Genomic DNA, 115014 nt, shown 5'->3' with positions numbered 1-115014 from the left:
AAGAAGCTGAAGACCATACCTGCCATCATGCAGGAGCTGGAATGGAAGACATCCGGCGGCTGCGCCAAATGTCGCCCGGCACTCAACTACTATCTCGTCTGTGACTGGCCGGATGAATATGCCGACGACTATCAGTCGCGCTTCATCAACGAACGCGTCCATGCCAATATCCAGAAGGACGGCACCTATTCCGTCGTGCCACGCATGTGGGGCGGAGTGACCAATTCCGGCGAGCTGCGTGCCATCGCCGATGTGGTCGACAAGTTCGCGATCCCGATGGTCAAAGTGACCGGCGGCCAGCGCATCGACCTGCTCGGCGTCGAGAAGGAAGACCTGCCGGCCGTCTGGGCAGATCTCGGCAAGGCCGGCTTCATTTCCGGCCAGGCCTATGCCAAAGGCCTGCGCACGGTGAAGACCTGCGTCGGTTCCGACTGGTGCCGCTTCGGCACGCAGGATTCCACCGGCCTCGGCATCCGCATCGAGAAATTCATGTGGGGCTCCTGGACACCGGCCAAATTGAAGATGGCAGTGTCCGGATGTCCGCGAAACTGCGCCGAGGCTACCTGCAAGGATATCGGCGTGATCTGCGTGGATTCCGGCTTCGAGATCCATTTCGCCGGGGCTGCAGGTCTCGACATCAAGGGCACGGAAGTGCTCGGCCTGGTGAAGACCGAGGACGAAGCGCTCGAACATATCGTGGCGCTGACCCAGATGTATCGCGAACAGGGCCGCTATCTCGAGCGCATCTACAAATGGGCCAAGCGCATCGGCCTCGATGAGATCCGCCGGCAGATCATGGAGGATCACGACAAGCGCAAGGCCTATTACGAGCGCTTCGTCTTTTCCCAGAAGTTCGCCCAGGTCGACCCCTGGTCGGAGCGCGTCTCCGGCAAGGACAAGCACGAATTCCGGCCGATGGCGACCATCGGCTTCAATCAGGCGGCAGAGTGAGGAGATCAAACATGAACTGGCACCCGATCGGCGAGATCTCCGATATTCCTTTGCGTGGCTCCCGCTGCGTGAAGACCCCGCATATGAATATCGCCGTCTTCCGCACGGGCGAGGACGAGGTCTATGCGATCGAAAACCGCTGCCCGCACAAGGGCGGGCCGCTTTCCGAGGGCATCGTGCATGGAAATGCCGTCACCTGCCCACTACACAACTGGGTGATTTCGCTGGAGACTGGCAAGGCACTCGGCGCCGATGACGGCGCGGTGCGTACCATCCCGCTCAGGAACAAGGGCGGCAGGCTCTATATCGCGCTCGAAAGCCTCGTTATGGCGGCCGAATGATGGGAGCGGAGGTCAGGACCACCTGCCCCTATTGCGGTGTCGGCTGCGGCGTGATCGCCCGGGTGGACGAGGCCGGCACCGTGACCGTGAAGGGCGACCCGGAGCACCCGGCCAATTTCGGGCGGCTCTGTTCCAAAGGTTCGGCGCTTGCCGAAACCATCGATCTCGACGGTCGGCTGCTCCATCCCGAAATCGATGGCAGACAGGCAGGCTGGGATGAAGCTCTCGCTCTCGTCGCCAACAGATTTTCCGAGACCATCGCCCAACATGGCCCTGATGCCGTCGCCTTTTATGTCTCGGGTCAGCTTCTGACCGAGGATTATTATGTCGCCAACAAGCTGATGAAGGGCTTCATCGGCTCCGCCAATATCGACACCAATTCCCGCCTCTGCATGTCTTCCTCGGTCGCCGGCCATCGCCGCGCTTTCGGCTCGGATACGGTTCCCGGTCTCTACGAGGATCTGGAACTTGCCGATCTCGTCATACTGACCGGGTCCAACCTCGCCTGGTGCCATCCTGTCATCTACCAGCGGCTGGCTGCCGCCAAAGCGGCCCGGCCGGGCCTGAAGATCGTCGTCATCGATCCGCGCCGGACGATGACCTGCGATATTGCCGATCTGCATCTTGCCATCCGTCCCGACGGCGACGTGGCGCTCTTCATGGGGCTTTTGGCCCACCTCGCGGCAAGCCCTGCTATCGACCAGAACTATATCGGCGCCCATACGGAAGGTTTTGGTGCGACTTTCGCCGCTGCCGCTGCGCTATCGGTAGACGACCTGCTTGAGCGCACCGGCCTGCCGGCCATGCAGGTGAGGGAATTCTTTCGCCTGTTCGTGACGACCGAGAAGGTCGTCACCTGCTACAGCCAGGGCGTCAACCAGTCCACGTCGGGCACTGACAAGGTCAACGCGATCATCAATTGCCACCTGGCAACCGGCCGCATCGGCCGCCCCGGCATGGGGCCGTTTTCGCTGACGGGACAGCCGAATGCCATGGGCGGGCGCGAGGTCGGCGGACTCGCGAATATGCTGGCAGCCCATATGGCGATCGAAAGCGCTGACGATCGCGACCGGGTGCAGCGCTTCTGGAATGCGCCTGAGGTTGCCGCCAAGCCCGGCCTGAAGGCAGTCGATCTGTTCCGCGCCGTCGAAGAAGGCCGCATCAAGGCATTGTGGATCATGGCGACCAATCCCGTCGTTTCCCTGCCGGATGCACGTCGTGTCGAGGCTGCGATTGCTGCCTGCCCCTTCGTGGTCGTTTCCGACATGTTGTGCGAGACCGATACGACGCGGCACGCGCATGTGCTGCTGCCCTCCCTCGGCTGGGGCGAGAAGGACGGAACGGTCACCAATTCGGAACGCCGCATATCGAGGCAACGCCCCTTTCTCGCTCTGCCGGGAGAGGCGCGCGCCGACTGGTGGCAGATGGCAGAAGTCGGCCGCCGGATGGGCTTTGCCGCATTTGACTACACGTCTCCGGCCGATATTTTCGCCGAGCACGCGGCACTCTCCGCCTTCGAGAATGACGGCAGCCGCGACTTCGATATCGGCGCCTACGCCGAGACGGCAGCGCCAGCCTATGACGCGCTGAAACCATTCCAGTGGCCGCAGCCTTTTGGAAAAGAGAAAAAGGAAACCCGGTTCTTCGCCGAGGGCGGTTTCTTCCATCCCGATCGCAAGGCGCGTTTCGTCGCTATCGAAGCGCCGGCAACCGACAGAACAGATTCAACCTATCCCTTCACGCTGAATACGGGCCGCATCCGCGACCAGTGGCACACCATGACACGGACGGGAAAGAGCGCGCGACTATCATCCCATATCGCCGAGCCTTTTGCGGAAATCCATCCGCGCGACGCGATGGAACTTGGCGTGGCCGACGCCGCCCTCGTGCAGATCGAAAGCAGCTATGGCAAGGCGATCATCCGCGCGCTGGTGACCGACCGGCAGGCGCGCGGCAGCGTTTTCGTGCCGATGCACTGGAGCGACCAGAATTCGGCTGAGGCGCGGATCGGCGCCGTCGTCAAACCCACAACGGACCCCGTTTCGGGTCAGCCTGCCTCGAAGAATGTCGCCGTTGCCGTCAGCCGCTATCGCGCTTCCACTTATGGCTTCGCCGTCAGCATGGCAAAGCCTGATGTGGCGGAAGCGGACTATTGGGCACTCGCCAAGGCCGATGGCGGATGGCGGCTGGAGCTTGCGTTCCATGACGGTATCGAAGACTGGACGGCCTGGTGCCGAAAAAGCTTCGGCATTGCCGACCATATCGAGCCCTTGGGTTATGCCGACCAACAATCCGGCGACCGGCGGATTGCCTTCTTCGACGGAGAGAGGCTGCTTGCCGCGCTCTTTCTTGCAAGAGAGCCGGTTGCCGTCGCGCGCAACTGGGCGGTATCGCAGCTGACTGCCGATCACAGCGATCTGCGTCGCCGCTTTGCCATCATCGCCGGCCGGCCGGGCGCCGACAGGCCCGATCCGGGTGCGACGGTCTGTTCCTGCTTCAGCGTCGGCGTCAACCAGATCGTCGCCGCTGTCCAGTCCGGCTGCCGCAGCGTCGAAGCGATCGGTAACGAACTCAAGGCAGGCACCAATTGCGGTTCTTGCCGCGCCGAAATCAGGGGGATCATCAATGCCTGTGTTGCAGACGCTGCCGAATGATGTTGCCGACCGGGCGCCCGCCCGCATGGCGCCGCTTGCCAAGCTGCCGGTCTTCTGGTCGCTTGCCGGACAACGGGTGATCATCGCTGGCGGCTCGGATGCCTGTGCCTGGAAGGCGGAACTGCTGGCTGCCTGCGGTGCGAAGGTCGAGATCCATGCGGAGCACCTCGGCGAAGCCTGCGCCACCCTCATTGAGCGCGGCGCGCCACATCCTGAAGGCGCGCTCATCCACCGTCCAATGGCGTGGCGCGAAAATATTTTTGCAGGTGCGGCCCTTGCCATAGCGGACTGCGAGGATGAGGCCGAGGCTCGAACGTTTTTCGAAGCGGCGCGGCGAGCCGGCGTTCCCGTCAACATCATCGACAAGCCGGCTTTCTGCCAGTTCCAGTTCGGCTCCATCGTCAACCGCTCGCCTGTCGTGGTGTCGATCTCGACGGATGGAGCGGCACCGATCCTCGCCCAGGCCATTCGCCGCCGCATCGAAACGCTGCTGCCGACATCCCTGAAATCCTGGGCGGTCCTTGCCCAGTCACTGCGCGAGGAGATTGCTCTTCGTCTTAAACACGGCGCAGAGCGCCGCGCCTTCTGGGAGCGTTTTGTCGATCGCGCTTTCGGAGCCGAACCGACGGAAGCAAGCGCCCGCGACATGCTTGCTGATATGGAAAGGCCCGCTCAGACACGCCCCGTCGGGCGGGTGACGCTTGTCGGCGCCGGTCCGGGCGATGCGGAATATCTGACGCTAAAGGCCGTGCGGGCATTGCAGGCCGCCGATGTCATCCTGTTCGATGATCTGGTGTCGGACGAGGTTCTGGAACTGGCGCGGCGCGAGGCAAAACGCCTGCTCGTCGGCAAACGTGGCGGGCGCACGAGCTGCCGCCAGGAAGATATCAACGAGATGATGCTGACTTTCGCCAAGGCCGGCAAAAACGTTGCCCGGCTGAAATCCGGCGACCCGATGATCTTCGGCCGCGCCGGAGAGGAGATTGCCTATCTGAGGCAGAACAATATTCCGGTCGAGGTCATCCCCGGCATCACGGCGGCCAGCGCCATGGCCTCGCGGCTCGGCGTGTCCCTGACGCATCGTGATCATGCGCAGAGCGTTCAATTCGTCACCGGACATTCGCGCTATGGCATCCTGCCTGACACGATCGACTGGCAGGCGATCGCAAACTCAAGAAAAACGACGATCTTCTACATGGGCGGACGCACCGCCGGAGCGATCCAGAACAGGTTGATCAAGGCTGGCCTCGATGCAAAAACACCCGTCGTGATCGTCAGTTCGGTTGCCAATGCCGACGAGCGGCGCTGGACCGGCAGGCTCGATCATCTTTCTTCGGCCATGGCCGGAATCGGCCTCGACCGGCCCGTACTCATCGGCGTCGGGGAGGTTTTTGCCGCCTGCGGTCTGACGGTCGAAACCGGTCTCCCCGTTGCGGCCCAGGCTTGACGACCGGCCGGGTCGGAGAACTCGCTGCAAATCGGGTCTCAAGTCGGATGTATACACGTAACTGGAGCTCGGCTTGCTGCGGCTTCAATTTCCACGCGGACCACACTCTCCCCGACTCCAAGGGTCGAGACGGGAGCCCAAAGCTTTGCCACAAGGGCTGCGACAGAAAATGGCGATGAAGGGTGACCGGGTCACGCCGAAAACCCCAAACACGTCATATCACCGTGCTTGTGATCCCTGTCGGCGGCGGGATAAGACAACCGCAAATGTAGTCGTTACCGCGATTGCCGCCAAAATCGCTCCCCATTGGTCGTAGGTTATTTCGTCAAAGCCCTCGTTGTTCGCAAGCACGAAACTGGCACAGGTCAATACGCCAGCAGCAAGCCCGACATAGGCCACTGCAAATCCGGACAACACCCTGGTCGAGAACAATATCAACGGAAGATACAGTACGCCCACGACCGGGTCGTACGGTCCCAAGATGTCCAGTAAGAAGACAGCCGAAAGGCCTAGGGGTATTATGATGAGCATAGTGATGCTCGGGGGGTGTTCGCTTTTCATCTCAACGTCTCCAGTGAACTCTCGCGGCGGGTTCCGTAGCGCCACCGCAGCAGCGTCGCTGTGCAACACTGTTGGTAGCTCGGAACATTCGGGAGCTATGTGCGGACTACGTGCAATGTCCCCTAGGCTGCATTAGCCGGCTCGCCCTGGCTTCTGAAATGAGCGATACCTGTAACGGCTTCCGTCACCGGCATTGTTATTCCTTGCCGCTCCGCCATTTCGATGACGGCATCGCAAATCGAGGCAAGCTCAAGCCGATTTCCTTTCTCCAAATCCTGGAGCATCGAAGTCTTTACATCTCCGAGCATTCGACCGGATTCAATGATCGCATCGGGATCGACCTCAAGTTTGCCACCATAGGCCTCGATGACAGGAATGACCTCCCGAAGCATCTGTCGGCTGACGTCAGAGAGATAGTGATTGCCGAAATTCTCACGAAGCGTCGCACCCGTTATTGCGGTCACCGGATTGGAGATAAGGTTGCGTACGACCTTCGTCCAAACGGCATCGCGAATGCGCGTGGCGACACGGACGTCAATTCCTGCGGTATTTAGAATAGCTGCCAATTCGCCGACACGTGCAGACAGTCGGTCATCAAGCTCCCCGATCGTCATCTGCAACGGATTGAAGGTTTGCGCGGTCCCCCAACCCAAACGCTCGGCCGTTATGACAGTGGTCGTGCCTATGATTTGCCGCGATGGCATCAATTTCTTCAGGTTGCCCTTTGGGTCGACAGACCGAACAACTGGACCGTCCCACAGCCCACCTTCGCCGTCGAAGTACCACCACGGGATACCATTGACGACCGGGATGATCGTCGTTTCACTGGTAATGAGCGGCTGCAAGGACGCGGCCAATTCCGGCAGGTCGTAAGATTTTGCGCACAGGAATAAGATATGTTGCGGGCCAAAGTCTGCCGCCCGGCCAACCTCCACTTGTGAGCGGTGATCCCCTTCCTTGTCCAGCAGCCGTATCCCGTTCTCCCTTATCGAGGCCAGGCTTCCGCCTCGAGCGATCAACCTTACGCGGAAACCGACGATCGAAAATCTTGCGGCAATCGTGATGCCGATAGCGCCCGCGCCTGCTACACAAATTGATGGAACCTGATCGTTCTCTTCGAGAAGTTGCGACATATAGTGTCTCCTGCTGAACTTCGGTGACGCCGCGAGAATGACAGCGTCAACCTTTAGGCATGATTTTTCGCGGGTTAGCCGGAATTTGGCGACTTCCTGGACGCTGATGGTGAGATGTTAGGCCGCGAACAGTGCCGAATGGATGTTACCGCCGGCTCCGTGGCTAAGAGTTGAACATGCAAACTCCTACCGACGGATTCGACAGCTATCTGATCCGCGTTAGTAGCAGTCGGGAGAGGTGACAACGGTTCCGACAACGTTGCGTGTCGGCCGCGATCCAGATGCTTTGTTCCGATCGATTCCGATACGAAGAAGTTATGACTTCGCTGTCGTCTACGCATCTATACGGAGGTCTAGCCAGCGCCTACAATTGGTGTATAGCCAAAACCGCGAGCTAGCCCTACCAGCTCCTTCGGATCCTCCCAACGAGGAGATAACGGGTCGTTTCGTCCACTCATTCGGCTGCCCATCTGCCAAACCGAGCGGAAAATTGGCAACCAGCAGGTTACCAGCTTTCGACGTTGGCGCCTGCCCATCGACACACATCTGCACCGGATAGTGCGAGGACAGCTCCAGCGCGTTTTTGAATACAGCGTCGGTCGACCTACCTCTTTGTCCCGGCATCGCTACACCTCGGTATAGATGCATGCGGTCATTGATCAGGGGTATTCTAACAACTGCGTAACGGCCTAAGGAAATGCCTCTGTCAGAAGCAGCAATGCGATTGGTTTGCCTCATACGCAACCAGTCAAGACCCGGCTCTTTCGCCGCGTCGGCCTTGGAGGCGGAAACCGTGGAAATTCCGCAGGGCTTCTTAGAAAAGCGGCCGACCTGGCCGCTGTCCGGATGCTGACGACCAAATCGTTACCGCAATTCAATGGAACTGCACCAATCATGCCCCAAGACCCGGATAAAAGAGCAGGCACGCCAAGATGTTTCATTCTGGAGACAGGCATCGTGTGTTTTATCGCTTTCGCCTGTTGCCTCGCGGTATGGGCCTCGCTCGAGCTTAGCGTTGCCTCAAGCGAGACGGATGAAAGCCCCCGCGCTACGTCTTCGGTGCCAGTAAAGGTCGCCAGGCCAGTTCCCGTGTATCTTTACAGTCTTGGTTCGGTGCACGGATTGAGCGCAGTCACCGTCAGAACGCGAATAGAGGTTCGAACCGCGGGTGTCGCTGGTAGCTAATTTCCCCCAAACTCCCCCGTTTTCGCGACGATGGCTCTCGGTGGAGTCGTCCTCAGCATTTGCTGGACGGCAACCTGCTGACAGGCGCGATGATTTTCCTGGGCGTCGACGGCAGCATCCCTGATGGCCCTTCACCGCTTCGCTCAGGTGCATTCGTCATCTGTGCGCCACGATCTAACCAGTGACATTAGGTAGTATTTCGCTCAAACATTTTGCATCATTCTCCGATTCCCTTTTAGGCGACACGAGATCTCACATGCCCTCGAGACTGAATCGCAAATTGCAGATGCCCCGCCGCGACGACCTCGGCCTTCTGACGATCGCCAACGGCTCCGGCCTCTCCATATCGGCGCTGCCGAACGGCACGCTCTTCTCCATCGATTATGTCGACAGCCTCGGATCGGTGCAGATCAACCAGATCCAGGGATCGCCGCTGTCCGGCAGCGTCGGACGCCTCTATCTGCGGATCGGCGGCAAGAAGCCTGCCGTTGCAGAGATCGTCGGACCTCGGGCGCAGGGTCGTTTTGGCCATAGTGAGGCAGGCTTCTCCTGGAGTGGCGAAGTCGAAGACATCCACTATCAGGTGAGCCTCGTGCTTGCCCCTTCCGAAACGACATGGTTCTGGCATGTGGCGCTTGCACATTCCGGCGCGGAAAAGCTGCCGGCCGATCTCGTGCTGGTTCAGGATATCGGCCTCGGCGATCGCGGTTTCCTGATGAACAGCGAAGCCTATGCCTCGCAATATGTCGATCACCACATTGCCGAGCATCCGGCCTTCGGACCAGTGGTGATGAACCGGCAGAACCTCAAGCAGGGCGGCGGGCGCAATCCTTGGCTCGCGCAGGGCTGCCTGGAAGGTGTTGCAGCTTACGCTACCGATGCGATCCAGCTGGTCAAATCGACCGCCGGCAAGGACGATCTTCTCGTCGGTCCCTTCGGCACGGATCTGCCAAGCCAGCGCCGGCAACATGAAATGGCCTGCCCGGCCCTTCAGTCGAAGTCGCTTGCCGTTTCGGCCGAAGGCGTCACTGCGAGCTTCTTCGGCTTGTTCCTCAACGATCATCAGGCAGCCTCCGACAATGCCGATCTTTCCCGCCTCGATCATCTGAAAGCCGTCGAAAAGACGGTGGCTGGTCCGGCCGAGCAAGTACCGCCGCGCAGCATCGTGCAGGATGCCGGGCTGCTGACGGTGGAGACGCTGGACGACAAGGCGCTTACCCGCCTCTATCCCGATCGTATGCTCGAAGAGCGCGCAGACGGAAAGCTGCTGTCCTTCTTCGTGCCTGAGGGCGCCCTCAATCGCCATGTGGTTCTGCGGGAGAAGGAACTGCAGGTCGCGCGCCGTCACGGCGCGATCGTACGCAGCGGCCAGAACATGTTGCTCGACGACGTGACGCTGGCATCGACCTGCTGGATGCAGGGCATATTTGCCGCGCAGCTGACGATCGGCAATACGTCCTTCCACAAACTGTTTTCGGTCTCCCGCGATCCCTACAATCTGACGCGGGCCAGCGGGCTGCGCATCCTGGCTGATATCGGTCAGGGCTGGCAGCTTCTCGGCGTGCCTTCAGCCTTCGACATGGGCCTCAGCGATTGCCGCTGGATCTATCGCCTTGGCGACCGCACCATCACCGTCACGGCGACAGCGTCAGGCGAAGATCCCGCCATGCAATGGGCCGTCTCTGTCGAGGGTAAGCCCTGCCGCTTCCTGGTCTTCGGCCATCTCGTTCTCGGCGAGCGGGAATATGACACAAGCGGTTATGCCGAATTCGACGCAGAAGCCAAACGCATCCGCTTCCGCCCAGACCCGCATTGGCTCTGGGGCGAGCGTTTTCCCGATGCCAGCTACTGGCTGGTGAGCTCCACGCCTGGCGCCGTCGAGGCGGTTGGCGGCGACGAGTTTCTTTATGAAGACGGCGTGGCCCGCAACGGCGCCTACATTGCCCTGCGCTCCCACGAGACACAATCGCTCGCCTTCGCCGTCGTCGGCTCGATGACGGACATGGCAGAGGCCGAGCGTCTGGCCGATCGCTACGCAGGTGGTATCACGCAGGAGGCGATGCTCGATCCAGCTTCGCGTTTCTGGCAGCACGCCATTCGCGGCCTGACACTCGACAAGCCCAAAGCCGATGCGGTGGCGCATGCCGCGATCCTGCCCTGGCTCGCACATGATGCAATCGTGCATCTCAGCGTCCCGCACGGGCTGGAGCAATATACGGGCGCTGCCTGGGGCGCGCGCGATGCCTGCCAGGGGCCGGTGGAATTCCTGCTCGCCTACGAGCATGACCGCGAAGCCAAGGAAGTGGTCAAGACTGTCTTCAGCGAGCAGTACCTGGAAAAGGGCGATTGGCCGCAATGGTTCATGCTGGAACCCTATGCCAACATCCGCTCCGGCGACAGCCACGGTGATATCGTCGTCTGGCCGCTGAAGGCGCTCTGCGACTATATCGAGGCAACTGGCGATCTCGCCGTCCTCGATGAAAAGGTGGTCTGGCGCGACGACAAGACCATGGGCAGGGCACCGGCCGATACGATCACCGTCCATGTCGACAAGCTTCTCGCTACCGTGCGCGAGCGCTTCATTCCCGGCACGCATCTGATCCGCTACGGCGAAGGCGACTGGAACGATTCCCTGCAGCCGGCCGATCCGCATCTGCGCGACTGGATGGTGAGCAGCTGGACCGTTTCCCTGCTCTATGAACAGATCGTGCGCTATTCCGCCATCCTGCGTCGCATCGGCCAGGCCGCTGACGCCACGGAACTGCGCAAGATCGCCACCGCCATGCGGCGCGACTTCAACAAACACCTGATCCGCGATGGCGTGGTCGCCGGTTACGGCATCTTCGATCCCACCCATGACGGCGTCGAGCTGCTGCTGCATCCCGATGACCAGCGTACCGGGCTGCACTATTCGTTGATTTCGATGACGCAGGCCATGCTCGGCAAGCTTTTCACGCCAGAACAGCGGCAACAGCACATGAAACTGATCGAAAAGCACCTGCTCTTCCCCGACGGCGTGCGCCTGATGGAGAAGCCTGCGACCTATGCCGGCGGTCCGGAGACGTTGTTCCGGCGTGCGGAATCCTCCTCCTTCTTCGGCCGCGAGATTGGCCTCATGTATGTGCATGCGCATCTGCGCTACTGCGAGACCCTGGCAATTGCTGAGGATGCAAAGGCGCTCTGGAAGACGATCGGTCTCGTCAATCCGATCGCCGTGACCGACGCCTTGCCACACGCCTCACTGCGCCAGCGCAACACCTATTTCAGCAGCAGCGATGCCGCCTTCCCTGACCGCTATCAGGCGATGAGCGACTGGGACCAGGTCAGGAAGGGCGAGATCGACGTCGACGGCGGCTGGCGCATCTATTCCAGCGGCCCCGGTCTCTATGCCCGCAGTTTTATCGAAAACATCCTCGGCTTCAAACGCCGCTTCGGCCGCCGCAAGCGCGAACCGCTGTTGCCATCTTCCGCCTCGATCACGATCAAGACGGATCATGCACCCTGGCGCCGGTTGAAAGCTCCATCGAAGACACCGAAGCGCTAGCATCGGATCGACATCGCCCTATCTGTCATGAACGGCAGGCTCTCTTAGGCCCGCCGTCTTTTTGTGCGACTGCACCAAGACGAAATTCTACGGATCATATCAATTGATCTTCCTGCAACGGCGTCGAAGCGTTGAAAGTTCGGGAAGAGGCCACCGGGTTCCCGTTATATAATTTATATATCTCAACAGGTTATGCGCATTCTGTTTGTTTATCGATAAAAACACTTGTTCGACGCAAAATAGATGATAACGTTTCAATTAAATTGAATGCCAGAGGGCAGTAGTCAACGTTTGGGAGGACGTGACATGACCAGCAGCAGTAGATTTATGCCCGAAATCCGTCGTCGCACTCTGCTTGCAGGGGTGGGAAGCACCGCCTTGCTAGCCGTAACAGGTGCGACACAGGCGCAGGATGCGGTGAGCGGCGAACTCGTCATTTTGAACTGGCTCGGCGGCTCCGAGCTCGACATGATGCATTCGATCCAGAAGGCCTTTCTGGCGAAATATTCCAATGTGACGATCCGCGAAGTCGTGGTCACCGGCCAGGGCGACATGCGCGGCGGTATCCGCACCGCGCTGATGGGCGGAGAAGTCGTCGATGTGCTGATCAACACCTGGCCGGCCTTCCGCAAGGAGCTCGCCGATGCCGGCATGCTGCGGCCGGTCGATGACCAGTGGAAGACCTTCGGCTGGGACAAGCTGATCAGCCAGTCCTGGAAGGATCTCGGCGCCATCGATGGCAAGACCTACGGCCTGACCTACACATTCGGTGACCGTTCCGGCATCTGGTACAAGAAGGAACATCTCGCCAAGGCCGGCATTACCGAGCCGCCGAAGACCTGGGATGAATTTGTCGCGTCCTTTTCGAAGCTGACCCAAGCCGGCTATGCGGCCCCGGTTGCCATTCCCGGAAAATATTGGGCGCATGCCGAATGGTTCGAAACACTGTTGCTGAGGACCGCAGGCGTCGAAACGGCGACGAAGCTCGCCGCCCATGAGATCCCCTGGACCGATCCCGCCGTGAAGACGGCGCTGACCAAATACGCCCAGATGCTGACATCCGGCTGCTGCGGCGCGCCGAACACAATGCTTGCCAATGACTGGGACGGCGAAGCCGACCAGATTTTCCAGGCCAATGCCAAGAACTATCTGCTGATCGGCATGTGGATGAACAACCGCGCCAAGAACGACTACAAACTCACCGAAGGCAAGGATTATGGCCTCTTCCAGTTCCCGTCTCTCGGCATGGGTCATGACGATACATCGAGCGTCGATGCCAAGGAATTACTGGTGACGACGAACGGCCCCAATCCGAAGGCGGCCGACGCCTTTCTCGATTTCTGGACGAGCGCGGATGCCGCCAATATTCTCGCCAAGGCGGGTTATGCCTCGCCGAGCAGCAATGTCGATGCCTCTCTGTACGGCGAAGCGCAGAAGGTGGCGACGCAAGCCGTCGCGAGCTCGAAACTGCAATTCGTACTCGGCGACCTTTTGCCCGGCGATCTCGTCGACGAATATCGCGTGCAGCTGCAGAAATTCCTGCAAGATCCGTCCGATGCCAATATCGATACGGTTCTTGCGGCTATCGAGACCAAGGCCAAGGGTTCCTATTGATGGCTAGCACCTCCGCTTCCCCGGTGCGGGAAGCGGCGGGCGTGATGCAGGGTTCTCCGCTGGCGGCTGGCATCAAAGGCCGTCGGCGTCTGCTCAGGGACACGCCCGCCGCACTGATCCTGATTGCGCCAGTTCTCGTGTTGTTTGCGATCACCGTGATCTACCCGCTGGTGGAGACGATCCGGCTAAGCTTCTGGGATATCCAGGGGCTGAGAAAACCAGCCTTCATCGGCTTGGGCAATTATGCACGGCTGTTTGCCGACACGGCTTTCCGCAACACGCTGCTGACGACCCTGATCTTCACCATCGGCACGACAGTGATTTCGGTGGCGATCGGCTGGGTACTGGCGATGCTGTGCGCCTTCGCGCCGCAGCAGACCCTGCCCTTCCGCGTGATGATCTTCGCGGCCTTCGGCATTTCGGAAGCGGTTTCCGGCTATATGTGGATCGGCATTTACAGGGCGGATGCCGGCGGCCTGCTCAATTCGCTGATCCAGCTCCTGGGTTTTCCGGGCTTTGCGCATGCCTGGTTAGGGGATGCCAACACGGCCCTCTGGGCGCTGATCGTCGCGGCTTCCTGGAGCGGCGTCGGTCTGCCCCTCATGCTGATCTTTGCGGCCATCCAGGCGGTCCCGAAATCTGTGCTCGAAGCAGCCTATATGGATGGCGCCAAGCCGGTCTCGACCATGCGGCATATCATGATGCCGCTGTCGATGCCGGGCGTGCGCGTCGCCGTCTTCATCAATCTGCTCACGGCACTACGCGCCTTCGACATCATCTATATCCTGACCGGTGGCGGCCCCGTGCGCTCGACGGAAACCGTCGGCTACTTCATGTACCGGGAATCCATGACCCAGTTCAAACTGGGCTATGGTGCGGCCGCGACCGTCATCCTGCTGCTGGCGGTCCTTATCATTTCCATCCCCGCCATCATCCAGCGAACGGCAGGTGCGAAATGATCGGCAAGGCTCCTCGTTGGATTATCGTCGTCGTCGGAATCGTCGCCTTCATCTGGGTGATCCCGATCATGGGTATTGTCGTCACTTCGTTCCGCCCGCCCGAGGGTGTCTCGCTGGGTTGGTGGCGCTTCGATCATTTCGATCTCACGCTCGATGCCTGGCGCCGCGTCTGGGACAAATATCCGCTCGCAGACTCCATGTGGGTGACGATGAAGACGGCTGGCATCGCGACGGCGCTCACCATGCTTCTGACACCGGCGGCAGCCTATGCCTTCCACTTCCTGACATTCCCGTTCCGCCGGGTGCTGCTGATCGTCATCATCAATGCATTCGTGTTGCCGCAGCAGGTCGTCATCATCCCGCTCTTCACGCTCTGGCGCGACATGGGGCTGATCGACAACATCCTGTCGGTGCTGATCCCCTATGTGGGGCTCTCCTTCGCCTGGTCGATCTTCCTCGTTAAAAACTTCTTCGAGGATTTCCCACGCGAACTGGTAGAGGCCGCCAAGATCGACGGCTGCGGGCCGCTGGCGACCTTCCGCCATGTGGTGCTGCCGAACAGCCTTTCGCCGATCTTTGCAGTCGGCATCCTGCAGTTCCTCTGGACATGGAATGCCTTGCTGCTGCCCATGCTCTTCCTGCGCAGCGATGTGCCCCTTCCCGTGCTGCTTGCCCGCATTTCCGGCAGCTACGAGATCAACTGGGACCTGAGATCGGTGGCGGCCATCATCACCACCCTCGTTCCCCTGCTCGTCTTCCTTGTCTTCCAACGTCAGTTCGCCGCCGGATCGCAGACACGCACCGGCGCAAAGGAATAGAACCATGCCCAAAACTACGAACAAGCCGCTGCGCTACCGCCAGATCCATCTCGATTTCCATACGTCGGAACATATTCCCGGCATCGGCGCCGATTTCGATCCGGATGCCTTCGTCTCGACGCTGAAGGCAGCACATGTCGATTCCATCACCATCTTCGCCAAGTGCCATCATGGCTGGTCCTATTACCCTACCAAGGTCGGCAAGCCGCATCCGAAGCTTGCCCGCCCGGATCTGCTCGGCGATATGGTGAAGGCGCTGGCCGCCGCCGATATCGAAAGCCCGATCTATATTTCCGTGCAGTGGGACGAGCTGACGGCGCGCGAACATCCCGAATGGCGGGCCATGAGCGCCTCGAACCGCTATCATCACGACCGGCCGGCAGACCCTTCAGCCGGCAAGCAACTGAGCCCTGCCTGGCATACACTTTGCCTCAATCATGCGGGCCTGCGGCACTACATCCTCGAACAGGCGCGCGAAGTCGCCCAGAACTATCCGACACAGGGGCTTTTCTTCGATATCATCCTGACACCGGATTGCGTCTGCCCTGATTGTATCGAGCGCATGCAATGCGAGGGCCTTGACCCGGAAGATCCGGCCGATCGCCTGAAGAATGACGAGGCGGTCAACGAGCAGTTCCGTCGCGAGACCAGCGAGGCATTGTTCGCAGAGTTTCCGGGCCTGCGCGTTTTCTACAATTGCGGCCATATCCATAAGCAGGGGCCAGAACGCTTTTCGACCTATTCGCATCTCGAGCTCGAAAGCCTGCCGACTGGTGGCTGGGGCTATGACCACTTCCCGTCGAGCGCACGTTATGCCGCCACACTCGGCATGGACTTTCTCGCCCATACCGGCAAGTTCCACACATCCTGGGGCGAATTTGGCGGCTTCAAACATCCGGACGCACTGGAATATGAATGCGCCCAGATGATCGCGCTCGGCTCCAAATGCCTGGTCGGCGACCAGCTTCATCCGAACGGAGCTATCAACCCCGACACTTATGCGTCGATCGCACCGGCCTATCATCGCGTCGAGAAGCTCGAACCCTTCCTGGAAGGCGCAAAGCAGATCTCCGAGATCGCCATCCTCTCTGCCGAACATATGAACCCCAAGGGGGCACGCAACCATCCAAGCGATGATGGTGCGGCCCAGGTGCTGCAGGAGCTGAAACGCCCCTTCGATGTCCTCGATATATCCGGCCGCTTCGAACAATACCGCCTGCTGATCCTGCCGGACGAGATCCCCGTCGATGCGCCACTCGCCGCACGTCTGAAATCCTATTTGGCCGGCGGTGGCAAAATCATCGCTTCCTGGCATTCGGGGCTCGATGAGAGCGGTAAATTCGCGATCGACTTCGGCATTGAAAGAGGTGTAGCACCCGTCGCTTTCAAGCCGAGCTATGTAAGGGCCGGCAAAGACCTCGACGCCTCCATGCCGGAAACGGCTTTCGTTTTCTACGATGACGCTGAAACCGTCCGCTCAGCCGGTGCGACTGTCCTGGCGGGTATTTTCCCATCCTACTTCAATCGCTCGTACAAACATTTCTGCTCGCACCAGCATGCGCCGGACGACACAAATGCCGAGATGGTCGGTGCTGCCGTGACCGAGCATAAGGGGGCGGCCTATATTGCCTACCCCATCTTCCGACTCTACCGGGCGATGGGTCAACCGCTCTACAAATATGTCGTTCGCGGCCTTCTCGACCGGCTCGTTCCCAATCCGGCGATGGTCACCGACCTGCCCTCCTCCGGGCGGGCGACATTGACGCGTCAGATCGAGCACGATCGCCATATCCTGCATCTCCTCTACGGTCCGCCACAGATCCGCGGCAAGGACGTGCGCGGCGACGACGGCTCGACGCGGGTGATGGAAATGATCGAGGACATTCCGGCGATCGGCCCTGTCAATGCCACAGTGCGCCTGCCGGCAAAACCGAAGCGTGTCTTCGATGCGATGACCGGCGAGGATCTCGCGTGGAATGCCAGCGACGACGGCGCCATCAACATTACCGTGCCACGCCTGCACATCCACAGCGCAGTAGTGTTCGAAGGCGCCTGATGCAGGTTGAGGTAAGGGGACCGTCGGACTTTGCTCTTGCCGCCCGCAATACTGGTGGGCGGCGGGGCGCTGGGCTATACGACGGAAAGGCGCCTGACCAGGCGCCATTTCCCATGAATGAGTGCAGGAGCCCGCTCGAAATGCGACAGACGGACCAGACGGCCGCAAGGAGGCGCGGAGCCACGATCATCGACGTTGCCAGGGTGGCAAACGTCGCAGTCGGCACCGTGTCCCGCTATCTCAACGGCCAGACGATCCGCCGGTCCAACCGCGAGCAAATCGAGCAGGCGATCCAGGATCTCGGCTATCGGCGCAATGCCGCCGCCGCTTCGATCCGCACCGATCTGACGCATATGATCGGCTTCCTGGTGCCGACCTTCGACGAATTCCACGCGCGCATGCTGGAGCATCTTGCCCATTCGGTGCGCCGAACCGGCCGGGCGCTCCTAACCTATTGCCATGGCGGCGATCCGCGCGTCGTCGCCGAAGCCCTAGATTTCTTCGCCGCGCAGCGTGTCGATGCGCTGGTCATGGATGGCACAGCGGAGGTCTATGACCGCGTCGACGACCTGATCCATCACGATATTCCGATCATCTTCTACAACAACGACGTCCGCGGGCTGGCGGCCGACCGGGTCATGGTGGAGAACCACCGCGCAAGCTATCGCATCGTCAGCCACCTCATCGATCTCGGTCACCGCCGCATCGGCATTTTGACAGGCGATCCACGCAATTCTTCGGGTATCGAGCGGCTGGCGGGCTATGAGCAAGCGCTGCGCGACCGGGGCATCACAATCGAGCCGACGCTCGCGGCGCGTGGAAACTGGCGCATGGATGGCGGTTATGAGGCGACCAAGCGATTGATGTCGCTCGAAAATCCGCCGACCGCAATCTTTTCCGCCAACTACGGCATGGCAGTCGGAGGGCTGAGCTGGCTGAAGGAGAACGGCCGCCATGTGCCCGAGGATATTTCGCTCGCCAGCTTCGACGACGTGGCGATCTTCCGGCTTTATGAAGCCGGCATCACTGCCGTCGCCCAGCCGGTCGCAAACATTGCCGAAACCATCACCGACATTCTCGTGGAACGGCTGACGGAACCATCAGGAGGGGCGACACGCAGCGTTGTCCTTGAATGCGACATCATCCTGCGAGGCTCGACGCGACGGATCACCTGACGCGTTCTGCCCGCCAAGCGGTTAAAGGGAGGAAGCTTTGGCCAGCGTAGAATTGCACGATATCGACAAGTCCTATGGCAGCTTTCAGGCGATCGAAGGCCTGAACCTGAGTGTCGAGGATGGTTCCTTCACGGTTTTCGTCGGTCCCTCCGGCTGCGGAAAATCGACGCTGCTGCGTATGATCGCCGGCCTTGAGAAGATCACCGCCGGGGACCTCACGATCGACGGGCGGCGCATGAACGAGGCCGATCCGATCGAACGCGGTGTCGCCATGGTCTTCCAGAACTACGCGCTTTATCCGCATATGACGGTGGAGCAGAATATCGGTTTCTCGCTGCGCATGGCCGGCATGGGCAAGGCCGATATCGACAGGAGCGTTGCCGCCGCCGCTGCAACCTTGCAGATCGAGCCGCTGCTCAAGCGCAAACCTGCACAGCTCTCCGGAGGCCAGCGTCAGCGCGTCGCGATCGGCCGGGCGATCGTGCGCAACCCGGCCGTCTTCCTGTTCGACGAACCCTTGTCGAACCTCGATGCGGAACTCCGCGTCTCCATGCGCGTCGAGATCGCGAAACTGCACCGGCGCATCGGCGCGACGATGATCTATGTCACGCATGACCAGACGGAAGCGATGACACTTGCCGATAAGATCGTCGTCATGCGCGCCGGCAAGATAGAGCAGGCCGGCACGCCGGACACGCTCTACGCCGATCCCGACAATTTCTTCGTCGCCGGCTTCATCGGCTCGCCGCGGATGAATTTCCTCGACGGCAAGCTGGGCGCGGATGGGGTGATCAAGCTCGATTGCGGCACGGTTTTTAGAGCCGGCATCGTCGGCCTGAGCAAGGAAATGCCAGTCAAGGTCGGCATCCGCCCGGAACATTTCACCGGACAGGACGAAGGCGGCGGCGCGATCGACGTCAAGGTCGACGTGGTGGAAAACCTTGGCGGAACGCGCTTCATCTACGGAACTCTCGCTTCGGGCCAATCTGTGATCATCGAGGATCGCTCGGAAAGAACCCTGCGCCCGGGCGAAACGGTCAGCGCCGGCTTTTCTGCGAGAAAGGCGCTGCTCTTCAGCGTTGACGGCCTGCGGATCCGCGACATCAGGCCGGCAAACAGCATCCCGGCAGAATGACGATGGCGGACAACCTTCTCTGGTACGATGCCCCTGCCCGGCTCTGGACGGATGCGCTGCCGCTCGGCAATGGTCGGCTCGGCGCCATGGTCTTCGGCGACCCTGTTTCCGAGAGGCTGCAGATCAACGAGTCCACCTTCTGGGCCGGCGGGCCTTACCGGCCGGTCAATCCCGATGCCTATGGCTACTTGGAGAAAATACGGGAACTGATCTTCGCCGGGCACTATGCGGAAGCCGAAGCAATGGCCGAAGAACATCTGATGGCGCGGCCGATCAAGCAGATGTCCTATCAGCCGATCGGCGATCTCCATATCGATTTCCTCCATTCGCAAACTGTCGGCAGCTACCGTCGCACGCTCGATCTCGACACTGCGATCGCCACGACCTCCTATGTTGCCAACGGCATCACCTTCTTTCGCGAGGCATTCGTTTCCGCGGTGGATGGCGTGCTTGTCCTGCGCCTTTCAGCGGATCGGCCCGGAGCCATCAGATGCCGGATATCGCTCGACAGCCCGCAGCAGGGGCAACTCGTCGACCAGGACGCTGCAAGACTGACTTTCTCCGGCACCGGCAAGGCGGAATGGGGCATTGCCGCCGCCCTTCGCTTTGCCTTCGGCATTCGGGTGATCAATACAGGAGGGAGCTTGATCTCCTCCGACGGCGTCATCTCCGTAGATAGTGCCGACGAGCTTGTGATTCTGCTCGATGCCTCCACAAGTTTCCGGCGTTTTGACGATGTTTCCGGCGATCCGGATGGCACTATCACTGGGCGCCTTTCGAAAGCCGGCGGCCGCAGCATCGAGGCCATGCGCCGTGACCATATCACCGAGCATCAAAGGCTGTTCCGCACTTTCGCGATCGATCTCGGCACGACGCAGGCAGCCTCGCAGCCGACCGATCGCCGGATTGCGGGCTTTGCCGACGGAGAGGATCCCGGGCTTGCGGCACTCTATGTGCAATTCGGCCGCTACCTGATGATCGCCTCGTCCCGCCCAGGCACGCAGCCTGCAAACCTGCAGGGCATCTGGAACGAGGAGGTCGATCCGCCCTGGGGCAGCAAATATACAGCCAACATCAATCTGCAGATGAATTACTGGCTGCCGGCCCCTGCCAATCTGCCCCAATGTATCGTGCCGCTGGTCGAGATGGCGGAGGAGCTTGCTGAAGCCGGACGTGAGACGGCACAAGTGCATTATCGCGCCCGCGGCTGGGTTATGCACCATAATACCGATCTCTGGCGCGCGACCGGGCCGATCGACGGCGCCAAATGGGGCCTCTGGCCGACCGGTGGCGCCTGGCTCATGACACAATTGCTTGATCTCAGCGATTACCTCGACGACGCCGATCGTCTACGCCGGCGGCTTTTCCCGGTTGCCAAGGCTGCGGCAGAGTTTGTCTTCGATGTGCTGGTGTCGCTTCCGGGCACAAACTATCTCGTGACAAACCCATCGCTTTCACCCGAGAATGTCCACCCGCACGGCGCTTCGATCTGCGCCGGGCCCGCTATGGACAGCCAGATTATCCGGGATTTCCTCAATCTGCTTCGCCCCGTCGCCACGTCCATCGGCGGCGAGGATGAGTTCGTCTCGGAGATCGATCGCGTCCTGCCGCGCCTTCCGCCCGACAGGATCGGATCAGCGGGCCAGCTCCAGGAATGGCTTGAAGACTGGGACTTGCAAGCGCCGGAAATGCACCACCGGCATGTCTCGCATCTCTATGGCCTCTATCCGAGCTGGCAGATCGACATGGACAACACGCCTGCGCTTGCCGCCGCTGCCCGTCGCTCTCTGGAGATCCGCGGTGACGACGCGACGGGCTGGGGCATCGGCTGGCGCATCAATCTCTGGGCACGGCTTCGTGACGGCGATCACGCGCTCGATGTGGTCAAACTGCTGATCGACTCTGAGCGAACCTATACCAATCTGTTCGACGCCCATCCGCCCTTCCAGATAGACGGTAATTTCGGCGGGGCCGCCGGGATTCTGGAAATGCTGGTGCAGTCTCGCCCAGGCGAAATTCACCTACTCCCGGCCCTGCCCAAAGCGTGGCCGCGCGGCTCATTGCGCGGTTTGCGGGTGCGCGGCGGCATGCTTCTCGACCTTGATTGGGAGAATGGCAGGCCGGTGAAGATTGCGATTTCGGCAGCACGGGATATTCGCACGGCCGTCCGTTTTGCGGACGGCAGGTTCAGCGTCACCCTTGCCGCTGGACAGACTTACATGGCGAGCAAGGACGATCTCTTCGCATAGAGGTCGGGCCTCTATGCGAACTCAGCTTTTAACGGCCTACATTGGCGATCAGACGATAGCGGCTTGATCGAGTGCATCATTTGCCCGCACGATATCAGCCAGTGCGCGTTGAACTTTTGACGGCCGCAGACGCTTGATCGCAAGCGTTCGTATTGCCGCTGTCCTTGCTCTTCCCTTCCTAAGACTGATCTCCCTCAGAATATCGTGCTGGTGTAGGCCATATGACTGCGAATGATGGATCAAAGGCATCGGTCCGGCCGGTTTCTTGCCAGGCGCCGACGCAATAGTTGGATGGCGCAAACAGACTGCGCGATTTATCCGGCAACTCGATGGAGAAGGCTATTGCCGCCGGAGCCTTGGTTATCTTCAATCCGGAAGGCAGACCGATGGTCTGATCCTGGAATTGGACGTCCGCGTACCTGGCATTTTTGCCGATATCATAATGCGCCTGCCGCAATCGATCGGGAAAATCCCGGTGCGAGATCACATCACCGTCAAAGACGATGCCAAGAGATCCCCAGGAACGTGTGAAGCACCCCTCCTCAAAGCGGATGAGGTCATCCAGCTCGGTCAAGGGATAGGAGTCGAAGCTCCAGCCTGATCCGAAGGGAGAACAAGCCTCCCACTTGAACTTATCGGCGTCAGTCGCATAGCCAATAAGGTTGTTGCGATGCTCCAGCTTCGCAAATCTCTTCTTCTTGGCAATCGGCGCGCGAAGGAGCCAGGTATTGTTGAAGACGTAATGCGGTCCATCCGCAATATGCGTCTCGGGAAACTTGAAAAGCACGCCCTTGGCATGCTTGTCGTCTTCGGGTCCGGGAATGTGAACGTTCCAGCCAAGATTGCCGTAGACATAGAAGTAGCCGGAGCGCTGCATTTCGAAGGAAAACGGCATGTAGCAATCGACGAATTGGTTCCGGCGGATAGTCCAGTTCCACGCGAAATTCTCAGGTTCGACGGCGTTATCCTTTATCCGCACGAACCAGTTATCTTCGATAAGAACGTTCCGAGCGAAGGCTTCCTTGGTGGACTCCGATGCCTGATTGAAGAAATGGACGCCATTGAATGCGTCTATGATGACGTTGTCGCGGATGATGACATATCCGGCAATGGTCCAAGCGCGAAAGAAGTCACCGTCATAGGCTCGTGCATCGCCAACGGGGTCAACGGGACCATCCTCGTCGCCCGATCCGTGCACCTGCTTCCAGGGGATATCGCTCCAAAGCCTGCAATCTCCTAGGGATAAGTCGGCACGAACATAACCATTGTCCCGGATCGACAGGATGTCGTCTTCACCGTGGCTTTTCGTATCCTGCACCCAGTTGCATTTTTCGATGAGCAGATGACGCGTGTAGGGACCGGCCGCACCGATCGCAATGCACCCTCCCCTGAAATCGACGCGGCGTATGAAAATGTGTTGGCAGTTATCGAGGTATATTGCTGTCGGCCAGCAGTTCCTGAAAACCAGTTCGTCGATGATAACCCATTGGCAATCCCGCAATGTCAAAACCGCATTGTCGGCCATGAAATAGATGCCGGGAAACGAACCACCTTTCTGGTGAGCGGCGGCCAGTTTGTTCGCAGTTTCCCGATAGGCGTCGAAGTCCATATCAGAGCCGAAGATCGCTCCCGGACCGGTGATGTATATAGGGCAATCCTCGGAGCCTCGTTTACCTATTATCGTTATCGGATCGGGATAACGGCCCTTTTTCAGGTAGAGCTCGCTACCGGGTCCCAGCCGGTTGAGTTTCCTATGTATATCTTCGGCATTGACCTTTATTTGCGCTTTCATTCAATGCCGCCCCAACAAAACACCTCATCGACACTATCGCCGGAGTTGATATTTTTGCCAACACTCCCAAACGGGACCCGGCACGGGGCGAGAGCTTCATCTTCAGGCCTTCGCCTCTGCTGTAATCTTGGCGCAACGTCCCGGATTTCGCCTGCCTCGCGCTTGACAAAACCGGACTGCCTGTATTTTATTCAAGCCTGCGGATTAGGCAGAGAGCGCCTCCGCATTCTTACATGACTTCGATAGTCGCTGGGCAGTTTCGCCCCATGATGGCCCCATCGCGGATGGGACGCCCTCATGGGGTTTTTGGTTTTTTTGGCTTACAGATGAATGATGCGTTGAAAATCGGCATTCTTTACTCCACCACCGGCCCTTACGGCTCGATGGGGCGCGACGCGCGCGACGGCGCGGAATTTGCGATCGCCGAATTCGCCGCAGAAAGCGGCCGGCCCATCGAGCCCGTTTTCTTCGATCCGCAGGCCGATCTTGCCGCCTATCTTGAAGGCGCGCGCCATCTGCTGCGCGCCGGCTGCCGCCACATCGTCGGCACCATTACCTCGGCCGCCCGCAAGGAAGTCATCCCGCTCATTGAAAAGCATGACGGGCTTCTCTGGTACATGTGCCCCTACGAAGGGTTCGAGGCGAACGAAAACGTCATCTATGTCGGCGGCTGCCCGAACCAGCACCTGCTGCCGCTCTTCGAATATCTGATCCCCCGCTACGGCAACCGGCCCTATCTCGTTGGCGCCAACTATGTCTGGGGCTGGGAGATGAACCGGCTCGCCCGCGAGTTGACAACCAATACAGGCGGCGAGGTTCTCGGCGAGCGTTACCTGCCGCTCGAGGAAACCGCGGTCGAGCGCATCGTCGCCGATATCGAGCAGCGTCGCCCGAGCTTCATCCTCAACAATCTGATCGGCCCCTCAAGCTACGCCTTCCATGAGGCGATCCGCCGGCTTGCCGATCGCGACGCGGCCTTCCGGCCCGAGAACTGCCCGGTCGTCAGCTGCGACCTGATGGAATGCGAGCTTGACGATATCGCGCCGGGTGCGGCCATCGGCCAGCTCTGCGCAGCCTCCTATTTCGATAGTGTTGCCACCTCCGAAAATGGCGACTTCAAACAGCGGATCCTCGCTCACTACGGCGCGCCGCGCCGCATCTCCAGCGTCTTTGCCAGTGCCTATACGGCTGTGCGTCTTTGCGTTGATGCGATCGTGGCTGCCGATGGCGACGAGCCAGCAAGCGTGCGCCGGGAATTATATAGCAAGAGCTGGGAGACGCCTTTCGGCACGCTCAATATCGACCGCGAAACCAACCACGCTGCCCTGCCCTTTCATCTCGGTCGTATCAATACACATAACGGCTTTGATGTGATCGCTTCGCGTCCGCCGCTTGCTGCTGATCCCTATCTGACCGGCCGCAACAAGACGGCTTTGCCGAAATTGCGGGTGGTATCATGAAGGAAACACCCAATTTCGCCGGCTGGCATGCTGTCGTCCTGCACCGCGAGGACGGCAATACCGAAAGACTGATCCGCCAGCTGCGCCTTCTCGGCCTGTCGGCAACCCTGCAATGGGCGCCGCTTTCGGCCGCAGGCGTGCCCGATCTCGTCATCGTCGATGCCGACCAGGGCTTTGACGATCTCCTACCCTGGAGTGGGATAACGCCGACATGCCCGGTCGTCGCCCTGCTCGGCTCGGAAGCGCCGGGCCGTATCGCCTGGGCGCTCGGCCAGGGTGCCGGTGCGATCATCGCCAAGCCGATTGCCGCCTCCGCCGTCTATCCGGCCCTCGTCATGGCCGTCTCCATTCATCAGGAGCGCAAGGGTGTCACTGAGCGCCTGCAATATCTCGAAGAGCGCGTGCGCCTGCGACCGCTCGTCCATGCCGCCGTCGAGAAGCTGATGAATGCGCATGGAGTGGATGAAGAACGCGCCTATTCGATCCTGCGCAACTGCGCCATGCGCCGCCGCCTGCCGATGGAACAGATCGCCGCCTTCATTATCGGCGGCATAGAACCCCTGCCGGAGGCGGGTTGAATGCGTGTATTGAAAGCCATTTTGCGGCAGCCGACCGCCCTCTTCGGCCTTATTGTCGTGCTTATTGTCATCGGCCTTGCCGTGGCAGCTCCCTGGATCGCGCCCTTCAACCCTAATGAGCAAATGTTCGACGGATTGTCGCTTGAAGGCGCACCGCTGCCGCCCGGCGGCCCCTATCTGCTCGGCACCGATACGCTCGGCCGCGATCTCTTTTCGCGCATGCTCTTCGGTGCACGCACCTCGCTCGTCATCGGCCTCGTTGCCAACGGCATTGCGGTCGCGATCGGCCTCCTCATCGGTATCCTCGCCGGCTACCTGCGCGGCATCGTCGGCAATGTCCTGATGCGCTTCACCGATCTGATGATGGCTTTCCCGGCGCTGCTGCTGGCAATCGTCCTTGCCGCCTTGCTGCGGCCGAGCCTCTGGATCGTCGCCATGGTGATTGCGCTCGTCAACTGGGTGCAGGTCGCCCGCATCGTCTATACGGAGACGCGCGGACTGGTGGAGCGCGACTTCATCATGGCCGAGCGCTCGCTAGGTGCCGGCCATATGCGTGTGCTTTTCCTGCATATCCTGCCGCATCTGGTGCCGACGGCGATCGTATGGGGCACGCTCGGCATCGCCACGACCGTGTTGCTCGAAGCGACGCTCTCCTTCCTCGGCATCGGCGTGCAGCCGCCGCAGCCCTCCTGGGGCAATATCATCTTCGAAAGCCAGAGTTACTTCCAGGCCGCGCCCTGGCTCGTCTTCTTCCCCGGCGCGATCATCCTGCTGACGGCACTGTCCTTCAATCTCGTCGGGGATGCGCTGCGCGACATTCTCGATCCGACCCAGCGGGGGAGAGGTTGATGGTCTTCCTCATCCTTCGCCGGCTCGTTCAGGCCGCCCTCATTCTTCTCGGCGTTGCAGCCATTACCTTCGTGCTGCTCTATGCGCTGCCGGCCGACCCGGCGCGCATGATCGCCGGACGAAGCGCCACGGCGCAGACAGTTGCCAATATCCGCCATGAACTCGGCCTCGACCAGCCGCTGCTCGTCCAGTTCAGCACCTATCTGAGCAACCTGCTGCACGGCAATCTCGGCCGCTCCTATGCGCAGAAGACCGAGGTCTGGACGCTGATCGCCGCCCGCCTGCCGGCGACGCTCGTGCTCATGCTGGCAGGCATCTTGGTGGAAGTTGCTCTCGGCCTGACCCTCGGCACGATCGCCGCCGTGCGCCGCGGCGGTTTCGTCGACCGGCTTGTCATGACGGCTTCCTTCGTCGGGGTTTCGGCGCCGCAATTCGTCGTAGCCCTGCTGCTTCTTTATGTATTTGCCGTAACGCTCGGATGGCTACCCATGAGCGGCTACGGCACCTTCGCCCATGTCGTGCTGCCGGCCTCCACCCTCGGTGTCCTTGGCGCCGGCTGGTATGCACGCATGGTGCGATCGGCCATGATCGACGTCCTCAATCAGGACTATGTACGCACGGCCCGCGCCAAGGGCCTGTCTTCGCGCCGCATCATTTTCCGCCACGCCCTACCAAACGCCATCCTGCCGATCATCGCCATGATCGGTATCGATATCGGTCAGTTCATGGGTGGCGTGGTGGTCGTCGAGGCGGTCTACGGCTGGCCAGGCATCGGTCAGCTCGCCTGGCAGGCCATCCAGCAGGTCGACATACCCATCATCATGGGCGTCACGCTGACATCAGCGCTTGCCATCGTCATCGGCAACCTGCTCGCCGATCTGGTGGCGCCGCTCATCGATCCACGCATCCGTACACGTTGACAGCAACCAGAGAAGGGGAACCCGAATGTTCAAACGCTGGCTTCGACACACAACCATGGCAACGATGGTGGCGCTCGCCCCCCTCGCAGCCACGGCACAGGAAACACCCAAGCAGGGCGGCGATATCGTCGTCACCTACAAGGACGACATCACCACGCTCGACCCGGCCATCGGTTACGACTGGGTCAACTGGTCGATGATCAAGAGCCTTTATTCGCGCCTGATGGACTATGCGCCGGGCACACCGAACCCGATCCCGTCGCTCGCCGAAAGCTTCACGGTATCGCCCGATGGCCTGACCTATACGTTCAAGCTGCACAATGGCGTGAAGTTCTCCAACGGCCGCGAAGTCGTCGCTTCCGACGTGAAATATTCGATCGAGCGCGCCGTCAATCCGAAGACGCAGGGCCCGGGCGCCGGTTTCTTCGGCGCCATCCAGGGCTTCGAGGACGAGACCGGCGGCAAGACCGAGACGCTCTCCGGCATCCAGACGCCTGACGACAGCACTGTCATCTTCCATCTGTCGCGTCCCGACGCGACCTTCCTGCACGTACTCGCCATCAACTTCGCTTCGGTCGTGCCGAAGGAAGCCGTCGAAGTTGCAGGCGGCGACTTCGGCAAAAAGCCCGTCGGTTCCGGCACCTTCATCCTGAAGGACTGGACGATCGGCCAGCAGCTCGTTTTCGAGCGCAACAAGGATTATTTCGTCAAGGGCGTACCCTATATCGACAGCTTCAAGGTCGAAGTCGGCCAGGAGCCGCTGGTTGCGCTGCTGCGCCTGCAGAAGGGTGAGGTCGATATCGCCGGCGACGGTATCCCGCCGGCGAAATTCCTCGAAATCAAGAACTCTGCCGATGGCGCAAAGATGATCGTCGACGGCGAACAGCTTCACACCGGCTACATCACGCTGAACACCAAGGTGAAGCCGTTCGACAACGTCAAGGTGCGCCAGGCGATCAACATGGCCGTCAACAAGGACCGCATCGTGCGCATCCTGAACGGTCGCGCAACACCCGCCAACCAGCCGCTCCCGCCGCTGATGCCGGGATACGACAAGTCGTTCACTGGTTATGCGTATGATGTTGCCAAGGCCAAGGCGCTACTTGCCGAAGCGGGCTTCCCGGATGGCTTCGAAACAATGCTCTACTCGACCAATACCGATCCGCAGCCGCGTATCGCCCAAGCGATCCAGCAGGATCTCGCTGCAATCGGCGTGAAGGCCGAAGTGCGAGCTCTCGCGCAGGCCAACGTCATTTCGGCCGGCGGCACGGAAGGCGAAGCGCCGATGATTTGGTCGGGCGGCATGGCCTGGATCGCCGACTTCCCGGATCCGTCTAACTTCTATGGTCCGATCCTCGGTTGCGCCGGCGCAGTTCAGGGCGGCTGGAACTGGTCTTGGTACTGCAATGCCGATCTCGACAAGCGTGCGGTTGCCGCTGACTCCATGTCCGATCCGGCAAAGTCTGCCGAACGCACCGCCGCCTGGGGCAAGGTCTTCACCGACATCATGGCCGATGCGCCGTGGGTTCCCGTCATCAACGAGCGTCGCGTCGTTGCTAAGTCGTTGCGCATGGGCGGTGCCGACAATATCTACATCGACCCCACCCGCGTCATCAACTACGACGCGATCTACGTGAAGCAATAAGCCCTAGGAAATAACGCCTTCCCGGTCCGACCGGGAAGGCCTCATAAAATCGAGGGAGACACCTTATGTGCATTGCCTGCACCCACACAATTCACCGCGCTCAGCATAATTTCGGCTGGAACAAGGATTTCGCACCGGCTGTCGTCGCCAAGCCCGGTGAGACCATCCATTTCGAATGCCTGGATTCCTCCGGCGGCCAGCTCGGCAGCGACGCGACGCTCGATACGCTGAACAATCTGGATTTCGGCAAGATCAATCCGGTTTCCGGCCCGATCTACGTCGAGGGCGCCAAGCCCGGCGATGCGCTGAAGGTAACGCTGCGCAAGTTCATTCCCTCGGGCACCGGCTGGACGGCGAATATTCCGGGTTTCGGCCTGCTGGCCGACCAGTTCAAGGATCCGGCGCTGCATGTCTGGTCCTATGACGCTAACAGCATGACGCCGGCCCTCTACGGCCCTGGCGGCCGCGTGCCGTTGAAACCCTTTGCCGGCACCATTGGTGTCGCCCCGGCCGAGCCGGGCACGCATTCCGTCGTGCCGCCCCGCCGCGTCGGCGGCAATATGGATATTCGTGACCTGACCGCAGGTGTCACTCTCTATCTGCCGATCGAGGTCGAAGGCGCACTCTTCTCCATCGGCGACACGCATGCGGCGCAAGGCGACGGCGAAGTCTGCGGCACGGCGATCGAAAGCCAGATGAATGTCGAGGCGACGATCGAACTCGTCAAGGATGCGCGCTTGCAGACGCCGCGCTTCACCACCACCGAGCCCGTCAACCGCCACCTCGACGGCGCCGGCTATGAAGTCACGACGGGTATCGGCCCCGACCTGATGACCGGCGCACGCGAAAGCGTTATGCGCATGATCGATCTTCTGACCGCGGAACATGGCATGAGCGCCGTCGACGCCTATCTGCTCTGCTCGGTCTGCGGCGATCTGCGCATCAGCGAAATCGTCGATATGCCGAACTGGGTCGTTTCCTTCTACTTCCCGAGGATCGTATTCGCGTGATTGAAGCCATGCCTGCCGCGCCCATTCTTAGCGTTCGCAATCTTAGTGTCGATGCGCGAACGCCTGACGGACGCAAACCGGTTCTGAAAGATATCAGCTTTGATCTCGCGAGCGGCGAAACGCTTTGCCTGGCCGGGGAATCCGGCTCAGGCAAATCAGTGACGTCGCTGTCAATCATGGGCTTGCTGCCGAAGGCCTCGCTCCAGGTCGCCTCCGGCAGCGTCATGCTCGGCGAACGCGATCTGCTGAAACTTTCCGACCGGGCCATGCGAAGCGTGCGCGGCGGCGATATCGCCATGGTGTTTCAGGAGCCGATGACCTCGCTCAACCCGGTCATGTCGATCGGCGCACAGCTGACGGAGGCGATCCGCGAGCATCAGGGCAGCGAGAATGCCGAAGCGATCGCACTGCAGATGCTCGACGCGGTGCAGATCACCGATCCGGCAAAACGTATGAAGCAATATCCGCACGAACTTTCTGGCGGCATGCGCCAGCGCGTGATGATCGCGATGGCGCTCTCCTGCCGTCCCAAGGTGCTGATCGCCGACGAGCCGACTACTGCACTCGATGTGACGGTGCAGGCGCAGATCCTCAAGCTGATGCGCGAGCTAAAGTCGGAATTTGGCACATCGATTATTCTCATCACCCATGACATGGGCGTCGTCGCCGAAATGGCCGATCGCGTCATTATCATGCAGAATGGCGGCATCGTCGAAGAAGGTCCGGCAGTCGGCATTTTCCGTGCGCCGCGCCAGACTTATACGCAGCAATTGCTCTCGGCCGTGCCGCGCCTTGGCGCTTTTGCCGGCACCGACGCTCCTCCGCGCATCACATCGCGCAGAGTCGAGACCCTGCATCCCGACCGCACCCCGGTCTTGAATGTACGCGGCCTCAACGTCACCTATAGCGGTGCTGCGAGCTTTCTCTTCAAGGGCAAGGCGCCCGCTGCGGCCGTCAGCGACGTTTCCTTCGATATCCTGCCTGGCGAAACGCTTGGCCTCGTCGGCGAAAGCGGATCGGGAAAATCGACCACCGGCAAGGCGGTGCTCGGCCTTATCCCCTTTACCGGCGATGTGATCATCGATGGCCGTAACATTGCCGGGCTCAGCCATCGCGAGATGCAGCCCATACGCCGCACGGCGCAGATGATCTTCCAGGACCCCTATGCCTCGCTCGACCCGCGCATGGCAGTCGGCTCCGCGATTGCCGAGCCGCTGGTCATCCACGGTATCGCGAACAAGGCCGAGCGGCAGGACAGGGTCGCGGAACTCCTGCGCCGTGTCGGCCTGACGGCGGATGCCGCCACGCGTTATCCGCACGAATTTTCCGGCGGCCAGCGCCAGCGCATCTGCATTGCGCGTGCACTGGCGCTCGAGCCGAAGCTGATCGTTGCCGATGAGAGCGTTGCGGCGCTCGACGTATCCGTGCGCGCTCGCGTGCTCGACCTGATGCTGGAACTACAGGAAAGCATGGGGCTCTCCTACCTCTTCATCTCGCACGACATGGCGGTTGTCGAACGCATGTCCCATAAGGTCGCCGTCATGCGCAGCGGCAGGATCGTCGAAACGGGCACCCGCCGCCAGATCTTCGAACATCCGGCAGAGGATTACACGAGGGCCCTGATGGCTGCCGTTCCGATCCCCGATCCGGAAGCGCGGCGAGCGCAGGTCTAAGATTTAAAGACAGGAAGCATACGTGCCTCCTTTGGAGCCGTGTAAGCTTCCGCGAGGCTTGCTGTCGGCCTCAGCCGAATCATCGCTTAAAATCGACTTTCGGCACGATCGAATGTCGGTCGCACCTGCCAGCTAGATCCCACTCGCCAGCCACATTTTCTTTCGACAGCCCGTCCAGATGGGCAAATACAGGCTCGCAGCTGCTGGATTTTAGATAAATTCAGCGTTCATCGACAACTCCCCGCGCCCCTTTGCGCGTGGCCAATCCGGCTAAGTCGTCCTAATATAGCAATATTTCGCCTTTCTATTTTACCTCTCGTTAATACCCGCGCAAGGACTGTTGTACATCTGTCACACACATCAAGGTTTAGTTAGAATTCTCTACAAAATGAGAGCTTTCATTGTTGAGCCCGTCCCCCTTTCGGTTATTTTAGGTCTTACCGAATTGATCGGGTTTTATCAGAGGGGACGTTCTTTCGTGGAACGCACTCGAACTTAGGAGATTGGCTTTCCATGAACATTCGTATGATGTTGCTTGGTTCTGCAGCTGCCCTCATCGCTGCACCGGCATTCGCAGCAGACGCAATCGTCGCTGCCGAGCCGGAACCGGTTGAATACGTTCGCGTCTGCGACGCCTACGGCACCGGCTACTTCTACATCCCCGGCACGGAAACCTGCCTGAAGATCGAAGGTTATATCCGTTTCCAGGTTAACGTCGGCGAAAACGTTGGCGGCGACAACGATTCTGACTGGGATGCTGTAACCCGCGGTCAGGTTCAGTTCACGGCCAAGAGCGACACCGAATACGGCCCGCTCACCGGCGTGATCGTTCTCCAGGCCAATGCTGACAACGCGACGAACCAGGACACGATCCTCGACTCCGCCTACCTCGACATCGCGGGCTTCCGCGCTGGTCTCTTCTACTCCTGGTGGGACGATGGTCTCTCCGGCGAAACGGACGATATCGGTTCTGTCGTAACGCTGCATAACTCGATCCGTTATCAGTACGAAACCGGCACCTTCTACGCCGGCATCAGCGTCGATGAACTGGAAGACGGCATCTACCAGGGTGATACCTTCGATGCCGCCGGCGACCTAATTCCGAACGACGGCCCGAACAATGTCGGCGTTGCCTTCGGCATCGGCGGCACGGCTGGTGCCTTCAGCTACCAGATCACCGGCGGCTGGGACTTCGACAACGAAGACGGTGCTATCCGCGCCATGGGTACGGCTGAACTCGGCCCGGGCACACTCGGCCTCGCTGTTGTCTACTCCAGCGGCCCGAACTCCTACTACTCGACGGCTGAATGGGCAGTTGCTGCCGAATACGCCATCAAGGCTACCGACAAGCTGAAGATCACCCCTGGTGTTCAGTACTACGGCAACTACATCGGCGGTGCCGACCCATTCGACACCGTTCCGGATAGCTTCGACGGTACCGGCGATGCCTGGAAGGCCGGTCTGACGGTTGACTACCAGATCGTCGACAACTTCTACGCCAAGGCTTCGGTTCAGTACCTGGATCCGGAAGATGGCGACGACTCCACGACCGGTTACTTCCGTCTGCAGCGCTCGTTCTAATTTGAACATTGAAGACCCCGGGATCGTATCTCGGGGTTTTTCATCACAGGCTTCTGGTTTGGTGACCTCCAATTCAGAAGAAAGAGGTCGGTCCGGTTCCCTGCTGGATCGGCCTCACCCATCGATACAGAAATCCACTCCTGTAGATGGTTCTGGCTCGCCCTCATCCGAGGGCGAGCTTTTTACTTGACGGGACTGGGTTGTCCGACGGCCGGGGGTCTTTGTCGGCGGCTGAGGGTCTGAAGAACCAGCCGCCGGTTTCCTTCGAGAGAGAATTGCAGCCGGTAACGTAACAGTCGCTCTGGTCGCAGATCGCGCGCCTGTCCTGGCCAGGGACAGAGCGATTGCCGCCGCTTTCGTACTCCGGTGCGAGATCGCTACGCGCTCAGACCATATTCAGCGGTATCAACTGGCGCAGTCTTGGGTCGCGCAGATACAGGCCACCCCAGGCAGCAACGCCGAGAAGAAGGCTGACGATCTGGGGAGGCGTAAAAAACTCACCCAGGCGGAAGTGCGTGCAGATAGCACCGCCGAGAAAACCGGTCACCAGTATCGCACCAAGGAAGGCTGTTTTTGGAACAGCATAAAGGATCGCGCAGATCGCAATGATAACGCCGAGCGCTGGAGCGAGATTGACAGGAAAACCGGTTGCTTCCATTTCCGCCCTTATGAAATCCGGTGCAAAAAGGTTGGTGGCCGCATCGGCAAGAAGCAGAACAACAACTGCCGCTGACAGAATTCGCCCAATCCAGATCGACATTATCACTGCCTCTTCAATTGCCGGTCTCAGTCCGGCTTATGGTGTGGTCTGGATGTTGTCCATTCGGCATCAACCTCCCAATCGGAGATTTGGTCCTCCGCGTTCGGTGACGTCTGCAGTTCCAAACGTTACGCTCATGATTGTCGCCTACGCAGTCGGCGCCATCCGTGGCAACTATTTCTCTCTCGCCGAGGCAAAAACGACGCTGGCATCACTGACGATTTCTACATGCGAATAAGCTGCTTTTGCAGCGGCTACGCCATCTGCGCGCATGATCGCAGTCACGATCATGTCGTGCTCGTCATAGGATTTCGCAAGCCGACCCGGCAGCCGGAACTGCGCCCTGCGGAAAGGTGCGAGCCGGGCCCGACTCTGGGTTACCAGTTCATAGATATGCTCGTTATGCGCACCGCGATAGAGCCGGGTGTGGAACTCTGTATTGTGAACAGCATAGTCCTCTTCCGCACCCTGATGCACGAGGCGAGCGGAAGCGCGATGTTCGATTTCCAGCATGCGCCGCTCGTCAACCGTCATCCGCTCGGCGGCTAGACGCGCGCAGACACCTTCGAGCTCCGCCATCGCCTCGAACATCGAATGCAGATAGGTTTCGGTCACGTTGGTGACGACAGCGCTGCGGTTTGGCTCCCGATCGACGAGCCCCATTGCGCCGAGTTCGCGAAGCGCCTCGCGCACTGGCGTGCGCGACACTTCGAAACGGGCCGCAAGCGAGATCTCGTCAAGCTTGTCGCCCGGCAGAATCCGCCCGGTCACGATCATATCGGCAATTGCCCGCACCATCTGTTCGACGGTCGTTCCTGCCCGGATGATCTCTCTGCGCCTGACCTGCTTCAAGGAATGATTCTGTCCGTTACTTGCATGCATACACATGCATTGCTGACGTCCCAAAGTCAAATACAGCAGCAAATCATTGTTTTAATAAAGAAAAGCAATAGCCGATGCGTTAAGATGCGGAACATGAAAGCATCTGACGCCGAAATTAGCTAATTTTATAGTCTCTGCATAGTTTTTAATCTTACGTTGCTAAAAATTGCATACACTTTTCTGCAGCGTTTTGCGGGGCCCCGAACATTTCCAATGTATTCAATGGAATAAAATCTGGCACGGTCATTGCATACACTTTTCCGTAATCGATTGAACCGGCAAAACTGCCGCAAGAGGAGCATTCTGATGACCAAACTCCTTTCCATGAACCGCCGCCATTTCCTTCAGGCTTCTGCCGCTACCGCCCTGGTCGGCGCAGCTCCCGGCTTCCTCTCCTCGCCTGCACTTGCGCAGACGGCGCTGACCGTTGGCTTCATCTATGTCGGCCCGAAGGATGACTATGGCTATAACCAGTCGCACGCCGAGGGCGCTGCAGTCGTCAAGGCGCTACAGGGCATTACTGTCGTCGAAGAAGAAAATGTGCCGGAGACCGTCGACGTCCAGAAAACGATGGAATCGATGATCAATCTCGATGGCGCGACCCTGCTGTTCCCGACCTCCTTCGGCTATTTCGACCCGCATATGCTGGCGATGGCCGCCAAATATCCCGATATCCAGTTCCGCCATTGCGGCGGCCTCTGGCAGGAAGGAAAGAACCCGGCCAATACCGGTTCCTATTTCGGCTATATCTTCCAAGGCCAGTACCTGAACGGCATTGCCGCTGGCCATGCGACGAAGAGCAAGAAGATCGGCTTTGTTGCCGCCAAACCGATCCCGCAGGTTCTGCAGAACATCAACGCTTTCCTGCTCGGCGCGCGCACGGTCGATCCGACCATCACCTGCCAGGTGATCTTCACCGGTGAGTGGTCACTCGCCGTCAAGGAAGCAGAAGCCACCAATGCGCTGGTAGATCAGGGCGCCGACGTTATCACTTGCCATGTCGACAGCCCGAAGGTCGTCGTCGAGACGGCCGCCGGCCGCGGCGCCTTTGTCTGCGGTTATCACGCCAACCAGAGCCCGCTTGCTCCCGAAAAGTACCTCACTGGTGCGGAATGGGCCTGGGGCAATGTCTACAGCGATTTCGTCAAGAAGGCACAGGCCGGCGAAAAGCTCGGCAATTTCGTCCGCGGTGGCCTGAAAGACGGTTTCGTCAAGATGAGCGCACTCGGACCCGGTGTTTCCGAGGCGGGCCGCAAGGCTTTCGAAGCCACCCACGCCGAGATGATGAAGGGCGGCTTCTCGGTCTTCAAGGGTCCACTGAAGGACAATAAGGGCAATTCCGTCGTGACCGCCGACAAGAGCTACGCCGAAGACGCGATCGAGCTCGAGAGCATGAATTATCTGGTCGAGGGCGTCGTCGGGTCCACGGCGTAAACCGAAAAGGGAGAAGCGCCATGACTGTCCAGGCCAACGATCCCGCAATCTCAGTCGCTTCCGAAAAGCCGGCGTCGCTGCGCCCCTTCCTCGAATGGATCGCGCGACATGCCGAACCTGTTGTCATCGGCCTTGCGGCCATCCTGATCGGTCTTGCGCTCTTCTCCTTGTTCATCCTGGCGATTGGCAGATCGCCGGCGATGCTCTTCCAGCTCATGTATACCGGCGGCTTCGGCAGCTGGTTTTCGGTGCAGAACAGCCTAAGCCGTGCCGCACCCCTTCTCCTGACGGCACTTTGCGTCGCCCTGCCCGCCCGCCTCGGCCTCGTCATCATCGGCGGGGAAGGAGCGGTCGTGCTGGGCGGCGTTGCCGCCGCGGCCATGGCCATGCCGCTTGCAGGCCCCGCGCCTGTTTTCCTGACCCTCATTCTCATGGGCATTGCCGCCATGGTGGTCGGCGGTATCTGGATCGGCCTAGCCGGCTTCCTGCGCCACTATCGCGGCGTCAACGAGACGATCTCGTCGCTGCTGCTGTCCTATATCGCCATCGCCCTGATGAACCAGTTCGTCGAAGGGCCGCTGCGTGATCCTGCCAGCCTCAACAAACCTTCGACCACGCCGCTGCCGCCAGAATATATGCTCGGCAACATCCCGGGCATGGACGTGCATTGGGGTCTCGTGATCGGCATCGTCGCCTGTATCCTCTCCTGGATCCTGATCGAGGTGACGAGCTACGGCTTTGCGGCCCGCATCGCCGGCGGCAATGTACGCGCCGCCCAGATCCAAGGTCTTCCGGTCGGCAGGCTGATCGTCGGCTTCACCGCGATCGCCGGCAGTTTTGCAGGCCTCGCCGGCATGGTCGAGGTCGCCGCCGTCCAGGGCAGCGCCAATGCATCGCTTGCCGCAGGTTACGGTTACACCGGCATCCTCGTCGCCTTCCTCGCCCGGCACAATCCGCTGGCGATCATTCCGGTCGCGATCCTGCTCGGCGGCATCGATGCCTCGGGCGGCCTCATCCAGCGCCGCATGGGCCTGCCGGATGCCACCGTTCTGGTGCTGCAGGGCACGCTCTTCATTGTCATTCTCTTCTGCGAGACCTTCTACGGCCGCTTCAAGATCTTCAATCCCGACCTCTGGAAAAGGAGCCTCTGATGGAAGAGACAGGTATCGGCATATGGGGCGTGCCCCTCGGCATCCTCGCAGGCGCCATCCGCGTTTCCACGCCCTTCATTTTCGTCAGCCTCGGCGAGACCATCACCGAACGCTCCGGCCGCATCAATCTCGGCCTTGAAGGCACGCTGGTCTTCGGTGCCATGACGGCCTACGCCGTTGCCGTCATGAGCAATTCGCCCTGGCTCGGCGTGCTGGCGGCCATGGCGACGGGTGGGGTCTTCGGCCTCGTGCATGGCTGGATCTGCAAATGGCCTAAGGTCAACGATATCGCGATCGGCATCGCCATGATGCAGTTCGGGCTCGGTCTTGCCTTCTTTCTTGGTAAGCCGTTCATCCAGCCGGCCGCGCCGCACCTGCCTGCAATCCCCCTGGGTTTCTGGTCCAGCATGCCCCAGATCCAGGCGGCGCTGAATATCAATGTACTCTTCCTGCTTGGCGCGGCACTCGCCTTCATACTCTGGTGGGCCTTCAAGAACACCCGTGTCGGCCTGGTCCTGCGCGTCGTCGGCGACAGCACTGATGCCGCACGCGCCATGGGCATCAACCCGGATCGCGTCCGCCTGTTTGCCACCGCCGTCGGCGGTTCGCTGGCGGCAATCGGCGGCGCCTATCTATCGCTCTATTATCCCGGTTCCTGGAATGAGGGCATTTCCTCCGGCCAGGGCCTGATGGCCGTCGCACTCGTCGTCTTCGCCCGCTGGAACCCGATCGGCTGCTTCCTCGCCGCTCTGCTCTTCGGCGGCGCTGGCGCGCTAGGGCCAGCACTGCAATCGGTCGGCGTCACACAGGGTTACTACCTTTTTTATGCCGCCCCCTACGTGCTGACGCTGGTTATCATGATCGCGACGTCCTCGCCGACACGTTCGCTCGCCGGTGCACCCGGCGCGCTTTCCCTGACGAAATAAGCCCGAGAGAAATAAGCATGAAAGGAGCCAAGCCATGAATGGTCTCGGCGGATTGAACAAGTCGGAACATGGCGTCGGCATCGGCCTTGTGCAGCTGCAGCTTCCTGTCACCATCACAAGGGAAGATCTCGCCCGCCAGACGCAGCTGATCGTCGATCTCGTCGGCAAGGCGCGGCGCAACCAGCCCGGCATGGATCTGGTCGTCTTTCCGGAATATGCCCTGCACGGCCTGTCGATGGATATTAATCCCGAGATCATGTGCACGCTCGACGGGCCGGAGGTCGCGGCCTTCAAGAAGGCCTGCAGGGAGAACGCGATCTGGGGCTGCTTCTCGATCATGGAGCTGAACCCTGATGGTATGCCCTATAATTCCGGTATCATCATCGACGATAAAGGCGAGCTGAAGCTCTATTACCGCAAGATGCACCCCTGGGTGCCTGTCGAACCCTGGGAGCCCGGCAACTTCGGCGTTCCCGTCATCGACGGGCCGAAAGGCGCCAAGCTCGCGCTCATCATCTGCCATGATGGCATGTTTCCCGAGATGGCGCGCGAATGCGCGTATAAGGGTGCGGAAATCATGATCCGCACGGCCGGCTACACGGCGCCGATCCGCGAAAGCTGGAAATTCACCAACCAGTCGAACGCCTTCTGCAACCTCATGCTCACGGCGAGCGTCTGCATGTGCGGCTCTGACGGCACCTTCAACTCGATGGGCGAAGGCATGATCTGCAATTTCGACGGCTCGATCATCGCCCATGGCACATCCGGCCGGGTCAACGAGATCATCACCGCTGAGGTTCGGCCCGATCTCGTCCGCGAAGCACAACTCGGCTGGGGGGTCGAAAACAACATCTATCAGTTCGGCCATCGCGGCTATGTCGCTGTTTCCGGTGGCGCTGGCGATGCGCCCTATTCCTACATGCACGATCTTATCGCCGGCAAATACCGCCTCCCTTGGGAGAATCAGGTGAAGGTCACGGACGGCACATCCTGCGGCTTCGACAAGCCGACGCGCCGCTACGGCGAAACATTCAAACTCGCGGGTGAATAGGAGAAAAGACGATGGACGCCATGGTCGAAACCAAAGGACATTATATCGACGCCGATCCCTATGCCTGGCCCTATAATGGCGCCCTGCGGCCCGATAATACCGCACTCATCATCATCGACATGCAGACGGATTTCTGCGGCAAGGGCGGCTATGTCGATCACATGGGCTATGACCTGTCGCTGGTGCAGGCGCCGATCGAGCCGATCAAGAAGGTCCTGGCCACCATGCGAGCCAAGGGCTACCACATCATCCACACGCGCGAGGGCCATCGCCCTGATCTTGCCGACCTGCCGGCCAACAAGCGCTGGCGCTCACAGCGCATCGGCGCTGGTATCGGCGATCCGGGCCCGTGCGGGCGTATCCTCACACGCGGCGAACCCGGTTGGGACATCATTCCGGAACTCTACCCTATCGAAGGCGAGACGATCATCGACAAGCCCGGCAAGGGTTCCTTCTGCGCGACCGATCTGGAATTGATCCTCAACCAGAAGCGCATCGAGAATATCATCCTGACCGGCATCACCACCGACGTCTGCGTCTCCACCACCATGCGCGAGGCAAATGACCGCGGCTATGAATGCCTGCTTCTGGAAGACTGCTGCGGCGCGACTGATTACGGCAACCACCTCGCTGCCATCAAGATGGTGAAGATGCAGGGCGGCGTATTCGGCTCAGTCTCCAATTCTGAAACGCTTGTGAGCCAACTCCCATGAGTACGGTCCGCGACACCTCTCTTCCGCAGGCCGGCAAGGCTGTCGGCATCGACACGATCGACATGACGATGCGCTTCGGCAGCTTCACCGCACTCGACCATGTGTCGATCAAGGTGCCCTCGGGCAGCTTCCACGCGTTGCTCGGCGAGAACGGCGCCGGCAAATCGACCCTCGTCAAATGCATCATGGGCTTCTACCATGCCACATCAGGCGCGCTTTCCGTCGATGGCCGCGAAGTGGCGATCGCTTCGCCGAAGGATGCGGCAACCTATGGGCTCGGCATGGTCTACCAGCACTTCACGCTGGTCCCTTCGCTGACGGGTGCGGAAAACCTCGTCATCAGCCGCGCCGAAGTGCCCGCCATCATCAACTGGGCGAAGGAGCGCAAGGATCTTGCTGCCTTCATGGAGCGTATGCCCTTCAAGATCCCTCTCGATCGGCCGGTGAGCGAACTTGCCGCCGGCGAAAAGCAGAAGCTCGAGATCGTCAAGCAGCTCTATCTCGGCCGCTCCTTTCTGGTACTCGACGAGCCGACCTCGGTGCTGACGCCTGCCGAAGCCGACGAGATGCTCGGCCTCGTGCGTGGCATGACCGAACGAGGCGAGCTGACCGTGCTGATGATCTCCCACAAATTTCACGAAGTCACGAAATTCGCCGATGCCGTCTCCATCCTACGGCGCGGCAAGCTCGTCGGCACCGGCAAGGTTGGCGAGCTTTCCGCCGCCGACATGGCAGCGATGATGATTGGTGACGTCAAACTGGCCGAACTCGACACCCGCGTTCCGATTTCCGACAATGCCAGGCCGGTGCTGACGGTCGAGCAGGTCAAGGCGCCGGACCGTTCAGGCCTCAAGACCATCGAGATCGACAATCTCACTGTTCGCTCCGGCGAGATCGTCGGCATTGCCGGCATATCGGGCAATGGCCAGAAGGAACTGACGGAAATCCTCGCCGGCCAGCGGCCGACCGATACCGGCCGCGTCAGTGTCAAAGGCGAGACCTATGGCGCGACGCGCCCGGAGACCCGCAGGAACAATGTCCGATTCATCCCTGAGGAACCGCTGCAAAATGCCTGCGCGCCGCGCATGACGGTTAGCGAAAACCTCGCCTTCCGCACCTTCGATCTGAAGGCGGATGGCAAGGATGCGATCTGGCTGAACAAGGGCAAGATGAAGAAACGCGCCACCGACCTGATCTTCGATTTTAAAGTCAAGACGGCCTCCTCCTCCTCACCGATCGCAGCGCTTTCGGGTGGCAACGTGCAGCGCGCCGTACTCGCCCGCGAACTGACGGGCGAGGTCGATCTGCTGATCGTTTCCAACCCCTGTTTCGGCCTCGATTTCTCGGCCGTTGCGGAGATCCGTGCCCGCATCATGAAAGCCCGCAATTCCGGTACGGCCGTGTTGCTGCTCTCGGAAGACCTCGATGAGCTGCTCGAAATGTCCGACCGCATCATGGTGATTTCCGAAGGCAAGCTGGTTTACGAAACACCCGCGCGTTCGGCCGATATCGGCGTCATCGGCGCACATATGGCAGGACATCACTGATGGCGATCAAGGCAGAACCCTTCGACTTCCCGGCGAAGCACGACCAACTGGCCCTCATCGTCATCGACATGCAGCGCGACTTCGCCGAGCCTGGCGGCTTCGGAGCAAGCCTTGGCAACGATGTCAGCCGCATCACCAGGATCGTGCCCGACGTCAAACGCCTCATCCAAGGCTTTCGCAATGCTGGTCTGCCGGTGATCCACACGATGGAATGTCACCGACCTGACCTTTCCGACCTCCCACCGGCAAAACGCGACCGCGGCAACCCGACGCTCCGGATCGGCGATGAAGGCCCAATGGGTCGCATCCTCATCTCGGGAGAAGCTGGCACCGCGATCCTGCCGGAACTTGCGCCTATCAAGGGCGAAGTGGTTATCAAAAAGCCTGGCAAGGGCGCCTTCTACGCCACCGAGCTCGGCGACGTGCTGCAGTGGAAGGGCATCAAGCAGCTCGTCTTTGCCGGCGTGACGACCGAGGTCTGCGTTCAGACGACCATGCGCGAGGCGAACGACCGTGGCTATGAATGCCTGCTCGCCGAGGAGGCGACGGAAAGTTACTTTCCCGAATTCAAGGCGGCTGCCATAGCCATGATCCGCGCCCAGGGCGCGATCGTCGGCTGGACGGCGCATGTCGACGACATCCTGGAGAGCATCGCCCATGCCTGAGACCACCCGCGAACTCCTGACTTCAGATGGCTGGAAGACACTTGAATTCGGCCCCTTCCGCGATGAAGTGACGATCCATTGGATCCGTCCTTTCGACGGTGACCAGCCGGGCGTGGCGCTGTTGAAATATGAGGCCGGCGCCAGCGTTCCCCGCCATCGGCATGAAGGACTGGAAACCATTCTCGTCCTCGACGGTGTGCAATCGGATGAAGCGGGCGACTACGGCCGCGGCAGCTATATCGTCAATGCGCCGGGCACCGAACATTCGGTCTGGAGCGATACCGGTTGCGTGGTGTTGATCCAGTGGGACAGGCCGGTGAAAATACTGGGAGAGGAAGCAGCGTAAATTCGGCAGCACCTGCTTCGTCAACCTAACGACTGAGCGAGGCTGGCTGACAGGCCAGCCTCGCGTTCAGAGCTTGTTCAGGCCGATTGGACGGCCTTGATACGGTCGAGGCCACCGACGATGGGGGCGAAATCGTCCCAGACGCCCTGTGCACCCTTCTGCCATTCGTCGAAGGCTTCGGGCTTCAGCAGCTTGCCGCCGTTCTTCAGCGAGATTTCGACCGATGCGACCTCGTCATCGACGATCAGCTGGTTGAAGTAGGCAGCACCTTCCGTGGAGGCCTGCTGGAAGACGGCCTTCTGCTCGTCGTTCAGACCGCCCCAGAAGGTCGAGGAATAATAGATGATGCCCGACGCCCAGATATGGCCGGTCTCGGTCATGTAGGGCACGACTTCATAGAGCTTGAAGCCGGCATAGGCCGATTTGGTGAGGTCCATCGCGTCAGCGACGCCCGTTGCCAGCGCATTATAGGTCTCGGTGATCGGGATGCCGATCGGCGTCGTGCCGAAGGCGCTCCAGAGCTTGGTGTGCAGCGGGCTCTGGATGACGCGGATGCGCTTGCCTTTCAGCTGTTCCGGACGCGTCACTGGCTCCTTGGTGAGCAGATGACGGGCGCCGTAATTGATGAAATCGCCGACGACGAAATTCTGCGCCTGCAGCTTGCCCTTCAGTTCGGCGCCGACATCTCCGCTGACGGTGCGGCGCACATGATCGGCATCGCGGAACAGGAAGGGAAGGTCGAGGATCTGCAGTTCCGGCGCCCAGCCGGAGAGCGAAGAGACCGTCGACAGGCTGGCATGGATGGAGCCGAGGCGAACGCCCTCTGCCACTTCCTTTTCGCCGCCGAGCGCACCGCTCTTGACGATGTTGAACTTGAACTGGCCCGGCAGCTTGGCCTCGACCAGCTCGCTGATCTTTACCCAGATCTTCGTCTCCGGCTTATCGTCGCCGAGCAGTGAGGCGATCGTGATCGTCGTCGTGCGGGCAGCCGCCGTGCGAACGAAGGCCGGGGCGGCAAGGGCAGTGCCGGCAATCGCAGCGGTCTTCAGGAAATTGCGTCGGTTGAGATTGTCCATGAATAAGGTCCTGTCCGTTAGAAGATGATCGCCCAGGCGCAAAGGATTGCGAGGGAAACGAGAAGAGCAAGCAGATAGGGAACAACCGCCTTGAAGAGGGCGGAAGCTGGAATGCGGGTCACGCCGCTGACGACGAAGATCAGCATGCCGAGCGGCGGTGTCAGGCCGTGGATCATCAGGTTGACGACGATGATGACGCCGAAATGAATGGGATCGATGCCTGCGGCGACGGCCGCCGGCAACAGGATCGGGCCGAAAAGCAGGATCGCCGCGCCGATGTCGAGAACGAGGCCCACCACAAGCAGGATGATGTTGGACAGCAGGATGACGGCGAGCGCACTGCCGCCAAGCACCGTCGTCAGGTGTGAGATCAGGCCCGAGACATCGTCGACCGCGAGCAGGAAGGCAAAGGGGCCAGCCGTGCCGATCAGCAGGCCGATCGCGGCGGCCTCGACAGCCGCCTGCCGGAAGGCCGTGTAAAGCGAGAGGACGCCAAGCCGTGCACCGATGCCAAGCAAGAAGGTGTAGAAGGCGGCAAGGGCCGCGGCCTCCGTCGTCGTGACGATGCCGATGCGGATGCCGATCACGACGATGACGCCGAGACCGAAAGCCGGAATTGCCTGGACGGCCGACTGCCAGCGCTGCACAGATGTGGCTCGGGGCAGCGGCGCCTGATTGCGGACCGTCAGATGGATAGCGACCGCAAGGCAGATCGCCATCAGACCACCGGCAAAGAAGCCCCCGACCAGCAGGGAGCCAACCGAAAGATTGGTGGCGGTTGCCAGGATCAGGAAGGCGATCGACGGCGGGATGACATTGTCTAGAACCGAGGTCGCCGCGATGATCGCTGCGGCCTTTGCCGGCGGATAACCGTGGCGGACGAGCTCCGGCTGGAAGGTGGACGCACCGAAGGCGGCATTAGCAACCGAGGAGCCGGATGCACCGGAAAAGAGCACGCTGGTGAGCAGCGTCGTCTGGGCGAGACCGGCACGGCGATGGCCGACCATGGCGGCGGCAAAGCGTACGAGCTGGTTGGCAACGCCCGATGCCGTCAGCAGACCGCCAGCAAGCAGGAAGAAGGGGATGGCAAGCAGCAGGAATTTCGAAATGCCCGTGACTGTCGAAGAGACGATCGCCGGCTCCGGCAGGCTGCTGCCGAAGGCAATCACGACATAGGCAGCCGCCAGGAAAGCATGCGGTAGCGGCGCGGCAAGTACGAGGCCGATCGCGGCAATCAGGCCGAGGAAGATGCTGGGTGGCCAGTCGAGTTCGACAGAGACAAAGGGAATGCCGGCATAGAGAGCCATGCCAATTACGAGGGAGAGCAGGACCGGCCAAGCCTTTCCTTCGGCGATGCGCTGCAGCAGAAGAACGACGAGGATCAGCGCGCCGCCGGCGCCGAGAAAGCCGAATCGGATCCATTCCGGCACGCCGAGCGTCGGAGAGACGCCGCCGAGCATGGTCATGATCTCGCTGCCGCCGAAGCTCAGGATCAGGCCGGACAGCACGGTAAAGACGTCTGCCGCAACCTGCGTTGCCGGATGAAGGCGCTCTGGCAACATCTTGACGAAGACGTCAAGGCGCATGGCGAGCGCACTGTTGAGGCTGAGCGGCGCGCCGAGCGCGATCAGCAACACATGCAACCAGATACCGAGATCCTCGACGCCGATGAAGCCAGCCGCGAAGAAATAGCGCATACAGACCGTAACCAGCACCATGAAGAGCAGCAAGGCAAGCACGGACGCAGCGGCTACGCCGAGTACGGCTTCGGTCGTCTTCAGGATGCGGGCTGCAAGCCCATTACCTGTCGTCTCCTGTTCGGCTGGGTGGAATTCGCTTGCTGCCACAGAACTTGCTTTCTTGCCGGAGGGTCAGGCGCTCTTGACGGTGGAAAGGTCACGATCGAAGAGCGTCGACCAGGTGTAGTTGCGCGCCTTCGACACTTCCCTGCTGACATCAAGACGCGGCAGAACCTTTTCGCCGAAACGATAGGCTTCCTCAAGCAGCGGCATGCCGGAAAGAATAAAGGTTTCGACGCCGGCCCTCTGATAGGCCTCCAGCGTGCGCAGCACTGTATCGGGCGAGCCGACAATCGCCGTGCCGGGACCGGGCCGTACCAGGCCGATGCCGGCCCAGAGATTGGGAGCGACTTCAAGATCGCGCAGGTTGTCCGGCTTCAGGCCACCATGCAGCGCCGTCATGCGCTGCTGGCCGACAGAATCGCTGCGGGCAACGAAGCGTTGGTTGGCGGCAATTGCCGCCTCATCCATGCGGCCATAGAGATCAGCGGCGGCTTCCCACGCCTTTTCGTCGGTATCACGCACGATCACATAAAGGCGGATGCCATATTCGAGCTCACGTTCGTATTGGGCGGCACGCGCCTTCACGGCGTCGACCTTGCCCTTGATCTGCTCCGGCGTTTCACCCCAGGAAAGGTAGGTATCGACGTGCTTTGCCGCGACATCGAGCGCCTTGTCGGAGGAGCCGCCGAACCAGAGCGGCGGCGAGGCGATGCTTTCGCCGACAGGCAGGGCGAGCTTGGCGCCGTCGGTGGAGAAATACTTGCCCTGATAGGTGACACTTTCACCGGCGAAGAGTCGATGCCAGACCTCTAGATATTCGTCCGCCATGTCGTAGCGCTCATCATGTGGTAGCATCATCCCATAGGCGCCGAGCATCTTGGCATCGCCTGAGACGACGTTGATCAGCAGACGTCCACGCGCAAATTCCTGGAAGGTTGCTGCCATCTTGGCCAGCAGCGTCGGCGCGACGAGCCCGGGATGGATGGCGACGAGGAAACGCAGCCGTTCGGTATAGGAAAGCAGCGCGCTTGCCAGCACCCAGACATCGTGAGCGCCGGTCGCAAAGAGTGCGCCTGTGTAACCCAGATGATCGTAAGCCTGGGCGAGTTGCTTGTAATAACCGTAATCGACCTGACGCGAGCCTTCCGGCTGCCACGGATAGGCGCCGTCAGGAGCACACATATACCAGAAGACGTTCATTCCCGGCTCCTCACTTCGTCGCTTCCAGCGGTCCGCCAATGGCGACCGCGCAATCAAAATGGCCATGGCGGAAGAGCGTGTCGGCTTCCTCCTGCTGCTCGGCCAGCACTGCTGCATCGATCGGCACGACCGAGAAATCGCGTGCGCGTACCACCCTCTCCCAGGCCTCGGCGTCGATACCGCTACGGTCGTTTTCCGCCAGAAGGTGAGCTGCCCTTACCGCATCGGCGGTGATCTCGCTGCCGACACGGGCAAGCTCCGAGGCAATGCCGGCAATTTCTCTGGGGGAAAGTCCGATGCGCGCGAGGCTCCAGAAGAGCGACCGGTTGGGGATGGTGGCGCCACATCGGACGATGAGACGGAGGTCCGTCCGCTCGATCGCCTTCTCCAGCCGCGGCGACATGGCGACCCAGGCATCAACCCTGCCCTCCAGCAGCTCCGTCAGGGAATCCCGCGTGCCGCTTTCGATGCGCTCGACGTCACCAAGCGCAAGATCCTCGCCCTCCAGGCTGCGAGCGAGCAGATAGGTGTGAAACGAACCATCGATCAGCGAGATTTTTCGGCCGGCAAGATCAGCTACCGAGCCGATATCACTGTCGGCGCGCACGAAGATTGCGCCATTGGCTGGCCGCGGTGCCGATGCGGCGACATATTCGACATGAAGGCCACGCGCATCCGCCTCGATTGGCGGCGTCGAGCCGGTTCCGCCGACATGGATCGCGCCGCTTTCCAGCAGAGAGGCTGTGTCCCGGCCTTCACCATAGGGAACGAAGATTGGATCGAGCCCGGCAAAGGCACCCGGCCATACGCTGGCGAGCCGCAAGTGGAGATTGTTGGGATGGACGCCGATTCTCATCTTCATTCCGGTCGGGATTGTCACTGCCATCAATTTACTTTTTTATAAATTGAAAGCGAGAAAAGTCCTCCTGCAGACCGCGGGAAATCAGATCAAAAAGCCTATTAAATCTACCGATAATAAAATCTTTTATCGCAAATGCGTCCCAAAGCGGCTGAGCATTGAAATTTCCGAGCACTCACTTTACTTTTTTGTAGAACAAGAGAGATGACCATGACCAAACCCGTATCATTGAGGGTCTGCCGCAGTGTCGGCGAGGCGAGCGAACTTCTGAAGCTGGTCGCCAATGCGAACCGGCTGGCAATTGTCTGTTATCTGATGGAAACGGAAGCATCGGTGTCCGCTCTGGAAGACGAACTCGGCATCCGCCAACCGACGCTTTCCCAACAGCTTGCGGAGTTGCGCGAAGCAAACGTCATCGAAGGGCGCCGTGACGGCAAGGCGATCGTCTACCGCGTGGTCGATCCGAGGATTAAAACCATCGTCCACGCGTTGCGGGACATGTTCTCCGGCCTCGACGACGTCACCGGCCGTTTCGGCATGGCAAAGCTGCCGGTCGATGAAGTGATGTTCGACTGACCGCTCCTATGATCGACTTCTATACCTGGATCACGCCGAACGGCCTGAAGATATCGATCGCGCTCGAGGAATTCGGGCTTCCCTATAAAACCCACACGATCGATATCACCAAAGGCGATCAGTTTTCCGCCGACTATGTGACGATCAATCCGGGCAGCAAAATCCCAGCCATCGTCGACCACGAAACCGGTACTACACTCGCCGAATCCGGGGCCATTCTTCTCTATCTCGCCGAAAAGACAGGACGGTTCCTGCCGCGTGAAGGTGCTGCCCGCCATCACACGATCGAATGGCTGATGTGGCAGATGGGCGGCTTCGGGCCGACGCTCGGCCATGCCCATCATTTCCTGACCTACAACGAAGGTCGCGCGCCCTTCGCCGAAGAGCTTTTCCGCAAGGATACAATAAGGCTCTATGAAACACTTGATGCAAGACTTGAAGGCCGGGAGTACCTTGTCGGCGACTATTCCATCGCCGACATGGCCGTCTGGCCCTGGGTTTCGCGCTTCGTGCGCCACAAGATCGACCTAAACGACTTCCCGAATGTCCGCCGCTGGTATCTGCAGCTTGCCGCCCGGCCGCAGGTGAAGCGCGGCTACGAAGTGCCACATTTCACCACCCCGGTTCCGGTTCCGCTGCCGCCAGGTGTCTGATCATTGGGTTCGGATAGGCAGTCGGCCTATCGCGTAAACATCAGCCGCATGCGCGCCAGAATGCCCCTCATGCCCGGTATGGAGGTCGCTCTCAGATGGCGGGCGACGACACCCGCATCGACCCGTGCTCCGAAATGGCAGGAGCAGACGAGCCCGTGCAGTTGCCGATCGTTAAGATCGAAGAAGCTCTGGGCGTCCCCATAAGTATCGCCTTCGAGACCCGCGGCACGCAGAACCGGATCGTCATAGGCTACGGATATGGGTGACCCGGTGATCCTCATCAGTATCCGCTGGTCGCGGGGTAGATATTCGGTTTCCCGAAGAGTAACGAGCGAACGCGCAGGATCGACTTCCAGAAGCTGCGCCCACCGGTCCAACCGCTCGGCGCGAGACAGTTGTGGCGTGGTACGGCTGACCCTGGCTATAGCCTTAAGCTGATCGACTGCGTATTGTTCCATGACGGCCTCCTATTTGGAAAAATAGACTGCACGCCCCCTCGGAAAGGTTGATCCCAACTACGCTGCCTGTCCAATCACGTTTGAAGAATCGTGTCTCTTAAATGCAGGCAGAATCCCGCCACTCAGGCGAATTCGCTCTGTCGCGAAAATGTCCGCGGATGGGCGACGTGCTTCCGGACGACACTCTCCTTGCTGTCGAGTTCTTCCAGCAGAACGTCATAGCTCCAGAGATCGGCAAGGTGCTGCAGGACGAGCTTCAGATCCTCCTCTTCCAGGAACTCGTCATTGGCGGCTCGGTGCTGCAACAGCAATCTACGGTCACCTGCGAGATCGACGTCGACGATCTCAATCGCGGGATCGGTATGGCCAATATCGTAGCCGCGGGAAAGTTGCCGGCGGATACGCCGATAACCGCGCTCGTCATGGATCGCGGAAACCAGGATACCCTCCTGAATCTCCGGGTCGTCATGGAGCTGGAACATGCGCCAGCGCCGCATGAGGCTCGGGCTCAGGAACTGGCTGACGAAACTCTCGTCGCGGTAGTTGGCCCAGATATCACGCAGAACCGCCATCGGATCGCCCCGTCCGGCGATGTCAGGAAACCAGTCGCGGTCTTCGCCAGTCGGCTCCGTCACGATGCGCTCGATATCCTGCATCATCGCAAAGCCCAACGCATAGGGATTGAAGCCGGAGAACCGCCGATCATCGTACATCGGCTGGAACACGACATTGGTGTGCGATTTCAGAAACTCGAAATAGTTGCCGTCGCTGAGCTGCCCGCGCTCGTGCAGGCGCTGCATGATGTTGTAATGGACGTAGGTGGCGGTCCCCTCGTTCATCACCTTGGTCTGGCGCTGGGGATGAAAATACTGGGCGACGTGGCGCACGATGCGCAAGATCTCTCGCTGCCAGGAATGCAGCCGGGGCGCGGATTTTTCGAGGAAGTAAAGGATATTGTCCTGCGGCAAACCGAGTGCGGCACGCCGGTGCTCGAGATCGCGATCGGACTTGTTGCGCTTGAGGCCGACAGGCACGGTGCGCCAGAGATCGTTGAAAATCTTCTCCTCGTGCGCACGGCGCTCCTGCAGCCGCTTTTCTTCCTGCCGGAGGTCGACCGTCGTCTTGCCGGCATAGCGGTGCACACCGTGCGACATCAGCGCATGTGCGGCATCGAGTGTGCGTTCGACGGCCACTTCGCCATATCGTTCTTCGCAGCGGGAGATGTAGCTCTTGGCGAAGTCGAGATAATCGAGGATGCCTTCGGCGTCGGTCCAGAGCTTGAACAGATAGTTGTTCTTGAAGAAGTGGTTGTGGCCGAAGGCAGCATGCGCAATGACCAGCGTCTGCATGGTCGCCGTGTTCTCCTCCATGAGATAGGAGATACAGGGCGAACTGTTGATGACGATCTCATAGGCGAGGTCGCGCATCCCGCGGCGGTAGAAGGCTTCGTGATGGGCAAAATGCTTCCCGAAGGACCAGTGGCGATAGAACAGCGGCATGCCTGTCGAGGAATACGCATCGAGCATCTGCTCCGATGTAATGACCTCGATCTGGTTCGGATAGACATCGAGCCCCAGTTCCCCAAGCGCAATGTCCTCGCAGGCATCATGAATGCGTTGCAGGGTCGGAAAATCCCAGTCAGCCCCTTCAAACAGAAGCTTTTCCTTATGCCGCGTGCTGGTCTTCATGGCGTAGCCCCTGCCTTGGCAGCCTTCTTCTGAAACAGGTCATGGAAAACAGGGAATATCTCGTTCCTGCGGCAGACCTTGCGCATGGCAAGAGGCAGTGCTGCGGAGCGGATCTCCTGATAGAGCGTCCAGAGCGGTGACCTCGACATTGAGGAATCCCCGTCTTCCTCACCGACTTCGATATAGGCAAAGTACTGGCAAACCGGCAGGATTTCCTGCTGTAGCAACTGGCCGGTCAGAGCGCCGTCGGAATAGGAATTGTCGCCATCGGAAGCCTGCGCGGCATAGATGTTCCACTCCGTCGGATCGAAGCGCGCGGCAACGATCGAGCGCATGACCGCCAGCGCACTGGAAACCAGCGTGCCACCTGTCGCCGGGCTATAGAAGAAAGTCTCCTCATCGACTTCCTCCGCCTTTTCAGTATGGCGGATGAAGACGATCTCCACCTTCTCATAACGCTGCGACAGGAAGAGATAGAGGAGCAGGTAGAAACGCTTGGCGAGATCCTTCATATGCTCGCTCATGGAACCGGACACGTCCATGAGGCAGAACATCACCGCCTTGACGACAGGCTTCGGTGTGTTTTCAAAGCGCCGGTAGCGGACGTCGAGCGGGTCGATATAGGGGATGCGCTTGCTCTTGAGCGTCAAGGTCCTCAGCCTGTCTTCAAGAACAAGGCGCTCTTCCGCATTGTCGCATTCGTCGATCTGCTTCTGAAGTGCCTCTATGTCCTCTACCTTCGGGCGATGAAGCGCCAGGCGCCGCATCATGGCAAGGCGTGTCGTGCGCCCGACGGCGATGTTGGAGGGAGAGCCGGAGACAGAAAAACCGGCCCTTTGCGGCGTCACTTCCTCGGTCTCGCTCAATCGGCGCTTGGCGAGGTCAGGCAATTCCAGATCTTCGAGGAAGATATTGAGGAACTCCTCCCGGGTCAGGACGAAGCGGAAGCCGTCTTCGCCGTCGCCCTCCCCCGCCTCGGACGAACGGCCTCCGCCCGATGCCGGCGGACGCTTGATGAAATCACCCTCGACGAATTTCTGATTGCCGGGAAGGATACGATCCTGAATTCCTCCTCCGCCCCGGTGAAGGCCCGGTTCGGCCATGCCGCCGATCGGAAGAGTGACCTCACCGCCATCAAGCACATCGCGGATGGAGCGGTTTTGCAAAGATCGTTTAACCGCTTGTTCTACGGCGTCCTTGGCACGCCGTAGAAACCGTTGTCTATTTTCTAAACTTTTACCGCGCGGATTGAGCCGCCGGTCAATGATGTGCATGTTTGCTCCTAATGGGTACTCGCCGGACAGCCTACCTAACTCGCCTGCTTGACGCGCATGTACCATTCCACCAGCCGGCGAACCTGCCGTTCGGTATAATCCCGCGCGACCATGCGCGAGACGAACTCACTGTGTTTCTTTTCAGTCTCGCTATCCTTCTTCGATCCGAAGGAGATGACCGGCAGCAAATCCTCGACCTGCGAAAACATCCGCTTTTCGATCACTTCCCGGATTTTTTCATAACTGGTCCAGGACGGGTTCTTGCCGCCATTGTGGGCGCGCGATCTGAGGCAGAACTTGACGATCTCGTTGCGGAAATCCTTGGGATTGGCGATGCCCGCGGGTTTTTCGATCTTCGTCAGTTCCTGGTTCAGAAGTTCGCGGTCGAGCAACTGTCCTGTATCGGGGTCTTTGAAATCGACGTCCTCGATCCAGGCATCCGCGTAATCGACGTAACGGTCGAACAGATTCTGACCGTAATCGGAGTAGGATTCCAGATAGGCCTTCTGGATCTCGTTGCCGATGAATTCCGCATAACGCGGTGCCAGTTCTGCCTTGATGAACTCCATATAGCGCTTTTCCGTCTCCTCGGAAAACTGCTCGCGGCGGATAGCCTGTTCCAGAACATACATCAGATGCACCGGATCGGCGCCGATATCCGTCGTGTCGTGGTTGAACGTCGACGCAAGGACTTTAAAGGCAAAACGTGTCGATATTCCGTCCATGCCCTCGTCGACACCGGCAGAGTCGCGATATTCCTGCACGCTTCTGGCACGCGGATCGGTTTCCTTCAGGCTTTCACCGTCATAGGCACGCATCTTTGAAAAGAGATTGGAATTCTCGTGCTTGCGAAGCCGTGACAGGACGGAGAAGCGGGCCAGCATCTCCAGCGTCGCTGGCGCGCAGGCTGCATCTGCAAGCTCCGAGCCCTCGATCAGCTTCTCGTAGATTTTCTGCTCCTCCATGACTCGGAGGCAATAGGGAACCTTGATGACGCAGATGCGGTCGATGAAGGCTTCATTGTTTTTATTGGCCTTGAAAGTCTGCCATTCCGCTTCGTTCGAATGGGCAAGGATGATACCCGAGAACGGGATCGCACCGATATTCTCGGTGCCCATGTAGTTGCTTTCCTGCGTCGCCGTCAGCAACGGGTGCAGCATCTTGATCGGCGCCTTGAACATCTCAACGAATTCCAGAATGCCCTGATTGGCGCGATTGAGACCGCCGGAATAGCTGTAGGCGTCTGGATCGTTCTGCGAATAGTGCTCGAGCTTGCGGATATCGACCTTGCCGACCAGCGATGAGACGTCCTGGTTGTTCTCGTCACCCGGCTCGGTCTTGGCAATCCCGATCTGGCGAAGGCGGGACGGCTGGATTTTCACGACGCGGAAGCGAGAGATATCGCCGTCGAACTCGTCGAGGCGCTTCAGGCACCATGGGCTCATCAGGCCACTGAGGCGACGGGTGGGGATACCGTATTCTTCGAGCAGCAACGGCCCCATGGCCAAGGGATCGAAGAGATTAAGGGGGCTTTCGAAGACCGGGCTCAGGTCGTCGCCGGCCTTCAGCACATAGATGGGATTGACCTCCATGAGCTGCTTCAGGCGCTCCGCAAGCGAAGACTTGCCACCGCCGACGGGACCGAGCAGGTAGAGGATCTGCTTACGCTCTTCCAGGCCTTGGGCTGCATGTCGGAAGAAAGACACGATCCGCTCGATCGTCTCTTCCATACCGAAAAATCCCGCAAAGGCCGGATAGGTTCGGATCGTCCTGTTCATGAAGACCCGCCCGAGCCGCGAATCCTTGGCTGTATCGATGATCTCAGGTTCGCCGATTGCCGCCAGCAGCCGCTCGGTGGCGTTGGCATAAGCCATCGGATCCTTCTTGCATAAGGACAGATAGTCCGCGATAGACATATCCGTCTCGCGGCGAGACTCGTAGTTACGGGTGAACGCATCAAATAGGGAGTTGTTCAGCATAGGCCCTCCTATAAAGGTCTGCCTCAGCGATTTTCGCCTTCGCTAAGTAAGATGGTGCGCCAATGTTTCGAAAGATCAAGGTCCTCCTAGACGGAAATAAGACATCGCTGGCATTCCAGCATCGCTACACAAAAAATTGCGCGTAACCTGCCGATTTGATCCTCGAAAGTTGACCCCCTCTATAGATTTGCGGCAGCACCGGGAGTATTATTCGCGCGCGGTATGAAAGAGAACGCCGCGCACCTTCACGCCATGACGCGAATATGTGTTGGTGCCCCTTAAAGGGCTGCCTGATTCGATGGAGCGAGGATTTCTCGCCGTCCGAATGTGAAATATGCCTTCAAGAACCGCCCGTGAGAAAAACAAGGCCTGATCGAAAACAGGCCAGCGGCGCAACCCATGCGGTCAAGGCTGGGGTCCTTCTCACATTGCTATTTGCGCAGCGACCTGTTCTGCCTGAGCCCTGATATCGGGAACGGCGGTAATCTCCCAGAATTGACCGGCTGTCAGCGCCCCCACCGCATAAAGGTTCGATTGCGCCGCACCTTCTGAATTCAGCACGCGCGAATCCCGGTTTACCGAGATTCCGAGCCTAAGCGAATCTGCGACGACAAAGCCCTGCCGGCGCATTTCCTGCAGAAGCGGTGAATGCGCCAGCCCTGCCCGTTCCATCCCCGTACAATTGACGATCCAATCGACTGTGAGAGCGATCGTCTCACGGCGTCCTCTCTTGCGGTATTCGATGCCGATCCCGTCGCCGGCGTCCTTGAGCGTTTTGAGATAGCCGGCGTGGAAATTGACGACGCCCTGCTGCCGCAGTTGCTCGAACCGGTCGTAGATGTCAGGCGCCACGCGATGGCGATGGATGTTCCACCATGGCAGCGCATGCCGCAGGAAACGCGACCGCTCCGCTGGAGCGAGGTTCTGCCAGATCGCCTGGGTCTTGGGCCGCAGCCCATCCATGACGCTTCGCCAGTCGGTCCCCGATCTCACCTGTCGCCTGATATCGTGCAGGATTTGGCTGAGTGTCGCCCCCTTTGCATCGATCTCGATGGCGGCAAGTGATTTCGGATCGCGGACATGTCCGTGTGGCGCGAGCCCGCGCCGGGAGAGAACATCGATGCGGCCGCGGTGCCCATGCGACCGAAGCCCAAGAACCTGATCGATCATGGTAAGGCCCGAGCCCAGGATACAGACCCGATCCTGCGGGCCGACATGTGTCAACCAGGAGAGGCGCCAGGGGTTTTCGATCACATACGAACGCGTGACGCTCCCAAGAACTCCGGTATCGACCGGCAATTTCGCATTTCCCAATCCAAGACAGAGGACGACGCGGCGGCCGGCGATTTCACCGCCATGCTCCAGCAGAAAGCCGAGGGCGCCCGGATAGCGCTCGACGCAGCCGGTGGCCTTGGCCTTGATGAAATCGACGCGGCACCGGTCGTCCCGATACCGCAGGAGATCTGCAAGCGTATCCCTGACATAGAGCCCATAATCGCTCCGTGACGCGAAATCGGCATCCCGCGACGGACGGTTCTTGCGGCTCAGCCATTCCACGAAATCGGCCGGCCTGTCCGTGAAGAGGCTCATGCGCGCCGCTGGAACATTCAGCCGGTGGAGATGCATTTCTGTGCGATAGGCCGTGCCTCTGCCGAAGCCCGGATCATCGCCGATGACGGCGATGGACGCCGTCTGCGGAAGTTTCCGGACAAGATTGCAGACGACTGCGATCGCAGAAAAGCCGGAGCCGACGACAACAACATCATAAATCAAGCGTTCGTTCCATGATTCACCGGGTGAGGCATCGGTGGAACTAGCGCGGCTTGACGACTTGTCACGGTCCCGGACTCTCAACCAAGGTGTTTATACCCGGATCCGTTTCGGCACCGCCGGTAACCGATGTGTCAGCTCTCCGCCTTTGAAGAGCTGAACGCGGCACGCTCGATGCCATAACGCTGCAGCTTGTCATAGAAGGTCTTGCGCGGAATGCCGAGCGTTTCGATCGTTCGGCGCACGTCGCCGCCGTTCCGGGTCAGCGTCTCCCGGATGATATCGGCCTCATAGCGGTCAATTCTCGCCGGCAAAGGGAGCGAGGCCTCTTTGTTCGCCATCCCGTTTTGCTGCGTTTCCGCCGGCGCCGCTTCGAGACCGAGCACGAAGCGCTCGGCGAAGTGCGAGAGTTCGCGTACATTTCCTGGCCAGTCGTGGTCTTTCAGATGGCGATGCAATTCGGGCGAAACCGGCGGGGCCGGACGCTTGAAACGGTTGGCGGCTCGTTCGGTAAAGTGGGCGAACAGAAGCGGGATATCGTCGCACCGGTCGCGCAGTGGCGGGATGCTGATCGTCACGACATTGAGACGATAATAAAGGTCCTCGCGGAAATCGCCGCGCTCACGCGGATCGCCGAGATCGATCTTGGCGGCGGCCACCACACGCAGGTCGACGGGTCGCACCTCGTTGGTACCCAGCGGCATGACTTCCCGCATTTCCAAGACGCGCAGCATCTGCACCTGCGCGGAAGGCGGCATGCTTTCGATTTCATCGAGGAAGAGTGTCCCACCGCTCGAATGTTCGATGCGGCCGATGCGCTTCTTCTGCGCGCCGGTGAAGGCGCCGGCCTCATGGCCAAAGAGTTCGCTCTCGATCACGGTTTCCGGCAGGGCGCCACAATTCAACGCCACGAAGTTTCCCTTCGAGCGACGGCTCCAGCGATGCAGCAGGCTTGCCACCACTTCCTTCCCGCTGCCAGTCTCGCCGGTCACCAGCACATCGACATCAGTGTCGGCGATCTGCCGGAGCGTTCGCCGCAGGCGCTCCATGGCCGGCGTCTGGCCGATCAGCGGCAGGTCGCCTTGTGCCTGCTCGGCCGCATCGCGCAGCGACCGGTTGTCGAGCACGAGCCGGCGCTTTTCGGCGGCACGATGCACACTTTGCACCAGCCTGTCGGCCGCGAAAGGCTTGGTGATAAAGTCATAGGCCCCATCCTTGATTGCCTTGACGGCCATCGGGATGTCACCGTGCCCTGTGATCAGGATCACGGGCAGGTCTTCATCGAGCCGGCGGATCCGATCGAAGAGCTGCAATCCGTCGACATGCGGCATGCGGATATCGGAAACGACGACACCCGAGAACTCCGCGTTCAGATCCTTCAGCGCTTCCGTAGCGGCGAAAAAGGTCGAAACAGAAAAGCCGGCAAGCTCCAGCGTCTGTTTCGTCGCCTTCAGGAGATCCTTGTCGTCGTCGATAAGCAAGACCGGGATTGCTTCACTCATGCCTGTGCCTTTTGTAGATAAACGGTAAAGCGGGTGCCGATCTCGTTGCTTTCGACCTCGATACGGCCGCCATAATCGGCAACGATATCCTTGGAGATGACCAGCCCAAGGCCCAGGCCTTTTTCTTTCGAGGTGTTGAAAGGCGAAAAGAGTAAGCCGAGGATGTCCTCCGATATGCCGGGGCCGTTATCTGCCACAGTCACCGCCACCTCGCTGTCCGTCTCCTCGCAGAAGACCTCAACCTTCCCGCCTTCCCTGCCTTCCAGCGCTTCCAGCGCATTCTGGAAGAGATTGATCAGCACCTGCTCCAGCCGGATGCGGTTGCCGCTCACCTTCAGATCGGCCGAAGGTAGCCTGATATCGAGCGCATCCAATCGGCCGGCAAAACGGCTGCGCAGCAGTACGACCGCGCCTTCGATGACGGCGCGCAGTTCGATCGGCTCCGCCGCAGTGCGGCCCTTGCGGGCAAAAGCCTTCAACTCCTCGGTGATGGTGCCGATGCGCTCCGTAAGGCTGGCAATCGCATCGAGATTGCCGTCAGCCGATTCCGACTGATGGCGTTTGAGGAAGGTTCGGGCATTGTCGGCATAGGCGCGGATGGTCGCGACCGGCTGGTTGATCTCATGCGCCACGCCCGCGGCGACCTGCCCCAAGATCGCCAGGCGGTTCGCCTGCACCAGTTCCTGCTGCACCACCTGCAGCCGCGCCTCGGTCGCGCGGTGGTCCGATATCTCCTCCTGCAGACGGTCACGGGCGCGGCTCAGGTCCTGTGTGCGCTCCAGCACCCGGCGCTCCAGCTCCTCGCGGGCGGCGCGCTCGGTCGCGATACGCATGACGACGATCTGGCGGCGGCGCAGCAGGAAGGTCATGATCGCCAGCACCGGAATGAGGGCCGCCAATGTCAGCAGCCGCCATTCACGCACCGAAGAGGCGATCGGCGCTTCGGTCGGCACAAGATATTCGAGTTGCCAGGCTGTCGACGGCACCTCCGTGCGCAATCGCAGGAACTCGCCCTCCCCGGCGCCCGGCATGATGGCATGGACGATTGCAGCTCCAGGCCCCAGCGCCTGACGTTCCTCGATCGGCAAAGGCAGCAATGGCGCCTCGCCGAATTGCAAGCTGCTCCTGATCGCCGCAAGGCCTTCCTGCGGCAGAGGCTTCGCCGTCATAAAACGCCAGGACGGCAGGCTGGTGATGAGCACGACGCCGTGCTCGTCGATGACATAGGCCGGCCGGACCGCATCGCGCCAATCGGATTCCAGCTGATCGAACTCCATCTTGACGACGACGACGCCAAGCGGTGCCGCGGCGTCCCCAACCCGCCGGGAAATATAAAGGCCGGGCCGGTTGCTGACATTGCCAAGCGCGAAATGCTCTGCCGTGCCCGTTTCCATCGCACGGCGGAAATAATCGCGGAAGGAATAGTCGTTGCCGACAAAACTCAGGGGCTCCTGCCAGTTGCTGGAAGCGATCGCGATGCCGTTCTTGCCGGTTACATAGAGAACAGAGGCGCGGGTGCCGGCGACAAGGCTCTGGAGCTTGCGGTCAAGCCCCATGACGGCTTCTCCCCGCCCCGAGGCCAAAGCGTCCCGCACCTGCTGGTCATCGGCAAGGAGCAGCGGCAGAGCCCGCGGCCCTTCGAGCACGGCCCGCAGCAACGCCACCTTGAGATTGGCGTCGGTTTGCCCCTGATCCTCCAGCGCCGCAATTGCCTGCAGGCGGCCATAAATGCCGGCGCCGTAAAGAGCCGTTCCGATGAGGACCGCGGCGAGCGCCGCAAAGATCAGCCAGACGGACCGGGAACGCCGGCCAAGCTGTTCAGGCGTCAGTAAACGTTCGTTTGCTGTCCTCTGGAGCATGGCCGTATTGTGCATTTTTTCGCACGATCGGCAAATCACTTTGTGCGGAGAATCGCACTTTCGCATCTTCATCAACGGGACACATTCAATAATATCAATGAATTAGAAAGTCGGAAGAAACTGGCACACGCGTTGCAAAACAAGTCCTCATCAGTCGGGAGGCTGTTTGACCATCATGACTTGGCCGTCGCCCTATTGGCGTCCGGCATAGTGGAGGACACCATGGATATTGCAATGAACGCCGCTACAGAGCGCGGCAAAACTCCCTTTTACCGGCACCTCTACGTGCAGGTTCTCGCCGCCATCGCCGCCGGCATTCTGCTCGGTCACTTCTACCCTTCTCTCGGCGCTTCGCTGCAGCCGCTCGGAGATGCCTTCATCAAGCTCGTGCGCATGGTGATCGCGCCCGTTATCTTCCTGACCGTCACGACCGGCATTGCCGGCATGGCCGATCTCAAGAAGTTCGGCCGCGTGGTCGGCAAGGCGCTCGGCTACTTCCTCGTCTTCTCGACGCTGGCGCTCGTCGTTGGCCTCGTTGTTTCCAACGTGCTGCAGCCAGGCGCCGGCATGCATATCGATCCGGCGACGCTCGATACGAAGGCCGTCAACAATTATGCCGCCCAGGCCCATGATGCGACGATCGTCGGCTTCCTGATGAACATCATCCCGGACACGATCGTCGGCGCCTTCGCCAAGGGCGACATCCTACAGGTGCTGTTTTTCTCTGTCGTCTTCGGCATCGCGCTCGGCTCCGTCGGCGAGCGTGGCAAGCCTGTGCTGGATTTCTTCCAGGTTCTGACCGCTCCGGTCTTCCGCCTCGTCGCAATCCTGATGAAATTCGCTCCGATCGGCGCCTTCGGCGCCATGGCCTTCACCATCGGCAAATATGGCATCGGTGCGATCGCCAACCTCGCCTTCTTGATCGGCACCTTCTATCTGACATCGCTGCTCTTCGTGCTGATCGTGCTCGGCGCGGTCGCCCGCTACAACGGCTTCTCCATCCTTGCGCTGCTGCGCTATATCAAGGAAGAACTGCTGCTGGTGCTCGGCACTTCGTCCTCCGAAGCCGCCCTGCCCGGCCTGATGAACAAGATGGAACGCGCCGGCTGCAAGCGCTCGGTCGTCGGCCTCGTCATTCCGACCGGCTATTCGTTTAATCTCGACGGCACCAACATCTATATGACGCTGGCGGCACTCTTTATCGCCCAGGCGACCGATACGCATCTAAGCTTCGGCGATCAGATCCTGCTGCTTCTGGTGGCGATGTTGAGCTCAAAGGGTGCTGCCGGCATTACCGGCGCCGGCTTCATCACGCTTGCCGCCACGCTCTCAGTCGTCCCCTCCGTTCCGATCGCCGGCATGGCGCTCATCCTCGGCATCGATCGCTTCATGTCGGAATGCCGGGCATTGACGAACCTTGTCGGCAATGCCGTCGCGACTATCGTCGTCGCCCGTTGGGAAAACGAACTCGACCAGACCCGCTTTGCCGCCGCAATGGCCGGCGATTTGCGCGAAGACAGCGACGTGCTTGTTCCAGTGGCGCAGCCCGCCGAGTAAACACTGACAAAACAAATCCGCCGCCAGTCATACGATTGGCGGCGGATTTCATTTGGTGTCGACGAGCCGGCACACGTCCGAATCGTCGGTGATCTCTCAGATTTAAAGCGCCAGACCCGTGCCTCGGTCGAAAATATGGACCTGATCGCTGGCGATATTGGCCTCGAAACGGGCGCCGTAGCGGGCGGCATAGTCTCCATCCACCACCGCCGTGACCGGCTGACCGGCCAGATCGAAGACGACATGCGTCTGGGCGCCGGTCGGCTCGACAAGAAGGGTCTGGCCGGCGAGCGCATTTCCATCCTTACCATCAGGCGTCAGATGCTCGGGGCGCAGGCCGATAATCACCGCCTGGCCCGGACGGACCTTGCGGTCCGGAGCGATGCGGATCGCGGTTCCATCCGAAAGACGTGCGGCCGGCTCGCCGTTTTCGCCGTCCACCGTGCCGTCGAGAATATTCATCGCCGGCGACCCTATGAACGCTGCGACGAAGAGATTGGCCGGTTTCCTGTAGAGTTCGAGCGGTGTGCCCTGCTGCTCCACCCTGCCCTGATTGAGCACAACGATGCGGTCGGCAAGCGTCATCGCCTCGATCTGGTCGTGCGTGACATAGATCGAGGTCGTCCTGACCTTCTGGTGCAACGTCTTGATTTCCGAACGCATCTGCACACGCAGCTTGGCATCGAGGTTGGACAGCGGCTCGTCGAACAGGAAGACGGCGGGATTGCGCACGATAGCGCGGCCCATGGCGACACGCTGGCGCTGGCCGCCGGAAAGCTGGGCCGGCTTGCGGTCGAGAAGCTGGGCGAGATCCAGCATTCGGGCTGCCTCGGCGACGCGGGCCTCGATCTGCGGTTTCCTGACACCGGCGAGCTTCAGATTGAAACCCATGTTTTCCGCGACTGTCATATGCGGATAGAGCGCGTAGGATTGGAAAACCATAGCGATGTTGCGTTCGCGCGGCGTCATGCTGTTGACGACATTGCTGCCGATCGCGATCTCGCCGTCCGTGATCTCCTCTAGGCCAGCGATCATCCGCAGCAGTGTCGATTTTCCGCAGCCGGATGGCCCGACGAGGGCGACGAATTCCCCATCCTCGATGTCAAGCGAAATGCCGTGGATGACGTCGACGGCGCCATAGGCCTTGCGAATATCGTTCAGTTGAACGGATGCCATGATTGCACCTCCAATGGTTCGGCTCAGGACTTCACGGCGCCGGCGGTCAATCCGGCAATGATGTGTCTCTGGGCGACGAAGAAGACGATGATGGTTGGCAGGATGGTGAGCGTGATGAAGGCCAGCACCAATTGCCATTCGGTGCCGTATTCGCCGCGATAGACCATGATGCCGAGCGGCCAGGGATATTTGGATTCCGAGTTCAGCATGATCAGCGGCAGGATGTAGCTGTTCCAGCTGCCGACGAAGGAGATGATGCTTACAGTGGCGACGATCGGGCGGGAAAGCGGCAGCGAGATATGCCAGAAGAAGCGCAGATAACCGCAACCGTCGACGAAAGCCGCTTGGAACAATTCTTCCGGAAGATTACGGAAATAGTTTCGAAACAAGAGGATGCTCATGCCGAGACCGAAGGCCACTTGCGGCAGCACCACGCCCCAATAAGTGTTCAACAGGCCGAGATCGCGGATGCGGATGAAGAGCGGCAGGATCGCAGTCGCCGCCGGAAACATCAGCCCCAGCAGGAAATAATTGAGCAGGAAGGACGAGCCGAAGAAGCGGACATGAGCAAAGGCGAAAGCCGCCATGGATGAGACGATCAGCGTCAAGAGCACGGTGAGGGCTGCGATGACAAGCGAATTGCCGATCTGCAGCCAGTAGCGTTCGCCGAAGACTATGTCCGTGTAGTTCGCCCATTGCCATTCCGTCGGCAGGCCGAAAGGGTTGGTGCGCAGGTCACCCAGCGTCTTGAAGCCGCCAAGCGCCGTCGTCAGCAGCGGCACGAGCACGATCGCGGCGATAAGGCTCAGTGACACGTAGAGATAGATGCGTGTGGACACGCTCATGCGGATGGAAGAGCTCATATCAGTCATGACGCATGAAGATCCTTTTGTAACCGAAGGCGAGCGTGACGCAGATGATGAAGAGCACCACGCCGACGGCGCTGCCCAAGCCCACCTGCATGCGCATGACTCCATAGGTGTAGAGGAAGGTGACCATCGTCTGCGTGGAATTGGACGGCCCGCCACCGGTCAGCGGCATGATCATGTCGAAGAGCTGAAGCGAGCCGACGACGACAAAGAAAATCGAAAGACGCAAGGTCGAGCCGAGCAGCGGCAGCGTGACGTAACGGAATTTCTGCCAACCGGTGGCGCCGTCGATTTCGGCCGCCTCCAGCACGTTCTTGTCGACCGATTGCAGACCGGCGATGAACAGCATCATGTGAAAGCCGAAATATTTCCAGACGATGACTCCAAGCACGGCGTAGATCGCCACATCCTTATCGGCGAGCACGTAAGGATTGGCCAAGCCGAAGAAGCTGGAAATGGCGGCAAACAGGCCGTAGTCGCCGTCATAGACGAAACGCCAGATGAGGCCCGCCGCAACGTCGGCAAGCACATAGGGCAGGAAGAAGATCAGGCGAAAACCTACGACGCCGGGAATGCGATGCGCAAGCATGGTCGCCAGCCAGATGGCGAGCGGCACCTGGATGCAGATCGAGATCACGATGATCAGGCCGTTATTGACGAGCGCCTGGGTGAAAGCCGCATTGCGGAACAGAACCTGGAAATTGCGGAGTGCAATGAACTCCGTCGGCGTGCCGTAGCCGTTCCACTTGTAGAGGCTGTACCAGGCAGCCTCCCCCATCGGCATGATGACGAAGAGCGTGAAGAGCAGCAGCGCCGGCGGTAGAAAGAGCAACAGCACCGTCAGCCGGTCGTGCGCGACCGAGCTCTTGCTGTTTGCGGCTCGTCTTGCCGGCCTTGCGGCACTCGGTGTCGATAGGACTGAAATATTGGCCATGGTCCCTGCTTTCGTATCTCGTCGGCAGCAATGCTGGCGCTCCGTTGTTGGAGCGCCAGGAAGGTCTGGGCGACGCTGGTTATTGTTCCAGTTCGAAAGCGTCCTGGATCATCTGAGCGCCGTCCTTGGAATTCATCTGTCCGGAGACGATTTCCACCGACACGTCGTTGACGACGCGGCCGACGGCCGCACCGAGGTCCTGGTCGAAGAAGTTCTGATGCCAGGTCGAGGCGGCAAGCTGTTTTGCCGATTCGGCAAGCAGCGGATTGACAACGCCGTCATCGGCGCCAACGGCAACGGGCAGAAGCATGCCGGCCTTGGCCATCGCGCGCTCGTTCTCCGCGCTCGTCAGGAAGGCGAGGAAATCGAGCGCTTCCTTGGAGGCCTTCTTGGTAACGGCCCAGCCGTTCAAACCGCCGAGCGTATCCGTCGGCTTGCCGGTGCCGCCATCGACCGCCGGAAAGGCGAAGCGGCCGATATTATCGGCTGCGAGGCCCTTGCCGTCGCCGGCATTCTTCCGTTGATTGGCCTCGGTCGCTTCGAAGCCGAGGATAATCGCAGCCTTGCCGTCACCGAAAACGCCGAGCGCCTGCGGCCAGGTCGAACCGAGATAGCCGGGCTGGAAAGGTTCGAGCTTGCCGAGCTCGGCGAGGTCGTCACCGGCCTTGATGATTGCCGGATCGAGGAAACCTTCGCCTTCACCCTTCTTGGCCGCCTCGAAGACCTTCTGTCCGCCTTCCCGCATGACGAGATAGCTCCAGTAGAAGTGGATCGGCCATTTCTCGCCGCCACCGCCGGCAATCGGCACGATGCCGGCCGCCTTGATCTTCTTCACCGTCGCGAGAAAATCGGCCCAGCTCTTGATGTCCTCGGCTTTGACACCGGCTTTGGCAAACAGCGCCTTGTTATAGAAAAAGCTGACCAGGCCGACTTTATAGGGGATGGCCCAGGTCTTGCCGTCGAAGGTCAGACCATCGACCGAAGCGGGCGTATAGGCGCTGCGCAATTTGCCGCCATCGGCATCGAGGGCCGCCGTCACATCCTGGAGCGCACCGGTCTCAGACTGCTGTTTCAAGACGCCACCGCCCCAGCTGAAAAAGAAATCCGGCACGTCGTCGGACTGCAGCAATGTCGGAAGCTTGGCCTTGAAGGCCTCGTTTTCGAGGAACTGCATCTGGATGTCGACATCGGGATGCTGGGCTTCGTACTTCTTGACGATATCTTCCCAGGCCGCGACGTTTTTCGGATCGAGTTCGAGATGCAGCCACTTGACCGTCGTCGCCGAGGCAGCACCTACGCCTGCCACCAACATGCCGGCTGCCGCGGCCATGGATGCGATACGCCTGCCGCCGAAAGCGGCGCTCTTCAACATAAAATTCATGATTTTCCTCCCAGGGGCCATGTCCTCACAATTTTTCCCCTATGCGGATTAATTCAACGGAGCTTTTGCCCAATGTCAACCCAACTGCTGTATTTTTCATCAAATTCGCTTGACAGAGCTCCGTGGTTACCTGTTATTTATTTCGTAACCCGTTAAAAATATTAGGCACCTCGCCCCAACAAACCGATTGCCTGGCTACTTTTCATGAAGACTGCAGACCCCGAATTAATGCGTGCGATCAACCGCTTGAACGTGCTCGACACGATCCGGCGCCATGGCCCGATTTCTCGTATCCAGATCAGTGAGCGTACGGAGCTCTCGACTACGACGGTTTCCGCCATCACCGCCTCACTGCTCGACGACGGACTGATCCTGCCTCGTCATGAGGGCGATATCCGCAATGAGGCTGTGCGCGGAAGGCCCCGCGTGATGCTGGAGCTCAATCCGGATCCCGCCCGCGTGGTTGGCGCCAAGATCGCGGCCAGCCGTATGGTTTTCGCCGTCACCAATTTCCGTGGAGACGTGCTCTCCAAGCTGGCGCTGCCGATCCGCATCGATCGTCAGCCCATCGCGGTCATTGCAGACCTGATCGAGGACGGTGTGCGGCGCTGCGTCGTCGATATCGGCTTGTCGCTCGATGATATCGACAGCATCTGCCTTGCGCTTCCTGGCGTCATCGAGCATCGAACGGGTCTTATCCGTTCGAGCCCAATCTTCCGGGAAGTCAATATTGATTTTGCTGCCGAAATGTCTGCTCGCCTGTCGACGTCGACGATCATCGAGAGCGATGCGCATGCCATTACGCTTGGCCACCACTGGTTCGGCAAGGCGCGCGATCTCGAAGACATGGTACTGATTTCGCTGGAGCAAACGCTCGGTCTCGGCGTTCTGCATGACAACCAGCTTTTCCGCGGCGCCGGCGGCCTCAGCCACAATCTGGGCGATCTCGTTCTCGGCATGGGCAAACAGGGCGTGGTCCGCCTTTCCAGCCAGGCTGGGGAGAGCGCGATTCTCGGCGAGCAACAGGCCGATGGGCGTTTTGCCGAAGCTGTGCGTCTCGGCCGCGGCATGACCCATGTACAGGCGATGATTGAGGCCGATGATGACCAGCTCATCGGAGCAGCAGTCCGGGCCGGCGAAGCTGTGGGGCTCACAATCGCCAATATCGTCACACTGTTTGCGCCGCCGCGGGTCATTCTCGTCGGTTCCTCGCTTGCGCTTGGCGAGCCCTTTCTGAACAGCCTGCGCGACGCCTATGCGCTCGCCATCCCGCCTTCTCTGCAGGATGTCAGCGAACTCGTCTTCGACGATTCGACCGACGACTTCTGGGCGCAGGGTGCTGCCGCTGTTGCGCTTTATGAACTCTACGAATCGCCCTGGAGCACCACAGGACCGGCGCTCTGACGCGCAAAAATCAGTATTTATGGAGGATATGATGGAAAAAGTCGGTATCGGCATCATTGGATGCGGCAATATTTCGGGCGCCTATCTCCAGGCGATCACATCGGCATTCCCGATCCTCGAGATCCTCGGACTGGCCGACCTCAATCGTGAACTTGCAGAGGCAAAAGCCAATGAATTCAATCTTCAGGCTAGGTCTGTCGAAGAGCTTCTGGCCGATCCGAAGGTCGAGATCGTCGTCAACCTGACCATTCCGAAGGCCCACGTTGCCGTCGGTCTGCAGGCACTGGAGGCAGGCAAGCATACCTATTCGGAAAAGCCGCTGGGGATTAATTTCGCGGAAGGGAAAAAATTGGCGGATGCCGCCAAGGCCAGGGGCCTGCGCATTGGCGCTGCCCCTGACACCTTCCTCGGCGGCGGCCATCAGACCGCCCGCGCGCTGATTGACGAGGGCGTCATCGGCATTCCGGTCGGCGGCACCGCGACCTTCATGTGCCCGGGCCATGAGCGTTGGCATCCCAATCCGGCCTTCTATTATGAAGTCGGCGGCGGCCCGATGCTCGACATGGGTCCCTATTACATCACCGACCTCGTCAATCTGCTAGGGCCGGTCGCCAAGGTCGCCGGTTTTGCGGTCACGCCGCGCAATGAGCGCATCATCACCAGCGAGCCGCGCAATGGCGAGCGCATTCCGGTTCATATCCCGACGCATGTGGCCGGCGTGATGGCTTTCGCCAATGGCGCCGTCGTCCAGATCGGCATGAGCTTCGATGTGGCAGGCCACAAGCATGTGCCGCTCGAAGTCTACGGCACCGAAGGCACGCTGATCGTGCCGGATCCGAACCGTTTTGCCGGCCCGGTCGAATATCTGAAGAAGGGCGGCCAGTTCGAGGACCAGCCCGTGACGCTGCCCTATGCCGACGGCAATTATCGCTCCCTCGGTGTGGCCGATCTCGCCCACGCGATCCGCTCGAACCGGCCGCATCGCGCAAATGGCGATCTGGCGCTGCATGTGCTCGAGGTGATGGAAGCCTTCCAGAAGGCATCTGACACCGGCAGCACGGTAACGCTCACCACGACAACGGAGCGCCCTGCTCCGCTTTCTCAATCCCTCGTCGACGGACTGCTCGGCAAGTAACATTCAGGAGGAATACACGATGCGTGAAGCACTGATCGTCTGGGGCGGCTGGGCCGGCCACGAACCGGAACAATGCGCCGCAATCATCAAGGACATACTCGAGGAAGACGGCTTCAAGGTCTATGTGGAGCACAGCACGGAGGCCTTCGCCGATCCGTCGATCCACGATCTGAGCCTGATCGTCCCTGTTATCACCATGTCGAAGATCGAGAAGGAAGAGGTCAAGAACCTCGCTGCCGCGATCGAAAGCGGCGTCGGTATTGCCGGCTATCACGGCGGCGCCGGCGACAGCTTCCGCGAATCGACCGATTACCAGTTCATCATCGGCGGCCAGTGGGTTGCCCATCCGGGCAATATCATCAACTACACCGTCAACATCACACGGCCGGACGATCCGCTGATGGAGGGGATCACTGATTTCCCCTATAATTCGGAGCAGTATTACATGCATGTCGACCCCTCGAACGAGGTGCTGGCGACGACGACCTTTACCGGCGAACATGCCTACTGGATCGATGGCGTGACCATGCCTGTCGTCTGGAAGCGCAAATACGGCAAGGGTCGCGTCTTCTATTCGTCACTCGGCCATGTCGCCAAGGAATTCGAGGTGCCGCAGATGAAGACGATCTTCCGCCGCGGCGCCAATTGGGCAGCGCGCTGATCGGTTCGACGTTGGGACTGCCGGTGCCTCGCCGGCAGCCCCACATGAAAAGTATATATTTGGGCACGACACGGGTGCCAAATCCGTCGATATGCGTTACTGCTGTGGGAAGAACGAACCAGACAGCAAGACAATGAGCGATAACGTTATCAAGTTTCGCAAGCCGAAGCCCCCGCCGAAAGCCCCCAATCCCATGCTCCGCAAGCTTGTGATCATCGCCGCGGTGATCATCGTGTTTGCATTGGCCTGGGTCTATGTCCAGGTCACCGGCGTGCAGCCGCAATAATCCAGCGAGGGATCGTCCGATGAGCGTTCGCCCGCCGCAATCCTTCAGGCAGTCCTTTTCGGCCGAAGGCGGGGTGAATGTACTCGAATACGAGCTCATGTCGGAGCGCGCCAATTCACTCGGACGCAACGGTCTCAAAGTCGAATCGGCTCTCTCAGCCCTGAAGGCCTGGAATCCCGATCGCCATAGCGTTGAGCAGCGCGAAACGCTGATCAACGAGGCGTCCGATGCCGTTTGGGCGCTCTTCGTCCAGCGCGAGATCTGCGGGCTACGCAATAACAAGGATATTGTCCAGCGTTACGCCATTCCCGGCGAAGTGCTGGCGCGGGTCGGCGTCGTCAGGAAATAGCGACGGTCTGGCTCTGTGTCGCAGGTGGCAACGCCGAGACCGTTCTGAATGTCGGCGCCGGTGCAGGTTCCTACGAGCCGGTCGACCGGAAGGTGACACCAGTCGAACCTTCTGCATCCATGCGCGCCCAACGTCCGGACCATCTGCCCGAGGCAATCGATGCAACGGCCGAAAAACTTCCCTTCGCAGATCAATCATTCGACGCGAGCATGGCGACCTTCACTGTGCATCAATGGTCGGACCTCAAGGCTGGTCTTTCAGAAACGCGTCGTGTTTCGCGCGGCCCGGTGCTGGTCCTAAGCTGCGATCCCGATGAGCTGGAACGCTCCTGGCTGTTTGACTATGCACCCGAGATGATCGCCGTCGAGGCGAGCCGCTATCCGGCCATGCAGACCATTGCCGATCATCTCGGCGGCACAGCCGATCCCGCTTGCCTGCATCGATGGTTTCGGTGAGGCCTATTATGGCCGCCCGGAACTCATTCTCGATCCCGGCGCCCGGCTTGCAAACTCGGCCTGGAGCTTCGTCGATCCATCGATCGGCGAACGCTTCGTGACCGAACTCGGCCGCGACCTCGAGGACGGCACGTGGGATGCCCGCTACGGACATTTGCGTATGCAGCCCTTCTTCGAAGGATCGCTCCGCCTGATCGCCGCTCACCCCTGACGGGCTCAGCTGAAGAAGCGGTTTTCCGGTCGCGGTAGGCCGAGATGTTCGCGCAGCGTCGTGCCCTCGTATTCCCTACGGAACAAGCCGCGGCGCTGCAGCTCGGGCACCAGGCGCATGGTGACATCATCGAGCCCCTGCGGCAGGTAGGGGAAGACGACGTTGAAGCCGTCGGAGCCCTCTTCGTCCATCCAGCGCTCCATCTCATCGGCAATGCTCTCGGGCGTGCCGACGAAGGCGAGGCCGGAATAGCCGCCGTAACGCTGGGCAAGCTGGCGCACTGTCAGGTTTTCCTCCTGCGCCAGTTTAATGACCTGGGCGCGGCCGGTCTTGCTGCCATTGGTATCGGGAATATCCTTGGGCAACGGCGCATACGGGTCGAAACCCGAGGCATCATGGCCAAGCGCGATCGACAGCGAGGCGATGGCGCTGTCATAGTGAACGAGACTGTCGAGGGCGAGGCGCTTGGCGCGCGCCTCCTCGATGCTGTCGCCGATGACAACAAAGGCGGCCGGCAGCAGTTTCAGGTGATCGCGGTTGCGGCCGATCGCCTCCATCCGGCCCTTGATGTCGGCATAGAGAGCCTTGCCGCCTTCGAGATCACGCGGCGAACAGAAGACCACTTCGGCAGTTTCCGCGGCTAGCTGGCGGCCGGGATCCGACTGGCCGGCCTGCACGATAACGGGCCAGCCCTGAACCGGTCGGGCAATATTCAACGGCCCACGCACACTCAGTTCCTCGCCCTTATGGTTGAGCACATGCATTTTTTCGGGATCGAAATAAATGCCGCTCTCGCGGTCGCGAATGAAGGCGTCGTCGGCGAAGCTGTCCCAGAGGCCGGTGACGACATCGTAGAACTCGCGCGCCCGCTTGTAGCGCTCGCCATGTTCCACATGCTCGTCAAGGCCGAAATTGAGCGCAGCATCGGGATTGGAGGTCGTGACGATATTCCACGCGGCGCGGCCATTGCTGATGTGATCGAGCGAAGCGAAACGGCGGGCCACATGGTAGGGCTCGTCGAAGGTCGTCGATGCCGTTGCAGCGAGCCCGATCCTCTCGGTGACGGAGGCAAGCGCCGACAGCAGCGTGAAGGGCTCGAAGGAGGTCACGGTGTGACTGCGTTTCAGCGCTTCGACCGGCATGTTGAGCACCGCCAGGTGATCGGCCATGAAGAAGGCATCAAATTTCGAGGCCTCGAGCTTCTGCGCGAAGGATTTGATATGGGAGAAATTGAAATTGGCATCCGGATAGGAGCCGGGATAGCGCCATGCGCCGGTGTGCAGGCTAACGGGACGCATGAAGGCGCCGAGGCGCAACTGCCGTGAACGGGTCATGTTTTTCCTCATGGATCGGGCGAAGCGGCCGCCTGCCCTCTGCTGAACGGTGATGCCGGAACGACGTATCCGTTTGGGTTACGTAGGCGTTGGCGCACAGCAATTCGAGATCAGCATTGGCATTTTCTGGCGGCGATTTCACCGGCAACCCGGTCAATTCCCGGTGAGATGGATAGGGGCAGACGTTAGCCGTGCCGACGCGCTTCGCAGAAGCAAGCACTTTCCATTTTCTATCACATCTATAGAATTTATAATCTTACCTGTCGCTCCGATTTCTTTCACCCATATCACGCTCAGAACTGGAGAAATCAATGACGACCGTGCTCAGGCAGCAAGACCAGATCCGGCCCGTGGCCGCCCGCATAGCCAGCGACGAGGAGGCACTTGAGACGGCCCGCAGGCTTGGCGCTCAATTTGCCGCCACGGCCGCCACGCGAGATGCCGAGCGCCGGTTGCCTTTCGCCGAACTCGACGCGGTGGCGCAATCCGGCCTGCTGGCGATTGCCGTTCCAGCGCAATATGGTGGGCTTGATGTTTCGAATGCCGTGCTGGCCGAAGTGACCGCGATCCTGGCCGAAGCCGATGGCTCGATCGGCCAGATCCCGCAGAACCATTTCTATATTCTGGAAGCCCTGCGCACCGACGGCAGCGAGGAGCAGAAACGGTATTTCTTCGGCCGGGCGCTTGCCGGCGATCGTTTTGGCAATGCGCTTTCAGAGCGCGGTACGAAGACGGTCGGCCACTACAATACGCGCATCGTCAGGGACGGACCCGGCTACCGCATCAACGGCCAGAAATATTACTCGACCGGTGTACTGTTTGCCGACTGGATCACAGTCTTCGCGCTTGATGAGGAAGACCGGCTTGTCATGGCCTTCGTGCCGAAAGGGACCGAGGGTGTTGAGATCCTCGACGACTGGGACGGCTTTGGCCAGCGTACGACCGGCAGTGGCACCACGATCCTCAAGAATGTCTATGTCCATGCCGATACCGTCGTCCTGCATCACAAGGGTTTCGAGCGCCCGACGACGATTGGCTCGGTCGGCCAGATCGTCCATGCCGGCATCGATCTCGGCATCGCGCGTGCCGCTTTCGCCGAGACGCTCGAATTCGTGCGCACCAAGTCACGCCCCTGGATGGATAGCGGCGTGGAGCGCGCCGCCGAGGATCCGCTGACGATCTCCAAGGTCGGGCAGATCGCGATCCGGCTGGAAGCTGCGGCGGCACTCCTCGAACGAGCCGGCCGCAAGGTCGATGCGGCGCAGATCGAGACGACAGAAAAGACCGTTGTCGAAGCGACGCTTGCGGTTGCTGCCGCCAAGGTGCTGACGACCGAGATCGCCATTGAGGCCACCAACACACTCTTCGAGCTTGCCGGAACCTCTGCGGTCAAGAGCGACCTCAATCTCGACCGACACTGGCGCAACGCACGCACCCACACGCTGCACGATCCCGTGCGCTGGAAGTACCATGTCGTCGGCAATTACCACCTGAACGGCGCGATCCCGCCGAAGAACGGCGCGCTCTGAACCCTCTCCTCAACTAAAAACCCCATCTCCGTCACCGGAAATGGGGTTCTTTTTTGCCTATTTTCCTGAGCTTAGCTGTAGAGGCTGACTTCGGGAATCTTGCCGTTCAGTACGAACTCTCCGACTTCCTTGGCCTTGTAGAAGACCGGATCGTGCAGCGTATGGGTGCGCACGTTGCGCCAGAAACGGTCGAAGCGATATTTCTCCGCCGTGGAGCGCGCGCCGGTCAGCTCGAAGACACGCGAGGTGATATCGAGCGAGACATGGGTTGCATGCACCTTGGCGGCATAGGCTTCTGCCGCAGCTTCGCCGCGCTCGCGGGCGGTGACACTATGGCCCTTTGCGAGACCTGCCTGAACGGCGGCGGCTGCCGCATCGGCCAAGGCGGCAGAAGCTTTCAGCGCGGCGGTGAACTCTCCCACCCGCTCCAGGATATAGGGATCGTCTGCAGCCCGCTCGACGCCCGAGGTGACCCAAGGACGCGTCGTCGTGCGCACATAATCGACAGCAGCCTGGAGCGCGCCTTCGGCGCTGCCGAGATAGAAGTTGACGAAAACGAGCTGGATGAGCGGCGTATTGAAGGTGGAAAGCACCGGTGAGGCAGCATCGGGAGCAGCCGGGGCGCCGACGAAGTCTTCCTCATAGACAGGGAAATCATGGAATTCGACGCTGCCGCTGTCGGAGAGCCGCTGGCCGAAATTGTCCCAGTCGTCATTGGCCTGATAGCCGGGCCTGTTGGTCGGCACGGCGAAACCGACGATCTTGTCGTCGAGCGTGGCATTGGCATTGATATAGTCGGAGACATGGGCGGCGGTGGAGAAGGACTTGCGCCCGTTCAGCACATAGCCATTGCCGCGGCGGGTGAGCACAAGGCCCGGATCGCGCGGATTGACGGCAGCACCCCAATAGAGGTTTTTCGCCACGGTTTCGGTACCCAACGCATGAGCACGGGCTTCCTCGAGCGCCCAGTAGACATATTGGCTGTTGACGAAGTGATAGCCGAGCAGCTGGCCGATGGAACTTTCGCCGCGCGCAAGGATACGCACCAGCCGCAAGCCATCCACCCAATCAAGGCCGCCGCCGCCGATCTTTTGATCATGCAAGGCATTCAGCAGGCCGGCATTCTTCAGCTTGACGATCTCCGCAAGAGGCGGGCGACCGTCGCGGTCGAGTTCGGCGGCGCGATTGGAAAGATCGGTCGAGATTTCCTCGGCGCGGGCAAAGAGGTCCTCTCGCGTCGTGCTGCGATTGGTCGCGAAGACGACATTGGACTGGCTCATGGGTCGAAACTCCGATTTCCTGAAAAAATGGGCCGGCGGGGGCCGCACAACCCCCGCCGGAAGATCGAGGCAGGCAGCCTAGAAAAGCTTGTCTGGGATCCAGCTAGCGGTTGCCGCGTCGCTTGTGCTGAAGGCCGGGATCTTCTGCGCCAGGTCCTCGATCGTCTTGACGCCGGCGGCGCGCAGGCTTTCCTGCGTGAGCAGCGTCGGCTTGACTGTGATCTGATGGGGGACGTCCTGTCCGGCAATTTGCAGAGCCGCGGCGCGGACGGAGACCGCACCGACGACAGCCGGGTTGGTGGCGACGGTCGCAACCCAGGAGCTGCCCTCTTCGGTGATCTCCTGAATGTCAGCGGTCGAAACGTCGGCCGAATAAATCTTCAGCTTGTTTGCGATACCAAGATCGTTGGCGGCAAGCTTTACGCCACGGGCAAACTCGTCATAGGGCGCAAACACGACGCTGATATCGGGATTGGCGGTCAGTGCGGCCTTGGCCTGATCGGCCGTCGAGGTCGCGGTTGTGTCGCTCACGTTGCCGAAGCGCGCCTTTTCAACGACGCCGGAATTCTCCGACTTGAACTTCTCCCAGACCTCGTTGCGGCGGTCGAGCGGCGCGAAGCCGGCGACATAGACATAACCGGCATTGAAGCTCTTGCCGTTATCCTTCACCACCTGTTCGAGCCCGAGCTGAGCGAGTTCGTGGTCGCTCTGCTCCACCTGCGGCACCTTGGGATTGTTGAGGTTGACGTCGAAGGCGACGACCTTGATGCCCTTGTCCAACGCCTGCTGGACGACATCGCCGAGCGATTCCGGCAGGCCGTGATCGACGACGATGCCGGCGACGCCAAGATTGATCGCCTGCAGGATCTGCTCACGCTGCTCGGCGGCATCCTGCCGGCCGGGGAACACACGCAGGTCGATATCGAGCGCCTTGGCCTGGGCTTCCGCACCGGCCTGATAAGCCTGGAAGAAGTCACCCGCCGAGATGTAACTGATCAGCGCCACCTTGACGCCGCCCTTATCGAAGGGCGCCGGTGCGCCGTTGAGACCGGCGGCAAAGGAGGTCTGATAGAGAAAAAGAAATTGCGGCTGCAGAGAGCGTCAGCCGTGCGAGGGATTTCATCGTCGCGGTCCTTCCGGTCAATCGGGAGCGTCGTCTGACAGGTTGGCAGCTCCCTGCGACGCATGAAATTATTAGATATAAACTCTATGTTTTTAGTAGATTTAATGATCCGATTTTTGCGGGTTCAGGAGATTCTTTGTTCCCATCGCCTTCCGACCGAGGCAAGGCTTGCCTCGAAGTTCGGGCATGTGTCAGGCCAATATCGCGGCTTAAAAGCAGTCCCGGATTTGCCCGATGCCACTCCTTCATGTCGACAATATCACCCGCAGTTTCGGGTCCACACGCGCGCTTTCAGGCTCCCATTTCTCTATCGAGCGGGGTGAGGTCGTCGCGCTGATGGGAGCCAATGGCGCCGGCAAATCGACGCTTGTGAAGATAGTCTCCGGCGTGCTTGCGGCCGATGGCGGCACAATCAGCCTGAACGGCCGGCCCTTTTCTCCGAAAACGCCGTCCGAGGCGGCAAAGGCCGGCGTCGTCACTGTCCATCAGTCGACAGATCTTGTCGGAGCGGCGGGGCTGACGGTTGCCGACGCCCTGCTGCTGCATCGCTTTGCCGAAGGCAGCACGCCCTTCTTTCTCTCCCGGACAAGCGTACGGCGCGAAGCGCGCGCCATGCTCGATGCCGCCGGCTTCTCCCTGCCGCTCGACCGGGATTTCGGCGATCTGACCGCGGCCGACCGGCAGCTCGTCGCCATCGCCCGCGCGCTTGCCAACAAGGCCGAGCTGCTGATCCTGGACGAGCCGACCGCAAGCCTTTCGGCGGATGAGAGCCGGCGCCTGTTCGACATCCTGCTCACCTTGCGGGCGCAAGGCCTTGCCATCCTCTATATCTCCCACCGGACCGCCGATCTCGAGGCGATCGCAGATCGAGCGCTCGTCATGCGCGGCGGCCGCATCGTCGGCAGCTTCAACCGGCCGATCGACTTTTCAAGCGCCATTGAAACGATGATCGGCCGCAGGCTTGAAGCTGCGCGGCCGGACGCCCGCCCAGCAACGGGCTCAGCCGTTTTCGAGATGCACGGCATCCGCCTCCTGCCGTCAAGCAAGCCCTTCGACCTGACCCTGCACGAAGGCGAGGTCGTTGCCGTTACCGGCGTGCTGGGCGCCGGCAAAAGCCGCCTGTTGTCGGCGATCTTCGGCGTTCGAGACCTAGCTGACGGCGCGATGCAGCTCGACGGCAAGCCCTACCGGCCGAAATCGCCGGGCGAGGCGATTGCCGCAGGCGTCGCCATGGCGGCGGAGGATCGTCATCGCTCCTCGCTGATGCCGGCCGCCTGGCCCGGCAATTCGCTCGCGGCCACCATCAGCCTGCCGCATCTTGCCAAATGGTATCCGAGCGGTCTGCTTTTCGGTAGCCGCGAGCGGCGCGAAGCAGAGCAGGCCATTTCCCGGCTGGGCATCAAGGCCCCCGGTCCGCTCGCCTCGATCTGGTCACTGTCGGGCGGCAATCAGCAGAAGACGGTCATCGCCCGCTGGGAGGCGGAGCCGAGCCGGCTGCTGCTGCTCGACGAGCCGTTCCAGGGGGTCGACGTCGGCGCCCGCCATGACATCATCCAGGCGATCCGGGCACGGACCGACCGCGCGACACTGATCGCCACATCCGATCCCGAAGAGGCCTATGAGGTCGCCGACCGCATCCTGACGATCGACCATCACAGCTTGCTGCCCGATCTCGTCGACATCGCCTCTTCTTCAGCTTCACAGGAAATTTCCGCATGACGACCATCGACGAAGAAGCCCTGCCAAAGACCGGCGCTGCCCCGCATAGCCGCAGCCAGGATAGCCGCGCTCTGGCACTCGGCAGCTTTCTGCGCGCCGGGGCGGTGTTCATCCTGCTCGGGCTGATGGTGATCGGCTTCACCATCGCCCAACCGGCCTTCATCAACATCGGCAATCTGATGAGCATCCTGCAGGCCGTATCGGTCGTTGCGATCCTCGGCGCCGGTGTGACAGTGACACTTGCCGTCGGCGGCTTTGATCTCTCGATCGGTGCAGTGGCCGCCTCCAGCGTCATGGCCGCGAGCTATGCTATGATCGTCTGGCATCTCGATGTTTTCGCCACCGTGCCGCTGGTCCTTGCCTTCGGCGCAGCGGTCGGGCTCGTCAATGCCCTCCTGATCGTGCGACTGCGCGTACCCGATCTGCTGGCGACGCTTGCCATGATGTTCCTGCTCTCCGGCCTGCAGCTCATCCCGACCGCCGGGCGGTCGATCTCAGCCGGCCTTGTCCTGCCCGACGGCTCCAAGGCGACCGGTGCCTATGATCCGGCTTTCCTGTTGATCGGCCGCTACAGCCTGTTTGCCACCCTCCCCGTTTCCGTCGTGCTGATGGCCGTCGTCGCCATCGTCCTTTTCGTATTGACCGAACGAACGCGCATCGGCCGGCTGCTTTTTGCGACCGGCGGCAATGAGGTGGCGACGCGGCTTGCCGGCGCGTCCACAACACGGCTGAAGACGCTGGCCTATGTCATCTCGGGGACCTTGGCAGCCCTCGGTGGCATCGTAATCGCGGCCCGTGTCGGGCGCGGCGACGTCTCCTCCGGCGGCTCGCTGCTGATGGACTCGGTGGCCGCCGCCCTGATCGGTTTTGCCGCTCTCAATCTGCGTCGCCCCAACGTCCTTGGCACCATTGCCGGCGCCGTCTTCGTCGGCGTGCTGCTCAACGGCCTCACGATGCTGAACGCGCCCTATTACACCCAGGATTTCGTCAAGGGCGCTGTACTCGTCGGAGCACTTGCCCTGACCTATGGGCTCGGCCGCAACAGCGATCGCTGAAGCCAGGCTTTGGGTTCAGAAAATTTCCTGCGGCCGTGTGCTTTTGGAATAACGTACCTCTTATGAGCCTTAAATCTATATAATTTACAGACTATCAAATTGAGAGGGTATCGTTATGAATGAAGGACTTGGAGGCGGCTTCGGACGCCGTGAAATCTTGAAGCTCGCGGCTGTCGCCAGCGCGACCTTTGCAGGCGCCAGCATGCTGACCGCACCCGCCGCAAGGGCCGACGACGAGGGGCTTTCCCTGAAGGGCAAGCGCATCGCCATCAGCGCCACTGGTACGGACCACTATTTCGATCTGCAGATCTATAATGCCCAGATCGAAGAGGTGAAGCGGCTTGGCGGCGAACCGATCGCCGTTGATGCCGGCCGTAACGACGGCAAGCTGATCGCCCAGCTTCAGACACTCGTAGCCCAGAAGCCGGATGCGATCGTCCAGATCCTCGGCACGCTCAGCGTCATCGACCCCTGGCTGAAGAAGGCCCGTGACGCCGGCATTCCTGTTCTGACCGTCGATGTCGGCTCGACCAATTCGATCAACAACACGACGTCGGACAATTGGGGCATCGGCAAGGATCTCGCCCTGCAGCTCGTCTCTGACATCGGCGGCGAAGGCAATATCGTCGTATTCAACGGCTTCTACGGCGTGACACCATGCGCCATCCGCTACGACCAGCTCGTCAACGTCATCAAGTATTTCCCGAAGGTGAAGATCATCCAGCCGGAACTGCGCGACGTCATCCCGAATACGGTTCAGGACGCCTTCACGCAGATCACCGCGATCCTCAACAAATATCCGGACAAGGGCTCGATCAAGGCCGTCTGGTCGGCCTGGGACATTCCGCAGCTCGGCGCCACGCAGGCGATCGCCGCCGCCGGCCGCAACGAGATCCGCACCTATGGCGTCGATGGCAGCCCGGAGGTTCTCCAGCTCGTTGCCGACAAGAACTCGCCGGCCGGCGCCGATGCCGCTCAGCAGCCCGCCGAAATCGGCCGTGTCGCAGTCCGCAACGTCGCCAAGCTGCTCGCCGGCCAGACGCTGCCGCGCGAGACCTACGTTCCGGCGCTGCTCGCCAACAAGGAAAACGTCTCCGAGATCATTAAGAAGCTCGGCATCGGCTGATATCAAGGCGGACCTTGCGGCTAGCGCCGCAGGGTCTGCATGTCCCTGGAAAGCGGCATCATGACTGCACCCATCCCGACGCAAGCAACCGACAGTAACGATGTCATCATTCGCTTCGATCACATCGTAAAGCGCTTCGGTGGCGCACAGGCGCTTGCCGACGCATCGCTCACCATACGCCGCGGCACCGTCCACGGCCTCGTCGGACAGAATGGCGCCGGTAAGTCGACGCTGATCAAGCTGCTTGCAGGGCTGCATGTCGCAGACGAGGGCACGATTGAAATCGAAGGCAAAGCCTATGATCGGCTGACGCCGCATCTCAACGAAGAGCTCGGCATCCATTTCATCCATCAGGACAGGCTGCTGGTGCCGACATTCACCGTCGGCGAGGCCTTGTTCCTCGGCCGCGAGACGCGGCTTGCGAAAACTCCCTTCCTCGATCGCCGGGCGATGCAAAAGCGTGCGAGCGAGCTCCTTGCCAACTATTTCGGGATCAATCTGCCGAAGAATGCCCTTATCGGCGAGCTCTCGACCGCCGAAAGGCAGATCGTCCAGATCACCCGAGCACTGCTCCATCAGCCGAAAGTTCTCGTCTTCGATGAGCCGACCGCAGCCCTGGTGCGGCGCGAGGCCGAGATTCTCTTTCGCCTGATCCGCCGACTGCGCGACGAAGGCGTAACCATCATCTACATCTCGCATTACCTCAACGAGATCGAAGAACTCTGCGATCACGTCACCGTGCTGCGCAACGGTCGGGATGTGGCCTCGCTGCCGATTGGCGAAACCTCGGCCAAGGCGATCGCCAGCCTGATGATCGAGCGTGACATCGCCGAAATGTTCCCCAAGCGCCAGGTCGACCTCGGCGAAACGATCCTGAACATCCGGGGGCTTTCAGCGCCCAACCGGTTTGACGATGTCAGTTTCAGCCTACGGCGTGGCGAGGTGCTCGGCATCACCGGTCTGCTCGGCTCCGGCGCCAAAGACCTGATCCGCACGCTCTTCGGTCTGGAACAGGCCGCAAGCGGCGGGATTGAAATAGAAGGTCGAGCAGCACAGCCGCGCAGCCCGGCAAAGGCCGTCGACCGTCGGCTTGCACTTGTTCCCGAGGATCGACGCGGACATGGCGTCGGCCTCGATCTTAGCGTGACCGAAAATGTCACGCTCCCGAGTCTTGCCCGTTACAGCCGTTTCGGTTTCCTCAATCGCAGGCGTGAGCGCTCCGATACCGAGGACCTGATCAAGCGGCTGCAGATCAAGACGGCCGGGCGCGATGCGCTGGTCCGCACACTCTCGGGCGGCAATCAGCAGAAGGTGGCGATCGCCAAGTGGCTGAGCCGCCAGTCGGAAATCTACCTGCTGGATGAACCGACCGTCGGCGTCGATATCGGCTCGAAGGTCGAGATCTATGCGCTGATCGGCGAACTTGCGGCGCGTGGCGCCGGCGTCATCGTCCTCTCCTCCGACCTGCCGGAGCTCGTCGGCATCACGGACCGGATCCTGGTGTTCTTCCGCGGTCGGCTGATCCGAGAGCTAGACTCCTCCAAAACCACAACGGATGAAGTGCTGTCGATCTCGACCGGCGCTTCGGAAGGATTGCGCCATGTCGGTTGACGTTCACTTCGCGCCCCATCCCGCCGTTTCCTCCGACCCCGTGCCGCAAGCCAAGGGCGCAGCAGCCGTCGCGGTGCTCCGCTTCGGCTCGCTGCTTGCTTTCGCGACCATCCTCGTCGTGTTCTCGTTGACGGCGCCCTACTTCCTGTCGGTCGGCAATATCGGCAATGTTCTCGGCCAGTCCGCCATTTCGGGCGTGCTGGCGATCGGCTTGACCGTAGTGCTGATCGCGGGGGGGTCGAATGTCGTCACCGGCGGCATCGACCTGTCGCTGGCCGCCAATATGGGCCTGAGTGCTGCAGTCTATGCGACTTTGATCCAGCTCGGCTATGGCGACGCAACAGCGGTGGCTGCGGCCTTGCTGACCGGGCTTGCGATCGGCGCGGTCAACGCTGTCGCCGTCGTGCTCGCGGGCATCGTCCCGCTGCTAGCAACGCTCGCAGTGATGAATATCGTCGCCGGTCTCGAACTCGTCCTAACGCAGAATACCGTCGTGCCCGCCTCGACCGATTTTCTGACAGTGGTCTCGGCTTCCGACAGTTTCGGCATTCCCATTCTCGCCTATGTGCTGATCGGGTTTACAGCAATTGCCACCGCGATAGTGCAATATACGCCAGTCGGTCTGAGGCTTTATGCCGTCGGCGAATTTCAGGATGCCGCGCGCGCCGCTGGCCTGCCGCTCAAGCGGCTGCTTGCCGGGGCCTTCATTGCCAGCGGGTTCTGCGGTGGTTTTGCCGGCATTCTCTCGGTTTCCTATCTCAGCGGCAGCACGACCGGTTCGGGCGAAGCGCTGCTGCCCGTCGTCGTTATCGCATTGCTCGGCTCGGTCTTTTCGCGTCGGCTGGTGCCCACTGTTCCGGGAACACTGATATCGGCGCTATTCATCGGCTTCCTCACCAACGGCTTCCAGCTCCTGAACCTGCCGAGCACGCTCGTCAGCGGCGTGCAGGGGCTTCTCATTCTGATCGTCGTGTCGGCCACGACATTGCTGCGCAAGCGGGAGATCTGACATGACCGCCTCGACTTCAGCCGGTCGCTCGCTCGCCGGCCTCGCACGCTTTGGCCTGATCGTGGCGCTCATCGTGGTTTTCTCCGTCTTCTCGATCCTGGCGCCAACCTTCTTCACTCCCGGCAACCTGCAGAGCATTCTCGTCAACAATTTCACGCTGCTCGCCATCGTCTCGATCGCCATGACCTTCGCCGTCTCCGCGGGCGGCATCGATCTGTCGGTCGGCACGGCCGTCGATTTTGCAAGCTTCGCCTTCGTCTCCCTCGTTCTGGCGGGCCAGCCGGTGCCGCTCGCGCTGCTCGCCGGCCTTGCAGCCGGCGCACTGGTCGGCGCGTTCAATGCTGTTCTTGTGTCCGTGATCGGCGTTGCACCATTTCTGGCGACACTCGGCACCTTGTTTATAGGTCGTAGCATCCAGCAATTGCTGACCAATGGCGGAAATCCGGTCTATCTGCCGCCCTCGGGCGTGCCGGACGCCTTCCGCTTCGTCGGTCACGGCACGATCGCCAGTGTGCCCGTTCCGCTGGTGATCGCCGCGGTCGTCATTGCCGGTGCAGCAGCCGTGTTTGCCTGGACGCGTTTCGGGCGGGTGGTGGTCTCGATCGGTATTCAGCCAAGCGTCGTGCGCTATTCCGGCATCGGGCTTGGCGTCCCTGTGGCCGCCACCTTCATTCTCGCCGGGCTGATTGCCGCCGTTGCCGGCCTTATCCTGACGGCGACCGTGACCGTCTACATCCCCTCCTCCGGCAATGCGTTCCTGCTGAACGCCATCGGCGCCACCTTCATCGGCACGACGCTGTCGCCGCTCGGTCGGCCCAATGTGCTTGGCACCGTTCTCGGCGTCCTGCTCCTCAGCATCGTCGCCAACGGCCTGCTGCTGACGGGCCTGAACTTTTACTGGCAGCAGGTCGGTACCGGCACGCTCATCTTTGCCGTGCTCGCCTTCAGCTTCATCAACAGAAAAACCGTCGGCACCTGAACCGCACCTCGCCGACCGATGCAGGAAGAATAAAATGACCCGTGAAATCAGGCTCAACGCCTTCGATATGAATTGCGTCGGACACCAGTCGCCAGGGCTTTGGCGGCATCCGCGCGACAAGTCCTGGACCTATAAGGACCTCGACTACTGGGTGCATCTGGCAAAGACGCTGGAGCGCGGCAAGTTCGACGGTCTCTTCATCGCCGATGTGCTCGGTGTCTATGACGTCCTGAACGGCAACGTCGATGCAGCACTTCGCCATTCGGCGCAGGTGCCGGTCAACGATCCGCTGCAACTCATACCGACCATGGCCTATGAGACCGAGCATCTCGGCTTCGGCCTGACGGCTTCGCTTTCCTTTGATCACCCCTATACATTCGCCCGGCGGATCTCGACGCTCGACCACCTGACCAAGGGCCGCGTCGGCTGGAACATCGTCACGTCTTATCTCAACAGCGGCGCGCTTAATATCGGCCAGCCGGCACAGACCAACCATGACGACCGCTATGATCTCGCCGACGAATATCTCGAGGTCTGCTACAAGCTCTGGGAAGGAAGCTGGGAGGACGATGCTGTCGTGCGCGACCGCGAAAGCGGCATCTTTACCCATCCGGAAAAGGTCCATCCGATCAACCATTCGGGAAAGTATTTTAACGTTCCCGGCATTCACCTGAGCGAGCCCTCACCGCAGCGCACGCCCGTTCTCTATCAGGCTGGCGCCTCCAGCCGCGGCAAGGATTTTGCCGGCGCGCATGCCGAATGCATCTTCGTGGCTGCGCCCTCCAAGACGGTTCTGAAGCGCTATGTCGCCAATGTCCGCCAGGCCGCCGAGCGGCTGGGGCGTAACCCGCGCGAAATCCTCGCCTTCAACCTGCAGACCGTCGTGCTTGGGGAGACGGATGCCGAGGCACAGCGCAAATTCAACGAATATCGCGAGTACGCCTCCTTCGAAGGCGCCCTGACGCTGATATCGGGCTGGACGGGCATCGACTTCGGCCAGTTCGGCCCGGACGAGGTATTGCGCCATCGTTATACCAATGCCGTGCAATCGGCTGTCGAAACCTTCACCACCATCGATCCGGACAAGGAATGGACGGTGCGCGAAATGGCCGATTGGGTCGGCGTCGGCGGTTTCGGCCCGGTCTTCGTTGGCTCGCCATCGACAGTCGCCGATCTGATGCAGGAATGGGCCGAGGATACAGATGTTGATGGCTTCAATCTGGCCTATGCGGTGACGCCCGAAAGCTTCGAGGACACTGTCGACCTACTGGTGCCAGAGTTGCAGAAGCGCGGCGTCTACAAGACCGAATACCGTCAGGGTACGCTGCGCGAAAAACTCGGTGGTGCGGGGCCGCGGCTGGTTGCGCCGCATCCGGGAGCGGCCTATCGCAACCTGGGCATCGAAGCTCCGCGGCTCGCCGTCGGCGGCCGCTGAAAAATAATGGCTGGGTGACAAAAAATATCTCGCCTAGTCATCCTGTTCGAATTTAATTCCTGTCACACTTACGGTTTCAGCTCGAATATAGATCATTGAATTTTTAAGGGATCAGGAGGGGGCATGACTATTGCGGATATCTATCGGCGTGGCCTGCTGAAGGGCACGGCGCTGCTGCTCGCAACGACGGCGCTGTCGCGTATTGCGCTGGCGCAGGATGTGCCGGCCGGCGGGCGTCTGATCGTTGCAGCCGACTCCGAGCCGAAGAACCTCAATCCTGCCATCGTCGCCTCGAACGGCGTTTTCTTCATTTCAAGCAAGGTGATCGAACCGTTGGCGGAAGCTTCCTATGAAGGTTCGGACGGTCTCGCACCGCGTCTTGCAACGTCATGGGAAGGCTCGCCGGACGGGCTCTCCGTGACCTTCAAGCTGCGCGAAAACGCCACTTGGCACGACGGCAAGCCGTTCACCTCGGCCGACGTTGCCTTCTCGGCGCTTAACGTGTGGAAACCGCTTCAGAATCTCGGGCGTTTGGTCTTTGCCAATCTGCAGGCTGTCGATACGCCCAACGATCATACGGCGATCTTCCGCTTCTCGAAGCCGACGCCGTTCCAGCTCATCCGCAATGCGCTTCCGGCTGTCACCAGCGTCGTTCCCAAGCATATTTTCGAAGGCACCGATATCGCCACCAATCCGGCCAACAATGCACTCGTTGGCACCGGACCTTTCAAATTCGCCGAATACAAGCCTGGCGAATATTACCGGCTGACACGCAACGAAAATTACTGGCAGAAGGGCGAGCCGAAGCTCAACGAAATCGTCTACCGCGTGCTGCCGGACCGTGAATTGGCCGGGGCCGCGCTCGAAGCAGAAGAGATCCATCTCGCTGCCTTCTCGGCCGTGCCGCTTGCCGATCTCGACCGCATCTCCAAGGTCGATGGCATCAAGGTGATTTCCAAGGGCTATGAGGCGCTAACCTATCAGCTTGTCATCGAGATCAATCATCGCCGCAAGGAGCTGTCAGATCTCAGAGTTCGTCAGGCGATTGCCCATGCGATCGACAAGAAGTTTGTCGTCGATACGATCTTTCTCGGCTATGCGACAGAATCCACCGGCCCCGTTCCGAAGAATTCGAAAGAATTCTACACCGCCGATGTCGCCAACTACAATTTCGACGTGAAGGCGGCAAACGAGCTGCTGGACCAGGGCGGCTATACCAAAGGCGCTGACGGCAATCGGTTCCAACTCAAGCTGCGCCCTGCACCCTATTTCAACGAGACACGCCAGTTCGGCGATTATCTGCGCCAGGCGCTTGCTGCCGTCGGTATCGATGCCGTCATCGTCAATGCCGATGCGGCCGCCCACCAGAAGGCCGTCTATACCGACCACGACTTCGACATCGCCGTCGGCCCGCCGGTCTTCCGCGGTGATCCGGCAATTTCCACGACGATCCTCGTGCAGTCCGGAACACCTGACGGCGTGCCCTTCTCCAACCAGGGCGGTTATGTCAGCGCCGAGCTCGACAAGATCATCAAGCAGGCGTCCGAGACCGTTGATACGGCCGCACGCACCGACCTCTATTACAAGTTCCAGCAGCTTGTGGTGGCCGAGCTGCCATTGATCAACGTCGCCGAATGGGGCTTCATCACGGTCGCCCGAGACACCGTGCTGAATGTGTCCGACAATCCGCGCTGGGCGGTTTCGAACTGGGGCGATACCGCGCTGCAATCGTGATAGGGTCGAAGGCGCAATTGCTGCAGGGGCCTCGTCCGGCGTGAAACGTGCACTTCTCCTCCTGAGACGCAGGATCATCAGCAGCATTCCGGTGCTGATGATCGTCGTGATCTTCAGCTTCTTCCTGCTGGAATCCGCCTCCGGCGATGCGGTCGATGCCTATCTTGGTTCGATCGGCGGTGGTGACGCCGCCCTTATAAAGTCGCTGCGGCAGAGCTACGGCCTCGATCAATCGGTCTTTGCCCGCCTCTGGCTCTATCTGTCGTCGCTTGCCCGCCTCGATCTCGGCTGGTCGGTGGCCTTCAACCGGCCGGTGCGGGATCTGATTGTCGAGCGGCTGCCGAACACGCTGCTTTTGATGGGAAGTGCCACGGCACTTTCCTTCGGGCTTGGTTCGACACTCGGCATTCTGGCTGGCGCAAGGCCCGGCAGCCTGCGGGATCGCTTCCTCTCGATCGGCTCGCTTGTCATCTACGCCATTCCGAGCTTCTGGCTGGGATTGGTGCTCAGCATCTTCTTTTCGGTCAAGCTACGCTGGCTGCCGATTGCTGGCATCGAAACCATCGCCTCGGGCAAGACAGGCCTCGCGCGTGCGCTCGATATCGCGGAGCACCTAGCCCTCCCGGTTGGCGCACTTGCCTTCATCTATCTCGCGCTGTTCCTGCGCGTCATGCGCTCCGGTATGGAAGAAGCTTGGAAGCTCGATTTCGTGCTCTTTGCCCGGGCCAAAGGCCTGTCGCGCAGCCGTATCGTGCTTCGCCATGTGGCACGCAATGCGCTTCTGCCGCTTGTTACCATGCTCGGCCTGCAATCCGCGGCTATGCTCGGCGGCAGTGTGGTGATCGAGAGCGTCTTTGCCATTCCGGGCTTCGGCCGACTGGCCCAGGAAGCCGTCAACGGTCGTGACGCGCCATTGCTGATGGGCATTATCCTTTCCAGCGCTGTTCTCGTCATCTGCGTTAATTTCATTGTCGATCTGGTCTATGCGACGCTCGATCCGCGCATTGGCGCATCCGGGGGCCGGGCATGACACTGCTGCGCCGTCTCTCTCAAACTCCGGAAGGTGCGATCGGGCTTGCAATCCTTTCAGCTTTGCTCGTCGCCGGTCTATTGGCGCCGATCATCTCGCCAGGAGATCCACTACGAATTGCCGGCCGGGCGCTCCTTACGCCGTTCACCAATCCGAGCCTGCCGCTCGGCACCGATAGATTGGGGCGCGACGTGCTCGCTGGCCTGCTCTACGGCGCGCGCACCTCGCTCGCCGTCGGTATCGCTGCTGCTCTGTCCGCCATGGTGCTTGGGCTTTTTGTCGGCATGGCTGCCGGTTTTGCCGGTGGTGTCATCGATGAAGCACTGATGCGCGTCGTCGATGCGTTCCAGATCGTTCCGGGCTTCCTACTGGCGCTCGCCTTTGTCAGCATCATCGGCGTCTCGACGCCGGTCATCGTCTTCGCCATTGCGCTCGGGACCTGGGCCGATCCTGCGCGGCTGACGCGCGCGCAAGTGCTGTCCATCCGCGAACGGGATTATGTGGCTGCCGCACACGTGATCGGCATGCACCCGGCTGAGATCGCCTTCAAGGAAATCCTGCCGAATGCGCTGCCTCCGGTTCTGGCCCTGTCCGCCACTATTGTCGCAGGCGCGATCCTCACTGAAGCCGCCCTTTCCTTCCTCGGTCTCGGCAATCCCAATCTCGCCACCTGGGGATCAATGATCGCCGAAGGCCGCAGCGTGCTGCGCTCGGCCGCCTATCTCTCGGTGATGCCCGGTCTGGCGCTGGCAATAACGGTGCTCGGCGTTCATCTCTTTAGCGAGGGCCTGAGCAAGGCGCTTGGCAATGAGGAGGGATTGCGATGAGTGATTTCTTCGGCAGCGTGAGAGGGCTTTCCGTCCATTACGAGCGCGATGCGGCTCTGGAATCCATCGACCTCGATGTCCTCAAAGGTGAAAGGCTGGCCCTCATCGGCGAAAGCGGTTCCGGCAAAAGCACATTTGCCCGAGCGCTTGCCGGACTTCTGCCGAAGAGCGCCAGGATCAGAGGCGACATAACATGGCCGGCGCTTGGTCATGCACCGCTTCCCGGCCGCGATTTCGGTTTCGTCTTTCAGGACCCCGGCACCAGCCTCAATCCGGTGCTGACAATCGGCGAGCAGGTCGCCGAAGTTGCCCGACAGCACCTGGGCTTGGACTGGCGGCGAGCCTATGCCCGTGCCGAAGAGCTTCTCGATCGGGTGCGCATAGCACAGCCCGCGAGCGCCATGCGCGCCTTTCCGCATCAGCTTTCCGGCGGCCAAAGGCAGCGTGTGGCAATTGCGGCTGCGATTGCGGCCAAGCCAACCTTGCTGATCGCCGATGAGGCGACCAGCGCGCTCGACGTCGTTGTTCAGGCCGAGATCGTCAACCTTCTTGATGGGCTGGTGCGCGAAGAAGGTATGACCCTGCTCTTCATCACCCATGATATCGCACTTGCCTCCGGTTTCGCCGATCGAATCGCCGTCTTCCGGATCGGAGAACTGGTCGAGGCCGGCCCTATCAGATCGGTCCTGTCATCGCCGGCCGATGGCTATACCGCGGCCCTCATCGCAAGCCATCGCGATCTGTCCACGCCGCCCTTGATTGCCGAGGCAGCGTCATGAGCGGGCTTCTGACTGTTGAGGCTCTATCCAAGGCCTATTCCTCCACCGGCCGACAGGTTGCCGCTCTCGACCATGTTTCACTGACGATTGCAGCCGGCGAAACCCTGGGCTTGGTTGGAGCGTCGGGCAGTGGAAAATCGACTCTGTCGCGCGTACTGTTACGCTTGCTGGAGCCCGATTCCGGTTCGATCCGCTTCGAAAGGCAAGATTGGTTCGCGCTTCGCGGCGCCGAGCTGCGGCGCAGGCGTGCGCGCATGCAAATGGTGTTTCAGGACCCGCTCGGCGCCTTCAATCCGCTTGCATCCGTCAGCTCCGTTCTCGACGACCCGCTGCGGATCCATGCCATTGCGAACAGGAAACAGCGGCCGGCCGAAATCGCTACCCTGCTGGAGCGCGTTGGTCTGCCCTCGGCCTTTGCCTCCCGCCCTGTTCGCACACTCTCGGGCGGACAGCGCCAGCGCGTCGCCATCGCCCGCGCCATCGCAACGCGACCGTCACTGCTGGTGCTCGATGAAGCCGTTTCCGCACTCGACGTGACCGTTCGCGGCCGTATTCTCGAATTGCTGGTCGAGTTGCAGCGCGAGCGTGGCCTTGCCTATCTCTTCATATCCCATGACCTCGCGGTGGTGCGCGCGGTTTCGCATCGTATCGCGGTCATGGATGCGGGCCGAATCGTTGAGGAGGGACCGGCAGCGGATATCGTCAATGCCCCGCGATCCGATGCAGCGCGCCGGCTCGTCGCGGCTGTGCCGCGCCTTGTAACCGAACCCGTTTGAAGGAGTTTCCCATGACCGAAGTCGCCTGGAACCCGTTCTATGGTGCGCCGGTCTATCCGGCCGAACGTTACACCGCCCTTGCCGGTCGTATCGGCACGATCCTGAAGACGGACAACGACGTTTTGCTGGTGCAGGCCGAGGCGGTGGTTGCCCTCGAAGCCGTTGCGACCAGCCTTGCCAGACCTGGCTTTTCCGCGCTGAACGTCGTCACCAGCGCCTACGGCGGCTGGTTTGGACAATGGCTGCGACGCGGCGGTGCCGACGTCATCGATATCGTCGCTCAGCCCGGCCTGCCTATCGAGGCCGGAGCAATCGCCGTCGCGCTGGATGCCTATCCCGATGTCAGCGTACTGGCACTCGTCCACGCGGAATCGGCAAGCGGTATACTCAATCCATTGCCGGAGATCGTCGCTCTCGCAAAGGCGCGAGGCATTGTGACGATAGTTGATGCCGTTGCTTCCGTCGGCGGCCATGCGCTCGATGTCGACGCGTTGGGCATCGATATCGCCGTGATCGGCCCACAGAAAGCACTCGGCGGGCCGGCCGGCGTTTCCGCGCTGTCAGTCAGCCAGCATGCCTGGGAACTAGCCCTCCATGACGGTGCGCCGCGTGATTCCATCCTGTCGCTGGCCGACCTGAAGGCTTGGGTGGATGCCGGCTGCGGCGCGTTACCGGGAACGCCGGCACCGCTGGAATTCTTTGCACTGGAAGCGGCCCTCGACCGGGTCGAGGCGGAAGGCCTCGGGCAGGTCGTCGCCCGCCATGAGAGAGCAGCTTCGGCGAGCCGGGCCGGACTTGCAGCACTGGGCGCCAACCTTTGGGTGCCGGCCGAACAGGCATCGAACCTCGTGACAACGGTCTCCTTACCGTCAGGAATTAAACCCACCTCTGTGGTTGGTTTTGCGGCGGGGTTGGGCGTCGAACTGACGCCCGGTGTCGGGACAGGCTCGTCGCACCTCATGCGTATCAACCACACAGGGGCACGGGCAACCTTCCAGACGGTGCTCGCACATGTCGTGGCCTATGGTGCTGCGCTTCGGCAGGCCGGCTTCCCGGCGAATATCGGCGCCGCATCGGAAGCTGTCGCGAAGATTTATAGCAGCTGATCGCTCAGTACCAGGAATTCGGCGTCGGCTGCCAGAAGAAGAATTCTTCCTCCCGCAGGCTACGCAGACGGCTTTCGGAATCCTCTTCCGTCGCGCGGGCAGATGTTTCGAACACCGGTTGATCACGGTCTCGGAAAAGCTTCGCAAAGAAAGTTTTGAATGCCGCAAACATACGTCACCTCCTGGAAAACCGAGCCACGATTTTCGCACGGATCGCTGAGCCAGGAAACATTGTCTACAAAATTAGTATTCTAATTTGCGCAATTGTGCCGCATGCCGATGCCGCCGGAAGACTGGCTCACGAAAAAGGCTTTGTTCGGCAAAAGAGGAGCCGCGGCGGGGAGATCGAGTCCAATCTGCCACCGCCCCTTGAGAATCGGGCCTTTCCGATGCACGAAGAGGCCGAGACGAATAGGTCGAGGATGATGGAATGACCGATACAGGCGGACTTCGGATAGAGTTTGAAGGCCATTCGCCCCTGCTGAAGTGGCACCGGCTGCGCCGGCGTATGGCCGACCCGCTGTTTTCGGCCGAGGTGATGGCCGAAGGCTTCAAGGCCGGCGCTTCGATGGAGCTCGACCTGCGGGTGCGCGCCGATGGTGGTTTCGTCGTGCTGCATGATAAGGAGCTGGAAGGCGAGACGACCGGGCGCGGTCTCATTGCCCAAAAGAGCCTTGCGGATCTGCGCGACCTGCGCATGAAGGACGGCAATCGTCCGCTCCTCTACAGCGAGGATCTGGCAGCCATGCTGCAATCGGCCCATCCGGACGCGCTGCTGCAGTTCGATATGAAGGACGATTACGAGGCGATCGGCGAAAAGGGCATCGCCCATCTTGCAGAACACCTGCAGCAGATTTCCGCCTCCGTCATCGTCAGCGCTGGAAGTCCGGAGCTGATCCTGGCCGTCAAGGAGAAGCTGCCGCATCTGCGCCGCGGCATCGACCCCACCAACAAGCTCGGCGATATCGCCAAAGCCGAAGGCTGGAAAGCGGTCGAAAGGGAACTGCTTGCAGATATGCGCGGCCCGACGGAGCCAGAAACAATCTACCTTTACTGGCCGATGTTGCTCGATGCGGCGAAGGCCGGCCTCGACATGATCGCGCTCTGCCACGGCGAGGCCAAGCTGGTCGATGCCTGGACCTTCACACTGAAAGATCCCGACGGCGGCTTCAGCAATGCGGAGTGGACGAACTTCTCGGCACTGGTCGCTTTGAAGCCGGATCAGATCACCACGGACGAAGCCCTGGCGACCGAGCTGGCGTGGCTGAAGCGCATGGCGGGCTGATCAGCCCGCCAGACCTTCGAATTCGACGAGGAAGGCGAATTCTTCTGCCAGTCCAGGCGAATGGGCGATAACAGGACCGCCATCCTCCAGCAGCGTATCGACAGGTGGAATGGCGACCTTCGCACCGGCCTCCGAGGCGATCAGCGCGCCAGCCAGCATATCCCAGGCATTCAAGTGCCGTTCGTAGAAGAGGTCGGAAACACCTTCCGCCACGCGCACGAGATCGACTGCGGCTGCACCCATGCGGCGATAATCCATGCCGCGCTCGTAGAGCCGCTTGGAGAGCGCCGCATAGTCGTCAAAGCTCGTCTTGCGCGAATGGCCGAGCACGACGATCGCATTGGCAGGATCGGTCGTCGGAGCAGCGTGGATCGGCTGGCTCTCCTTGAAGGCGCCACGGCCGCGGATCGCGGAGAAAACCTGGTCGTTGGCCGCATCATAGACCACGCCGATCTCTACCTTGCCACCAACGACGAAAGCAATAGAGACGCCCCAGTGACGGAAGCCTCTGATATAATTTGTCGTGCCGTCGATCGGATCGACGACCCAGGTGCCGGCGGAGCCGGACTCGCCGCCGGTTTCCTCGCCCATGAATGTATCGTCTGGAAAGCGCACCAGCAGCCCTTCGCGGATCGACTGTTCTGCCTGCCTGTCTGCGACGGTAACGAAATCCTGCAATCCCTTGTTTTCGACATGCAGCGTGCCTGGGTGTCCTTCACGCCTGAAGCGCGCAGCCTCGCGTCCAACCTTGCGGGCCACGTCGATTGCGACCTCCGCCCGCGCGGTTAGAGCAGAGGCATCGAATGCGGAATTCATCAAGCAGTCCTTCTTTTAATCAGCGTCACGGGGGTAAATTCGACGCGGGCGGTCATATCCGGTTCGGACATGCGGGTCATCAGCAGATCGACCGTTTGTTCGGCCTGGAAATCGCAGGGCTGGCGGATGGTCGTAAGGTCATAGGCCGACCAGCTGGCCTGCGGAATGTCATCATGGCCGATGATGCGTAGCGGCGGCTCATCGTCGCGGCCAAGCCCCTTCATGATGCGGTCGATCACGCCGCAGGCCATGTAGTCGTTGGCGCAGAACAGACCGTCGATACCGAGCGAAACAAGATCGGCGGCCGCGTCGTGGCCGCTCTTATAGTCGTTGATTTTCAGTTCGATCATGCGCGGCTCGAGGCCGAGTTGCCGACAGGCCGTCACGAAGGCTTCACCGCGCCGCCTTGCCGTATAGGAGATAGCGGGCGCCGCCATGACCGCCGGCGCGCTGACGCCGCTTTCGATCAAATGCGTGGCAGCGAGATGGCCTGCCATGCGATCATCGGAAATGATGCGGTCGACGAAGGGAATATCGTCGCCCTTGTTGATCAGCACGATCGGCACACCTTCGGCTGCGCATTGCTCGCAGATCTCCGTCGGCGGCGCGTCCGATGTGACGATGACGCCGGAGACGGCATAGTGCAGAAGCTGGCCGATGACGGTCGAGGTGTCCGCCTCCTTCGAGGTCGGCAACAGGATCGGGCGAAAATTGCGGGCGATCAGCACCCGCGCCAGATGCTCGATCTGCAGCGTGCGGAACGGGTTATCGAGGCCGGCGGCGACAAGGCCGACGAGATCGGAACGCTTGTTGGTGAGGCTGCGAGCCAGATAGTTCACCCGGTAGCCCAGATCCTTGGCCGCCTGATAGACCTTCTCGCGCGTCTTCGGCGAAACACTGGCATCCGGGGTGAAAGCGCGCGAAACGGCAGCGCGCGAGACGCCCGCCACACGTGCCACGTCGAAGGACGTGACCTTCCTCGGTCCCTTGTTATCCTTGTCTGCCATGCTTCTCATCCCTGGCGGCCGGGCGCATCAGATCGGGCAGGTCCGTACAGATGCCGAGTACCGGAAGCTTCATGATGTCGGACAAAATGGCCGGCCGTTCCTCGTGCCACAGCACGATTTCACGGCTTTCGCCGAAGGCTCGCCGCATCAGCTCTTCTGTGACCAGATCCTGCGGGCGCTCGCCGGCCCTTTCCCAGCAAAGGTGCAGGATATCGGCGCCGGCTTCATCGCCAGCTGCGTGCGGATCGTGGCCAACACGGACCAGTACCGAGAGCGGGTAATCGCAGCCCGCATCGCGAAGCTCACGCACTTGCGCGGTATCGAAAGAGCCGAGGCAGGCAAAGCGCTGGTTTTTCTCAATAAGATGCTTCCAGCACCGAAGCCCCGTGCCCGGCGCCTTGAGCTCGATATAGAGGCCTGTATTGGTCCGCCGTCCAAGGGCTGCGACCGCCTCGAAGGTCGGAACGTTGACGCCTTCGAGAGCAGCAAGCTCGGCCGCCGTCATCTCGGAAATTCGGCGGTCGATACCGAAGACGCGTTCGAGATGATCGTCGTGGGAAACGACAACCACACCATCTTTGGTGAGTTGCGTGTCGAGCTCCCACATTTCCGCGCCGAGTTCGGCAGCGCGCTGGAAGGCTTCGAGGGTATTCTCCCGCTCATGCCCACTTGCACCGCGATGGCCGATGCAGAAAGGCAGATATCCCTTGTTCGAGGGCCAATCATAACGTTCGAAGAAAGACGAGAAGTCACGCATCGCTCAGAGCCTCCGGCCTTCTTCATCGAAGACGAACACGCCTCGGCTGTCGATCGCCCACTTCACCTCGTCGCCGACGGTGATGTCATTGCGGACCGGCTGAATGGACCGCAGCAGCGAGCCGCCGGCAAGCTGCACGTCGTAAAGGTTCTCGCGGCCCTGCGTTTCGGCAAAGGTGACCTTGCCGGGAACGGCGATGTCGCCGGCCGGATTGAAATGTTCGGGACGCACACCGAGCGTCAGCTTGGCACCCTCGGCGGCCTGGACCGATACCGGCACGCGGATCTCGCTTTCCGGCATGGCAAAAGCGCCGTCCTTCATCACGCCACGCAGGAAGGTGATCGGCGGATTACCAAGGAAGCCGGCGACGAAGGCAGTGCGCGGGTCGCTATACATCCCGGCCGGCGTCGCGATCTGCACGATCTCGCCTTCCTTCATGATGGCGATGCGGTCGCACATGCTCATCGCTTCCACCTGATCATGGGTGACGAGGATGGCGGTGATGCCCGTTTCGCGCTGAATGCGGCGAATTTCCGAACGCATCTCAAGCCGAAGCTTGGCATCGAGATTGGCAAGCGGCTCGTCGAGCAGCAGGACGTCCGGCTTGCGGATGAGCGCACGGGCAAGGGCCACGCGCTGCTGCTGGCCGCCGGAAAGCTGGGCTGGCCGGCGCTCCATCAGATTGCCGATCTGCACGAGGCCGGAAATGCGCTCGACCTCCTTGCGGATATCGGCCGCATTGACGCCCTTCACCTTCAGCGGAAAGCCGATGTTCTCTGCAACCGTCATATGCGGATAGAGCGCATAGGACTGAAAGACGACGCCGACATTGCGCATCTGGCTCGGCAGGTCGGTGACGTCCCGGTCGCCAAAGAGAATACGGCCACCGGTCGGGCGATGGATGCCGCAGATGGCAAACAGCGTTGTGGACTTGCCGCAGCCCGAGGGCCCGAGAAGCGCCAGCATCTCGCCGCTGCCGACTTCGAGATTCATGTTCTCGATGACCTTGGTGGAGCCGAAGCTCTTCGAAAAATTGTCGAGGAGGATACGCATCAGCCTTTGCTCCCGCCGCCATAGATGTTCATGAGATATTTGTGGAAGAGTGCGTAGGCGATCAGAACCGGGATGACGTAGAAGAGGCCTACCGCCTTGAACATGTTGAAATCATAATTGTTATCGTCGGCGAGGAAGCCGGCGAGATAGACCGAGAGCACCTGCACCTGATTGCCGGGCGCCAGCACCTGCGGCAGGATGAATTCGCCCCAGCCGGACAGGAACGAGAAGAGGCCGAGCGCCATGATGCCGGGTCCGACCTGCGGCAGCACGAGGCTGCGCCAGACCCGGAACCGCGAAGCGCCGTCGACGACGCCGGCCATTTCGATTTCCCAGGGCACCGTGTCGTAGAAACCCTTCATCAACCAGATACCGAGCGGCAGATCGATCGCCGCTTTCACCAGGATCACGCCGATCAAGGAATTGTAGAGGCCGATCATCTGCAGCACGATGAAGATGGCGATGATCAGCGTTACCGACGGGAAGGCGTGGAGCACCATGACACCGGCAAGGAAGAAGCCGCGCGCAGGTACATTGAGCCGCGAGAGCACATAGCCTGCCATCGACGAGACGATGACGACCACGCTCGTCGTGGAGCTGGCGAAAAGCAGCGTGTTGAGCGTCACGATCCAGATGTTCGGCTTGCCTTCGGTCGTCTGCCACAGGAAGCGCCAGTGCTGGAGGGTGAAGCTGGAGGGTATGAGCGAGCCGGCCGCCTTCACCGTTACCGTGTCGATGAAGAAATAGGCGTACATCAAAAGCAGCGGCAGGCTGACGACGGCGAGCGCGGCAATGACCGGCCAACTGCTGAAATTCGCGGAAGGTTGCGCTTTTTCGGCCATGGGTCAGTCCTCGATCAGCGGCTTGGAGACAAGCGTGCCGTAGTTGAAGATGCGCAGATAGATCAGAGACAGTGTCACGCCGATGACCACAAGCACGAGGGCCATGGCCGCGCCGAGACCGTATTCCAGGTTGCCGGCGTAGTTGTTGAGCGCCGTATGGTAGGCGGCAAGCGCCCAGATTTCGGTCGCCCTGCCGGGTCCGCCGTTCGTCGAAAGCAGGATTTCGTTGAAGGAGGCGAGCAGCGAGAGCGTCTGGTAGCAGGTGACGAAGAGGATCGGCCAGCGCATCTGCGGCAGGATGATGTAGCGGATCTGCTGCCAGCGCGACGCGCCGTCAACCTCGCTCGCATAGAACTGGCTCTTCGGAATAGCCTTCATTGCCGACGAGAAAACCAGCATGCCCATGGAGGCGCCGATGAAGCCATTGATCATGACAACGAAGACCCAGGCATTATAGGCATTGTCGAGCAGGTAATTCTTCGGCGGATAACCGAAATTGCCCATCAGCGTGGAAATGAAGCCGGTATCCCAGGCAAGCCATTTCCAGAGCATGACATAGATGACGACCGGCGTGATGCGCGGCAGCAGCCAGACACCCCGGAAAAAGGAAGCCGGTGCCGCCGGCATGTAATGCGTCCAGATGGCAAGCAGCAGCGCATAGCCGACATTGAAGATGACCAGCACCAGCGCGACGTAAAGCACTGTATTCAGCAGCACGCGGGCCATATCCGGCGAGGAGGCCATGCGCGAGAAATTATCCGATGTCCATACCCAACCGGTATAGGTGGCCTTGGCGACCTGTTCCTTCTGGTCAGGCGTCAGCTTGAAGCCGAGCGTATCGAGGGCGGAGAAAAGCTCGTCCTTGCTGTTGAAGCGGGCGTTGACGACCGAGCGGTTGAACTGGTCGGAAATTTGTTTGACCTCGCGCGTCGAGGGGCGCTCGTTCAGCTCCTTGATCATGCGCTCGATTTCGCGGCGTGATGGGAAGAACTCGTTCATATGCTTTTCGCGCAGTTCCGAGACGATGGCTGACGAGAGGCTCAGGTCTTCGACGGCCTTCAGGCCAGCTTCGTCGATCGTGTAGCGCGGCTCGCCCAGCTGATCGGCGATATCGGGCATGGTCGATTTGAGCGTGATCAGCGAATTCGGCGCGACCTGGTAGACGCCGCCGGAAATGCCGGTCGCCGTCGTCATGTTCGTCATCGAGAAGACGGCGGTCAGAACGACCGGTAGCAGGAAGAACAGAAGGATCATGATCGCTGCAGGTGTGATCATCACCAGCCCAAGCGTTCTGGACGATTTCATGGAAGTCCCCTCATGGACGACGCTCCGGAAGGCGGTGTTTAGCCACCGCCTCCCGGCAGAGTGCGTCGATCTTAGCGGATGACGATCTTGTCGCCGAGCGTGCTCTTCAGCTCGCTCTCGGCATCATTGACGGCGGCGTCGACAGTCTTGGCGCCGGTCCAGGATGCTTCAAGGTTCTTCCACATGATGTTCCAGTAGGTGCCGAAATCGGAATTGTTCGGCATCGCGTTGGCGTGGGGCAGCAGTCGCTCCGTCGCCTCGCGAGCCCAGCGATTGGCGGCGTAGAAATCAACGGCTGATTCGGACTTGGAGACACCGAGATGCGCCGACTTGATAGCGTGCAGCGCATTGGTGCGCGGCTCCGAAGCGATCGTGATCAGCTGGGCTGCGATCTGCGTGTCCTCGTCGCTATGACCCGATGTCAGCAGGTAAACGAGAGGGTGCGTCAGCGTGTTGGCCTTGCCGCCTTCGCCAGCCGGAATCAGCGTGAAGGCGATGTTGCCGAAGAAGTCTTTCAGGCCTTCCTGGTTGACCATGCGGGCATAGTGCCAGGTGCCGGCGTCCCAGATGCCGGCCTTGCCGCTGGAGACTTCCTTCCACCACTGGTCGCCCGGCATGCCGATGTGGTTCTTCTTGGTGACGCCGGAAGCAACGGCATCAGCAAAGAACTGGTACGTGCGCTTCATCGCAGCCTTGTCGAAAACGAGCTTGCCGTTCTCCTCCATGGCGCCGCCGAAGGAAGTGTAAAACTGCCAGTAATCAGGACCGTTGCTGGTGCGCGGATAGAAGCCGTAGCCGGGCTGTACGAGGCCCTTGTCCTGCATCTTCTTGGCGTCTTCGAGCAAGTTCTTCATCGTGTACTTGCCGTCCTGGACGTTCTGCGGCAGCGCGTCGAGGTCAGCATCGCTGTAGCCGATCGCCTTCATGTGCGGCTTCCAGAACAGCATCGGGCGGGATTCTGCATCCTGCGGGATGCCGTAGACCGAGCCATTGTAGGAGGCGATCTGCATCAGGTTTTCGTAGATGTCGTTAAGCGGCCAGGAGTCGAGGTCGACATAATCCTCCACAGGAACGATGAGGCCGGCCTGCGACCAGGGAGCGATGTCTTCATGGCCGCTGACGACGATATTCGGAGCCTTCTTGGCTTCGGCGGCAAGCGTCAGCGCCTGCTTGAAATCATCCCAACCGGAGTAAGGGGTCTTTTCAACAATGATCTTCAGATCTTCGCCCTTCAAAGCAGCTTCGCGCTGAAGCTGCTGAGCGGCGATCTCAATGGCATCGAGGCGATAAACGTCGTTCGGGCCGGTACCACCAGCCCAGACGCTGATGTGAACATCCTTGGCAAGCGCAAATGCAGAGGTCGAGGCCAGGATTGCGGCCGCAACGGTAAGGGATTTCAGTGTCGGCAAAATGGTCATCTTCTTCGTCTCCCTAGAAGAGCAGTGTGAGGCCTCTTGACGGGTCATCACTGGTGTTGATGGCCGTTCTGATAGCCCCACGAAAACGTGGCGTATCCCGCTCTAGGGGGCGAACGTAACGGCCGAATGACAAAATTGAGCACGTGTGCAAAATTATTATGACGATGTTCTCGACGTGGTCAATCGCTGATGGAAAGGCCAGTTCAGCTGCCGGTGGAAATTGATATCAAAGGACGCAACGACGCCGGTCATTGACCGCGACACGGACCCTGCGTCCACATTCAAGCTCTTGCCTACCTTTTCTCAATCGGCTAGTAATCTCGCCGGAGCTGTTCAACAACGGAGGCGTGCAATGACAGATATTTCTTCGTCCCACGCCTCTTTGGCATAGCCTTCGAAGCTCCCAACCCTTGCCCCTATTCGGGGTCTTTCAAGCTTCACCATCCAAAGATGGCACCCGTTTCGCACGCAGCGCCTGGCAGCGATAACGACTGCGCCTGATCTTGCTGCGCACATTCAGCTTGAAAGAAGGGCGGTCCAGAATTCTGGCCGCATTTGATCATGAACAATCAACACGCCGGCGAGAGCCTGGCGACATCCGTGAGCGAGCTCTGCTCGCGCTTCAGCTTTAGAGAAATTCTCGTCGCAACCATCATTGCCCGGTGGAGACGTCGTCGCGTCGTGAACAGCGTCGAAGCTTTCCCACCATGGCTGCGCCGTGATCTTGCTCTGTTCGATGAGTAAGTCCCACACTTTGCAAACCTTACCAGCGTTCAGCTGGCGGGTGATCCTCTTTCAGATCATCCCGCCGGCTTGCGGCCGGCAATCCGGGTGGCCTTTCGAAGCACCCGAAATCGTCTCTGTAAACCAAGCGATTGAATTTTCTGAAATTGAGATATTAAGTTGAACGCGTGAATCCCCATGCCGCTTCGCGGTCCCTTGTCGGCTGTTCATCCAGAAGTATCCATCCCATGAGCCTCGAATCCGTCCGCACCTTCTTCGCCGCCAACGCCCCCGACATTGCCATCATCGAAACCGCCGGCAGCTCTTCGACAGTCACCCTCGCCGCAGAAGCGCATGGCGTCGAGCCGGCGCAGATCGCCAAGACGATCTGCCTGCGCGTCGGTGATCGCATCATGCTGATCGTGGCGAGCGGCATGGCGCGTCTTGATAACAGGAAGTTCAAGGACACATTCGGCGGCAAGGGGCGCATGCTCGACGCGGAGGAAGTGCTGGCGGTGACGAGCCACCCAGTCGGTGGCGTCTGCCCCTTCGGCCTGCCGGCACCCTTGCCGATCTATTGCGACATGTCGCTGAAGCAGTTCGATGAGGTCGTTCCGGCCGCCGGCTCGACCAATTCCGCGGTGCGCATCCCCACCGAAAGACTGGCGGAAATCACCCGGGCCGAATGGGTCGACGTCTGCCAGTAGCGGCGCATAACTTCACAGCGCAGAAAGAATACCTATATTAGGTACCGACATGCCATTCAGCGCATGATAGGAGATGAACGAATGCCCACTGCCGTTTCGCGTTTTGCCAGGATCGCGGCGATTGCCGTTCTTGCGAGCGCTACCGTCTTTGCTTCGATCGGTGATGCCGATGCGCGCCGCGCCGGTGGATTCGGCGGATTCGGAAGCCGCGGCACGCGTACCTTCAGCGCGCCTCCGGTCACGCAGACTGCTCCTGCCCCGGTTGCGCCCATTGAGCGCTCGATGACGCCGCGCCCACAGACAACTACGCCCTATAACACACAACAACCCGGCTACGCCCAGCAGCGCCCCGGCTTCTTTGGCGGCTTCGGCCGTTCGATGATCGGCGGCCTGATTGCTGGCGGTCTGCTCGGTATGCTGCTCGGCCACGGTTTCGGCGGCGGGTTCGGTTTCCTCGGCATGCTCCTGCAGATCGCGCTGATCTTCGGAGCGATCACCCTTGCCATGCGCTTCTTCGCCAATCGCCGCCAGCCGTCCTACGGCGCAGGCGGCCAGAGCTATGGCGGACCGCAGTCCTATGGCATGTCGCCGGCCAATGGCGGTTCGTCCTTCCATATTCCGGCAATCGGTTCGGGCTCCAGCGGCCAACAGCAGCACAACGCACGGCCGAGCGATGAGATCGGCCTTGCCCAGGCCGATCTCGATCAGTTCGAGGAATTGCTGACCAAGATTCAGACCGCTTATGGCGCGGAGGATTACGGTGCGCTGCGCCGCCTGACGACGCCGGAAGCCATGTCCTACCTTGCTGAAGAACTCGGCGAGAACGCGACCAACGGCGTCCGCAACCAGGTTACCGACGTCAAGCTGCTACAGGGCGATATCGCCGAAGCCTGGCGCGACGACGGGCTGGAATATGCGACGCTTGCGATGCGCTACTCCTCGATCGACGCCATGGTCGAGCGCAACAGCGGTCGCCTCGTCTCGGGCGACGACCGCCGCCCGAGCGAAAGCACTGAGGTCTGGACCTTCGTGCGCAAGTCCGGCGCCGACTGGAAGCTTGCCGCCATCCAGGGCACCGGCCAGCGCGCTGCTTAATTAACCGAAACGGGTTTGGAGCGCATGCGGGACACCGTTTCGCGCTCCGCCCGCTTGCAGCGCATCGGCGGCAGGCCGCGGTCCATCAGATCCATATCCTCAAGCACCATGTCGCCCATCCTCTTGAAGGCGATATCGAGTGCACCGGCCCGATGGGCCGAGCGGATGAAGCCCTTGAGGTTCCGCACCGGATGGTCTGACGGCAACGGCTCCTGCGGATAGACATCGCTTGCCGCAACGATGTGGCCTGATGCGACGGCGGCCATCAGCGCGTCGAAATCCACGACATCAGCACGACTGAGCAGGATGAAGGCGGCACCCTTGCGCATGCTGGCAAACGCATCCACACCAAGAAAGCCCCTGTTCTCGCTGGTGACCGATGCGACGACGAAAACGAAATCACTCTGTGTCAGCACTTCGTTCAGGCTCGCGGGCTGCACGCCATTTTCCTCCAGGATCGAGCGTGGCATCCAGGGATCGAAAACCCTGATCCTGGCGCGAAAGCCCGACAGAACCCGCCGCAGCGCCTTGCCGAGATCGCCGAAACCGACAATGCCGATCTCGGAACCGGATATTAGCCGGGCGCTCGTATTGCCCTCACCGCCCCAGAGTTCATTGCCTTCCCGGAAAGCCACATCGGCATCGACGATGCCGCGGGCGAGGCTGAGCGCAAAGCCAAGACCGATCTCCGCCACCGGCTCGGCAAAGACCTGTCCGGTCGTCACCACATGAATGCCGCGCTGGAAGAGGATCTCGTAGGGCATGTTGTTGAGGAGATTACTCTCGACATTGAGGATCGAGCGGAGCTGCGGCATACGACCAAGCGTTTCCGCAGAAAGCGGTGGCTGGCCGATGATGTAGCGCGCCTTGCCGATGACATCATCGTCGAGGCCAGCGATGTTTTCGGGATCGGCCTCGACGATCTCATATTTGGCGTTGAGTTCGGCGCGCGCCTTATCGCTGAAGATCAGGTCGAGCGTACGCGGCTCCGGCGCGCTGATCGCCAGCGGCCTTTCGGTATTCGTCATGGGGTCCTCCTCGAGACGCGGCGGCACACCTCCGCAAGATGATTGATAATCCGGTTGAGCGCCTCTTGTGAAGCCGCCCTTCAAAAAGGCAATTGCCTATGATATAAGCAATTGAAATTCCTATTTATTTTCATGCTTTTCGTTGACGATAAAATCTCGCTGGACTAGCTTGGCGACGCGACTTGAAACCGTGCCTGAGGGGTCGGCGGCCGCAGGATCTAAAAGCTCGGAGGGAATTCCACAATGAAATCAATCTTCAAGAGCGGCGTCCTTACGCTCGCCACCGCAGCGCTCCCGGCAGTCGCCTATGCTCATACCGGCGTCGGTGAGACGGCCGGCCTTGTCCATGGTTTCAGCCATCCTATCTCCGGCCTCGATCACATCCTTGCCATGGTCATGGTCGGCGTTCTCGCCTTCCAGCTTGGCGGCCGCGCGCTCTGGGCCGTGCCCGCGACCTTCGTGCTCGTCATGGCCTTCGGTGGCGCGCTCGGCATTGCCGGTATCAATGTGCCTTTCGTCGAGACCGGCATTGCGCTTTCCGTCATCGTGCTCGGCGCTGTCGTCGCGCTGAACATCCGTGCCTCGACGGCAGTCGCGATGGCGATTGTCGGCCTGTTTGCAATCTTCCACGGCCACGCGCATGGCGCCGAGATGCCTGAAAATGCCGGCGACGCTGCCTATGCCGTAGGTTTCATGATCGCAACCGCCCTGCTGCATGCAGTCGGGCTCAGCATCGGCTTCCTCATCGCCCGCTTCGGCGAGCGTCAGGGCGCCTTTGTCGTGCGTTCCGCAGGCGGCCTTGCGGCAGTTGCCGGCGTCGGCATCCTGACCGGCCTGATCTGAGGCTCACGCCTCTCCGATAAATTTATATGGCATTTGGCGCCCGGCAGACACTTGTCTGTCGGGCGTTTTATATTTGCGCGATTTGACTCAAGTCAATTCCAGGCGCGCGACGCCGGTATATGAGAACAGACGACCGAAGCATGTATCCAAATTGACGCAGGTCAAGCTGGGCAATTGCGGCATAAACGCGAAAGTCTGTATAGTGATTTCAGAAATTTCTGAAATAACAGATATAACGGAAACGACAATGAACCTTCCGCCTCTCGTTCAGTCCTTTGTCCTGCACTTCGGTGAAATGGGTTCCCGCTGGGGCATCAATCGCACGGTCGGCCAGATCTATGCCCTGCTCTACGTCTCGCCTTCGCCGCTTTGCGCCGAGGAGATCGTCGATGCGCTCGGCATATCGCGCTCGAATGTCTCCATGAGCCTTCGCGAATTGCAGGCCTGGAACCTGGTGCTTCTGCGCCACAAGCCGGATGACCGGCGCGACTTCTTCACCACACCCGATGATGTCTGGCTGATTCTCAGAACGCTTGCCGAAGAGCGCAAGAAGCGCGAGGTCGATCCCACATTATCTGTGCTGCGCGAGATCCTCATGCAGCGCCCGGCGAGCGAGGCCGAACGCCATGCGCAGGAGCGTATGAGCGAGATGCACACGCTGATCGAACAGCTGACGCATTGGTATGAAGACGTAAAACAACTTGAAACAGAAAGGCTTGCGACGTTGCTCTCGTTAGGTGCGAAAGTGACCAAATTGCTGGAGGCCAAGGACAGAGTCGTTTCGCTTGGCCGCCGCCGTCCCAATCCTGCGAACAAGAGTTAGCGCCATGGGCAGTGCTTCCTTCGACGCGAGAGACCAGCAGTTGGCCGGGATGCCGGATCGTAAGGTCGCGGCAAGCAAGCCGTCCAAGACCAAAAGCCACCTACGCGGCGCCGCGATGCTGCAAGCGTTTGCGGCTGCACTCTGGATTCCCCAGGCAGGCCTGCTCGCCTGGTCCGTCGGCCGGCTCGCCGATGGTGGAAGCCCTGCCGATATCCTCTGGTCCGCGGTCTTCATCCTGTTGCTCGGCGTCGTTAAAAGCTGTCTCGATGCGGCTGGCGGCCGCATTGCTTTTCGCGCAGCACGCGCTGAGCTCAGTGAAAAACGCGCCGCCGCCATCCGCCTGCTTGCCCGTCTTTCGCCTGTTGATGCCGGGCGCCCTGCGTCGGGTGAGGCCGCCAGCATTCTCGGCGAACAAGCTGAGCTGATCGTGCCCTATCTCTCCCGTTTCCAGCCGGCGCGGATGAAGGCAAGCCTTGTGCCGCTCATCATCCTTAGCTGCATCTTTCCGATCTCCTGGATCGCCGCGCTCGTGCTGCTGTTTGCGGCGCCGCTCATTCCGATCTTCATGGCGCTGATTGGTTGGCGCGCGCAGACTGCGAGCGAAAAGCAACTCGTCGCAACGGGCGGCCTCAACGCTTTCCTGCTCGACCGGCTGCGCGGTCTTGCGACGATCCGCTCTCTGAACGCGGTCGATGCCACGGCGCGCAGGCTTCGCGCGGAAGCAGAATCGCTTCGCACGCGCACCATGACAGTGCTGAAGATCGCTTTCCTGTCTTCGGCTGTGCTCGAACTCTTTTCGGCACTCGGCGTCGCGATGACCGCCGTCTATGTCGGCTTCAGCCTGCTCGGCGAAATCCGCTTTGGCGCCTGGTCGGGCGGCCTTGACCTTTCGCAAGGCCTGTTCGTCCTGCTGCTGGCACCGGCCTTTTTCGAGCCGCTGCGTGAACTCTCCGCCGTCTGGCATGACCGGGCCTCGGGCGAGGCCGCGCTGAAGGCGCTGGATAGGCTCGCTGCCGAAGGCATGGCGCTTCCCGATCGCCAAGAGGCAGGAGCCTTTGCCTCGAACGGGGGCCTCAATATCCGCCTGGAAAATATCAGCTTTCGCTATCAGCCGGATCATGTGCTGGTCCTTGATGGCTTCAATCTCGACATTGCCGCCGGCGAACACGTAGCGCTGCTTGGCGCCAGCGGTACCGGCAAATCAACATTGTTGTCGCTGATCGCCGGTCTGGCGCCCTGCAATGAGGGCCAGGTTCTGATTGGCGGCACAGCGACAGATCGCGGCAAAATGGCCTGGATCGGCCAGAAGCCGCATATTTTCGCAGGTACTGTTGCTGCCAATATTACGCTGGGACGACCAGGCATCACCAAGACAGAAGTCTCCAAGGCGCTCGATGCCGCAAAGCTTGGCGGTGTCGCGAATGCCTATGGACATCGCCCGCTCGGTGAAAGCGGCATCGGCCTTTCTGGCGGCGAGGCGCTGCGCCTTGCGATCGCACGAGCCGCCTGCGATCCCGATATCCGCATCATCCTCGCTGACGAGCCGACCGCACATCTCGATGCCGAGACGGCCACCGAGATCACCGAGAGCCTGCTTGCTCTTGCTGAGGGCCGCACACTGATCGTTGCAACGCACGACCCGCTGTTGGCCGCACGCATGCACCACGCGATCCGCCTTGATACGGAGCGTCTTCAGGAGGCTGCCGAATGACCACGTTCCTCAGAGACGTCAAGCCGGTCCTGCGCCTGTTCATGCAGACGCGCCGCAAGGAACTCCTGCTCGGCGCCGCACTGTCGGCTGCGACCGTCACGGCTGGCATCGCTCTGCTCGGCCTATCCGGCTGGTTCATTACCGCAACCGCGCTTGCAGGTCTCTCGGTAACCGTTGCCGCGACCTTTGACGTCTTCGCGCCATCGGCCAGCATCCGTTTCCTTGCCATCCTGCGCACGGCTGCACGCTATGGCGAAAGACTGACGACCCACAACGCGACGCTCGCCGTGCTCGCCGCCCTTCGCGAGCGCCTGTTTCGCGGCTGGGCCTCCGCCGGTGCGGCGCGCGCCCTTCTCAACCGTCCGGCCCGGCTGCTCTTCCGGCTGACCGCCGATATCGATGCGTTGGATTCGCTCTATCTTCGCATCCTGGTGCCGGCAGCCGTAGCAGTCGGCACGGCACTTGTTGCCAGCGTGACACTCGGCCTGATGCATCCGCTGTTCGGCCTGCTCTTCGGATCTTGCCTCGTTCTGGTGGGGCTTGGCCTGCCGCTCGCCGCCGGCCGGCTGGCACTGAAGCACACTCGCCGCCGCGCCTACGGCATCGAAACCATCCGGTCGCGGACCATCGATCTCGTCGCTGGGCAGACCGATCTTCTCATGGCAAACCGCCTTGCCGCACAGCAGCAGGCAATCGCCGCCGCGGACGCCTATACCGCCAAGGCCGACGACCGCCTGAACAGGATCGAGATCCGCGTGAGTTTCGGTTTCGGGCTCGTCTCGACCGCCCTGCTGGTTGGGGCATTGCTGACATCAGCGACGCTGATGCAGACGGGCACGATCACCGCACCTGTTGCCGCACTCGGCATGCTCGTCGCCTTTGCCGCAACAGAACCCTTTGCCGCATTGCGCCGCGGTGCGATGGAATTCGGCAGGACCATGCTGGCGGCCAAGCGCATCGCACCCCGTCTTTCGGCCGTTCAAGCGGATTTCACGCCCAAGGCTCCGGCCCATGAGCTCGCCTTCGCGCTGCAGAATGTGACCGTCGCCAATGATGGGGCGGCACTGCCGGCCTTGCGGGAGGTGACGTTCGAACTTCGCCGCGGTGAGCACATGGCCGTGGTCGGCAGCAGCGGCGCCGGCAAATCGACCCTGCTGTCGCTACTATCAGGCGAACTGCCGCCAAGTGCCGGCATGGCCGCAGCGCTCGACGCAACGCTGCTCACCCAGCGCACCGAGCTTTTCCAGGACACGCTGCGCGGCAACCTGCTGCTCGCGGCGCCCGATGCTGAAGATGACCGACTGCGAGACGCGCTCAGAGCCGCAGGCCTGCTTGCCGATGTCGATGCGCTGCCATCAGGCCTCGATACCCCGCTCGGCGAAGGCGGCATGGGGCTTTCCGGCGGCCAGTCGCGCCGGCTGGCGCTCGCCCGCCTCTTCCTGCGCGACACGCCGCTCTGGCTGCTCGACGAGCCGACCGAGGGGCTCGACGGCCGCACCGCCCGCGATGTGCTGCATCGCCTCGCGCTGAGAGCGGAAGGCCGCGCGCTTGTCATTGCCACACATATTCGCCGCGAAGCGGCGCTTGCAGACTTGATCGCCGTCATCGAGGACGGCCGCATCTCAGAAGTTTCGCGCCGTGGAGAGGCGGCGTTCGAAAAGGCGCTCGACCGGCTTCGGCCGGATTGAGTGAACAGGCATGCTCCGCACGGCCAGCCGGCCATGCGGAAACTTCTTGATACCCCGTGGGACCGTGGGAGTAAGACAATGGAACTAGACATCGTAGCGCTATCGCGCTTCCAATTTGCGCTGACTGCGCTTTATCACTTTCTGTTCGTGCCCTTGACGCTCGGCCTTTCCGTGCTGCTTGCCATCATGGAAACGACCTATGTCATGACCGGCCGCCAGATCTGGCGACAGATGACGAAATTCTGGGGCACGCTCTTCGGCATTAATTTCGTGCTGGGTGTCGCAACCGGTATCGTCATGGAATTCCAGTTCGGCATGAACTGGAGCTATTACAGCTATTATGTCGGCGATATTTTCGGCGCACCGCTGGCAATCGAGGGCCTGATGGCCTTTTTCCTCGAAGCGACCTTTGTCGGCCTTTTCTTCTTTGGCTGGGACAAGCTGTCGAAGGTCGGCCATCTGATCGCCACCTGGGCGGTGGCGCTCGGCTCAAATTTCTCCGCGCTCTGGATCCTCATCGCCAATGGCTGGATGCAGAACCCGGTCGGTTCCGCGCTCAATCCGCAGACGATGCGCATGGAGATAACAAGCTTCTTCGACGTGGTCTTCAACCCCGTCGCCCAGGCGAAGTTCGTCCACACGGTTTCAGCTGGCTACGTCTGCGCCTCGATCTTCGTGCTCGGCGTTTCGGCCTGGTACATGCTGAAGGGCCGGCATATCGAGCTTGCCAAGCGCTCGATGACGGTGGCCGCCTCCTTCGGTCTCGCCTCGGCACTGTCGGTGGTGGTGCTCGGTGATGAAAGCGGCTATCTCGCCACCGAAAACCAGAAGATGAAGCTCGCCGCGATCGAAGCCATGTGGAAGACGGAGCCGGCACCGGCTGCCTTCACCGCCTTCGGCTTCCCGGATCAGGAAGCACGCGAGACGCATTTCGCCGTCCATATCCCCTGGGTCATGGGCCTGATCGGCACACGCTCGCTGACGACGGAAATCCCCGGCATCGACAAGCTGGAACAGCAGGCCGAGACCCGCATCCGCGACGGCATCAAGGCCTATGATGCGCTGATGCAGATCCGTTCCGCACCGGCCCAGGATCAGGTCGCCCAGGAAGTCCGCAGTTCCTTCGAGGATCTCGGCCACGACCTTGGCTATGGTTTGCTCCTGAAGCGCTATGTCGACGATCCGCGTCAGGCGACCGACGAACAGATTGCCCAGGCGGCACGCGACACCATCCCGCATGTGCCGACGCTCTTCTGGTCGTTCCGCATCATGGTCGGCCTCGGCATGTTCTTCATCGTTCTGACGGCAACCTTCTTCTGGCTGTCGGCCCGCCGACATCTGGACAAATATCCGCTGCTGCTGCGCATCGCGGTCTTTGCCATCCCTCTGCCCTGGATCGCCATCGAGGCCGGCTGGGTGGTTGCCGAAATCGGCCGTCAGCCCTGGGTGATCGAAGGCGTGCTGCCGACGGCGGTTGCCGTCTCCAATCACGGCGCCTGGGCAGTGCTGCTCACCATCATCGGGTTTGCCGCACTCTACACGACCCTGATCATCATCGAGATGAGCCTGATGCTCAGGGCGATCCGCCAGGGGCCGGAACCGGACCACGAGCCGGAAGCCAAGCTCATTTCCGAAACCCTCGTTCCCGCGGAGTGACCTGTCATGATCCTTCATGAACTCATCGATTATGGAACCCTGCGCCTCATCTGGTGGGTGCTGCTCGGCGTGCTCTTGATCGCCTTCGCCGTCACCGACGGCTTCGACCTCGGCGTCGGAACGCTCCTGCCCTTCGTCGCCAAGACCGATGCGGAACGCCGTGTCACCATCAACACGATCGGCGCCACCTGGGAAGGCAATCAGGTCTGGCTCATCCTCGCAGGCGGCGCGATCTTCGCCGCCTGGCCGCCGCTCTACGCGGTCTCCTTCTCGGGCTTCTATCTGGCGATGTTTGCGATCCTCTTCGCGCTCATCCTGCGTCCGGTCGGCTTCAAGTATCGCTCCAAGCGCGACAGCGCGCGCTGGCGAAACGGCTGGGACTGGGCGCTCTTCATCGGCGGTTTCGTGCCGTCGCTGATCTTCGGCGTTGCCGTCGGCAACGTGTTGCAAGGCGTTCCCTTCCGCTTCGCGGACGATATGCGGATCTTCTACGAGGGCTCGTTCTTCGCGCTTCTGAACCCCTATGCCCTTCTCTGCGGCCTGCTTTCCGTCGCCATGCTGGTAATGCATGGCAGCGCATGGCTGGTGCTGAAGGCAACAGGGCCGGTTGCCGATCGCGCTCGGCGCTTCGGCAGTATCGCAGCGCTTGTGGTCATCGTGCTCTTTGCGCTCGGCGGCCTATGGCTCTGGGCCGGCGTCAGCGGTTATCGCATCACCAGCGATATCAGTCCGGTCGGCCCGTCGAACCCGCTTCTGAAGACGGTGGCGCTGGAAAGCGGTGCATGGCTTGCCAATTACGTCACCCATCCCTGGATGATCGCCGCTCCGGTACTCGGCTTCCTGGGTGCGGCGGCCGCCTTCCTTGCCATGCGAGCACGGCTGGAAGTCATGACCCTGCTCTTCAGCGACCTCTCGATAACAGGCATCATCTCGACGGTCGGTCTTTCGATGTTCCCGTTCATCCTGCCCTCTTCGCTCGACCCGAGGTCGGGCCTGACGGTCTGGGATGCATCGTCGAGCCACCAGACGCTCTTCATCATGCTGGTCGTTACGGTCATCTTCCTGCCGATCATCTTTGCCTACACCGCCTGGGTCTACAAGGTGCTGTGGGGCAAGGTCGACGAGAAGAGCATCACCGACAAAAACAGCCACGCTTACTGAGGAGACGAAACGATGTGGTATTTCGCATGGATACTCGGCCTGCCACTGGCAGCCGCCTTCGCCGTCCTCAACGCCATATGGTACGAGCTGGTGGATGACGAAGCCAAGAAAAAGGCATCGGGCGAACGCCGATAGCGAATTGAAGGGCGCGGCCCAAACCGCGCCCTTTTTCTTTCAGCTCATCGCCGCACAGCTGTCAGCCAAGCCGGTTCTGCGACCGCTCCGCAAGCTCGACAATGATGCCATCGGGATCGCGGACAAAGGCGATCCTGTTCAGCATCTCCGAATGGACGGCAAAGCGCGGCCGTTCCTTGATTTCGACGCCTGCCGCTTCCAGCTGCGCGAAGGTTTCTTCGACCTTCTCGAAATGGAAGGTGATGTGCTTGACGCCTGCCGTTCCTTCGGGAAGATCGACCGCGCGAGCGGCCCCGCCAGGCGGGGCGAAAACTTCTAGCATGCCGCCGCCAGCGTCGAGGAAGGCAACCTGCATGCCATCAGGCATCTGCTTGCGCAGCTGCAGTTTCAGCCCGAGCAGACCACAATAGAACTCGATGGCACGATCCATATTGCTGACGGTCATACCGATACGTTCGAATGATTTCAGCATCTTAACTACCTCAGACGCCTGCCGCAACGCGCCGTTCTTCTTCCGGCAGCCAGGAACGATAGAGCGGATGGTCGGCCGTGATCGGCATCGGCGTCGGTTGGCCGGAACGCTGCGAATAATAGGCGGCTGTTACGAGCTCCAGCGAATTGCGCGCATCCTGCAGGGTGACCGGCGGATCCCTGCCCTCCATAAGGGCCTGATGGAACAGCTCGAACTGGCGCGTATAACCGTCTTCCTTGGCTTCGTAGCCGGCAAGCGCTGCGTCGATGCGGGCCTGATGTTCCTCGGTCCCAGCGATGAAGGTCCAGGGATCGCGGCCCATCGTGTAGGGTTCCAGAATGCTCTCGGCGACGAGATCGCTGAAGCAGAAACGCAGCCTGGAGATTTCCTTGCGTGAGCCGAGTGTCATGGACAGCGTAGCAAGGGAGCCGTTCTGCATCTTCACCGACAGCGCGGCGGTATCTTCCACCTCGATCGGATTAACCAGCGTCGCGCCATAGGAAAACACCTCGGCACAGGGGCCATGCACATAATTCAGCATGTCATGAGCATGGATCGCATGGCCGAGCAGGCCGCCGCCGAGTTCCGTCGCCCATTTTCCGCGCCATGGCACGGCGTAATAGTCCGGCCCGCGCCACCAATGGGTCTCGATGGTGGTGAGGAAGGGCCGGCCAGCCAGGCCGCGCTCGATCAGAAGCTTCAGCTTCTGCAGGCCGCTGCCGTAGCGATACTGGAAGATCGGCATCAGCTTGCGGCCGTTCGAACGCGCCAGGATGCGCGCCATCTCGTCCACTTCGGCAATCGAGCCGAAAAGCGGCTTTTCGCAGATGACGTGCTTGCCACTTTCGATCGCCTTTTTGCAGAGCTCGAAATGCGAGTTCGGCGGCGTGGCGATATCGATGATATCGAGATCGTCGCGTGTGAAGAGCGAATCCGTATCCTGGGTATATTCAGGGATCTTGTGCTCCTCACAGAGCGACTGGCCGCGATCCGCGTCGAGAGAGCAGAGAAGGGGAACCTCGAAAAGATCGCGGTTCCAGCCGAAGCCTGTCAGATGCCGTTCTGCAATGCCCGCGCCGATGACGCCCACGCGCAGTTTCCGTGTCATGATGTTTTCCTCAGCGGGTGCCGATGCGGGCGGCCTTGGTCTGTGCTTCGATTGAAAGGCGGCAGACTTCGTAGACATGGTTCTGCGTCATCGCCGTTTCGCTGCGGTCGCGCACATCGGCGGCAAAGGCGTCGAAATAATCGAGCTTCTCGCCACTGCAATCGATATGCGTCATCTCCTTGCCGTTGACGAGGAAGAGATGATCCTTGCCGGGCCGGCCGGCGATATCGATATATTTGCGCAGCTCGATATAACCCTCGGTGCCGAGAATGGTCAGGCGTCCGTCGCCCCAGGTGGGCAGCGCCTCCGGCGTGAACCAGTCGACGCGGACATAACCGCTCGCCTTGTCGGAACGCAGCAGCACTTCGCCGAAATCCTGGAAATCAGGCTTTTCCGGCATGCCGAAATTACCAACAGAGCTTGCGACCACCTCACCCGTCGTCGAGCCGGTGTAGAACAGGAACTGGTCGACCTGATGCGAGGCAATATCGACGATGATGCCGCCAAAGGCTTCCGGATCGAAGAACCAGTCCGGCCGTGTCGGCAGCTGCAGTCGGTGTGGCCCCATGCCGAGCGTCTGGATAACCTTGCCGATCGCCCCTTCCTTCACCAGCTTGCCCGCCTTGACGGCGGAGCGCACGCAATGACGCTCGGAAAAGCAGATGGAGAAGATCTTGCCGGTCTCGGCAACGGTACGTTTGACCTCTTCCAGCTGGGCAAAGGTCGTGACACCCGGCTTGTCGGTCATCACATCCTTGCCAGCCTTCATGGCGCGGATGGCAAGGCCGGCGCGGTCGCGCGGAATGGCGGCAATGCAGATGACATCGATCGAGGGATCGGCAAAGATCTTCTCGCGATCGATCTGCGGGGCATCCGGATAGGTCTTCTCGAACATTTCGCGGATTGCAGGCACAGTCGTTTGCGGGCAATAGCCGACGAACTCGCCACCGGCCGCCAGCAATCCCTTCACATGATCGAACGTGTGCCCATGGTCGATCCCGACGACGGCAAATCTCAGCATCGCAGTATTTCCTCCCGCGAAATTTCCGGAATCGGCAGCCGCCGACCCTCCTCCATGGCGCAAAACAGACAGCGAAAGAGAAGCCCTGTCAAGGCAAGATCAGCGGTAAAACTCTTTTGCCGCATTGGTAAATATATGAAATAGAACGGTTATTTTGTATCTAAATAGTTATAAGTTATGAGGAAATGCCGCTTGGGTGCTCCATTGCGTCGCGGGCGCAAGCCGCCGATGAGAACCGCTTTTCGTCCGTTGAGACTTGCTCTTGCCCGATGAATATGCTCGATTTTCGTAGCCGTCGGGTAGGAGGACGGCAGCTATCCCTTTCTGCAGGAGCGCTCCCCGCTCCGCCCTGTGACGGAAGATCACCATGTCCCATTCTCCCCTCGATGCTACCGCTTCGGGTGGCCTGTTTGTCGGCCGCGCCTGGAATCCTGATGTTGTCGGACCGAGCACCGTGACGCTTCGCGACGGCGCACTTGTCGATATCACCTCGGCCGAAGCGCCGACGCTTAGCGCGCTGCTGGAACGAGCCGATGCGGCAGAGTTCGTCCGGGCCGCCACCGGCAGGGTGCTTGGCACGCTGGAGGCGATTGCCGCCAACAGCACAGGCAAGCCCGATGCGAGCAAGGCCTATCTCCTGGCGCCGGCGGACCTGCAGGCAATCAAGGCCTGCGGCGTGACCTTCGCCCAGTCGATGATCGAACGCGTCATCGAGGAGAAGGCGGCTGGTAATCCGGATCGCGCTGCCTCTATCCGCGAACGCGTCAGCACGCTGATCGGCGGTAGCCTGACCAACATCAAGGCCGGTTCGCCGGAAGCGCAAGAGGTTAAGCAAGCTCTGATCGAAGAAGGCATCTGGTCGCAATATCTTGAGGTCGGCATCGGCCCTGACGCCGAGGTCTTCACCAAGTCGCCGGTTCTCTCATCCGTCGGCTGGGGCTCGGACGTCGGCCTTCACCCAATCTCGACCTGGAACAATCCGGAGCCTGAAATCGTGCTGGCGGTCAACAGCCGCGGCGAGATCAAGGGCGCCACGCTCGGCAACGACGTGAACTTGCGCGATGTCGAAGGCCGCTCCGCGCTGCTGCTTGGAAAGGCGAAAGACAACAACGCTTCCTGCTCCATCGGTCCTTTCATCCGTCTGTTTGATGCGAGCTACAGCCTCGACGATGTACGCAAGGCCGAGCTCGACCTCAAGGTCACTGGCACGGATGGTTTCGTGCTGCATGGCAAGAGCTCCATGTCGCAGATCAGCCGCGATCCAACCGATCTCGTCAAGCAGACGGTTGGCGCTCATCACCAATATCCGGATGGTTTCATGCTGTTCCTCGGCACGCTCTTTGCGCCGACGCAGGATCGCGACGCGAAGAACCAAGGTTTCACGCACAAGATCGGCGACGTCGTGGAAATCTCGTCGGCCGGCCTTGGCGCGCTGGTCAATACGGTGAGGCTTTCCACAGAATGCCCACCCTGGACCTTTGGCATCTCGTCGCTGATGGGCAATCTCGCAAAGCGCGGGCTGATCTGAGCTACTGGTTTCGCCTGATACCCTGCAGCAGGTCGAGAACGGAGTTTGCGGCCTCGAGCACATTCGTACCTGGACCGAACACGGCGGCAACGCCGTGTTCGTGCAGGAATTCATAGTCCTGCCGCGGAATGACGCCGCCGCAGACGACGATGATATCGCCGCCGCCCTGTTCCTTCAGCTTATCGATAAGCTGTGGCAATAGCGTCCGGTGACCAGCGGCGAGCGACGAAACGCCGACGACATTGACCTTCTCGCCGAGCGCCATGCTGGCCGCTTCTTCGGGTGTCTGGAACAGCGGGCCGGCGAGAACGTCGAAACCGACATCGCCGAAAGCGGAGGCAATGACCTTGGCACCGCGGTCATGCCCATCCTGGCCGAGCTTGGCGACCATAATCTTCGGCTTGCGGCCAATGGCCTCGGTGACTTCCGCCATACGCACCTTGAGCACGTCAAGCTCCGGC

General features: G+C 60.6%; 99 protein-coding genes and 1 pseudogene (2 of these 100 cut by a window edge). 64 read left to right on the top strand and 36 right to left on the bottom strand.

Annotation, left to right across the window (positions count from 1 at the left end):
• The 4 genes in view from nirB to cysG are tightly spaced (at most 11 nt apart) and all read left to right on the top strand, a layout consistent with a single transcriptional unit that may run on beyond the window.
• Positions 1 to 951: the end of a nitrite reductase large subunit NirB gene (nirB, locus tag ACR9ZQ_RS32755; RefSeq protein ID WP_481429749.1), read on the top strand. The gene continues 1500 nt to the left of window position 1, outside the view; only the last 951 of its 2451 coding nucleotides appear in the window; its start codon lies beyond the left edge, outside the window; the stop codon is at positions 949 to 951.
• Positions 952 to 962: 11 nt separating this feature from the next.
• Positions 963 to 1292: a nitrite reductase small subunit NirD gene (gene nirD / locus ACR9ZQ_RS32750; RefSeq protein ID WP_481429748.1), complete on the top strand. Its 330-nt coding sequence runs from the start codon at positions 963 to 965 to the stop codon at positions 1290 to 1292.
• On the top strand, positions 1292 to 3946 hold the full coding sequence (locus ACR9ZQ_RS32745) for a nitrate reductase (RefSeq protein ID WP_481430961.1): 2655 nt from the start codon (positions 1292 to 1294) through the stop codon (positions 3944 to 3946). The genes nirD and ACR9ZQ_RS32745 overlap by 1 nt, the downstream gene beginning before the upstream one ends.
• Positions 3918 to 5393, top strand: a complete 1476-nt coding sequence (gene cysG / locus ACR9ZQ_RS32740; RefSeq protein ID WP_481429747.1) for a siroheme synthase CysG — start codon at positions 3918 to 3920, stop codon at positions 5391 to 5393. Before ACR9ZQ_RS32745 ends, cysG begins: the two co-directional genes overlap by 29 nt.
• A gap of 219 nt (positions 5394 to 5612) precedes the next feature.
• Here the strand turns inward: cysG and ACR9ZQ_RS32735 are convergent, their stop codons facing one another.
• The gene (locus ACR9ZQ_RS32735; protein WP_113320403.1) at positions 5613 to 5954 is read right to left on the bottom strand and encodes a hypothetical protein; all 342 of its coding nucleotides are present in this window, start codon (positions 5952 to 5954) and stop codon (positions 5613 to 5615) included.
• 122 nt (positions 5955 to 6076) lie between these two features.
• The gene (locus ACR9ZQ_RS32730) at positions 6077 to 7087 is read right to left on the bottom strand and encodes a ketopantoate reductase family protein (protein WP_481429746.1); all 1011 of its coding nucleotides are present in this window, start codon (positions 7085 to 7087) and stop codon (positions 6077 to 6079) included.
• A gap of 1441 nt (positions 7088 to 8528) precedes the next feature.
• Between ACR9ZQ_RS32730 and ACR9ZQ_RS32725 the strand changes: the two genes are divergently transcribed.
• From ACR9ZQ_RS32725 to ACR9ZQ_RS32690, 8 genes are all read left to right on the top strand, one after another.
• Positions 8529 to 11816 carry a GH36-type glycosyl hydrolase domain-containing protein gene (locus tag ACR9ZQ_RS32725; protein WP_481429745.1) on the top strand — a complete coding sequence of 1096 codons (3288 nt, stop codon included), beginning with the start codon at positions 8529 to 8531 and terminating at the stop codon, positions 11814 to 11816.
• A 306-nt stretch (positions 11817 to 12122) separates the two neighbouring features.
• On the top strand, positions 12123 to 13430 hold the full coding sequence (locus ACR9ZQ_RS32720) for an ABC transporter substrate-binding protein (protein ID WP_481429744.1): 1308 nt from the start codon (positions 12123 to 12125) through the stop codon (positions 13428 to 13430).
• Positions 13430 to 14389, top strand: coding sequence for a carbohydrate ABC transporter permease (locus ACR9ZQ_RS32715; protein ID WP_481429743.1), 960 nt, complete (start codon positions 13430 to 13432; stop codon positions 14387 to 14389). Before ACR9ZQ_RS32720 ends, ACR9ZQ_RS32715 begins: the two co-directional genes overlap by 1 nt.
• Complete coding sequence (locus tag ACR9ZQ_RS32710; protein WP_481429742.1) at positions 14386 to 15207, top strand: carbohydrate ABC transporter permease; 822 nt, start codon at positions 14386 to 14388, stop codon at positions 15205 to 15207. Before ACR9ZQ_RS32715 ends, ACR9ZQ_RS32710 begins: the two co-directional genes overlap by 4 nt.
• 4 nt (positions 15208 to 15211) lie before the next feature.
• Positions 15212 to 17263 (top strand): alpha-amylase family protein, encoded by a 2052-nt coding sequence (locus ACR9ZQ_RS32705; protein ID WP_481429741.1) that lies wholly within the window; start codon positions 15212 to 15214, stop codon positions 17261 to 17263.
• A gap of 140 nt (positions 17264 to 17403) precedes the next feature.
• Positions 17404 to 18438, top strand: a complete 1035-nt coding sequence (locus ACR9ZQ_RS32700) for a LacI family DNA-binding transcriptional regulator (RefSeq protein ID WP_481429740.1) — start codon at positions 17404 to 17406, stop codon at positions 18436 to 18438.
• Positions 18439 to 18475: 37 nt separating this feature from the next.
• On the top strand, positions 18476 to 19573 hold the full coding sequence (locus ACR9ZQ_RS32695) for an ABC transporter ATP-binding protein (RefSeq protein ID WP_481429739.1): 1098 nt from the start codon (positions 18476 to 18478) through the stop codon (positions 19571 to 19573).
• Positions 19574 to 19575: 2 nt separating this feature from the next.
• Positions 19576 to 21822, top strand: coding sequence for a glycoside hydrolase family 95 protein (locus ACR9ZQ_RS32690; RefSeq protein WP_481429738.1), 2247 nt, complete (start codon positions 19576 to 19578; stop codon positions 21820 to 21822).
• A 178-nt stretch (positions 21823 to 22000) separates the two neighbouring features.
• On the opposite strand, the gene ACR9ZQ_RS32685 is transcribed toward ACR9ZQ_RS32690, so the two are convergent.
• On the bottom strand, positions 22001 to 23614 hold the full coding sequence (locus ACR9ZQ_RS32685) for a right-handed parallel beta-helix repeat-containing protein (protein WP_481429737.1): 1614 nt from the start codon (positions 23612 to 23614) through the stop codon (positions 22001 to 22003).
• Positions 23615 to 23940: 326 nt separating this feature from the next.
• Between ACR9ZQ_RS32685 and ACR9ZQ_RS32680 the strand changes: the two genes are divergently transcribed.
• The 8 genes from ACR9ZQ_RS32680 to ACR9ZQ_RS32645 all read left to right on the top strand — a co-directional run bounded on the left by ACR9ZQ_RS32680 (position 23941) and on the right by ACR9ZQ_RS32645 (position 33330).
• Positions 23941 to 25074, top strand: coding sequence for a transporter substrate-binding protein (locus ACR9ZQ_RS32680; RefSeq protein WP_310382062.1), 1134 nt, complete (start codon positions 23941 to 23943; stop codon positions 25072 to 25074).
• Entirely contained in the window at positions 25071 to 25652 is a 582-nt protein-coding gene (locus tag ACR9ZQ_RS32675) for an ANTAR domain-containing response regulator (protein WP_310382061.1), read from the top strand. Before ACR9ZQ_RS32680 ends, ACR9ZQ_RS32675 begins: the two co-directional genes overlap by 4 nt.
• Complete coding sequence (locus ACR9ZQ_RS32670; protein ID WP_481429736.1) at positions 25653 to 26501, top strand: ABC transporter permease; 849 nt, start codon at positions 25653 to 25655, stop codon at positions 26499 to 26501.
• Positions 26501 to 27421: an ABC transporter permease gene (locus ACR9ZQ_RS32665; protein WP_481429735.1), complete on the top strand. Its 921-nt coding sequence runs from the start codon at positions 26501 to 26503 to the stop codon at positions 27419 to 27421. Before ACR9ZQ_RS32670 ends, ACR9ZQ_RS32665 begins: the two co-directional genes overlap by 1 nt.
• 25 nt (positions 27422 to 27446) lie before the next feature.
• Positions 27447 to 29066, top strand: a complete 1620-nt coding sequence (locus ACR9ZQ_RS32660) for an ABC transporter substrate-binding protein (RefSeq protein WP_481429734.1) — start codon at positions 27447 to 27449, stop codon at positions 29064 to 29066.
• Between the two features lie 65 nt (positions 29067 to 29131).
• Positions 29132 to 30076, top strand: a complete 945-nt coding sequence (locus ACR9ZQ_RS32655; RefSeq protein ID WP_481429733.1) for an acetamidase/formamidase family protein — start codon at positions 29132 to 29134, stop codon at positions 30074 to 30076.
• Positions 30073 to 31749, top strand: a complete 1677-nt coding sequence (locus tag ACR9ZQ_RS32650) for an ABC transporter ATP-binding protein (protein WP_481429732.1) — start codon at positions 30073 to 30075, stop codon at positions 31747 to 31749. The genes ACR9ZQ_RS32655 and ACR9ZQ_RS32650 overlap by 4 nt, the downstream gene beginning before the upstream one ends.
• A 513-nt stretch (positions 31750 to 32262) precedes the next feature.
• Positions 32263 to 33330: a porin gene (locus ACR9ZQ_RS32645; RefSeq protein WP_481429731.1), complete on the top strand. Its 1068-nt coding sequence runs from the start codon at positions 32263 to 32265 to the stop codon at positions 33328 to 33330.
• Positions 33331 to 33715: 385 nt separating this feature from the next.
• On the opposite strand, the gene ACR9ZQ_RS32640 is transcribed toward ACR9ZQ_RS32645, so the two are convergent.
• Together ACR9ZQ_RS32640 and ACR9ZQ_RS32635 are read right to left on the bottom strand one after the other, a co-directional pair.
• Entirely contained in the window at positions 33716 to 34090 is a 375-nt protein-coding gene (locus ACR9ZQ_RS32640; protein WP_481429730.1) for a DoxX family protein, read from the bottom strand.
• 174 nt (positions 34091 to 34264) lie between these two features.
• Positions 34265 to 34972, bottom strand: coding sequence for a GntR family transcriptional regulator (locus ACR9ZQ_RS32635; RefSeq protein ID WP_481430960.1), 708 nt, complete (start codon positions 34970 to 34972; stop codon positions 34265 to 34267).
• A 306-nt stretch (positions 34973 to 35278) separates the two neighbouring features.
• Between ACR9ZQ_RS32635 and ACR9ZQ_RS32630 the strand changes: the two genes are divergently transcribed.
• From ACR9ZQ_RS32630 to ACR9ZQ_RS32595, 8 genes are read left to right on the top strand one after another with little or no spacing between them, the layout of a single operon-like run.
• Positions 35279 to 36406: a BMP family ABC transporter substrate-binding protein gene (locus tag ACR9ZQ_RS32630; RefSeq protein WP_310382053.1), complete on the top strand. Its 1128-nt coding sequence runs from the start codon at positions 35279 to 35281 to the stop codon at positions 36404 to 36406.
• Between the two features lie 20 nt (positions 36407 to 36426).
• The gene (locus tag ACR9ZQ_RS32625; protein WP_310382051.1) at positions 36427 to 37557 is read left to right on the top strand and encodes an ABC transporter permease; all 1131 of its coding nucleotides are present in this window, start codon (positions 36427 to 36429) and stop codon (positions 37555 to 37557) included.
• Complete coding sequence (locus ACR9ZQ_RS32620; RefSeq protein WP_481429729.1) at positions 37557 to 38483, top strand: ABC transporter permease; 927 nt, start codon at positions 37557 to 37559, stop codon at positions 38481 to 38483. Before ACR9ZQ_RS32625 ends, ACR9ZQ_RS32620 begins: the two co-directional genes overlap by 1 nt.
• A 34-nt stretch (positions 38484 to 38517) precedes the next feature.
• The gene (locus ACR9ZQ_RS32615; protein WP_481429728.1) at positions 38518 to 39534 is read left to right on the top strand and encodes a formamidase; all 1017 of its coding nucleotides are present in this window, start codon (positions 38518 to 38520) and stop codon (positions 39532 to 39534) included.
• Between the two features lie 11 nt (positions 39535 to 39545).
• On the top strand, positions 39546 to 40247 hold the full coding sequence (biuH, locus tag ACR9ZQ_RS32610; protein ID WP_481429727.1) for a biuret amidohydrolase: 702 nt from the start codon (positions 39546 to 39548) through the stop codon (positions 40245 to 40247).
• Entirely contained in the window at positions 40244 to 41794 is a 1551-nt protein-coding gene (locus ACR9ZQ_RS32605) for an ABC transporter ATP-binding protein (RefSeq protein ID WP_481429726.1), read from the top strand. Before biuH ends, ACR9ZQ_RS32605 begins: the two co-directional genes overlap by 4 nt.
• Positions 41791 to 42459 carry a cysteine hydrolase family protein gene (locus ACR9ZQ_RS32600; protein ID WP_481430959.1) on the top strand — a complete coding sequence of 223 codons (669 nt, stop codon included), beginning with the start codon at positions 41791 to 41793 and terminating at the stop codon, positions 42457 to 42459. Before ACR9ZQ_RS32605 ends, ACR9ZQ_RS32600 begins: the two co-directional genes overlap by 4 nt.
• Complete coding sequence (locus ACR9ZQ_RS32595; RefSeq protein WP_007826658.1) at positions 42452 to 42805, top strand: cupin domain-containing protein; 354 nt, start codon at positions 42452 to 42454, stop codon at positions 42803 to 42805. Before ACR9ZQ_RS32600 ends, ACR9ZQ_RS32595 begins: the two co-directional genes overlap by 8 nt.
• Before the next feature lie 77 nt (positions 42806 to 42882).
• Here ACR9ZQ_RS32595 and ACR9ZQ_RS32590 read toward each other — a convergent pair whose 3' ends face one another.
• Genes ACR9ZQ_RS32590 through ACR9ZQ_RS32575 form a run of 4 tightly spaced genes read right to left on the bottom strand, consistent with a single transcriptional unit; the run spans position 42883 to position 47739 of the window.
• A complete protein-coding gene (locus ACR9ZQ_RS32590) occupies positions 42883 to 43881 on the bottom strand; it encodes a TRAP transporter substrate-binding protein (RefSeq protein WP_481429725.1) in 999 nt (332 codons plus the stop codon).
• Between the two features lie 17 nt (positions 43882 to 43898).
• Entirely contained in the window at positions 43899 to 45728 is a 1830-nt protein-coding gene (locus tag ACR9ZQ_RS32585; protein WP_481429724.1) for a TRAP transporter large permease, read from the bottom strand.
• 24 nt (positions 45729 to 45752) lie between these two features.
• Positions 45753 to 46883, bottom strand: a complete 1131-nt coding sequence (locus ACR9ZQ_RS32580; RefSeq protein WP_481429723.1) for an LLM class flavin-dependent oxidoreductase — start codon at positions 46881 to 46883, stop codon at positions 45753 to 45755.
• Positions 46884 to 46893: 10 nt separating this feature from the next.
• On the bottom strand, positions 46894 to 47739 hold the full coding sequence (locus tag ACR9ZQ_RS32575; RefSeq protein WP_481429722.1) for an ABC transporter substrate-binding protein: 846 nt from the start codon (positions 47737 to 47739) through the stop codon (positions 46894 to 46896).
• A gap of 213 nt (positions 47740 to 47952) precedes the next feature.
• Here ACR9ZQ_RS32575 and ACR9ZQ_RS32570 point away from each other — a divergent pair, with 213 nt between their 5' ends.
• On the top strand, positions 47953 to 48318 hold the full coding sequence (locus ACR9ZQ_RS32570) for an ArsR/SmtB family transcription factor (protein ID WP_481429721.1): 366 nt from the start codon (positions 47953 to 47955) through the stop codon (positions 48316 to 48318).
• 8 nt (positions 48319 to 48326) lie between these two features.
• A complete protein-coding gene (locus ACR9ZQ_RS32565; protein WP_481429720.1) occupies positions 48327 to 48971 on the top strand; it encodes a glutathione S-transferase N-terminal domain-containing protein in 645 nt (214 codons plus the stop codon).
• A gap of 26 nt (positions 48972 to 48997) precedes the next feature.
• Here ACR9ZQ_RS32565 and ACR9ZQ_RS32560 read toward each other — a convergent pair whose 3' ends face one another.
• The 7 genes from ACR9ZQ_RS32560 to ACR9ZQ_RS32530 form a co-directional block, all read right to left on the bottom strand.
• Positions 48998 to 49429 carry a hypothetical protein gene (locus ACR9ZQ_RS32560; protein WP_481429719.1) on the bottom strand — a complete coding sequence of 144 codons (432 nt, stop codon included), beginning with the start codon at positions 49427 to 49429 and terminating at the stop codon, positions 48998 to 49000.
• 122 nt (positions 49430 to 49551) lie between these two features.
• On the bottom strand, positions 49552 to 51117 hold the full coding sequence (locus ACR9ZQ_RS32555) for a SpoVR family protein (protein ID WP_310382028.1): 1566 nt from the start codon (positions 51115 to 51117) through the stop codon (positions 49552 to 49554).
• Positions 51114 to 52391 (bottom strand): YeaH/YhbH family protein, encoded by a 1278-nt coding sequence (locus ACR9ZQ_RS32550; RefSeq protein WP_310382027.1) that lies wholly within the window; start codon positions 52389 to 52391, stop codon positions 51114 to 51116. The genes ACR9ZQ_RS32555 and ACR9ZQ_RS32550 overlap by 4 nt, the downstream gene beginning before the upstream one ends.
• 35 nt (positions 52392 to 52426) lie before the next feature.
• Positions 52427 to 54370, bottom strand: coding sequence for a PrkA family serine protein kinase (locus tag ACR9ZQ_RS32545; RefSeq protein ID WP_481429718.1), 1944 nt, complete (start codon positions 54368 to 54370; stop codon positions 52427 to 52429).
• Positions 54371 to 54793: 423 nt separating this feature from the next.
• Positions 54794 to 56143: an FAD/NAD(P)-binding protein gene (locus ACR9ZQ_RS32540; RefSeq protein WP_481429717.1), complete on the bottom strand. Its 1350-nt coding sequence runs from the start codon at positions 56141 to 56143 to the stop codon at positions 54794 to 54796.
• A 131-nt stretch (positions 56144 to 56274) separates the two neighbouring features.
• Complete coding sequence (locus tag ACR9ZQ_RS32535) at positions 56275 to 57642, bottom strand: sigma-54-dependent transcriptional regulator (RefSeq protein ID WP_481429716.1); 1368 nt, start codon at positions 57640 to 57642, stop codon at positions 56275 to 56277.
• Complete coding sequence (locus tag ACR9ZQ_RS32530) at positions 57639 to 59516, bottom strand: sensor histidine kinase (RefSeq protein ID WP_481429715.1); 1878 nt, start codon at positions 59514 to 59516, stop codon at positions 57639 to 57641. The genes ACR9ZQ_RS32535 and ACR9ZQ_RS32530 overlap by 4 nt, the downstream gene beginning before the upstream one ends.
• Positions 59517 to 59723: 207 nt before the next feature.
• On the opposite strand from ACR9ZQ_RS32530, the gene ACR9ZQ_RS32525 reads away from it, so the two are divergent.
• Positions 59724 to 61058 (top strand): dicarboxylate/amino acid:cation symporter, encoded by a 1335-nt coding sequence (locus ACR9ZQ_RS32525; RefSeq protein WP_481429714.1) that lies wholly within the window; start codon positions 59724 to 59726, stop codon positions 61056 to 61058.
• A gap of 102 nt (positions 61059 to 61160) precedes the next feature.
• On the opposite strand, the gene ACR9ZQ_RS32520 is transcribed toward ACR9ZQ_RS32525, so the two are convergent.
• From ACR9ZQ_RS32520 to ACR9ZQ_RS32505, 4 genes are all read right to left on the bottom strand, one after another.
• A complete protein-coding gene (locus tag ACR9ZQ_RS32520) occupies positions 61161 to 62234 on the bottom strand; it encodes an ABC transporter ATP-binding protein (protein WP_481429713.1) in 1074 nt (357 codons plus the stop codon).
• A 23-nt stretch (positions 62235 to 62257) separates the two neighbouring features.
• Positions 62258 to 63106: a carbohydrate ABC transporter permease gene (locus tag ACR9ZQ_RS32515; RefSeq protein WP_481429712.1), complete on the bottom strand. Its 849-nt coding sequence runs from the start codon at positions 63104 to 63106 to the stop codon at positions 62258 to 62260.
• Positions 63099 to 64037 (bottom strand): carbohydrate ABC transporter permease, encoded by a 939-nt coding sequence (locus tag ACR9ZQ_RS32510; RefSeq protein WP_481429711.1) that lies wholly within the window; start codon positions 64035 to 64037, stop codon positions 63099 to 63101. The genes ACR9ZQ_RS32515 and ACR9ZQ_RS32510 overlap by 8 nt, the downstream gene beginning before the upstream one ends.
• Before the next feature lie 79 nt (positions 64038 to 64116).
• Positions 64117 to 65418 carry an ABC transporter substrate-binding protein gene (locus ACR9ZQ_RS32505; RefSeq protein WP_481429710.1) on the bottom strand — a complete coding sequence of 434 codons (1302 nt, stop codon included), beginning with the start codon at positions 65416 to 65418 and terminating at the stop codon, positions 64117 to 64119.
• Between the two features lie 204 nt (positions 65419 to 65622).
• Between ACR9ZQ_RS32505 and ACR9ZQ_RS32500 the strand changes: the two genes are divergently transcribed.
• From ACR9ZQ_RS32500 to ACR9ZQ_RS32470, 7 genes are all read left to right on the top strand, one after another.
• A complete protein-coding gene (locus ACR9ZQ_RS32500) occupies positions 65623 to 66822 on the top strand; it encodes an ROK family protein (protein WP_481429709.1) in 1200 nt (399 codons plus the stop codon).
• Between the two features lie 31 nt (positions 66823 to 66853).
• Positions 66854 to 67957, top strand: a complete 1104-nt coding sequence (locus ACR9ZQ_RS32495) for a Gfo/Idh/MocA family protein (RefSeq protein ID WP_481429708.1) — start codon at positions 66854 to 66856, stop codon at positions 67955 to 67957.
• A 19-nt stretch (positions 67958 to 67976) separates the two neighbouring features.
• Positions 67977 to 68618 (top strand): ThuA domain-containing protein, encoded by a 642-nt coding sequence (locus ACR9ZQ_RS32490; protein ID WP_310381985.1) that lies wholly within the window; start codon positions 67977 to 67979, stop codon positions 68616 to 68618.
• A gap of 133 nt (positions 68619 to 68751) precedes the next feature.
• The gene (locus ACR9ZQ_RS32485) at positions 68752 to 68904 is read left to right on the top strand and encodes a hypothetical protein (protein WP_310381983.1); all 153 of its coding nucleotides are present in this window, start codon (positions 68752 to 68754) and stop codon (positions 68902 to 68904) included.
• 19 nt (positions 68905 to 68923) lie between these two features.
• Positions 68924 to 69253 (top strand): DUF6665 family protein, encoded by a 330-nt coding sequence (locus ACR9ZQ_RS32480; protein WP_481429707.1) that lies wholly within the window; start codon positions 68924 to 68926, stop codon positions 69251 to 69253.
• Between the two features lie 92 nt (positions 69254 to 69345).
• Positions 69346 to 69708 carry a class I SAM-dependent methyltransferase gene (locus ACR9ZQ_RS32475; protein ID WP_310381979.1) on the top strand — a complete coding sequence of 121 codons (363 nt, stop codon included), beginning with the start codon at positions 69346 to 69348 and terminating at the stop codon, positions 69706 to 69708.
• Positions 69650 to 69919 carry a hypothetical protein gene (locus ACR9ZQ_RS32470; protein ID WP_310381977.1) on the top strand — a complete coding sequence of 90 codons (270 nt, stop codon included), beginning with the start codon at positions 69650 to 69652 and terminating at the stop codon, positions 69917 to 69919. Before ACR9ZQ_RS32475 ends, ACR9ZQ_RS32470 begins: the two co-directional genes overlap by 59 nt.
• Before the next feature lie 5 nt (positions 69920 to 69924).
• On the opposite strand, the gene ACR9ZQ_RS32465 is transcribed toward ACR9ZQ_RS32470, so the two are convergent.
• Complete coding sequence (locus ACR9ZQ_RS32465) at positions 69925 to 71253, bottom strand: LLM class flavin-dependent oxidoreductase (protein WP_481429706.1); 1329 nt, start codon at positions 71251 to 71253, stop codon at positions 69925 to 69927.
• A 311-nt stretch (positions 71254 to 71564) separates the two neighbouring features.
• Here ACR9ZQ_RS32465 and ACR9ZQ_RS32460 point away from each other — a divergent pair, with 311 nt between their 5' ends.
• Positions 71565 to 72782 carry an SfnB family sulfur acquisition oxidoreductase gene (locus tag ACR9ZQ_RS32460; protein ID WP_481429705.1) on the top strand — a complete coding sequence of 406 codons (1218 nt, stop codon included), beginning with the start codon at positions 71565 to 71567 and terminating at the stop codon, positions 72780 to 72782.
• A 71-nt stretch (positions 72783 to 72853) separates the two neighbouring features.
• Here the strand turns inward: ACR9ZQ_RS32460 and ACR9ZQ_RS32455 are convergent, their stop codons facing one another.
• Together ACR9ZQ_RS32455 and ACR9ZQ_RS32450 are read right to left on the bottom strand one after the other, a co-directional pair.
• Positions 72854 to 74062, bottom strand: a complete 1209-nt coding sequence (locus ACR9ZQ_RS32455) for an acyl-CoA dehydrogenase family protein (RefSeq protein ID WP_481429704.1) — start codon at positions 74060 to 74062, stop codon at positions 72854 to 72856.
• A 78-nt stretch (positions 74063 to 74140) separates the two neighbouring features.
• Positions 74141 to 75185 (bottom strand): annotated as a pseudogene (locus tag ACR9ZQ_RS32450) (substrate-binding domain-containing protein).
• A gap of 234 nt (positions 75186 to 75419) precedes the next feature.
• Between ACR9ZQ_RS32450 and ACR9ZQ_RS32445 the strand changes: the two are divergent.
• From ACR9ZQ_RS32445 to ACR9ZQ_RS32385, 13 genes are all read left to right on the top strand, one after another.
• Positions 75420 to 76904 carry a sugar ABC transporter ATP-binding protein gene (locus ACR9ZQ_RS32445; protein WP_310381964.1) on the top strand — a complete coding sequence of 495 codons (1485 nt, stop codon included), beginning with the start codon at positions 75420 to 75422 and terminating at the stop codon, positions 76902 to 76904.
• On the top strand, positions 76901 to 77959 hold the full coding sequence (locus ACR9ZQ_RS32440; protein ID WP_481429703.1) for an ABC transporter permease: 1059 nt from the start codon (positions 76901 to 76903) through the stop codon (positions 77957 to 77959). The genes ACR9ZQ_RS32445 and ACR9ZQ_RS32440 overlap by 4 nt, the downstream gene beginning before the upstream one ends.
• A gap of 115 nt (positions 77960 to 78074) precedes the next feature.
• Positions 78075 to 79085: a sugar ABC transporter substrate-binding protein gene (locus ACR9ZQ_RS32435; RefSeq protein ID WP_481429702.1), complete on the top strand. Its 1011-nt coding sequence runs from the start codon at positions 78075 to 78077 to the stop codon at positions 79083 to 79085.
• Between the two features lie 60 nt (positions 79086 to 79145).
• Entirely contained in the window at positions 79146 to 80696 is a 1551-nt protein-coding gene (locus ACR9ZQ_RS32430) for a sugar ABC transporter ATP-binding protein (protein WP_481429701.1), read from the top strand.
• Positions 80686 to 81705, top strand: a complete 1020-nt coding sequence (locus ACR9ZQ_RS32425; RefSeq protein WP_310381957.1) for an ABC transporter permease — start codon at positions 80686 to 80688, stop codon at positions 81703 to 81705. The genes ACR9ZQ_RS32430 and ACR9ZQ_RS32425 overlap by 11 nt, the downstream gene beginning before the upstream one ends.
• Before the next feature lies 1 nt (position 81706).
• Positions 81707 to 82684 (top strand): ABC transporter permease, encoded by a 978-nt coding sequence (locus tag ACR9ZQ_RS32420; protein ID WP_310381954.1) that lies wholly within the window; start codon positions 81707 to 81709, stop codon positions 82682 to 82684.
• 34 nt (positions 82685 to 82718) lie between these two features.
• The gene (locus ACR9ZQ_RS32415) at positions 82719 to 84119 is read left to right on the top strand and encodes an LLM class flavin-dependent oxidoreductase (RefSeq protein ID WP_481429700.1); all 1401 of its coding nucleotides are present in this window, start codon (positions 82719 to 82721) and stop codon (positions 84117 to 84119) included.
• Positions 84120 to 84242: 123 nt separating this feature from the next.
• Complete coding sequence (locus tag ACR9ZQ_RS32410) at positions 84243 to 85853, top strand: ABC transporter substrate-binding protein (RefSeq protein ID WP_481429699.1); 1611 nt, start codon at positions 84243 to 84245, stop codon at positions 85851 to 85853.
• A 40-nt stretch (positions 85854 to 85893) separates the two neighbouring features.
• Entirely contained in the window at positions 85894 to 86883 is a 990-nt protein-coding gene (locus ACR9ZQ_RS32405) for an ABC transporter permease (protein ID WP_310381948.1), read from the top strand.
• Positions 86880 to 87710, top strand: a complete 831-nt coding sequence (locus ACR9ZQ_RS32400; RefSeq protein ID WP_310381947.1) for an ABC transporter permease — start codon at positions 86880 to 86882, stop codon at positions 87708 to 87710. The genes ACR9ZQ_RS32405 and ACR9ZQ_RS32400 overlap by 4 nt, the downstream gene beginning before the upstream one ends.
• Positions 87707 to 88489 carry an ABC transporter ATP-binding protein gene (locus ACR9ZQ_RS32395; protein ID WP_310381945.1) on the top strand — a complete coding sequence of 261 codons (783 nt, stop codon included), beginning with the start codon at positions 87707 to 87709 and terminating at the stop codon, positions 88487 to 88489. Before ACR9ZQ_RS32400 ends, ACR9ZQ_RS32395 begins: the two co-directional genes overlap by 4 nt.
• Positions 88486 to 89265 carry an ABC transporter ATP-binding protein gene (locus ACR9ZQ_RS32390; protein WP_310381943.1) on the top strand — a complete coding sequence of 260 codons (780 nt, stop codon included), beginning with the start codon at positions 88486 to 88488 and terminating at the stop codon, positions 89263 to 89265. Before ACR9ZQ_RS32395 ends, ACR9ZQ_RS32390 begins: the two co-directional genes overlap by 4 nt.
• Positions 89266 to 89276: 11 nt before the next feature.
• A complete protein-coding gene (locus tag ACR9ZQ_RS32385; RefSeq protein WP_310381941.1) occupies positions 89277 to 90371 on the top strand; it encodes a pyridoxal-phosphate-dependent aminotransferase family protein in 1095 nt (364 codons plus the stop codon).
• Between the two features lie 4 nt (positions 90372 to 90375).
• Here ACR9ZQ_RS32385 and ACR9ZQ_RS32380 read toward each other — a convergent pair whose 3' ends face one another.
• A complete protein-coding gene (locus ACR9ZQ_RS32380) occupies positions 90376 to 90543 on the bottom strand; it encodes a hypothetical protein (protein WP_310381939.1) in 168 nt (55 codons plus the stop codon).
• Positions 90544 to 90801: 258 nt separating this feature from the next.
• On the opposite strand from ACR9ZQ_RS32380, the gene ACR9ZQ_RS32375 reads away from it, so the two are divergent.
• On the top strand, positions 90802 to 91656 hold the full coding sequence (locus tag ACR9ZQ_RS32375) for a glycerophosphodiester phosphodiesterase (protein ID WP_310381937.1): 855 nt from the start codon (positions 90802 to 90804) through the stop codon (positions 91654 to 91656).
• Here ACR9ZQ_RS32375 and ACR9ZQ_RS32370 read toward each other — a convergent pair whose 3' ends face one another.
• From ACR9ZQ_RS32370 to ACR9ZQ_RS32340, 7 genes are all read right to left on the bottom strand, one after another.
• Positions 91657 to 92472, bottom strand: a complete 816-nt coding sequence (locus ACR9ZQ_RS32370) for an inositol monophosphatase family protein (RefSeq protein WP_113319588.1) — start codon at positions 92470 to 92472, stop codon at positions 91657 to 91659.
• Positions 92472 to 93479: a LacI family DNA-binding transcriptional regulator gene (locus tag ACR9ZQ_RS32365; protein WP_310381934.1), complete on the bottom strand. Its 1008-nt coding sequence runs from the start codon at positions 93477 to 93479 to the stop codon at positions 92472 to 92474. The genes ACR9ZQ_RS32370 and ACR9ZQ_RS32365 overlap by 1 nt, the downstream gene beginning before the upstream one ends.
• The gene (locus tag ACR9ZQ_RS32360; RefSeq protein WP_310381932.1) at positions 93463 to 94236 is read right to left on the bottom strand and encodes a glycerophosphodiester phosphodiesterase; all 774 of its coding nucleotides are present in this window, start codon (positions 94234 to 94236) and stop codon (positions 93463 to 93465) included. Before ACR9ZQ_RS32360 ends, ACR9ZQ_RS32365 begins: the two co-directional genes overlap by 17 nt.
• 3 nt (positions 94237 to 94239) lie before the next feature.
• On the bottom strand, positions 94240 to 95289 hold the full coding sequence (locus ACR9ZQ_RS32355) for an ABC transporter ATP-binding protein (RefSeq protein ID WP_310381930.1): 1050 nt from the start codon (positions 95287 to 95289) through the stop codon (positions 94240 to 94242).
• Positions 95289 to 96131: a carbohydrate ABC transporter permease gene (locus ACR9ZQ_RS32350; protein ID WP_113319592.1), complete on the bottom strand. Its 843-nt coding sequence runs from the start codon at positions 96129 to 96131 to the stop codon at positions 95289 to 95291. The genes ACR9ZQ_RS32355 and ACR9ZQ_RS32350 overlap by 1 nt, the downstream gene beginning before the upstream one ends.
• A gap of 3 nt (positions 96132 to 96134) precedes the next feature.
• The gene (locus tag ACR9ZQ_RS32345; RefSeq protein WP_481429698.1) at positions 96135 to 97436 is read right to left on the bottom strand and encodes an ABC transporter permease subunit; all 1302 of its coding nucleotides are present in this window, start codon (positions 97434 to 97436) and stop codon (positions 96135 to 96137) included.
• A gap of 71 nt (positions 97437 to 97507) precedes the next feature.
• Positions 97508 to 98854 carry an extracellular solute-binding protein gene (locus tag ACR9ZQ_RS32340; RefSeq protein WP_481429697.1) on the bottom strand — a complete coding sequence of 449 codons (1347 nt, stop codon included), beginning with the start codon at positions 98852 to 98854 and terminating at the stop codon, positions 97508 to 97510.
• A 561-nt stretch (positions 98855 to 99415) separates the two neighbouring features.
• On the opposite strand from ACR9ZQ_RS32340, the gene ACR9ZQ_RS32335 reads away from it, so the two are divergent.
• The 3 genes from ACR9ZQ_RS32335 (at position 99416) to ACR9ZQ_RS32325 (ending at position 101379) form a co-directional block, all read left to right on the top strand.
• The gene (locus ACR9ZQ_RS32335) at positions 99416 to 99598 is read left to right on the top strand and encodes a hypothetical protein (protein WP_113319595.1); all 183 of its coding nucleotides are present in this window, start codon (positions 99416 to 99418) and stop codon (positions 99596 to 99598) included.
• Between the two features lie 227 nt (positions 99599 to 99825).
• Positions 99826 to 100284 (top strand): YbaK/EbsC family protein, encoded by a 459-nt coding sequence (locus ACR9ZQ_RS32330; protein ID WP_439018183.1) that lies wholly within the window; start codon positions 99826 to 99828, stop codon positions 100282 to 100284.
• 81 nt (positions 100285 to 100365) lie between these two features.
• On the top strand, positions 100366 to 101379 hold the full coding sequence (locus ACR9ZQ_RS32325) for a Tim44 domain-containing protein (protein WP_481429696.1): 1014 nt from the start codon (positions 100366 to 100368) through the stop codon (positions 101377 to 101379).
• Here the strand turns inward: ACR9ZQ_RS32325 and ACR9ZQ_RS32320 are convergent.
• Positions 101376 to 102407 (bottom strand): hydroxyacid dehydrogenase, encoded by a 1032-nt coding sequence (locus ACR9ZQ_RS32320; protein WP_481429695.1) that lies wholly within the window; start codon positions 102405 to 102407, stop codon positions 101376 to 101378. The genes ACR9ZQ_RS32325 and ACR9ZQ_RS32320 overlap by 4 nt on opposite strands.
• A 243-nt stretch (positions 102408 to 102650) precedes the next feature.
• Here ACR9ZQ_RS32320 and ACR9ZQ_RS32315 point away from each other — a divergent pair, with 243 nt between their 5' ends.
• The 7 genes from ACR9ZQ_RS32315 (at position 102651) to cydX (ending at position 110424) form a co-directional block, all read left to right on the top strand.
• Entirely contained in the window at positions 102651 to 103250 is a 600-nt protein-coding gene (locus ACR9ZQ_RS32315; protein WP_481429694.1) for a HupE/UreJ family protein, read from the top strand.
• Positions 103251 to 103497: 247 nt separating this feature from the next.
• Positions 103498 to 104073 carry a GbsR/MarR family transcriptional regulator gene (locus ACR9ZQ_RS32310; protein WP_007815869.1) on the top strand — a complete coding sequence of 192 codons (576 nt, stop codon included), beginning with the start codon at positions 103498 to 103500 and terminating at the stop codon, positions 104071 to 104073.
• Positions 104074 to 104077: 4 nt separating this feature from the next.
• Positions 104078 to 105784 carry a thiol reductant ABC exporter subunit CydD gene (cydD, locus tag ACR9ZQ_RS32305; RefSeq protein WP_481429693.1) on the top strand — a complete coding sequence of 569 codons (1707 nt, stop codon included), beginning with the start codon at positions 104078 to 104080 and terminating at the stop codon, positions 105782 to 105784.
• The gene (locus ACR9ZQ_RS32300) at positions 105781 to 107472 is read left to right on the top strand and encodes an amino acid ABC transporter ATP-binding/permease protein (RefSeq protein WP_481429692.1); all 1692 of its coding nucleotides are present in this window, start codon (positions 105781 to 105783) and stop codon (positions 107470 to 107472) included. Before cydD ends, ACR9ZQ_RS32300 begins: the two co-directional genes overlap by 4 nt.
• Before the next feature lie 78 nt (positions 107473 to 107550).
• Positions 107551 to 109128 carry a cytochrome ubiquinol oxidase subunit I gene (locus ACR9ZQ_RS32295; RefSeq protein ID WP_481429691.1) on the top strand — a complete coding sequence of 526 codons (1578 nt, stop codon included), beginning with the start codon at positions 107551 to 107553 and terminating at the stop codon, positions 109126 to 109128.
• Positions 109129 to 109134: 6 nt separating this feature from the next.
• Positions 109135 to 110289 (top strand): cytochrome d ubiquinol oxidase subunit II, encoded by a 1155-nt coding sequence (cydB, locus tag ACR9ZQ_RS32290; RefSeq protein WP_481429690.1) that lies wholly within the window; start codon positions 109135 to 109137, stop codon positions 110287 to 110289.
• Positions 110290 to 110301: 12 nt separating this feature from the next.
• Positions 110302 to 110424 (top strand): cytochrome bd-I oxidase subunit CydX, encoded by a 123-nt coding sequence (cydX, locus tag ACR9ZQ_RS32285; RefSeq protein WP_007815879.1) that lies wholly within the window; start codon positions 110302 to 110304, stop codon positions 110422 to 110424.
• Between the two features lie 61 nt (positions 110425 to 110485).
• Here cydX and ACR9ZQ_RS32280 read toward each other — a convergent pair whose 3' ends face one another.
• The 3 genes from ACR9ZQ_RS32280 to ACR9ZQ_RS32270 are packed head-to-tail and all read right to left on the bottom strand — an operon-like array spanning position 110486 to position 113025.
• On the bottom strand, positions 110486 to 110896 hold the full coding sequence (locus ACR9ZQ_RS32280) for a VOC family protein (protein ID WP_481429689.1): 411 nt from the start codon (positions 110894 to 110896) through the stop codon (positions 110486 to 110488).
• 10 nt (positions 110897 to 110906) lie between these two features.
• Positions 110907 to 112004 carry a Gfo/Idh/MocA family protein gene (locus ACR9ZQ_RS32275; protein ID WP_310381901.1) on the bottom strand — a complete coding sequence of 366 codons (1098 nt, stop codon included), beginning with the start codon at positions 112002 to 112004 and terminating at the stop codon, positions 110907 to 110909.
• Positions 112005 to 112014: 10 nt separating this feature from the next.
• Positions 112015 to 113025: a Gfo/Idh/MocA family protein gene (locus tag ACR9ZQ_RS32270; protein ID WP_481429688.1), complete on the bottom strand. Its 1011-nt coding sequence runs from the start codon at positions 113023 to 113025 to the stop codon at positions 112015 to 112017.
• Between the two features lie 367 nt (positions 113026 to 113392).
• Here ACR9ZQ_RS32270 and ACR9ZQ_RS32265 point away from each other — a divergent pair, with 367 nt between their 5' ends.
• Entirely contained in the window at positions 113393 to 114553 is a 1161-nt protein-coding gene (locus tag ACR9ZQ_RS32265) for a fumarylacetoacetate hydrolase family protein (RefSeq protein ID WP_310381897.1), read from the top strand.
• 1 nt (position 114554) lies between these two features.
• Here the strand turns inward: ACR9ZQ_RS32265 and scpA are convergent, their stop codons facing one another.
• Positions 114555 to 115014, bottom strand: the 3' end of a protein-coding gene (gene scpA, locus ACR9ZQ_RS32260; protein ID WP_481429687.1) for a methylmalonyl-CoA mutase. The gene runs 1676 nt beyond the window's last position; only the last 460 of its 2136 coding nucleotides appear in the window; its start codon lies beyond the right edge, outside the window; it ends in the stop codon at positions 114555 to 114557.

The sequence above is a fragment of the Rhizobium sp. KNZ14-9A genome (assembly GCF_056755015.1).
This window is presented reverse-complemented; position numbering and strand designations above follow the sequence as displayed.

Excerpts from the sequence above, each read along its gene's own strand:
- nirD (WP_481429748.1), top strand. The coding sequence starts at position 963 with ATGAACTGGCACCCGATCGGCGAGATCTCCGATATTCCTTTGCGTGGC.
- ACR9ZQ_RS32745 (WP_481430961.1), top strand. The coding sequence starts at position 1,292 with ATGGGAGCGGAGGTCAGGACCACCTGCCCCTATTGCGGTGTCGGCTGC.
- cysG (WP_481429747.1), top strand. The coding sequence starts at position 3,918 with ATGCCTGTGTTGCAGACGCTGCCGAATGATGTTGCCGACCGGGCGCCC.
- ACR9ZQ_RS32735 (WP_113320403.1), bottom strand. The coding sequence starts at position 5,954 with ATGAAAAGCGAACACCCCCCGAGCATCACTATGCTCATCATAATACCC.
- ACR9ZQ_RS32730 (WP_481429746.1), bottom strand. The coding sequence starts at position 7,087 with ATGTCGCAACTTCTCGAAGAGAACGATCAGGTTCCATCAATTTGTGTA.
- ACR9ZQ_RS32725 (WP_481429745.1), top strand. The coding sequence starts at position 8,529 with ATGCCCTCGAGACTGAATCGCAAATTGCAGATGCCCCGCCGCGACGAC.
- ACR9ZQ_RS32720 (WP_481429744.1), top strand. The coding sequence starts at position 12,123 with ATGACCAGCAGCAGTAGATTTATGCCCGAAATCCGTCGTCGCACTCTG.
- ACR9ZQ_RS32715 (WP_481429743.1), top strand. The coding sequence starts at position 13,430 with ATGGCTAGCACCTCCGCTTCCCCGGTGCGGGAAGCGGCGGGCGTGATG.
- ACR9ZQ_RS32710 (WP_481429742.1), top strand. The coding sequence starts at position 14,386 with ATGATCGGCAAGGCTCCTCGTTGGATTATCGTCGTCGTCGGAATCGTC.
- ACR9ZQ_RS32705 (WP_481429741.1), top strand. The coding sequence starts at position 15,212 with ATGCCCAAAACTACGAACAAGCCGCTGCGCTACCGCCAGATCCATCTC.
- ACR9ZQ_RS32700 (WP_481429740.1), top strand. The coding sequence starts at position 17,404 with ATGCGACAGACGGACCAGACGGCCGCAAGGAGGCGCGGAGCCACGATC.
- ACR9ZQ_RS32690 (WP_481429738.1), top strand. The coding sequence starts at position 19,576 with ATGGCGGACAACCTTCTCTGGTACGATGCCCCTGCCCGGCTCTGGACG.
- ACR9ZQ_RS32685 (WP_481429737.1), bottom strand. The coding sequence starts at position 23,614 with ATGAAAGCGCAAATAAAGGTCAATGCCGAAGATATACATAGGAAACTC.
- ACR9ZQ_RS32680 (WP_310382062.1), top strand. The coding sequence starts at position 23,941 with ATGAATGATGCGTTGAAAATCGGCATTCTTTACTCCACCACCGGCCCT.
- ACR9ZQ_RS32675 (WP_310382061.1), top strand. The coding sequence starts at position 25,071 with ATGAAGGAAACACCCAATTTCGCCGGCTGGCATGCTGTCGTCCTGCAC.
- ACR9ZQ_RS32670 (WP_481429736.1), top strand. The coding sequence starts at position 25,653 with ATGCGTGTATTGAAAGCCATTTTGCGGCAGCCGACCGCCCTCTTCGGC.
- ACR9ZQ_RS32665 (WP_481429735.1), top strand. The coding sequence starts at position 26,501 with ATGGTCTTCCTCATCCTTCGCCGGCTCGTTCAGGCCGCCCTCATTCTT.
- ACR9ZQ_RS32660 (WP_481429734.1), top strand. The coding sequence starts at position 27,447 with ATGTTCAAACGCTGGCTTCGACACACAACCATGGCAACGATGGTGGCG.
- ACR9ZQ_RS32655 (WP_481429733.1), top strand. The coding sequence starts at position 29,132 with ATGTGCATTGCCTGCACCCACACAATTCACCGCGCTCAGCATAATTTC.
- ACR9ZQ_RS32645 (WP_481429731.1), top strand. The coding sequence starts at position 32,263 with ATGAACATTCGTATGATGTTGCTTGGTTCTGCAGCTGCCCTCATCGCT.
- ACR9ZQ_RS32640 (WP_481429730.1), bottom strand. The coding sequence starts at position 34,090 with ATGTCGATCTGGATTGGGCGAATTCTGTCAGCGGCAGTTGTTGTTCTG.
- ACR9ZQ_RS32635 (WP_481430960.1), bottom strand. The coding sequence starts at position 34,972 with ATGCATGCAAGTAACGGACAGAATCATTCCTTGAAGCAGGTCAGGCGC.
- ACR9ZQ_RS32630 (WP_310382053.1), top strand. The coding sequence starts at position 35,279 with ATGACCAAACTCCTTTCCATGAACCGCCGCCATTTCCTTCAGGCTTCT.
- ACR9ZQ_RS32625 (WP_310382051.1), top strand. The coding sequence starts at position 36,427 with ATGACTGTCCAGGCCAACGATCCCGCAATCTCAGTCGCTTCCGAAAAG.
- ACR9ZQ_RS32620 (WP_481429729.1), top strand. The coding sequence starts at position 37,557 with ATGGAAGAGACAGGTATCGGCATATGGGGCGTGCCCCTCGGCATCCTC.
- ACR9ZQ_RS32615 (WP_481429728.1), top strand. The coding sequence starts at position 38,518 with ATGAATGGTCTCGGCGGATTGAACAAGTCGGAACATGGCGTCGGCATC.
- biuH (WP_481429727.1), top strand. The coding sequence starts at position 39,546 with ATGGACGCCATGGTCGAAACCAAAGGACATTATATCGACGCCGATCCC.
- ACR9ZQ_RS32605 (WP_481429726.1), top strand. The coding sequence starts at position 40,244 with ATGAGTACGGTCCGCGACACCTCTCTTCCGCAGGCCGGCAAGGCTGTC.
- ACR9ZQ_RS32595 (WP_007826658.1), top strand. The coding sequence starts at position 42,452 with ATGCCTGAGACCACCCGCGAACTCCTGACTTCAGATGGCTGGAAGACA.
- ACR9ZQ_RS32590 (WP_481429725.1), bottom strand. The coding sequence starts at position 43,881 with ATGGACAATCTCAACCGACGCAATTTCCTGAAGACCGCTGCGATTGCC.
- ACR9ZQ_RS32580 (WP_481429723.1), bottom strand. The coding sequence starts at position 46,883 with ATGAACGTCTTCTGGTATATGTGTGCTCCTGACGGCGCCTATCCGTGG.
- ACR9ZQ_RS32575 (WP_481429722.1), bottom strand. The coding sequence starts at position 47,739 with ATGAGAATCGGCGTCCATCCCAACAATCTCCACTTGCGGCTCGCCAGC.
- ACR9ZQ_RS32570 (WP_481429721.1), top strand. The coding sequence starts at position 47,953 with ATGACCAAACCCGTATCATTGAGGGTCTGCCGCAGTGTCGGCGAGGCG.
- ACR9ZQ_RS32565 (WP_481429720.1), top strand. The coding sequence starts at position 48,327 with ATGATCGACTTCTATACCTGGATCACGCCGAACGGCCTGAAGATATCG.
- ACR9ZQ_RS32560 (WP_481429719.1), bottom strand. The coding sequence starts at position 49,429 with ATGGAACAATACGCAGTCGATCAGCTTAAGGCTATAGCCAGGGTCAGC.
- ACR9ZQ_RS32555 (WP_310382028.1), bottom strand. The coding sequence starts at position 51,117 with ATGAAGACCAGCACGCGGCATAAGGAAAAGCTTCTGTTTGAAGGGGCT.
- ACR9ZQ_RS32550 (WP_310382027.1), bottom strand. The coding sequence starts at position 52,391 with ATGCACATCATTGACCGGCGGCTCAATCCGCGCGGTAAAAGTTTAGAA.
- ACR9ZQ_RS32545 (WP_481429718.1), bottom strand. The coding sequence starts at position 54,370 with ATGCTGAACAACTCCCTATTTGATGCGTTCACCCGTAACTACGAGTCT.
- ACR9ZQ_RS32535 (WP_481429716.1), bottom strand. The coding sequence starts at position 57,642 with ATGAGTGAAGCAATCCCGGTCTTGCTTATCGACGACGACAAGGATCTC.
- ACR9ZQ_RS32530 (WP_481429715.1), bottom strand. The coding sequence starts at position 59,516 with ATGCACAATACGGCCATGCTCCAGAGGACAGCAAACGAACGTTTACTG.
- ACR9ZQ_RS32525 (WP_481429714.1), top strand. The coding sequence starts at position 59,724 with ATGGATATTGCAATGAACGCCGCTACAGAGCGCGGCAAAACTCCCTTT.
- ACR9ZQ_RS32520 (WP_481429713.1), bottom strand. The coding sequence starts at position 62,234 with ATGGCATCCGTTCAACTGAACGATATTCGCAAGGCCTATGGCGCCGTC.
- ACR9ZQ_RS32515 (WP_481429712.1), bottom strand. The coding sequence starts at position 63,106 with ATGACTGATATGAGCTCTTCCATCCGCATGAGCGTGTCCACACGCATC.
- ACR9ZQ_RS32510 (WP_481429711.1), bottom strand. The coding sequence starts at position 64,037 with ATGGCCAATATTTCAGTCCTATCGACACCGAGTGCCGCAAGGCCGGCA.
- ACR9ZQ_RS32505 (WP_481429710.1), bottom strand. The coding sequence starts at position 65,418 with ATGAATTTTATGTTGAAGAGCGCCGCTTTCGGCGGCAGGCGTATCGCA.
- ACR9ZQ_RS32500 (WP_481429709.1), top strand. The coding sequence starts at position 65,623 with ATGAAGACTGCAGACCCCGAATTAATGCGTGCGATCAACCGCTTGAAC.
- ACR9ZQ_RS32495 (WP_481429708.1), top strand. The coding sequence starts at position 66,854 with ATGGAAAAAGTCGGTATCGGCATCATTGGATGCGGCAATATTTCGGGC.
- ACR9ZQ_RS32490 (WP_310381985.1), top strand. The coding sequence starts at position 67,977 with ATGCGTGAAGCACTGATCGTCTGGGGCGGCTGGGCCGGCCACGAACCG.
- ACR9ZQ_RS32485 (WP_310381983.1), top strand. The coding sequence starts at position 68,752 with ATGAGCGATAACGTTATCAAGTTTCGCAAGCCGAAGCCCCCGCCGAAA.
- ACR9ZQ_RS32480 (WP_481429707.1), top strand. The coding sequence starts at position 68,924 with ATGAGCGTTCGCCCGCCGCAATCCTTCAGGCAGTCCTTTTCGGCCGAA.
- ACR9ZQ_RS32465 (WP_481429706.1), bottom strand. The coding sequence starts at position 71,253 with ATGACCCGTTCACGGCAGTTGCGCCTCGGCGCCTTCATGCGTCCCGTT.
- ACR9ZQ_RS32460 (WP_481429705.1), top strand. The coding sequence starts at position 71,565 with ATGACGACCGTGCTCAGGCAGCAAGACCAGATCCGGCCCGTGGCCGCC.
- ACR9ZQ_RS32455 (WP_481429704.1), bottom strand. The coding sequence starts at position 74,062 with ATGAGCCAGTCCAATGTCGTCTTCGCGACCAATCGCAGCACGACGCGA.
- ACR9ZQ_RS32445 (WP_310381964.1), top strand. The coding sequence starts at position 75,420 with ATGCCACTCCTTCATGTCGACAATATCACCCGCAGTTTCGGGTCCACA.
- ACR9ZQ_RS32440 (WP_481429703.1), top strand. The coding sequence starts at position 76,901 with ATGACGACCATCGACGAAGAAGCCCTGCCAAAGACCGGCGCTGCCCCG.
- ACR9ZQ_RS32435 (WP_481429702.1), top strand. The coding sequence starts at position 78,075 with ATGAATGAAGGACTTGGAGGCGGCTTCGGACGCCGTGAAATCTTGAAG.
- ACR9ZQ_RS32430 (WP_481429701.1), top strand. The coding sequence starts at position 79,146 with ATGACTGCACCCATCCCGACGCAAGCAACCGACAGTAACGATGTCATC.
- ACR9ZQ_RS32425 (WP_310381957.1), top strand. The coding sequence starts at position 80,686 with ATGTCGGTTGACGTTCACTTCGCGCCCCATCCCGCCGTTTCCTCCGAC.
- ACR9ZQ_RS32420 (WP_310381954.1), top strand. The coding sequence starts at position 81,707 with ATGACCGCCTCGACTTCAGCCGGTCGCTCGCTCGCCGGCCTCGCACGC.
- ACR9ZQ_RS32415 (WP_481429700.1), top strand. The coding sequence starts at position 82,719 with ATGACCCGTGAAATCAGGCTCAACGCCTTCGATATGAATTGCGTCGGA.
- ACR9ZQ_RS32410 (WP_481429699.1), top strand. The coding sequence starts at position 84,243 with ATGACTATTGCGGATATCTATCGGCGTGGCCTGCTGAAGGGCACGGCG.
- ACR9ZQ_RS32400 (WP_310381947.1), top strand. The coding sequence starts at position 86,880 with ATGACACTGCTGCGCCGTCTCTCTCAAACTCCGGAAGGTGCGATCGGG.
- ACR9ZQ_RS32395 (WP_310381945.1), top strand. The coding sequence starts at position 87,707 with ATGAGTGATTTCTTCGGCAGCGTGAGAGGGCTTTCCGTCCATTACGAG.
- ACR9ZQ_RS32390 (WP_310381943.1), top strand. The coding sequence starts at position 88,486 with ATGAGCGGGCTTCTGACTGTTGAGGCTCTATCCAAGGCCTATTCCTCC.
- ACR9ZQ_RS32385 (WP_310381941.1), top strand. The coding sequence starts at position 89,277 with ATGACCGAAGTCGCCTGGAACCCGTTCTATGGTGCGCCGGTCTATCCG.
- ACR9ZQ_RS32380 (WP_310381939.1), bottom strand. The coding sequence starts at position 90,543 with ATGTTTGCGGCATTCAAAACTTTCTTTGCGAAGCTTTTCCGAGACCGT.
- ACR9ZQ_RS32375 (WP_310381937.1), top strand. The coding sequence starts at position 90,802 with ATGACCGATACAGGCGGACTTCGGATAGAGTTTGAAGGCCATTCGCCC.
- ACR9ZQ_RS32370 (WP_113319588.1), bottom strand. The coding sequence starts at position 92,472 with ATGAATTCCGCATTCGATGCCTCTGCTCTAACCGCGCGGGCGGAGGTC.
- ACR9ZQ_RS32365 (WP_310381934.1), bottom strand. The coding sequence starts at position 93,479 with ATGGCAGACAAGGATAACAAGGGACCGAGGAAGGTCACGTCCTTCGAC.
- ACR9ZQ_RS32360 (WP_310381932.1), bottom strand. The coding sequence starts at position 94,236 with ATGCGTGACTTCTCGTCTTTCTTCGAACGTTATGATTGGCCCTCGAAC.
- ACR9ZQ_RS32355 (WP_310381930.1), bottom strand. The coding sequence starts at position 95,289 with ATGCGTATCCTCCTCGACAATTTTTCGAAGAGCTTCGGCTCCACCAAG.
- ACR9ZQ_RS32350 (WP_113319592.1), bottom strand. The coding sequence starts at position 96,131 with ATGGCCGAAAAAGCGCAACCTTCCGCGAATTTCAGCAGTTGGCCGGTC.
- ACR9ZQ_RS32345 (WP_481429698.1), bottom strand. The coding sequence starts at position 97,436 with ATGAAATCGTCCAGAACGCTTGGGCTGGTGATGATCACACCTGCAGCG.
- ACR9ZQ_RS32340 (WP_481429697.1), bottom strand. The coding sequence starts at position 98,854 with ATGACCATTTTGCCGACACTGAAATCCCTTACCGTTGCGGCCGCAATC.
- ACR9ZQ_RS32335 (WP_113319595.1), top strand. The coding sequence starts at position 99,416 with ATGAACAATCAACACGCCGGCGAGAGCCTGGCGACATCCGTGAGCGAG.
- ACR9ZQ_RS32330 (WP_439018183.1), top strand. The coding sequence starts at position 99,826 with ATGAGCCTCGAATCCGTCCGCACCTTCTTCGCCGCCAACGCCCCCGAC.
- ACR9ZQ_RS32325 (WP_481429696.1), top strand. The coding sequence starts at position 100,366 with ATGCCCACTGCCGTTTCGCGTTTTGCCAGGATCGCGGCGATTGCCGTT.
- ACR9ZQ_RS32320 (WP_481429695.1), bottom strand. The coding sequence starts at position 102,407 with ATGACGAATACCGAAAGGCCGCTGGCGATCAGCGCGCCGGAGCCGCGT.
- ACR9ZQ_RS32315 (WP_481429694.1), top strand. The coding sequence starts at position 102,651 with ATGAAATCAATCTTCAAGAGCGGCGTCCTTACGCTCGCCACCGCAGCG.
- ACR9ZQ_RS32310 (WP_007815869.1), top strand. The coding sequence starts at position 103,498 with ATGAACCTTCCGCCTCTCGTTCAGTCCTTTGTCCTGCACTTCGGTGAA.
- cydD (WP_481429693.1), top strand. The coding sequence starts at position 104,078 with ATGGGCAGTGCTTCCTTCGACGCGAGAGACCAGCAGTTGGCCGGGATG.
- ACR9ZQ_RS32300 (WP_481429692.1), top strand. The coding sequence starts at position 105,781 with ATGACCACGTTCCTCAGAGACGTCAAGCCGGTCCTGCGCCTGTTCATG.
- ACR9ZQ_RS32295 (WP_481429691.1), top strand. The coding sequence starts at position 107,551 with ATGGAACTAGACATCGTAGCGCTATCGCGCTTCCAATTTGCGCTGACT.
- cydB (WP_481429690.1), top strand. The coding sequence starts at position 109,135 with ATGATCCTTCATGAACTCATCGATTATGGAACCCTGCGCCTCATCTGG.
- cydX (WP_007815879.1), top strand. The coding sequence starts at position 110,302 with ATGTGGTATTTCGCATGGATACTCGGCCTGCCACTGGCAGCCGCCTTC.
- ACR9ZQ_RS32280 (WP_481429689.1), bottom strand. The coding sequence starts at position 110,896 with ATGCTGAAATCATTCGAACGTATCGGTATGACCGTCAGCAATATGGAT.
- ACR9ZQ_RS32275 (WP_310381901.1), bottom strand. The coding sequence starts at position 112,004 with ATGACACGGAAACTGCGCGTGGGCGTCATCGGCGCGGGCATTGCAGAA.
- ACR9ZQ_RS32270 (WP_481429688.1), bottom strand. The coding sequence starts at position 113,025 with ATGCTGAGATTTGCCGTCGTCGGGATCGACCATGGGCACACGTTCGAT.
- ACR9ZQ_RS32265 (WP_310381897.1), top strand. The coding sequence starts at position 113,393 with ATGTCCCATTCTCCCCTCGATGCTACCGCTTCGGGTGGCCTGTTTGTC.